Raw genomic sequence first — 115,343 nt, 5'->3', positions numbered from 1 at the left:
GGGAGCGTAGCTTTCTTGCTATAACTTGATCAGACTTTTCTAACCGATAGCTCGGATCGAGTACTTTCTGATACTCTCCTCTTTTAAGGTTTGCCACTCTTTCCGAAAATCCAACAGTTTTACCAATGTCATTGATAATATTTTTCCTGATAACAAGGAATACATCATAGGATAATTTTTTACTCTCAAATAAAAGCTGATGGCGCTCTACATCATATATCACGGCACCAATTTCTGTAGGAAAATAGTTTCCTCTAAAAGAACCATAAATTGGCCCAAACTCCAAATCTAAAAATAGAGTATTCATCTACCTGCTACTTGCTAACTAGCTCAATTTTTTAATCCTACTATAATTGTGCAACGCCAAAGCACTTCCCAAATATAACAAACAGGGCGGGCCCTAAAGCCCGCCCCATCAAACTAGCTATTAGTAATCAAACGATCGACTTAGTAATCGAAGTCGCCGCCGCCCATGCCGCCGCCAGCGCCAGCAGCAGCAGCGCCATCCTTCGGTTCAGGCTTGTCAACGACGATACACTCGGTTGTCAGCACCATGCCAGCAATAGATGCTGCATTTTGCAGAGCAGAACGAGTCACCTTCGCAGGGTCAACGATACCAGCTTCAAACATATCGACAAACTCATTTGTCGCTGCGTTGAAACCAACGTTGAACGGCTTTTCTTTGACGCGCTCAGCAATCACAGCGCCATTCAAACCAGCATTTTCAGCAATCCGCTTCAGAGGAGCAGCCAGAGCCCGTGCCACAATCAAAGCACCGGTCAATTCTTCGCCCTTGAGGCTGCTGTTAGCCCACTCTTCTAATTGAGGAGTCAGGTGAGCCAAAGTTGTACCGCCGCCAGGAACAATTCCTTCTTCTACTGCAGCTTTGGTAGCGTTGATCGCATCTTCAAGACGCAGTTTGCGATCCTTCATTTCGGTTTCGGTAGCCGCGCCGACTTTGATGACTGCGACGCCGCCAGCCAATTTGGCCAAACGTTCTTGCAGCTTTTCTTTGTCGTAGGAAGATTCGGTTTCGTCCATTTGACGGCGAATTTGTTCGCAGCGGGACTTAACGGCAGCTTCGTTACCTTCGGCAACAATTGTGGTGCTGTCCTTGGTGATGGTGATGCGGCGAGCTTTGCCGATCATGTCGAGCTTGGTGTTTTCCAGTTTCAAACCGGCATCTTCGGTGATTAGTTGACCGCCGGTCAATACGGCGATATCTTCTAACATGGCTTTGCGTCGATCGCCAAAACCAGGTGCTTTAACAGCAGTCACGTTCAACACACCGCGCAGTTTGTTGACAACGAGGGTAGCTAAAGCTTCTTTCTCAATGTCTTCTGCAATGATCAACAGCGGGCGGCCAGAACGAGCTACTTGTTCGAGCACAGGTACTAAATCTTGTACCAGAGCAATTTTCTTGTCTGTCAGCAAGATGAAAGGTTCTTCTAGAATCGCTTCCATCCGTTCGGTGTCGGTGACGAAGTAGGGAGAAATGTAGCCTTTGTCGAAGCGCATCCCTTCGGTGATTTCCAATTCGGTGGTCATAGACTTCCCTTCTTCCAGGGAAATCACGCCTTCTTTGCCCACCTTGTCCATTGCGTTAGCAATCATTTGGCCGACTTCATCGTCGTTACCAGCAGAGATGGAGCCGACTTGAGCGATGGCTTTGGAATCTTCTACTTGTTTGGCGTGTTCGGCAATTTTTTCTACCAAAAACGTGGTTGCTTTGTCAACACCGCGCTTGAGGGCGATCGCATTTGCGCCGGCTGCTACGTTACGCAGACCTTCTTTGACCATTGCGTGAGCCAAAACGGTAGCAGTTGTGGTACCGTCGCCTGCTGCGTCGTTGGTTTTGGAAGCTGCTTGACGGATCAGGGCAACGCCTGTATTTTCTACGTGGTCTTCTAGTTCGATTTCTTTGGCGATGGTAACACCGTCATTGACGATCTGAGGAGCTCCGAATTTCTTTTCGAGAACCACGTTGCGGCCTTTGGGGCCGAGGGTTACTGCCACTGCTTCGGCCAAAATGTCCATACCGCGTTCGAGGGCGCGACGTGCATTTTCGTTGTAGATGATACGCTTAGCCATAGTTTTTGGGGATGTGAGGGTTTGAGATTTTGGATTGGGGATGATGGATTTTAGTCACTTGTCCCGTGTCATTAGTTGTTTGGCGGCGTTCGCTTTAAACTAATGACTGATGACTAAGGACTAAGGACTGATGACTAATGATTAATTAGTTAACGATTGCCAGAATGTCTTTTTCGGCTAGCAAGACGTATTCGTCGGTGCCGAGTTTGATGTCGGTGCCGGCGTATTTCGAGTAGAGAACTTTGTCGCCGACTTTGACTTCCATTTCAGTGCGAGTGCCGTCGTCGTTGCGCTTGCCAGGGCCCACGGCCGCGACTTCGCCTACTTGGGGCTTTTCCTTAGCTGTGTCGGGCAGAAGGATGCCGCCGGCGGTTTTTTCTTCGCTAGCGCTTACTTTCACGAACACGCGCTCGCCTAACGGTTTAACGGTAGAAACACTCAGTGATACTGCTGCCATAAATAAATCTCCAGATTACAGATTGTCGTCAGTCAGTCGTCAGGGGTCACGATGAAAGCAACAGCGGACTACTTACAACTGACATATTAGCACTCTCGACTCCTGAGTGCTAATTTAGCTTTAGTCAGGGGCGATCGCAACTTAGTTGTCAGTACGGGTTCCCGAACCGACCATGAGTGGGCGCTCCGGAGAGGGGGAAGCGGGAGTGGGGGCTGTGGTGATGACTTTCGATCGCTAACCAATTACTGTTGACGAATGAATAAAATGCTGGAAAATAACGATGAATCTTGCAGCCAAGGCTTGAGCGCTTGCGTCCAAAGCCTGGGCATCGCTCAAATCGAGCGACATATTTTTATCTGTGCCGACCAAACCGTGCCCAAGTGCTGCGATCGGCAAACCAGTCTGGAGGCGTGGAATTACTTAAAAAAACGCTTGCAAGAATTGGGGTTGGACAAGCCAAGTGCCGATCGACCAACCTGCGTCTTTCGCACGAAAGCCAATTGCCTGCGAGTGTGCGCGTCTGGCCCGATTATGGTAGTCTATCCAGACGGAGTGTGGTATCGCGACGTTACTCCACCCGTCATTGAGAGAATTATTCAGGAACATCTCCTAAACTCAAAGGTAGTTCAAGAATACGCTTTCTTGATTCATCCTTTGCCTGTGCCTCGTGAGGCGGAGCCAAACATTTAAGTGTAGCGCTGTTTAAAGTACAGGGTTATAGGTAAAGTGTTAAATTTAAGGTTAAGGGTGAGAATTTGAGACAGTTTGGCGTCCGGGCGATCGCACCTGCTACAGTTCAATAAAACTGTAGGTAGGTGATTGTCTTCGTGCAGCTTCCCGTGTTCCTTGTGTTTCTCAAAAGGTACAGTAAAAAAAATCGATCGGAGGAACTGTGAAATTTTGTGCAAAAATTTCTCAGTGGCAGACACTAAGCAGGTTGCCAAACTACACTAGAAGCAGTTAAATACGTAAGTAGGGAGTCTGCTTAAATTTCTCTATATCAGAAGTACCATTTAAAACCGGGGCATTAACCTGAAATTGAACCGATCGAGATTAAATATTTAACTTGGGCTCTGTTAGGGAGTCTCCAATCAATCAGGGCTGATCTTGATAGGGCGATCGTGAATTACAGGTTTGGGCTGCATTCCAGGTCGTAAGACACTCACGAACAGCCCTCAATTATAGGTTGGAAAGCGGTAATACCCGCCCCGCTTTCCCTCACCGCCATCCCTTCAGCCGACCGTCGTCCTCCACTCCCAGCCTGGTGGCGGGGGACTGACGGAAAAAACAGAAGTGAAAACGAGGAAGCGTGCGGGATACTTTAGCGGGAATAAACATGACAAAGGACAATAATTCAGGAGAGCAAAAACGGCTGATGCTGGTTGACGACGACCCCAACTTGATCTTGCTGGTCAAGGACTACTTGGAGTTTCGGGGTTACAACGTCATTACAGCAGAAAACGGCAGAGACGCTCTGGAAAAACTAGAACAAGAAGTTCCCGACTTGATTATCTGCGATGTGATGATGCCGGAAATGGACGGCTACACTTTAGTCAAACACATCAGAGAAGACCCTCGCACTAGCTGGATTCCAGTTCTTTTCTTGTCCGCAAAAGGTCAAAGTTCAGACCGAGTAAAAGGCTTGAGCACTGGGGCTGACGTTTATATAGTCAAGCCTTTTGAACCAGAAGAACTGGTAGCCCAAGTGGAATCTTCTCTGAAAGCAGCATCGCGCTTGATTCGCCACTCAAATCCCGGTATGGAGAGTGGCCCAAAAATTAAGGCGCGCCGCAATGTCGAATTGACTCCCACTGAGTTAAAGGTGGTACAGTTGCTAGCCCAGGGTATGGCAAACCGCCAGATCGCAGACGTGATGAATGTCAGCCAGCGGACTATCGAAAGCCACGTCAGCAATATGCTGGGCAAAACAGGTCTGCACAACCGGACAGAGTTAGCTCGCTGGGCTCTTGAAAGCAAAAAGGCTTGAGCGGAGGTAGTCTGCGCTATGAAATCAGGGGAGCAAAATCTACTGCTATGCGCTTGGGTATGCCTGCTTGGCGGTAGGGCGGTACGGCGGTAGTTTGAAGGCGCCATTAACCTTGACACGGCAGCCGGTATTGAGTTACTAGGCATATAGTTTGTGAGGGCCCCTCGCTCAAATGCAAGCAGGCTTAAAAGAACCCTCTGGCGGTAGAGCCGAAAATATGAAATACTGGGGAGATGGAGTTTTCTGAAGTTTAATCTATTGCCTCAGTTAGCTCCATGTTGCTAAAATGTGATATTTAGATTAACTTCTTTCTACAATTATTAGGTCTAAGTTTCTATGACAAACTTAATGAACCGCCTTTCTATTTTTGTGGACGGGAACAATATGTTCTACGCTCAACAAAAGAACGGCTGGTTTTTTGATCCTCGCAGGGTGCTCGAATATTTCAAAACTTCGCAGCCGAATGTCATCTTGATCAATGCTTTCTGGTATACGGGCCTGAAAGACCCCCAAGATCAAAGGGGATTTCGAGATGCTTTGATCAGTCTAGGTTACACGGTTCGCACTAAAATTCTTAAGGAATATTACGACGATGCTTCGGGCAGATATTCTCAAAAGGCTAATTTAGACATAGAAATTGTGGTTGATATGTTTAATACCGTGGATCAATACGACCAAGTTGTGCTGTTTAGCGGGGATGGGGATTTTGAGCGGGCGATCGAGCTGCTCCGCTCGAAAAATACTCATATTACTGTGGTATCAACCGAAGGAATGATTGCAAGAGAGTTAAGAAATGCTACAGATAGGTATATAGACCTAAATGAAATTAGGGAACATATCGAGAAGATGGATTATTAGTCAGTAGTTATTAGTCATTAGTCATTAGTCATTAGTCATTAGTCATTAGTTATTAGTCATTAGTCATTAGTCATTAGTCATTAGTCATTAGTCAGCAGTCATTAGTCAGTAGTTATGGGTTGGGGGTTATTAATTATTCGTTATTGGCGCGAGACAGGGGACTGGTGACTGGAGGCTAAAATCCAGAAAAACGGACAAGTAAAAATCAGGAAAACACTTTTTAGAGCTATGAAAACTCAACCAAGTCAAGACCGGATTATTATTTTCGATACGACTTTGCGGGACGGAGAACAATCTCCGGGTGCATCTCTGAATGTTGATGAAAAGCTGACTATAGCTCGCCAGTTAGCGAGATTGGGCGTGGATGTGATTGAAGCGGGTTTCCCTTTCACCAGCACGGGAGATTTTGAGGCAGTCCAAAAAATAGCCCGATCGGTTGGCACGGAAGATGGCCCGACAATTTGCGGTTTAGCACGGGCGAGAAAGCAGGATATTAAAACAGCAGCAGAGGCTCTGAAACCAGCAGTAAATTCGCGAATTCATACGTTTCTGGCTACGTCTGATATTCACTTGGAGTATAAGCTGAAAAAGACGCGGGCTGAGGTTCTGGAAATTGTGCCGGAAATGGTGGCTTACGCTAAGTCTTTTGTGGATGATGTGGAGTTTTCGCCGGAAGATGCTTGTCGATCGGAACCGGAGTTTTTGTATCAGGTTCTAGAACGGGCGATCGCAGCGGGTGCGACAACTGTTAATATTCCCGATACTGTCGGCTACACTACTCCGAGCGAATTTGGGGCTTTGATTCGGGGAATTAAGGAAAATGTGCCGAATATCGATCGCGCGATTATTTCGGTTCACGGTCACAATGACTTAGGATTGGCTGTTGCTAACTTTTTGGAAGCCGTAAAAAATGGCGCCAGACAGTTAGAATGCACGATTAACGGGATTGGCGAACGGGCGGGAAATGCGGCTCTGGAAGAGTTGGTAATGGCGCTTTACGTGCGGCGTCAATATTATAATCCGTTCTTGGGCCGGCCTGCGGATTCTGAGGAACCGCTGACAAATATTGACTCCCGCCAAATTTACAAAACTTCGCGCTTGGTTTCCAATTTGACGGGGATGTTGGTGCAGCCAAATAAGGCGATTGTCGGGGCAAATGCTTTCGCTCACGAATCGGGAATTCACCAAGACGGAGTGCTGAAAAATAAGCTGACATACGAGATTATGGATGCCGAGTCGATCGGCTTAACTGAAAATCAAATCGTCTTGGGCAAATTGTCGGGCCGCCACGCATTTCACACTCGCTTGAAAGAGTTGGGTTTTGAAATGGCCGACGATGAGCTAAATAAGGCTTTTGTCAAGTTTAAAGATTTGGCAGACAAGAAAAAAGAGATTACTGATTGGGATTTAGAGGCGATCGCCAATAACGAAGTGCACCAAGCACCGGAACTATTCCGGTTAGAATTGGTGCAAGTTTCCTGCGGCGACAAATCTCGCCCGACAGCAACTGTCACTGTGCGGAATCCGGCGGGCGAAGAATTGACCGATGCTGCGATCGGCACCGGGCCTGTGGATGCGATTTATAGGGCAATTAACCGGGTGGTAAACGTACCGAACGAGTTGATCGAGTTTTCTGTACAGTCGGTGACAGCAGGAATTGATGCGATCGGCGAAGTAACAATTCGCTTGCGCCACGAAGGCAAAGTATTTTCCGGTCACTCGGCAAATACCGACATTATCGTAGCCTCCGCAGAAGCATACATCAGCGCTTTAAATCGCCTGTATCAGGCATTGCAGCATAGTGCTGAAAAAGCCTCGGAACAGCCAACTCAGATCAGAAATGAAGTTGTTGCAGAAGCACAGCGCTGATAAATTTCTTGTCAGCCATTTTTCTTGAAACAAGCCGCAGACGAACCCAGAGCCAAGCAGATAAATCTTAATTTATCTGCGTTGTTCCGGGTTTATCTGCGGTTTAAAATTACTTTTTTTTACTAATAACCAACTCTTGAAAAATGCAAGACGAAACTTTAAAAAAAGAACGGCAATTCCACGATGCTTGGGCATCTACGATCGATATTGACGGCATTCAAGTCAATGATTACTTTGAAGCTTGTACCGCCCCAGAAAATAGATTTATCGTCCAGCAAATGGGCGATATTACGGGTAAACGCCTGTTAGATTTAGGCTGCGGCGCTGGAGAAAATAGCGTTTATTTTGCTAAAAAAGGCGCGAATTGTGTGGCGGCGGACTATTCTCAGGGCATGGTAGAAGTGGCTCTAAAATTGGCTGAGAAAAACGGCGTCAAAATAGACGGCTGCACGGTGAATGCAATGGCGCTAGATTTCCCGGACAACAGTTTTGATATTGTTTACGCTTCTAATTTGCTGCACCATTTGCCGGAACCTGAAAAGGCAATTCGCGAAATGCACCGCGTGCTGAAGCCTGGGGGTAAAGCTTGTTTTTGGGACCCGATGAAGCACAATCCGGTGATTAATGTTTACCGCAGGATGGCTACTGAGGTGCGGACTGAGGATGAAACTCCTTTGGATATTAATATTGTGAATTTTGTCCACTCTTTGTTTTCGGAGACTGCTTATGATACGTTTTGGCTAACATCGCTTTGGATTTTTTTGCGCTTTTATTTGATAGAAAAAGTGCATCCAAATGAGGAGCGTTATTGGAAAAAGATTATCATTGAACAAGAGAGATTGAAACCAGAATACTCTCGGTTAGAAGGGTTGGATGGGTTTTTGAAAAAGTTGCCTTTGATGAAGCGCTTGGCTTGGAATTTGGCTGTGGTGGCAACGAAGTAATTAAAAAAAGTACAATCAGTCAAAGCATTTAATTAAGAGGCTAATTATGCCAGAAACTATTACTGCTATCTACGAAAACGGGGTTTTACGTCCCCTGAGCCCTTTGTCATTGAATGATGGGGAAACTGTGCAGATTCAAGTCTGGCCAGATGATCCAAAAAAGCAGGCAGAATTGGCAATCCAGTTTTTAGTTGACCGAGGATTGGTGACTCCACTACCTAACAATCCCCATAACGTCGAGGCTGTCACTGATGAAGATGTGTATGAATTGGCTAAAAGGTTAGGGGCAAAACCGGGCAAGCCTCTATCAGAAATGATTATCGAGGATCGCGGCCCGTGGTAAACATTTATTTTTTAGATAGCAGCGCCCTCATCAAAAGATATGTGGTTGAAATTGGCAGCCCTTGGATAAAAACGCTCACGGATTCCCAGACTGGTAACTCGCTGCTTGTAGTCCGCATCACCTGGGTGGAAGTTCTTAGTGCTTTTGCACGCAGACAACGTGAAGGCGGTATAACTGCTGCGGAAGTGGCTGCACTTATTGAGAAGTTTCGCTCTGAATTCAATAGTCGGTATAGAGTTATCGAAGTTGATCGGGCACTGGTTGAAAGGGCGGGTGAACTGATTGTTCAATATCCACTGCGGGCTTATGATGCTGTGCAATTGGCGGCTGCTTTGCGCGTTCAATCTGTTTTAACATCAATCCCAGAAACTCAACTAATTTTTGTTTCGGCGGACAACAGATTGCTGGATATTGCTCAGTCGGCAGGGTTGGCGATTGATAATCCTAATAATTATCCGTAATCAAGCTGTTGGTAGTGAGGAATGCAAGTCTTCATACCAATCAGAGGACTAAACTCATCACTAGAAAGTAATTTTAGTGCGATCGTTATTTATAGGATTTCTTTCAAAGTTTTAAGTAATATTTGATTCTGTTCCTCCGTACCTACACTAATCCGCAATTTGTCTTCTAATCGCGGCTGATTGAAGTATCGAATCAATATTCCCCGTACTTTCAGTGTTTGATAAATTCTTTCTGCATCGCCGTTTGGTGGCCTAACTAACAAAAAGTTGGTTTGGGAGGGCCAAACGTCAAGGCCGAATTCCTGGAAGCTAACGGCTAGTTTTGCTCTGGAAGCCTTAATCTTTTCGGCGTTGGCTATCTTGTGGTCTTGATCTGCGATCGCCGCTGCCCCCACTGCATAGGCTAAAGCATCGACATTGTAGCTGTCTTTGATTTTATTTAATTCTGCCAGCAGCGCCGCATTTGCTATGCCAAAACCCAGCCTCAATCCTGCTAGGGAATAACCTTTTGAAAGCGTCCTCAAAACTATAACATTACTGTACTTTTTTGCCAAGTTCAAAGCATTGTCTTCGGCGAAATCTACATAAGCTTCGTCGATGACAAGAATGCCCAATAACTCTTTAGCCAGTTTCTCCAAATCTGCGACAGATATGGCTGTTCCCGATGGACTGTTTGGCGAAGCTACAAATGTCACTGCACCCTGGGCTGCTATTAGCAAATCGACGGGTAACTTGTAGTCGTCGGGATAAGGAACTTCAACAAACTCTGCATCTTGAATTTGTGCCAAAGTGCGGTACAACACATAGGTGGGCGCGGGACAAACAATCTGTTTCCCTGATTCGCCCACAGCGCGAACTATCAAGTTTAATAAATCGTCGCTGCCGTTACCTACAACAATCCAATCGTCAGCCACTCCCAAAACTTGACTAGCAGCAATGCGGAAACTTTTGCCAGTGGGATCTGGATAGCGCCGCAGCATTTCTCCGTCTATTTCCTGAAGCACTTTTAAGGCTTTGGGAGAAGGCGGATAGGGATTTTCATTAGAATTTAGTTTAATAATTTTTGTGCCTAGCGGTGGCTGTTCCCCCGGCACATAGCCAGACATTTCGTGGATGCTTGTGCGAAAGTAATTCATCTATTAATTGAGTTTTGTGGAACAGGCACCTTGCCCGTTCTTGATAATGGTGCAAGATATCAAGTTAAACAAATTATATCAAACAATTAGTGACTATCCGTGTTATACCCAAATCAATTAACTTTTGCATATCCGATCTATCGTCCACCGTCCAGGCCACAATGTCAACTCCCTGACTCCGGCTTTCTTGAATTAGTGCGGGGTTTTCCAGCAAAACGCGATACTGGCTGCTAATCAAATTATCCTGATGCGCCACCGCTTGAGCAAATTGAGTTTTGTACGCTTCTAGATTAGCAACAATGTGTCCGATCGCCAAATCGCCAGATAGCCGCCGCACTTGTTCCAGAAATCCAGCGTTAAAGGAGGTAATAACGCATTTGTGTTGGATTTCTTCGCCCTTCAAAGTATTGACAAAATCCACGACATCTGAATCAGACCACTCGCAGTGAGGTTTGACATCAAAGTAAAGAAATTTGTCAACATTTTTGAGTATGGTTAATGCGGCTTTTAAAGTAGGAATTTTTTCTTGTGAAAATTCATCGCTAAACCATTTTCCCGCATTAACTGCCTGCAATTCAGACAGAGTTTTTTCCCTAACTTTGCCAGAAACTCCAGTGATTCTATCTAATGTTGCGTCGTGAAAAATCACTGGTACATTGTCGGCGGATAGCTGGATGTCAAATTCGATCGAAGGAGCTCCACGGGCGATCGCCAGTTCAAAAGCTGCTAAAGTATTCTCGGGGGCGAGCGCGGAAAATCCCCGATGTGCGATAATTTCTACATTCACTCTCTTGTACCCTCTAAAAAATCTGCCACAGTTTGATTAAAAGTTTCTGGTTGAGTCAAAAAACACCAGTGATTCCCCGGTACTTTTGCAACGGTAAGATTTTTTAAGTATCTATTGTATGGCTGCATTTGCCAATCCATGCGATTTACGCCTTTTTCCGGCTGTACAAACAAAGTCTGGATATCAATATTTTCAGTTAAACCGGCAACTTTCATCACTTCGGCAAATATCTGATTTCTGGCTGCAATCGCAAATTTACTGCCCCAAGTTCCGTCTGATTTTTGTTCTATTTGGTGTTGGAATACCATTTGCTGTACCTCACTCCAATCTGCGTATTCTCCCGATTGTTTGGCTGCTGCTTCTGCTTGGGCTACAGTCGCAAACGGGCCCACACATTTGAGACAGTCTAATTTTCGGTAAACAATTGGCAGGGTGAGTTTCATCGCGGCGGGCATTTTGGTGATGAAGATGGGGTCTACTAAAATCATACTGCAAAAGCGATCGGGATTTTGCCTCGCCCAAATCGCTGCTAGTTTGCCCGTCCAAGAATGTCCTAAAATGTGGGCGTCGGGCCAGTTGAGATGTGCCATCAAAGCTTCTAAATCTGCGATCGCACTTTCAAAAGTATAGGCTGTTTTCGGTTTGCTACTGTCTCCGTGACCGCGCATATCGGGCGCTACAATATGATAGCGGTTCGACAAATAATCGCCCAAGCTACTCCAGACACACGCACTATCTGCTAAACCGTGTAACAGCAGCAAACGCGGGACTTTTGTTTTCCCTGTTTCTGGCTTCCATTCTAGGTATGAAAGTTCGATTTCGGGCAGGTGCAAAGTGTTACGACTTGGCATGATTAGGGGGTTTTATAGTTGGAAAAATTTGATTTAACTTTTTTATGAACAGGCAAGATGCCTGTTCCACAAAGAGTGAATTTTTTGGTACGGTTTTCCTCAAAAGGCTTTCCTGCCTGTTTCACAAACAATAAATATTATTGTGGGGTGGGGTGCAATACGGTTCAGATAAGACCCTCATGGAGACAAAACTCTGTGAAAAACAGATACTGCGATTGCTTCGTTATTCGCTCGCAATGACAAAAAAACATTAACTGAACCGTATTGGGGTGGGGTGGGCTTCTAGCCCGCCCTTATGACCTAACCTTTGCCCTTCAAGCTAAATAAAAGAAACTGAGTTTTCTGCGCTTCATCAAAATTGTCGTCACTGACCAAAACTACACTTTTGCTGCCATCTGGCAACTGTGGTCCGAGGGTCATTCCCTCTAAATTGTAGAGCGGAATTCCGAGTTCGCTTAAGTCTAGCAGCAACTTTTTCTTAACAGGTTCAACCATTGTCACTGGCCCTTTAAAACTCTGGATTCTCGAAGTATCTGTAGCCGCCCCAACCGCTACTTGATAAATCCTAGCGCTGTATCCCGACAGCCCAAAAGAACGTTCTAAACTCAGAATCTGACCGCCACCGACAGTTACTAATTCTGTTAAACCGTTCAAAACAGTCATGGGAACTTGGTCTAACTTGTAAAGATTTTCCGATACTAATTGCGGCGTTTTATCGACGATAACATAATGTAAAAAACGCAGTTTGCTTGCCTGATCCGGGTCTAAATCTTGCATTAAGGGCGCTTCTGTAGCTGCGAACAAACGAAACGGATCGAGACCGCCCGGACTAAAGGTTTCTGGATCAATGCTTAAAGATTCAAAACCTAAATTTTCTCGCACTCCTTGCTGCTGCTTTTCATCGCTGGCATCGGGAATGTAGCGTTTGGGAAGCGGCAAATTTCCCCGCAATTTCCCGGTTTTGAGGTCAAACTCTCCTACAAAAGGAGGGATGCCAGCATGAGTGACGCCTTCGTTGGCGACAAATACTGAATTGCGGGGAGAAAGGGCGATGCCTTCGGGATTGATGGAACCCCAAGAGAAGGTTTCACCGTCTGCTTTTTTGAGGGAGGTAACGCCTTCAACGGCAACTTTTTTTAGGCGAATATTTGCTGGGTCGCTTGATGTGATGTCTAGTCTGAGACTGTAAAATCTCGCTTCTCCATTTTCGCTGGGGTCGTCGGAAAGAGCGTAAAAGCGATAAGCTTTGGAATTGACTGCGCTAATACCTTTGGGGTCGTAGGTAATTCCTGACAAACCGCCGACTGGTGCTCCTTCAAAATTCATTTTTGGCAATTGGTACTCGCCCAAAAATTCTAGGGACATTTCTGGAAAAGAGCGGTCTCTAGCAACTGCGGGAGGGGGGGCGCAAGCTGTGCAAACAGTTAAAAGTATTAGGGCTAGACTGAATAAGCGTAAAATGCGATCGCCCAGCGTCTTTAAATCCCCATAATTGCTCAGTGCGGTAATTTTTATTTTGTTGCTCTTGTTGAACAGTTTGCTTTTGTGCCATCTTTGTGACATAATTTATACCGTTTTGTAGATATGCAAAACTTGATGTTTCCAGAAGAGATGCCGAATCGCGGCAACCAAATTTTGAGAATGAGAAGTTCTGTGCCAATTGGGTGCTTGCTTTTCTTGTGGCTGTGTGCTGGTTCTATTGCTAGCGCCCAAACTAATCCACCAGGCCTCGATCAATTTTCCCCTAATCCTCTAGAAATTACCACACCCGATCCCCTAGCTCCCGCTAACGAATCTTTGAGCAGCACTCAGCGGGACGAACTGACAGCGGCTTTGGAGCAGTTAAACTTAGAAGCAGCGGCTAAACAGCAAGCTGGAGATGGGGCGGGTGCTTTTGAAATTTGGTTCCGAGAATTGCGGCTGCGTAGGTATCTGGGGCCTGCGGCGGAAATTGCTGCTTTGAGTCGGGTGGGAAGTGTTGCTTGGAGTAACGGTAAAAACCTCGAACTACAGCTTATTACCAAACGGTTGCAAGCAATTCAAAAAGAAGTCAAATCCCAAGTACCACTTAATACTGAGTTGCTCCCCGCCTTCGCTGCGGCTTTTCAGCAGGTGCGCGCTAAAGGCCCGACTGTAGAAGTTTACCAAGAAATTCTCGAAAATGCGCGCCAAAACGAAGATATATTGGCTCAAGGTCAGATTTTGAAGGCGATCGGGCTCATTCACATCAATTGGTTGAGTTACGATAAAGCTGCTCCCGTCTATGAGGAATTGGCAACTTTAATTCAGGAAAACCGCGCTTTATTTGCTGCTAATTCTGCTGTGCCAACTTCTGCTGTAGTTGCGGGAAACGGCGCGCCGCCGCAACCTGTAACTCCTCCAACTGAGGTAGATACTCTCAGACAGTTGGCCTACGTTTATCAGCAGTCGAAACAACCCCTAAAGGCGATCGCAGCCAGGGAAAAACTAGCATCGGTGTATCTTAACTTACAAAACCCGAGTGCTATACCACCGATCAAAATTGCGATCGCCAGCGATTATCAAACCATAGGCCAAATCAATTTAGCAGCTCAATACTATCAGGAAGCATACAATTTAGCCGTCCCCATTCAACAGTATGCCCAAGCTAGCGAAGCTTTGGATAAATTAGCATTCCTTTACCGAGCGCAAAAACAGTGGGAGCAGACTTTGCGGATTTATCAAATGCAGTTGCTGTTAGAAGAGCGGGCTGACAATTTCTATGGATTGATGAACACTTACGACAATATCGGTCAAGTTTATCAAGAGATGAAGGCTTACGATAAAGCTTTGGACTCCTATCAAAAAGGGTTGGACGTGGCTAAAAGATTGGGACACAGACAAGAGTATTTTGCTAAGAAAATTCAAAAAGTTAACAAGCAATTGCAAAGGACTTCGTAGTTGTCAGCAGGCAATAATGACAAATTGCAATGTGAGTAATTTAAAAGTAGTAAGGTGTGCAATGCACACCCTACGAAGATACTTTGGACTGGTAACTTTCTCGCAAAAGAGAATAATATACTACATCAGTTTCGTAATAATGAGCATTTTTTTCATATTTCATGCCAACTTTTTGTATCACCCGCTGAGAGGCGATATTTTCTGGGCGGGCGATCGCAACTATTCTCTCCAACTTTAATATTTGAAATCCATAGTTGAGACTAGCAAAAGATGCTTCTGTCGCCAATCCTTGATTCCAATAAACTTTGTCGAGGGTATAGCCTAGCTCAACTTCCGGTGTCTTGTCCAGAAAACATAGTCCGCAGCGACCAATCATTTTACCGTCTATTTTATGTACTACAGCCCACATTCCGAAGTTGTTTTCTTCCCAATGTTTGAGCATGGTATGAATGGCGATTTCTGTTGCTTCTCTAGTTCTAACTCCTGAGAGGTATTTCATTATTTCCGGATCGCTGTAGATGCGGTACAGATCGTCTAAGTCGTCTGGCGTAAATTGTCTCAGATACAATCGGGCTGTCTCTATCTCTTGCATGATTAATATAATTTTTACCACTAGATTATGATACCAGTTTTGATAAGTCTTGCTACAAACATTTTGGTTGGGTTTTCTTCCAGGTAAAATATGAGAGTCTTGCGATCGAATAATATACTCGATCGCGATCGGGATCGTCAAAGTTATACTGGTATTTCCTCCCCATTTTTTCCATTACCCGCCGCGAGGCGATGTTTTCGGCATCTGCAACTGCGATAATTTTTTCTAAATTCAATACTTCAAATCCGTACTTGATGCTGGCCGCTGCAACTTCCGATGCTAAACCTTTCCCCCAATACGCTTTTGCTAACAAGTAACCGACTTCTACTTCAGGTGTTTTGCTTAAAAATCGAAGCCCCCCGTCGCCGATTAACTGGTTGTTTTGTTTATTGACAACAGCCCACAAACCGAAAGCGTGTTTTTCCCAATCAGCAATTATCTGAAATAAGTCGGCTGCTGTTTCTTCTCTATTTCTGACGCCTTCGCTCACATACTTCATCACTTCTGAATCGCTGTAGATGCGGTACAGCGATTCTAAGTCGTCGGGCGTAAATTGTCTCAGATACAATCGGGCTGTCTCTATCTCTTGCATAATTTATAACCAAAAAGTCTAATACACTTTCCTTGAGACGAGGGTGAAATGTAGAATCAATCTATTCAATGCAGTGAACTGCATTTTGAAAAGCCAGTATTTGACCCAGCAAATAAAACCAGTGGCAAACTCTATGTCCAAAGGCATAAAGTGGCAAGTAGCGGGTATCCGCAATTGTAATAAATATGGGCGACTGAGTGCTGTCGGGCTCGATAATTTGCTGGAGCTGTATAAAATTTCCTAACTTAACTGACTCGATTTGCTACAATTGTTAGTTGGATATATTGTACAGCTTTGTTGAGCAAAGCTGAGCGAACTGATATCGCCCGCCCGCCCTACAAGCCGCGCAGCGAAAAAAAAGCTCGATATCCTCAGCAAAAGCCACCGAATTTAGCAGCATAATAGCTTTGGCAATCTAAAATCTAAAATCTAAAATCTAAAATCGGATGACAATTTCCTCACCAGTAGCAGACACCAAAAACAAATCCGGCCAGGAAACAGACTGGCGGTTATTTCTGAGGTTGGCATCTTATGCAACCCGCAGCAAACGCTTGCTGATTATTTCGATCGCACTATTAGTACCGCTAGCAGTCTCAGGAGCAATTCAACCCATTCTCATCGGACAGGCAATTTCGGTAATTCGCTCGGAACCTACCTACGAATTCTTGCGGGGATTGTCGCTATCTGCTGCATTGAATATTTTGGCTATTTTGCTGATGCTAACTATAACACTTAGGTTAGCACTGCAATCACTTCAAGGCTATTTAGTCACGAAAGTAGGGCAAATAATTACTACAGATATTAGAAATGATTTGTTCGCCCACGTCACATCGCTAGCAGTGAGATTTTTCGATCGCACTCCTGTCGGTAAATTGATGACTCGCCTCACCAGCGATGTAGAAGCTTTGGGAGAGGTTTTCTCTTCAGGGGCGATCGGCATTGTCAGCGATCTATTTTCAATTTTAGTAATTGCCATTTTCATGTTTACCATGCAGTGGCAACTAGCTTTAATGTTGGTGCTGATGATGATACCAATTACCGCAGTCATAGTTTATTTTCAGTACCAATATCGCATAGCAAATTACAATACCAGAGAAGAACTTTCCGAACTCAACGCCCAACTGCAAGAAAACCTGACTGGTATTGGCGTAGTGCAGTTATTCCGCCGCGAAAGCTTCAATTCACAATTGTTTCGTGTCACCAATAAACGCTACATTAAAGCAGTTGACAAAACTATATTTTACGACTCAGCCGTATCTGCGACATTAGAATGGATTGCTTTAGTGGCGATCGCAGCCGTTTTGTGGATGGGCGGTCAAAGAGTTTTAGCCGGTAATCTTAACTTCGGTACTCTCTCGGCCTTTATTTTATTTGCTCAGCGTCTCTTCGATCCGCTGCGGCAATTTGCCGAGAAATTTACCGCCATTCAAGCAGGATTTACCGCCGTCGAACGGATTAGCGATATTCTCAACGAACCGATCGAAATTAAAGATCCAACCAGCGCTAAGAAGGAAGAAGGAAGAGGGAAGAGGGAAGAAGGAAGAGGGAAGAGGGAAGAAGGAAGAAGGGAAGCTTATTCACCGTTGTTAATAACTGGACATCCAGAGGCAACGGCTTACAACTTGTCTCCGTTCGATCGAGAATTGGCAGATAATCATCAAAATGGAGCAAGTTCAGAATATCGTTTATTGTCTAACAATCCCAAATTACCCCCCAACCCCCCGAAGCTTCGGGGAGGAGAAAATGCCAAATCGCAGAATTCTGAATCGGGAGAAATCCAATTTGACAACGTGTGGTTTGCTTACAAAAAAGACGAATATGTCCTGCAAAACCTCAATTTCACCATCAAATCCGGCGAAAAAGTAGCATTAGTCGGCCCCACGGGTGCGGGCAAAAGTTCGATTATCCGTCTCCTGTGCCGCCTTTACGAACCTAGCCGAGGACGGATTCTCGTTAATCATGTGGATATTCGGGATTTGCCTCAAGCAGAGTTACGCAGGCATATAGGCGTGATTATCCAAGATGGCTTTCTCTTTGCTGGTGATGTGAAGAGCAATATTAGCCTGGGAGAAAATTACTCGATTGAGGAAATTCAAGCAGCAGCAGAAAAGACAAATGTTGCCCGTTTAATCGAACAGTTGCCTCAAGGTTATGACACGCAATTGCGGGAACGGGGAACCAATCTTTCGGGGGGACAAAAGCAATTATTAGCGTTTGCTCGCGCCGCCATTCGCAATCCCAGTATCTTAGTGCTCGACGAGGCAACTGCTAGTTTGGATGTAGGGACGGAAGCTTTAATTCAAGAAGCTCTAGAGCGTTTGATGGCGGACAGAACGGCGATAATTATTGCCCACAGGCTCTCGACTATCCGAAATGTCGATCGCATTTTAGTGCTCAAACGCGGCCAATTAGTAGAGTCTGGCAGCCACGAAGAATTGTTGCAGCAAGAAGGGTTGTATGCCAGTTTGTACAAGTTGCAAATGTTGGGAAGTTAATATCTGAAGGAAGAAGGAAGAGGGAAGAAGGAAGAAGGAAAATTTTCGGAATCTCCCTATACCCGGCTTCTGGAAGAAGTCGGGTATTTAAAAGAATCAAAAATCAAAAATCAAAAATCGGATCACTTGCCCGAAATCATTTTCCCTAGGGTTTCCGGCAGGTGAATTATATGTTGGAAAAGCTGATTTGGGCCGATGCCAAATAATAACTGCATCGCCAGCACAATAGCTGCTAAAGAAATCGCTGTCCCGATGCTGGCTTTCAACACTTTAAAAGCCCAATTAAACACCAGCCAAGACACAAGTAAGGAAGCAATTAAGATAACTAATTCTATTGGCATATAACCTTTTTAAATTGAATTCAGGACTTGCGCACAGGAAACTAAAAACCCGGTTTCTTCGTATATATCTAATCATCAAACAAAAGAGCTTTGGCAGAAACCGGGCTTCTCTGCGTAAGTCCTCTACTTAACTTTAAGCAATACTGCCGCGTTTCCGTGTTTCCTTATAAGAAATTCCCACATTTTTCAAACCAGCTTTAATCATTTGCTGCTCTAACAAAGCGAAAAAGCGACTTCGATCGCCCCCCGTGACTACAGCTTGATTGTGAGCTTCTGCTAGCGTCACCGGATAGCCGCCGCCTTTGTGTACTTGAGCCAGCATCATTCCCAATGCTAAATCTAGCTGTGCTGTATCTTGTGCTACCCATTCCGGCACTTCTATTCTAGCAATTTCTGTGCCGACGTGAACGTAACAGAAATAGACGGAATTAAGACCGTACAAATCTAAAATTCGAGCTTGAGATTTCCACAAAGGGCTCCTTTGTCCGGGGGACAGGATTGTTGCCCACAATATGGCATCCCGCAAAGGTTCAAATTCTTGACAAGGTGCTTTTTCGGCGAAAGAAATTGTGGCGGCAAATCCAACGTTCGGGCAATTTGTCATGCAGTCTGGTACTTCGTGGGTGCAAGCTTCAAACCGCAAAAAAGATAAGCTTTCGCTACTGCGAGAAGCGCTTAAGTATCCTAACAGGGGAATTCCTGCTAAACGCAACTTGTCCCAAGCTTCTAAAATTGGCAGCAAAATTTGATCGCGCGCTTCGGTGGGTAACTGTTCCAAAAACCAATAAATCAGGGAACCGTCTACCATTGCTAAAGCTGGCGCGGGCAATTTATTGTCGTTAACTTTTGCCCAATTGCAGCCCATTTCTGCTAAGGCAATTGCTTCGGAAACTGCTCGCCGGTATCCCATCCATTCTTCGGTTCTAATTCCCCACTGCCGCGAACCGTACAAGTCTTCGGGTTTGTAGAAAACCTCGGGCACGCTGTCTAAAACTGGGTGGCGACTTTGGCCGTAGTGCAGCATGACGGTGCCGACGTTTAGCAGGTAGCAGTAGGCTATTTCGTGATGGTTGGGGGAAATTTGCGAGCCGTCTGTGGCAAAGACTGTGTGAGCGGCGGGGGGTGCGGTGATGTAGGTGCGATCGGACAATGGCTCGATCGGCGTGGCAGCATTGAATAAAGTGCGATCGCGCCAACTCTCTTGCAATTCCACCAATTTTTCCTGTTCGCCTGCCGCCTTCAACAGCAAATTCTGAGCCACTTCCAAACGCTGGCGAGCCGCCTGAGCTTCCACATTCAAATGTTGGCTCATTCCCTGCATTGCCTTGGCTGCTTTAGTTAAATCGAGCATTGGTTTTAAGTCTCAATATTAGAAAGCTTTCAAGCTGAGAAATTATCAACACACTTTTCAAATTTTGGATTCCGAAGCTTGCTTTTTTTGTCATCAACCGGGTGTGATCAACTAAAATCTTTCGTGGCCGCCCGCAGAAACTGTAAAAAAATCGGTTTCTCAGGTAAATAGTACCTCCAAGACTGTATAAAAAAAATCAATATAAAAAAATCAATTTTTTTTATCTAGATCCTTGCTTGTGTCGGGAATTCCTGTTATTATAAATCTTATAATGGGATGGTGGCAAAAATAATATTTTTGCCACCATCCCATTATATTAAAATACCATGTCTACGCCGCAAAAGTCAACAAAAAAGATGTAAATTTTTGTGATTTTTTTTGACTGTGAAAAGCGAAAAAAATCACAAGTGTAAACAAATCTAACATCAACATTCGCTCGGCAGCCAATCGGCAAAATCTCCGGCGAACTGCGACAGAGAAAGCAATTGAACTGGTGGATTTTGAGCCACAGATTCCCGTTCGGGCAAAGTATTGTAACCCCAATCAGCCAAAAATAACCTCACCTGAGATAAATCCGGCTGCTGCTTCACCGACAGCAAAGTTTTTAACCGATCTTCCACAAACCAAATAGTCGAATCTTTACCAGACGCGGCCAAAAATTCGCGCAAAATTTGGTGTTTCGGCTTGTTGTATTCCTTGCCAAAAATCAACTCTGACGGCATTTGTACGCCAGCTAGCTGCAAAAGTTCCCGCACAAAACGGCCTTCCTTCGTAGTGACTATCGCCACTTTCACTGAACTCTCCTGCAAGGAGTGCAAGCGATCGGCAATCCCTGGATAAAAGCGGTGCAAAGACAGCCAGCCAGCTAAATCCTCAGCAATCCAATTATCGCGCAATCCGTCTAACATAGCGCCCACAGACTGCGCTTTCAAATTATTTGCGGTCAATAAATGCGGTACAATATCGGGCCACTCCAGCAAAATTTGCTCTGGGGAAATTCCTGTCAGCAGTGCGCGGATCAGCAGTGGCATTTCCCAACCAGTTTCGATGGCGGGCCGCACTCGGTAAAAACTCAAAGCTAAATCTGCATCTGGCACTGTTTCGACTGGTTTCCAGATTTGACAGTAGGTACGCCAAGCTGTTTGGAAATATTCGATTAGTCCGTCACAAATCACACCGTCAAAATCAAGAGCTAGAATTGTCGGAAATTTATTAGTCATCAGTCAATCGATTTTAGATTTTAGATTTTAGATTTTGGATTGAAAAATTGAAAAATTGGAGAATTGGAGAATTGAAAAAAGCGACCTCACAGATGAATCCGGGGACTTATTATCGGATACTAGGTTTTTTATTTTTGCCTGGATAAATCCGCGGGCTTGTACCCTGGCTGCTTTCGGTCACTGGGTTTTAGATTTTAGATTTTAGATTGAAGAATTGACTGTGCAAACACTCAGCAGTGATTGGTTAAGAGTCGTTATTCAAAAGACTCAACTAGCGGTTGATCGGCGACTGATGTTAGCCCTTGGGACTGCAACAATTGCGTCCACTCGGCTGTCAGCCCCGAATCATCGGGCGCGAGGCGCCGCATTTGGGCTAGAGTAGAAAGAGTCTCGTACCAAATCCCATTTTTAGCATAAGCAATCACCTTAGCCATAGGGTCGGGATTTGCCAAATCGCTCTTGAGAGTTTCCTGCAGTTCAATTCGCTGCACGATTCCTTTAACAAAATAATTCCCCGACGGATCGTCATTGCAAGCCACCGAAAACGACCACTGATATCGCTGGCCAATCTCAAGAGATTTTTTGCGATCGCCGATAGCAGGCATACTGACCTCAACTATCCCGGGTTTGTCAACTTTGAAAGTAGTTTTGTAAACCTCGGTTCCTTTTCCATCGTCAGCTTGCAAAGTAAACTCGATTTGAGTCGAAGAGTGAGAAACGTAGGTCAAGAATGTTGGCGACTCTGCTAGCGTTAAACCATCATTGCTTTTAGGTATTAAAGGAATAATAGATAAATCCTTGGGACAAGCATCGCCTCGATGCGTCCCCCCTTGCCGGTTGTCGGGGGCTGTTACATCTGGGGGTTTGAAATTAACATTCTGACTCAGCAGAATTGGTGCAGGCACAGCCTGCATCGGTGCAAACAAACTGGGGAGAGTAACTGCGATGGCAAATACAGCCATCGCCTGTGCAGTAAAATGTAGAAAACGTTTCATTTTTTTACCAACTTGTAGAGATATTATAGAGCGCATCTCTACTGTTAAGCAGGAGTTTTAACCCCTGGCGCGATCGGGTAAATTTGTCAAGTTTCACATCGGAATAGGAAGACCGACAAAACTTGACCCAATAGCGAGTTTTAAAGAGGCCCAACCAGCGGTTGAGCTGCAACTGATTCCAGCCCTTGGGACTGCAACAATTGCGTCCACTTGGCTGTCAGCTTCGCATCCCCCGGTGTCTGGCGCCGCATTTGGGCTAAAGTAGCGAGAGTTTCGTACCAAATCCCATTTGTAGCGTAAACGTTGAGCCTAGTCATCGGGTCGGGATTTGCCAAATCCCTCTTGAGAGTTGCCTGCGGTTCAATTCGCTGCACGAACCCTTTAACAACTAAATCGGCCGATCGATCTTGGGGGTCGCAAACCATCGAAAACGACCACACGTATCGCTTACCAACTTCAAGGGATTTGTTGTTGCCCGTAGCAGGAATGCTAACTCCAACAATCCCGGATTTGCCAAGTTTAAATGTTTTTTCGTAGATCACTTTGTCCTCGGTGTCGTTGAGCAAAGTAAACTCTATTTCTGCCGAGGTTTGAGGAACATAGACAAAAATTGTGGGAGACTCTGTTAGGGTTAAACCGATATTAGTTGGAGGCACTAAAGGAGTAATAGATAAACCCGCAGGACAACGCTTGCTGCCGCGATGTGTCCCTCCTTGTCGGTTGCCGGGGGCTGTTACGTCGGGAGGCTTGAAATTAACATTTTGACTCAGCAGAAGCGGCTGGGATTGTGCTCGCATTGGTGCAAGTGAACTGGGGACGGTAGCTGCGATCGCAGATACGGCGACCGCAAGTGTAGCCCGATGTAGAAAACGTTTCATTTTGTTGTACCTTTCACTATAATATTGCAAACACAGGCATTCGCTGATGGCGACAAATATTTTTGAGCGGCTAGTCGAGGGCGCAGATACACAATTTGAACCTTGACATATCATCAATAACATTAATTAATTCGATCGGCAAGTGGATTCTCCGTCCGGAAAATCAGGCTACCTAGGTCGCCAGTATCATTGCATACAGTTGCTGGCGGCAAACTGTAAAATTTTGTTACAAAGCGGTCGGAGTTTCCGGGTGTTCTAAGATGGAGGAAGTCTCCGGCAAGTGGCAAAGGCGAAACAACTGCTGTTCCAGAAACAAGTCAAACTTTTATGCTGGGATAATGAGTAAAATATCTAACAAAATTCGATCGGCAGCGGCTCAATTGAGTCAAATGTATAAACCATCACTAGCATTGGCTAAGTCTGTATTAATTGCCAGCGCGGCAGTAACATTATCCTTGATGGGCGCCAGACAGCTAGGAATACTCGAACCAATAGAATTAAGCGCTTACGACCAAATGGTGAGGTGGCGTCCCGACGAAAAGCCAGACTCGCGCTTGCTAGTTGTGGGGATTACCGAAGCAGACATTCAGAAACTGAAACAGTGGCCGATATCCGATCGCAAAATAGCTGAAATATTACAAAAACTAGAAAAAATGCAGCCGGCAGTCATCGGTTTAGATGTACTGCGAGACGTACCTTTAGGAGACGGGCGCCAGGAATTAACTAAAATTTTACAAAAAAGCGATCGCATTATCGGGGTATGTTTAGTTACCGACGGAAGCCCGGACAATCCTGGTTCTCCGCCTGCGCCGGGGCTGCCAGAAAACCGGGTGGGATTTGCAGATTTCGGAGTCGATGCGGGTGGCATACTCCGCAAGGCTTTATTATTTATGAAACCACCGACAATTGAGGGCAAGTCCTCGGCCCAAAAACATCTTTGTAATGACGACTCTCAAGTTTTATATTCCTTCAACCTCCAGCTAGCACTCCGCTACCTGGAAGGGCAAAAAATCTCTCCTCAACTTGCACCAGATCAATCTTTATGGCTGGGAAAAACCCAATTAAAACAACTAGCAAGCAATGACGGAGGATACACAAATACCGAGGTCAGGGGATATCAAATATTAATTAACTATCGTTCCAGGCGGCAAGTTGCCAACCAAGTCAGAATTACGGATGTTTTAGAGGGGAAAGTTGACCCAAATTTAGTTAAAGATAAAATAGTGCTCATCGGTTATACCACAGAAACCGTTAAAGATTTCTTTTATACTCCTTACAGTGGGCGACAGAAAAGCAACCAATTCATGCCTGGTATCGTGGCACACGCACAAGTAGTCAGCCAAATTTTGAGTGCAGTTTTAGACAACAGACCGATGTTATGGTTTTGGCCTGAATGGGCAGAAATCCTGTGGATTTCGGGATGGTCAATTGTGGGAGGAACGTTGGCATCGCGGATGGCTCACCCAGCGAAATTGACAGTGACATTCGGAGCACTGCTGTCCGGGTGTTGCGCCATCGGCTTTGGGATTTTTCTGTTGGGAGGGTGGGTGCCTGTGGCAGCGCCAGCCTTAGCATTAATCTTAACTGGCGGTAGCATTGTATCAGCAGAGAGATTTAATAAAGCCGGATACGGGAAAGCAATTAGCGATCGAGTAAAACAAGTCTTCAAAATCGAAATAGACCAAGCCAAAAAAGAACAGCAAGTCGCAGAAATCACAGAATCTGATTTCTTTAAAGAATTGCAGCAAAAGAAAGATAAACTGAGAATTAGCAAACAAGAAACCTCTGAAAAAGTACCTTCCGAACCCCAAGAAATAACTGCAACTACCCCAGAGCTTCCCAAGGCCGAAAGTCAGACAGACGACTACTTAGCTCAGTTGCAGGAAAAAGCCAAACAGCATAAGCAGCGCGCCCCCGTGACTGAATCGGAAAGCAGCTCACCAACGGGTGCGATCGAGGCGGGCGGCGGTGCTAGTTCAGCCGAAACTAAACCGGATGACGAGTTCAGCGATTTGCAAACCAAAGCCAAACAGATGCGGCAGCGCAGGGGCGCCCAAAAGAGGATAAAAGATGAAAAAATTGATAGTTTAACAGATAAGGAGGATTTGGAGGGCAAGGAAGAATGACAGACAACTCGACTGCATCATCGAGAATTGCATCATAATGGGTTCTCGCCGTTTCTTACCCTAATACGCAGATCATGTCCAAAATCATCTCTGTCCACTCTTACCGGGGCGGAACTGGCAAATCGAACACGACAGCAAACCTGGCATCTATTATCGCTCGCGACGGAAATCGGGTCGCCATTGTGGACACAGACATTCAATCACCGGGGATTCACGTGCTGTTCGGTTTCAGCGAGAGCAACATGGATCACTGCCTGAACGATTACCTGTGGGGCCGGTGTCCGATCGCGGATACGGCCTACAATGTGAGTTCGCTGCTGCCAAAATTAACCAGTAACGGCAACCTCTACCTGATTCCTTCGAGCATTAAAGCAGGGGAGATAGCGCGAGTTTTGCGGGAAGGCTACGATGTGGGACTCCTTACCGACGGCTTTCAAGAACTGATCGAGGTTTTGAACTTAGACTACCTATTTATAGACACGCACCCGGGGCTCAACGAAGAAACCCTCCTCAGCATCACCATTTCCGACATCCTGCTGCTGATTTTGCGTCCGGATCAGCAAGATTTTCAGGGAACGGCTGTCACGGTAGATGTGGCCCGCAAATTAGAAGTTCCCAAGATTTTGATGACGATCAATAAAGCCCCAGAATCCCTGGATTTCGAGGATTTGAAGCAGCAAGTAGAGAGTATTTACAACATCCCAGTGGCAGGGGTACTGCCCCACAGCGACCAGATGATGCTGCTCGCCAGCAAGGGAGTGTTTGCGCTGCACTTCCCTAACGACCCTCTAACAAAGGTTGTGGAAGGGATTGCGAAACACATTGTGAGATAATTTGTGCAGCGAATGCCGATCGCCCGCCCAGAAGTTTCACTTTCGCTCTGAATTCTTGCGGAGCGATGTCCTCCTGCGTATCCGGCTGCTAGCGGCCGAGGAACTTTTAAAGCCGACAATATTTGGTTAAAGAGTCAGGAGAATGGCGACAAAATGAGATACAAATAGATTATGAGAATTTGTTAAAAAACTTTAGGAGGAGAACTCATGGATTTTGACTTCCGCATACTAATAGTATTGATGCCCGTATTGTTGGCGGGCGGCTGGGCTGCCTACAACATCGGCAGTATAGCTCTCAAACAAGTGCAGAAATTTTTGAACAAGCAAGCTTAAACTCAGCCTCTTTTCAGGTAATTCCTCAGCCGACTGTTTTTTGAGATACAAAAACAGCCGGCTGATTTGTGCATTGGTTCTGCTTAAGTGATGGCTGATTTTTGGCGGGTAATTTACGACTGCAGAGAGATGGGGCGAAAACAAAAGAAAAGTTAGATTTAAAAATTAAGCAGAAACCGGGTGCGCTCAAGCCAAATACTTTGTTCCAGCAAACGATCCTGGGTAAAAAAACCTAGCTGTGAAAGCAGGGCGATCGCGTAACTCCGGATTGTGATGTTTTGAACTCTAGTCATAACTCCTGAGTAGAGTCGAATAAAAATATTTGGTAAGCACGTTATCGCAGAAAATATGAGACAATCACAAAAGTATTTGCCCTGACAATCGCTCTAAAAACTGCGAAGTTTAACGGGTAGGGAAGATAGGTCAAATTGTCAATGTTAAATTCCTATATCTTTAGATAGATTATGCTTTTTCCCCGATCGAGCGGCATACTACTCCACCCCACATCCTTTCCCAGTCGATTTGGCATTGGGGACATGGGAATAGAAGCATATCGCTTTATTGACTTTTTAGTTGAGAGCGACCAGCAATACTGGCAGCTATTGCCGCTGGGCCCCACAGGATACGGCAATTCTCCTTATTCGTGCTATTCAGCAATGGCGGGAAATCCGCTGCTAATTAACCCAGAACTGCTGCGGGACGAGCAATTGCTCGCAGATGAAGACTTTGCTAATTTGCCAGAATTTCCGCTGGATTATGTAGACTTCGAGCGGGCGATAGCCGTGAAAGTGCCTTTGCTTAAAAAAGCTTGCGAAAACTTCAAAACCAAAGGATCCCCGATCCAGCAAAAAGAATTCTCAGGTTTTTGCGAAAGCAAAGAGAATTGGCTGGAAGATTACGCCTTATTTATGGCACTAAAAGATCACTTTGGCGGTGTTAGCTGGAACAATTGGGAACCAGAAATTGCCCGTCGAGAACCACAGTCCCTAGAGAAGTGGCGCCAGCAGCTAAATGCTGAGATTTATTACTACAAATACGTCCAGTTTGAGTTTTTTCGCCAGTGGACGGAGTTGAAAAGCTATGCAAATATGCGGGACATTAAAATTATTGGGGATATTCCGATTTATGTAGCTCACGACAGCGCGGATGTATGGTCTCATCCAGAAATATTTTGCTTGGATGAAGCCACAGGAGAAGCAGCTTTAATGGCGGGAGTTCCCCCGGATTACTTCAGCAATACAGGTCAATTGTGGGGGAACCCGGTATACAATTGGGAGAAGTTGCAAGCAAATAATTTTGAGTGGTGGGTGCAGCGTTTTGAAGCGATTTTCTCTTATGTAGACGTGACTCGGATCGACCACTTTCGAGGATTTGAGGCTTACTGGGCGGTGAAGCGCGGACAAGAAACTGCTATGTACGGAGAGTGGATTAAAGCGCCGGGAACAGCTTTGTTGGATGTAATTAATGAGAAGTTTGGCAACTTGCCGATTATCGCTGAGGATTTAGGGGTAATTACTCCTGAAGTGGAAGCTTTGCGCGATCGGTTCGAGTTTCCGGGAATGAAGATTTTGCAGTTTGCTTTCGGCGCTGGACCCGAGGATCCTTTTTGGCCTTTCAATTACGATCGCAACTGCGTAGTCTACACCGGCACTCACGACAACGACACTACTGTCGGATGGTTCAATCAACTCCAAGACTACCAAAGAGAGGAAGTTTATCGTTATTTGGGCTGCATCGATCCCCAAGGAATTCACTGGTCTTTAATCCGCATGGGTTGGATGTCTGTAGCTAATATGGCAATTGTGCCGTATCAAGACTTGTTGGGTTTGGATACAGACGCGCGGATGAATTTTCCTGGGAAAGCAGAGGGAAATTGGGGCTGGCGGTATCGACCTGAAGCTTTGAATTGGGAAGTGCGCGATCGGCTCAAAACCATGACTTACATCTCCGGGCGCGCTCCTAATAAACATTGATAGTGGAGAAGGGGCAGTTGGTAATGGGTAAGGGGTAATGGCTAAGAAGTCAATAAAGACGGACATTCTAATTAAAAGCTGTGGAGTGCCAGCTATTACCTATTCCCCATTACCCATTAACAATTACCAATTAACACTTACCCTTCATTGTTGGGCGGTGCTGAAGGCTTGAGTTCGTTTGCTTTAAAAACAACTTCTTTGGCGACTCCAGGAGCTCCGAGTGGTTCGGCTTGTCCGTTATTAACAGCAACCATTACCCCCCCGGCGTTACCTGCTACCACTACCAATTGCTTTTGAGCCCCCCAGGTGCGAACAGTCCCTGAAGGCAAAGTTCCCTCAAACTCTGTTTTACCATCGACTTCAACCTGCATCCACGATTCTGCTTTAAAAGTGACGTTAACCATCACTGGTTTATTGCCAGATTTATTTAAATTTTGACCGGTTCTTACTGCTTCGACAGCCTCGTAACTATCCGGTTTCTGATTTTGTGAGGATCTCGATGCCTCAGCAGCTAAACGAGCTTGTTCTTGCTGCCCAAGCGCTAGTTCTTCGGCTCCCCCACCGTTTTTTGCGGTAACAGAACCGCCCATCAACTGAGATAAGACATTGACCGAACAGATAATTAGAAATGTGTAAAAGAGGTAGAGGTGCATCGGTCGTAACTGAGGCCCATCTTGCCAGGATAGCTTCGTTCTCGATCGGGGCGCCGGTTCGATCGGAAAAAATTCGGCAAACTGAGTTCCGTCCAAGCCCATTGCTTCAGCGTAGCGCTTGATCAAACCCTGAGTGTAGACGGGTTCGGGAAGTTGGTCTAGTTGACCGTCCTCGATTGCTTGTAGCAGATTCCGCCGAATCATTGTTACCACGGCTACTTTGTCCAAACAAATCGACTGCTGTTCGCGGTACTGACGGAGTTGAGTTCCAATTTCCGCTAGCTTCTTCTTCTGAGCTGTTTCTGGCTCTTGGGAGTGCAGTTTCTGCTTAGTTGTTTTGAAGAATAAAAACAATAAATTCTTTGTCATATGCTGTGCTCCTGGGAATTTACTGGCACGCTTATTGATGTTAGGTTGACTAGATTCCATAAATAAATAATTTCCGCATCTTCTAGGGGTCGGCAGCAGCCTGGTGGCAATATTGGCGAACCGGGCCGCTGCAATTGAATCGGGCCAATGGCTGTGCGGTGCAGGCGCACCACGGGATATCCCAACAGCTCGGCTGTGCGCCGAATCTGGCGGTTTCTGCCTTCTGATAGAATGACTTCTAACAGAGTTTCGTCAAGCGCGCGATCGATAACTTTAACTTTCGCGGGCAAAGTTTTTCTGCCGGACAAGATGATGCCCTGACGCCACGTTTGTAGTATGCGTTCCGGGGGATCGCCCCGTACCCACACCTGATAAGTTTTGGCGATCGAGTGACGCGGGTGGGTCAAACAAAATGTCAGCTTACCATCATTGGTAAGCAAGAGGGCGCCGGTGGAATCTGCATCTAAGCGTCCTACGGGGTGGATGCCTTGACCGGAGCGCAGTTGGGGTGGCAGCAAGTCGAGAACTTTCGATCGGGCCCTGGGATCGCTGCAAGTAGAAACTACGCCTGCCGGTTTGTTGAGCAACAGATAGACCTTTGCGGGTCGATCCGTTGGTTTCACCGGGACTCCATCGACTTGGATGAGATCGCGATCGGGATTCGCTTTTTCTCCTAAGCGAACAATATTGCCATTAACTCGGACTCGTCCAGCTACAATCATCTGTTCTGCAAGACGGCGAGAGGCAATGCCCCACTGGGCGAGGATTTTTTGCAGCCTTTCATCAGACATGACGGGAGTGTGGAAATCCCCAACGAGCCAACGGTGGGGAGGAAACACGACACGGTTAATTGATTAACCGTACTAGCAATGCTCAATTCCTGCTTGGGAATAAATTATAATGCTGACCAATTATTACAGGACGCCCGCCAAGAGTGCAGATTGTCCTTGTGCCCGGTGCAGATTGTCCTGATGGCATTACCCTGAATGCTGTGCAAAAACTACGAGGAAAAGACTCGCGGCAGGCACAGGTTTGCACCGTTGGTTTGCGGCCGGTTTGAAAGGTTTGGGTCTGACCCGACCATAAACCAACACTACCATAAATCCCGTACTCCTGGTTAAATTTATACGCTCGATCGCGAATTTTTCAGCGGGATCGCACAACTCGTGAATTACCCCAATATCCCAAGGGGGAAAAGGTGAGAATTTTTCTGCTTCTGGCGTTGCCGATCCCAGATTTCTGCTTGGTTTTGGAGTTAATCGGACTTGTGTTCATCAACCCGGTTTCTAAGGAAAATCAGAGGTTGACAGCGGTCTATCTGTGCAGAAACCGGGTTTTTGAGGCCGGATGTGCAAGTTCTAGTTAAATTTCTGTGCTTGAATATTAAGGTTTATATTCTGAAATTGTTTATGACTGTCGATCGAAACTCTCTTCAATTTGACAATAAAGATGGCGCTGCTGGCTCTGGTGGGACTGTTAATCTCGGCGAGGAGCCGGGGAAACCTTCGCCGAGTCAAGGCAGCCGGATCGCGAGCGCGGTTCTGTCTCCGGCGGTGCAGTTGTGGCTGCGATCGCAAGTTCAGCAGGTGGATGAGTTGAAGGTGAAAATTGAGGGGAGCGATCGACAAATCTTCCGCGGTGCGATCCCCAAAGTAACGGCTGCAGCTAGCGGTGCTGTGTATAAAGGACTACACCTAACTGAAGTTGCCATAGAGGGCTGTGGCATTCGCATCAACCTCGGTCAAGCTCTCAAAGGCCAACCCCTGCGCCTCCTAGAATCCGTTCCCGTGACAGGCGTTTTGAGGCTCTGTCAGGCGGATTTGAATGCGTCACTGAAAGCGCCTTTGCTTGCTGATGCTTTGAGCGAATTTTTGCTGCCTATGCTGCCGCTGACAGATAGCGAAAAGTTGCTGAAGTTGAAAAATTCGCAAATTGTAATTGAGGCGGGTGTGTTGACGCTTTCGGCGACAATTTTGCGCGCTGGCGGTAGGCAAATTCCTTTTTTATTGCGGACTGGTTTGCGGATAGCCAGCGGTCGCGAATTGATGTTTGAAGAACCAGAAATCGAAATGGATGGAGAATTAAAGAGCACTGATTTCAATGGTTTTAAAATTGATTTTGGGCCGGAAGTTGACATTGAAGAGTTGATTTTGAGTCCGGGGGAAATTGTTTGTCGGGGAGGAATTAGAGTTTTGCCTTAGAGGGGAAGAGCAACGGGAAGGGGGAAGAAGTTTTGAGTGCGTGAGAGGGCTTTCGGTGCGGATCGCAACGCTTACGTGACCCGCAACGCGGTCGGCCTTCCATGAGTTAAACACCAATTCGCAATTGGCAATTCGCAATTGGCAATTAGCGGGCGATGAGGTAAGAGTCGATCGCCGGCAACAGTAAAGTGACAAAATAGTAGACTAACGGTGCGGTAAAAACATAACTGTCGGTGCGATCGAGAATGCCGCCGTGACCGGGGATCAACTGTCCCGAATCCTTAACACCGGCGTCTCGCTTCATCATCGACTCAGTTAAATCTCCCAACAGGCTAGCAACGCCAATCAACAGACCAAAAGCAGCCCCAGTATACGGCCACCCCGGCCAGTTTAAATACCAAGACCCAGCGACGGCCACGGCGATGCTGCCGCAAACTCCAAATACGGCACCTTCAACAGTCTTTTTGGGGCTGATGTGGGACAGGCTAGTGCGGCCGAAGAATTTGCCCACAAAATAAGCCCCAATGTCAGCGGCCCAGATGCAGAGGAAAGCCAGCAGCAGCGAAGTCAATCCTAAAGATATATGGCTAGAAGTTGTCCAAGATGGCGGCGAGTAAATGTTAACCGGCAAATTGCTTGCTACTGCTTGCCCCAGTCCTGTTGTAGCAAGATTGGCTGGGTCGAGGCCGACTCGCAGCCGTATCCAATAGCTGGGCAAATAACCGCCGTAGAACAATCCTAAAATTGAGGAGGCAATATCGGCGATCGTCGATAATTTAGGTTGGAATAACAGGTAGAAACAGATTAAGGTTCCCGCTAAGGGGAACATGGCATCTACGAGTTCCGGTGCTAGGGCGGCAGTAATTAATAGCCCTTGACTGACAGCTAAGGTAGTTTTGGCAGCGGGTGCAATGCCTTTAGCCCTGGCTAATTGAAAATATTCCAATTGACCTAGGTAGACGATGACTCCAAAGCCGACGGTGAAGTACCATCCCCCCATAATAATCATTCCCAAAGCAAGGGCGATCGCAACTATTCCACTCAGGATACGAGACCAAGGCATAAAATGAATTTCTCTTGCAGACGGCGGTGGGTAATTCGATTTTAGATTTTAGATTTTAGATTTTAGATTTTAGATTCTAGATTTACTCCACAGATGAATCTGGGAGATTGAACCTTGGTCTAAAATTTTGGGTGGCTCACGACGATTGTCGGCGGCTTGTATCCGTTTTTGGGCGGTGTCATTCGACGCAAGGATGCAAGGATGTAAGGATTATTAGGGTACGTTTTCCTCCCTTGCACAGCCAAGCCCAATACCCAACTGGCGATGATCCAAAATCTCAACTCAGGGGGTCAATCCAGCTAGGGTCGACCTTATTCTAAGTATGAAGGTTAATTGAACGTAAAAAAGGTTAAGAATTACATTTAGGAATGGGCATAGCGGCTAAAAGCATGGGACATGGGGCATTGGAGGCAGACCCTGGAAGGGGATTGGTAACAAATAACCAATAACAACTGTCAACTCTCAACTGTCAACTAACTTCTAATCGAGCTTTTCGCCGCTGAGAATAAATATGGGATTGACGGCGGCAAAGGTTTGACTGAGGCCGCGAGTCTCCAAGCGGTTGACGGCGGACTGGACTACTTCGATGTTGCGGACTTGTAACTCGGCGAAGCCTTCGGAAAGGGCGTAAAGATTTTCTAAATTCGAGGCTGTGGCGACCACTCTACCGTGGGGTTGCAAGTACCGCCAGACTTCTTGGAGAATGGCCTTAATGGGGCGACCTCCTTCGATGCAGACTCGGTGGGGGGGTTGGGGCAGGTTTTCCAGGCATTCCGGGGCACTGCCTTCTATGACTTCTACGTTGTCGAGCTCGAATCGATCGCAATTTCTGCGAATCAAGCTTGCTACTTCTTCGTCCCTTTCGACGGCAATAATCCGACCTTTGGGACACAGCAAACCTGTTTCTACGGCGATCGTACCAGTACCTGCACCGATGTCCCACACCACTGAATCTGCTTGCAGCCGCAGGTGGGAGATTAACAGCAGTCGGACTTCTCGCTTACTCATGGGAATTCCCGGTAAACGTTCAAATAAGTCATCCGGGATGCCTGGAGTGACGTAGGGCCAAAGCATAGTTATATTTTTGATTTTTGATTTTTGATTGAAGCAAGACGGCAGTTGGAACTCGTGGAAGAATTAGTAGAAATTCTGCCAATTTCCTCCAAGCCTTAATATTTACTGTCGCACAACCTTGAGAGTTTGGAGGTTTCTATCGCTACAACCTGTGATTTTGCCGCCGGCGGCAAGGACTTGTTGCAGGTAGTCAACGGCTGCTGGGGTAATGATTTCACCGGGCATCAGGACTGGTATTCCTGGGGGATAAGGACAGATGAGTTCGGCGCTGAGTCGATCGACTGCTTTGTCTGCGGGTACTGTTTCCGCTGGGAAAAAGAAGGCCTCGCGGGGGGAAAGGAGAGGGGGAGAGGGGGAGAGTGGGAGAGTGGGAGAGTGGGCCAATCTTCCATCGGACATCGGACTTCTTCTCTCGGACTTCTTCTTTCGGACTTCTTCCTTCTTCCTGACATCCGTTACATCCGTTACAGAATCCTTTGCCGAACTTCCTTCTTCCTTCTTCCTTCTTCCTTCTAAAAGAGTACAAGCTTTAACTAAATTGTCAATATCTAATTCTGTATTTCCCAAGCTGATAATAAATGTTAGATGTTGCGGCATTGGTAATTCTGCGGTGACGCCGAGTTGAGAGTGCAAAATTTCATCGGCGGCAAATCCTGTGATTCCTAAATCTGATACTTTTACGGTTAGTCGGGTGCGGTCTAATGCTGCAAAACCCGGTGTATTTAACGGTTCTAAAACTGATAATCCGGGAATTTGAATGATGCGCGATCGCGCTTTTTCTGCTAGCTGTAAAGTTTGCGCCATTAATTCTTTGCCGTGGAGTGCGATTTGTTGGCGGGCTGCGTCTAGGGATGCTAATAATAAGTAGCTGGGACTGGTAGATTGTACTAGCTGCAATGCTCTATTTAATTTTTGGATATCTATGCGATCGCCCTTGACGTGCAGCATCGATGCTTGTGTCATTGCACCGAGGGTTTTGTGGATTGATTGTACTGTTAAATCGGCGCCGGCTGATAGTGCTGGTTCTGGCAAGTTTGGATGAAAGTTAAAGTGCGCGCCGTGGGCTTCGTCTACTAATAACGGTATGTTGTATTGATGGGTAATTTGGGCGATCGCCCGCAAATCCCCGCAGACGCCGTGATAGGTTGGGTAAACTATCATTACTGCTTTGGCGTCGGGATGTTGTTCTAATGCTGCGGCTGTGGCTTCTGGGGTGATGCTGTTGGCAATATCCCAATCCGGGTTGTACTCGGGACTGACAAAAATTGGAATTGCACCGGATAAAATCAAACCTGAAATCGCCGAGGAGTGGATATTTCGAGGCAAGATAATTTTATCGCCGGGGCCGCAAGTTGCTAAGATGGCGGCGATAATTCCGCAAGTCGAACCGTTTGCCAAAAACCGAGTTGATTGGGCTCCAAATGCTGCGGCGGCTAAGCCTTGAGCTTCGGCAATTGCGCCTTCTGGATTAAAGAGATTATCTAATTCCGGCAATTCTGGCAAATCCGATCGAAATACTGTCGCACCGAATAGGTCAATTAGGGGTTGAGAGATTCCTTGTCCGCGTTTATGTCCGGGGGCATAAAATGGGGCGTGTGGCTGATTTGTGCGATCGCGCAAAGCATCTAATAGGGGAGTTTTTGTTTGAGAGTTTGCTGGTGACACGATTAATCTTGATTGCTGTATTTGATATCTAAGTAGAGCGGTAGGAAAAAACCATAATATCTTGTAGGGACTGGTTGAGCCAGTACCTATACTCTCAGGCAGTTTCTTGCTGTACTCACGCGCCCTCCCCATATAATGTTTATTTGTAACCACTTACTTTTATGCCAAAGGCATAATTTTATGCCCACTTAATAGTTAATAATAGGTATTTAGATAGATGTCTTAGTCACAATTTTAGTTTATTATTATAAATAAAACAATACCACAACTCAGTTATTTTTTTTATAAAAACTAGCTAGGAGTGGCGACCAAATGTTTTTGAAATATCTCTATTAGCGAGCAAAACACTAACATGATTTTTCCCAACCCTAGTCCATTTCCTGGCCCGCAGATTCCCAGTACCGAACCGGGGCTGCCGACTATACCCGCCTCGCCACCGGTGCCTGGCCCGGTACCCGAACCGATTCCCGGGATAGTACCGGAACCGGTACCTGCGCCAATTCCGCAGCCCATTCCCGAACCGGTGCCGGAAACTGTACCCTCTCCGATTCCTCAGACAGTGCCGGAGCCTATTCCTCAGACAATCCCTGAACCTGTGTAGATTATGTTTTAGTCGATCGCGAAATTTAAGATTGTTTGTGAGGTCGATCGCAAAAACCGGTTTCTCCCAAGTCCCCAATCATTTTGTTGAATATCAGACTTGAAAAAACTCGGTTTTTGCCTAAATTATCGATTAATTGAAGTTGAGCGCAGTCTCTTTACAAAGGTCAACAGAAGGCAAATCAGTGGATTTGCCGTCAGAGTATTCGGCCCTGACATCAAAAACACAGCCCGCCTCTGAGCCGCCGTAGTCAGCTTGATTCCACTCAAAATCTGCCTTTTCCCGATCGGCAATGGGGACCTCTAGCTCGTTTTCTCCCCAAGTATCCTTATCGGGAGGAGACATATAGACGGCTGTCATCGTCTTGCCACTGTTGTTAACCACCGAAATTTTGACAATCTGAGCGAAAACGCTAGCTGCTGTCAGCGCTAACAGGGGCAGTGACAGCCCCACAGCGATCGTTACTTTGCTTAACAACTTGTTAACCATTTAGCCATCTACCTCAAGTTCGATATTTATTCAAGCTTAGCTTTAGAACTTAGAAGGGACAAGTCAGATATATTGCTATTGCTTATGATATTTTGAAACAGTGATATGTTTCTAAATAGCTATGCTTACTGCCGGAATTGTCGGACTGCCTAATGTTGGCAAATCTACTTTGTTTAATGCTCTGGTTGCTAATGCCAAGGCGACTGCTGCTAATTTTCCTTTCTGTACGATCGAGCCAAATACGGGTATCGTGGCAGTGCCAGACGAACGGTTGAAGGTGCTGAGCAATATTTCCAATTCCGTGCAAACTGTGCCGACGCGGATGGAGTTTGTGGATATTGCGGGTTTGGTGAAGGGGGCGAGTCAGGGGGAAGGACTGGGAAATCAGTTTTTGTCTCACATTCGGGCGGTAGATGCGATCGTCCAGGTTGTCCGCTGTTTTGAGAATGACGATATCATTCACGTTGCGGGTTCTGTCGATCCGAGCCGAGATATTGACATTATCAATCTCGAATTAATTCTAGCAGATTTAGCTCAAATTGAACGCAGGCTCGAGCGCACTCGCAAGCTGGCCCGCAACAATAAAGAAGCTCAGGCAGAAGTGGATGTACTCGAAAAATTAGTCGAGGTTTTGAATGCGGGCAAACCGGCGCGGCAGTACAATTTCACAGATGAAGAAGCTGAATTAGTTAAAGGTTTGGAATTACTGACCAACAAACCAATTATCTATGCTGCTAACGTATCTGATGACGATTTAGCAACAGGAAATAGCTATGTCGAACAAGTGCGGGAAGTAGCAGCTAAAGAAAATGCTAAGGTTGTCATAGTTTCGGCGCAAGTTGAGTCAGAATTGGTGGAGTTATCTGAGGAAGAACGAACGGATTTCCTAGAATCTCTCGGGGTAAAAGAAGGGGGCTTGAAATCTCTGATTCGAGCTACTTACGAATTATTGGGCTTGCGGACTTATTTTACTAGCGGGCCAAAGGAAACGCGCGCTTGGACGATTATCGCGGGAATGTTAGCACCGCAAGCTGCAGGGGTGATTCACTCTGATTTTGAACGGGGTTTCATCCGGGCCGAAACAGTGAGTTATGAAGATTTGGTTGCTACGGGCGCGATGAATGCGGCTAAGGAAAAAGGCTTAGTTCGCAGTGAAGGAAAAGAGTATGTTGTACAAGAGGGGGATGTGCTGTTGTTCCGATTTAATGTTTAGCTTTTTTAAGGAGATTGGCACATGGATATCATTTCGCTGGTAATTGCTTGGCTGGTAACCTCGGTGAGCTTTTTTATTATTTCCAAGTTGCCCATCGGGGTGGACATTGACACTTTTGGAAAAGCGATGATTTCCGCGGCGGTTTTTGGATTGCTGAATGCTTTGGTGCGGCCGCTTTTTGTGGTTTTGGGTATTCCATTGCTGTTGATAACTTTTGGTTTGTGGATGATTGTTATCAACGCTGCTATCTTTGGATTGGCGGCTTGGCTAGTGGATGGATTCCGCTTGCGGTGGGGAATTTGGAGTGCTTTGCTGGGGGCGATCGCCCTCGGTTTTATTAACTCTCTTCTCTATCAGGTGTTGAGTACGCTACCTAATGTAAGGTAGAAAAAGGTAACGCACTGGGCGGAAGGAAGGGGCGGGTTTATTCATCCTGTTAGTTATCGCAAATATTTCAGGTGAAACCCCCCCCTACGGCAAATATTTTAGGTTTAATTCCCCCATATCAGGTATTTGTTTTTTGGTATTGGTTGAGTTATTAGCCTTCGCAGTAGTCGATAAATTGCTCTGGAACTAGGCGCAATTCGCCCGATCGAAAGCGATCGATCGGCATCCAAAGTGCGGTAAATACCCACTCTCCGTCTGCAAAGGCTAGACTCTCCAATTGATAAAATTTGGGATCGACAAATTCGCACTGATAGAGTTGTATTAGTTCGTGTCCGGCTTCGCCATTAAAAATAAAAAAATTTTCCAAACAAGCCAAATCTTTGATATTTGTTAACTCGGCTTGAATTTCTTCTTGAAACTCTCTTTGCAAAGCGTCCATGCTGTGTTCTCCGAATTCTATGCCACCGCCCAGAGCTCGGTAAAATGTGTCTTGTTTGACCGGATCTTCGCATTCTGACACGAAAATGCGATCGCCCGATCGAATTAACCCTAAAACTATTACGCGAATTATACCTTTTTGCATAATTAGTTATCAGTTATCAGTCATGACGCATCAACACCAAAACAAAAGAAACCGGGTTCCGACTTTGCCCAACCAGCAGGTTTTTTGCCGTTGATGCGGGCTGTAACGAAGTATGATGCAAAAAACCCGGTTAATGACTACCCGTGCGTAAGTTCTATATTACTCAGCAATCATCACTCATTATCGGTGTATCCGTGTCATCCGTGTGGGGCCAACGTTTAATTATCATCGCTGGCAAAACCCTCTCTCCTGCTTCTATTTTCAAGGGGCCAGTCTGTATTTTCCCCGCCAATAATGAGTTTTTCAATGGTTACGAATTCTTTGCTTAGTTGCTGGAAAACATTAATCAAAACATCGAGGCCAATTGCATCGCTCGTGCCCAAATCAAACCAGCAGCGAGCCCAAGAACCTTGATACTCCATTTCTCCCATATTGTGCATCAAAGCCATCATGCTTTGGTCTGCTAGATTAACATCGTAATTCATATCACTGATGTCTAATCCTTCATCTTGAACTTGCAAATTTTCCGCATTAAATCCTCCGAGTTTTCCCAAGAAAAACCAAGAGTCAAACACTTCTTCAACATACTGTTTTTCACCGTTTGAAGGCACGTTGCTGAACTTCAGCCAAATCCAGAGGTCAAAGGGGTTAAACTCGCGAAACTCTACTTGCATCAATTTTATCAAAGAAAGGGAATGGAATTGCAGGAATGGGATTGGGGGAGAGAGGAAAAGTGGGAGAGAGGGAGAGGGAGAATTTTTCTCCTGACTCCTGACTTCTGACTTTCCCTCTGACTCTTTTTAAAGTGGTGGTAAGGCTGCCGGCCCCCAGACTCCCTCTGCATCTCTAATTTTATCGCGCATGGGGTCGCAGGCGCGAGATTTGCTGTCGAGGCGGTTACGGGTTCTGCACTGCTGAAAAAAGATTTCGGCTACTAAACTGCGGGGCAGTTGATCTGGTTTTGCTAAGGCGGCGTCGAAGTTTTTTCCGGCTTCCTCAAGTAAGGTTTTGTTGCTGTCTTTCCCCTGGGATTGGGAAAACAAGATTTGTCCTTTTAGATAGAGAACTTCGGGATTGTTGGGCGTTTCTGCTAGGGACTTGTTGGCAAATTCTAAAGCGCGATCGTACTTTTTCAAGTCTCGATAGCCGACGGCCACGCCACGATAAGCTAAGTAGCGGGGAGAGGCTTTTTGTTCGAGTCTTTGAATTGCTTCGTTGGGGTTGGAAAAGGGTAGGTTTTTGGCTAGCATTAAGTCCATGTAGCCTTTGAGCAGGTTGAGTTCGGGGTCATTGGGAGCTATTTTGTCGGCGGCCTCTAGGTATTGAAATACTACTCGCAATTTACTCACAGCTTGGGGCGCGCCTTTTGCTGTTCCTTCTTTGGCTATAATGTTTGCCCCTTCTAGAAAGTGGCCTGCTGCTGTGTAAATGTTGCCGCGCAATGGATTAGTTTTGGTCAAATTTTCGCCGAGTTCGCGGGTTTTTTGGGCGTAGGAATTCATCGAGTTGAAGTCTTTTTCGATGTATGATAGCGAGGCGGCCATCGCATAGACTAGCGGTTCGTTTGGTTCGGCGGATAGTGCTTGTTGAACTTGAGTTTTTGCTTGTTTGTAGTTTCCTTGCTGAAACATTGTTTTGAAAGCGGTTTCGGTATTGGGCCCGATCGCCTGCGGGTTGCTTGTGCGAAAGGGATCGCCCGCTAATGCGGAGTTAATGCAGATGCTGAGGGCGATCGCGAGTGCGAAAGGGATCGCCCGCACTGTCTGTTTAGAACTTAACATTTGCTTGCCAAGCGATGCTAAAGGGGTTTTCGTCATCGTCAATTCTCTGAGTGGAATATACTGTAAACTAGAAACAAGAGAGTTAAATTCTCAAACTCTCGGGCCGCGACCCAAAAAAGAGTGAAATTTGCTTGATTTTTTGTGGTTTTTGAGGTATATTTTAATAATGGAAGTGTGACTTGTATAATATATTAAAGAACAGATTCCCATTATTAAAATATACCATGAAAAAACAGAAAAATCCAACAGCCATCCTGAAAAAAAAAGAAAATTTTTGTAAAGATTTATGTAAAATAATTGTGTGCGATCGGCCAAAGCTAGAAACAAATCGCTGAGGCTGGATAATTAATCCGTGTATCCTTGTCAAAATTCCTGTAGTGCCTTCCTTCTCCCCAATTACCAATTGCGTTAATGCTTTATCTAAAAAACTTAGTATATCATCCTACCGCCTGTCCGAATCCTATTCTGAAAAATATTAACTTAGAACTGCCCTCGCAGCAAATGGGGCTGATTGTGGGTCGCAGCGGTTCAGGCAAAAGTACGCTATTAGAAATATTAGCAGGCTTAGCAGAAAAAACTAGCGGCGACATCCGCTGGCGCGAACAGGAATTAACACCGGAACACTTGCAACAGTTAGGAGGTTTAGTGTTCCAGTTTCCAGAAAGGCATTTTTGCGGAGGCACAATTTTAGAAGAATTGCGGTTGGGACATCCTGAATTGGGACAAGAACAAATTAACTCAGCAATGGCAGAAGTGGGACTCGGACATTTGCCGCTGCGCGCTTCCCCCCACGCTTTGAGCGGCGGACAACAGCGGAGGGTAGCCCTGGCGGTGCAGCTAATTCGGCAGCCGCATTTGCTACTTTTGGACGAACCGACGGCGGGTTTGGATTGGTCGATGCGACGGCAGTTGGTAAGCTTGTTGAGTAAGTTGAAAAGTCACTGGACTTTGTTGATTGTTACTCACGATGCTAGCGATTTGTTGAGTGTAGCCGATAAGTTTTGGACTTTAGACCACGGGGATTTGCTGGAGGTCGATCGGGCTAAATTAGAAGCTAAGGAAACGAGTTGCGTTTGATTTTTATGGCGTTCCCCATGGTTTCCCGGCGAAGAGAATTCGCGTCTAGACAAACGAAGTCCGCCTAGGCGGACAGAAAGAAAAAAGTGAGAATAGAACTAGATGATAAATGAGATTAAAATGTCTGTGTTGCCCCAGATGAACGAGTTGTGGCAAAAAACGCTGAATTGGCAGCCGGATGAGTCGCAGCAACAACTATTTCAGCGACTTTATGAGTTAATTGTCGAGGGAAATCGCTCCTTGAATTTAACTCGAATTACTGAGCCGATGGAGTTTTGGGAAAAACATTTGTGGGATTCTCTGCGGGGAATTGCAAGACTGCTGCCCGCTAATCACAATTCGGCGGAAAATCCAGAATGGGCCGCCGAGTCGGTGCAGAAAGTTATTGATATTGGGACGGGTGGGGGTTTTCCGGGTCTGCCGATCGCGATCGCCCTGCCGCAACTATCAGTTACTTTGCTCGATTCTAGGCGCAAGAAAATTGATTTCTTGGAAACAGTTTTGCCGTCTTTAGGGATAGAAAATGCGGCGACTTTGTTGGGCAGAGCCGATGAAATTGCCCGAGTGCCACAGCACAAACAAGCTTATGATTTAGCAGTTCTCCGCGCAGTGGGAGCCGCTCCTCTCTGCGCTAAAGGCGCGCTGCCTCTGCTGAAAAATGGTGGTTTAGCTGTACTTTACCGTGGAAATTGGACAGTGGAGGAAGAAACGGAGTTGCAAAGGGCGATCGAGCATTTGGGCGGCACAGTTGAGTCAGTCGAAGCATTCACAACGCCAATGAGTCAGGGGGCGCGGCACTGCGTTTACTTGCGGAAAGTTGTACAGCAGTTCGAGCGTCCCGTGCGCTAGCTATAGCCGTTTTTCAATACTAACTATGCTTGCCAATAAGATTGCACTTGTGACAGGTAGCTCGAAAGGAATTGGTGCTGGCATCGCCCTTGAATTAGCCAAATCAGGTGCAGATATTTGTGTCAACTATTGCGATTCTCCAACATCTGCACTCGAAGTAGTCAACCAGATTCACTCACTCGGCCGTCGCGCTATCGCGATTCAAGCAGATGTCTCACAGCGCGACCAAGTGGAAAGGATGGTCGATACCTGCGAGCAAGAACTCGGTCAAATCGATATTCTAGTGACAAATGCGATCGCTAGCGTCCGAAACACTTTGCTAGAAACTAAATTTGAGGATTTACAGCGGACACTAGAAATAGGGGTATATGGTGTGTTTCACATCTGCCAAATAGTTGCCCGCCGTATGGTGGAAAGGAAGGCCCAAGGCTCGATTATCCATATCTCATCCCCGCACGCTCATTTTCCGTATAAGGGTGCGATTGACTACAACACGACCAAAGCAGCCTGTCATCACCTCGTTCTTTCGATGGCGAATGAACTGATGTGGCACAAAATTCGGGTTAACATCCTAGAGCCTGGGTGGACTGACACTCCGGGTGAGCGACGCTGGTACAGCGACGAATTGCTTGAGTCGTTCAGCAACCGAATGCCTCTTGGTCGGATGGGATTCCCGGAAGACTTAGGCAAAGCAGCAGTTTTCCTGGCATCTGATGCAGCTAGCTACATCACGGGCAGCGTGTTAAAGGTAGATGGTGGATTATACATTGAGGGCAGCCCGAGTTTGACAGCAGAATCAGAAAATAAGTAGGTAGGTAGGTGGAATTACACTGAACCATCTAACAGTATGGAAACACGGCTAAGTCAGCCACGCTTAAGGCTCAGGATATTTTACAATCGTTTACTTACTTAATTGCGTTTTACAGCGGCTACCTACTTAAAACCGAGTTTGTTGTTGGGCTGTCAGCGCTCAATCGCAACAACAAGCTTTTTTGAACTAAGCGCTAGCCTTTTCGTAGCGCTTGTTAATTTCCGCCCAATTAACAACATTCCACCAAGCTTTTAAGTAGTCGGCGCGAAGGTTTTGATATTTGAGATAATAAGCGTGTTCCCAAACATCGTTACCCATAATTGGATAGTTGCCATCTATCAAAGGAGTGTCTTGATTTGCCGTAGTTGTAATCTCCAGTTTGCCAGCTTTATTGCGGACTAGCCAAACCCAACCGCTGCCAAAACGCTTAGTGCCGGCATCATTAAATTTTGCTTTAAAATCGTCAACACTGCCGAAAGTTTGCTTAATTGCTGTTGCAATTGCCCCTGTGGGTTCGCCGCCGCCGTTGGGACCCATGATTTCCCAAAACATACTGTGATTTAGGTGTCCGCCGCCATTGTTACGCACGGTTGTGCGAATATCTTCCGGCACTTTGCTCAAATCTCGCAGCATATTTTCCGCACTCATATTTTTGAGTTGCGGGTATTTACTGACAGCATCGTTGAGGTTTTTAACGTAGGCGGCGTGGTGTTTGTCGTGGTGAAATTGCATTGTCCGCGCATCGATGTGCGGTTCTAAAGCATTGTATTCATAAGGCAGAGGCGGCAGTGTAAAAACTCCGGGAGTTTGAGCTATCTTTGGGGTTTCTGCAACTGGACTTGCTTGCGATACATTATTTCCTGATGCTTGGCAAGCACCTGCGGTAATAGCTCCGACGGTGGCAGTCACCAAATACAAGAAATCTCGGCGTTTAAGAGTCATAAAAAGTACCTAAGTGAATTATTAACTGTTTTATCTCAGATTAAAGCAAAATGGGAGTGAGTTAAGAAAAAAAGTGCTATCGCCCGAATGGATGAGACGGATGGGCGATGGTTGTGAGAGTTTCTCAAGTATAGGCTAATTGTGTGCGCGTAACTAACTCACGTGCTCCGGTTCACTAATCCGGTTTCTGTCTCGAAACCGGGTTTTTTTTGGATTATTCTTGGGACAAGCGCTGGATGGCTTCGCCTCCAAAAAGCCGATCGGCTGCTTGAAGAATACCGGGAATTTTAGCAGCGTGGGGACTGTGGGCTAGACAGCGGCGCAAGTCTAATTCATCGAGGCGATCGGCTTTTTGGCCGGGGAACCAGTGACTGGCATTACCTAAGAGGTTGTAGCGCATCTTGCAATAGTCGATCGTATCGTAAGCCTGCGCCAAATTCCACAGCCACAAAATCACATAAATATTAATACCTCCGGGAGTATTTTCTATAGTTGGTAAACCGACGTGCCAAGTTTTAAACCAATCTTCTCCTAATTTATTAATTGCGGCATCTTCCAACCTGGCTAATATCGGTGGCAAAATTTCATCAGCTCTATCTAACAATTCTACAGCTTTCATATGCTCGTTAAAATCTTCGGGTTTGGCTGCCCCTAAACTTAAAGTGTGTACTTGCGGATGCGACAAACAAAACAAATCATTAAACACCATCGGACTCAACGGATAGCACAAGTCTACCAATTTTTGCGGCGGCCTGTAAAGCTGACCGCCTTTGTCGGAAGGACTGATAATAAAAACGCCCAGATCGTGACGTTTAGCAGCTTCAATAGCCGGCCAATTACTTTGATTAATGTAGTACCAGTGCAAGTTAAGATAATCAAATTGATTAGTTTCAATTGTTTTGACAATCACATCCGTCGGGCCGTGGGTTGAGAAACCAATAAACCGAACTTTGCCTTCTGTTTGCAACTTTTTCGCCACATCCATGCAGCCGCCCGGACGCATTGACTCCTCTAGCAATTCCCACGTATTAATGCCGTGTAGTGACAGTAAATCGACGTATTCTAGTTGCAAATAAGCTAAGGATTTCTCAAATTCTTCGCGAAACTCTTGGGAGTTTGGTTTGGGATTAACTTTCGTTTGCACTATCAACTTTTCCCGGGGTAAATTCTGGAAAATCCACCCCAATTGCATCTCGGAAGTGCCGTAACCGCGAGCAGTTTCTATGTGATTGATGCCGCATTCAACCGAGTAGCGAATCGTCGCTTCTAGATTTTGTTGATTGTCGGGTGGAATTTCATTTGCTGGCACGTCTTGCCATTTGTACTGATATCTCATGCCACCGCAGGAAAAGACGGGCATGGATAATTCTGTGCGACCGAATCTGCGATATTGCATCATCATAATCAAAGTCAAAGCTATAGCAGAAAGAAGAAGGAAGTTCGGCAACGGATTCTGTAACGGATGTAACGGATGTCAGGAAGAAGGAAGTTCGGCAACGGATTCTGTAACGGATGTAACGGATGTAAAGGATGTCAGGAAGCAGGAAGATGTAACAACAATCCCAAGGGTTTCACTGATTAAGAACTTCTTAATAGTCTTGGCGATTGCTATAGGGTAAGAAACCTTGTTTTTGGTATTTTTGCGGGTTGTAAATCCCATATTGCAGCATCCTCCTGAACAGGCAAGATGCCTGTTCTACAAAGAGTTATTGCAGCATTCTCCTGAACAGGCAAGATGCCTGTTCCACAAAGAGTTATTGACCACCAGTGGGGCCGTTTGGACTATTTAGAAATCTCCCGTACTACTGGTTTGCCGTCTGTGATTTCGCCGACTAAAACTAAATCTGTACAGTCTACAAACAAACCATTTTCTAACACACCGGGAATGTTATTCAAGCTTTTTTCCATTTCTGCCGGGTTGGCAATGTCATCAAATTTGACATCAATTACCATATTACCTTGGTCGGTAATTACTGGCCCTGCTTTTTTCACACCCATGCGGAGTTCTGGTTTGCCGCCCAATTTTTCAATGGCGCGCATCACTGGTGTTAATGCCATCGGTATAACTTCGATAGGTACGCGAAAAGTCGAACCCAATTTATCTACGATTTTGGAACTGTCAACTACTACAATAAACTGAGTTGCGAGGTAATCGACTACTTTTTCGCGGGTATGGGCGGCGCCACCACCTTTAATTAAGTTGAGGTGGGGATCTACTTCATCAGCGCCGTCAATAGCCACATCAATTCTGTCAATTTCATCTAGTGTTGTCAGCGGTACTCCGTACTGTTTGGCTAACACTTCTGATTGAAAAGATGTCGGCACTCCCTTGATATCTTTGAGTTCACCTGATTTTATGCGATCGCCCAATGCTTGAATAGTATAAGCTGTAGTTGACCCGGTGCCGAGTCCGACAATCATACCAGATTGTACGCGATCGGCAGCAGCAAAGCCGACTTGCTGTTTCATCAATTTTACGGGATCTTGTTCTGTGGTCATTTTCGGTACTCCTCAATAGTTTTAAAATTATACCATTTAATGAAAATCGGATTTCTTGATACTTATACTTGGGATTACAACATTGAAACTCCTTACCGCGAACCTTTGGGCGGCACTCAGTCGGCTATTTGTTACTTAGCCGAGGCGTTGGCTGCACAGGGAAACGAGGTATTTTTGCTCAACAATACTTCTGAGCCGGGGATGTCGCGCGGCGTTGATTGCAGGCGGCGCGTGGGGGACAAATCTAATTTAGAATTGCTGCGATCGCTCGATTTTTTAGTTATAGTCAATATACTCGGAAAAGCGCTGGAAGTTAAGCCGCTTTTGGGGGAACAAACTCAATTAATTTTGTGGATTCATAACGAACCGGGCTTTGTATTCCTCGAAAATTTTAAAAATGAGCGAGAAATCAATGCTTGCGATGCCTTTGTATTTGTCAGCGACTGGCAGCGCGAGCAATTTCATCGGCGGTTTGGGATTGACTCCAATCGCAGTTGTGTTTTAAGAAATGCGATCGCACCTTGTTTTGCTAACATTTTCGCCGATAATATTTCTATCCTCTCTCATAAATCTCGACCGCCCATTCTAGCTTACACCAGCACTCCATTTCGCGGACTCGATATTTTGTTAAAAGTCTTTCCCGAAATTCGTCAAGCTGTCCCGGGAACCAGATTAAAAGTATTTTCAAGCATGAAAGTACACCAAATAGACGACAATGATAACAAGCTTTTTTTCGGTCAACTTTACCGCCAGTGTCAGGAAACAGAAGGCGTCGAGTACATCGGTTCCGTACCGCAACCCGAACTCGTCCGGCAACTGCGTTCAGTCGCGGTTTTAGCTTACCCGAATACCTATTTAGAAACCTCATCTATTGCCGTGATGGAGGCAATGGCGAGCGGTTGCCGGATTGTGACGAGTGAATTGGCAGCTTTGCCGGAAACAACTGCTGGATTTGCCCGTCTAGTTTCAATGTCAGGGGTGGAAAATTTTGCATCGATAACTAATTGGAAGCGGGCGGGTAAGCCAGATTGGGAGGGATATACAAGGCGGTTTTTAGAGGCGATAGTCGGAGTTTTAAATGAGGGCACGGGTGCGGGTGGCGCAACTGCTGAAAATCCTCTGAGACAGCAGGTAGAATATATAAATCGAGGGTGTACTTGGTCTGTGCGATCCCGAGAGTGGGTAGAATGGTTGAATATTATTAGTGTAAAAACTGTAAGAGTGGCAGAGCAAATGAGCGGGAATTCTTTAGTAGGTTTAGAGGCAGTGAGAGATTATTTTCAAAAGGGAAATTGGCTGAAAGATCGAGGTGATCTCGGTGGCGCCATCGAGAATTATCAGAAAGCTTTAGAGTTGAATCCAGGAGATGCGGAAGTTCATAAAAAGTTGGCAGAAGTTTATGTTGTGCAAGGAGAATTTGAAAAGGCGATCGCCTCTTGCAATCTCGCGATTAAATTCAAACCTGATTTTGCTGCCGCTTACTTGACAATGGGCAATGCCCAGCACGCTCAAGGCCAACTGGAAATGGCAATTCAAGCTTACTTGCAAGCTTTAGAAATTCAGCCAAAATTTGCCGAAGCTAGCGCGAATCTCGGCAGTATGTATTACAAGTTAGGGCAATTGGAACAGGCGGCAAATTATTATCAAAAAGCTCTCGCCATTAATCCTCAATTAAGCTCAGTTAATTTGATGCTGGGCAGCGTTTTGCAGCAGCAAGAAAAGTTAGATGCAGCCATTGCTTGCTATCAAAAAGTGCTGCAACAGCAACCGGGAGATGCCAGCGCTGCTGAGAAACTATCGAGTTTGCTCGCACAAAAAGAGCGGGAAACTACCGACAGCAATTTTATCGAATTAGAAACAGAATCAGGGGAATCGCAACCAGTATCTGTCAACAAAGATGAAGGCTACGGCTTGCAGCCTTCGAGCATCAATTTGCCGCCAGCGCCCACCACTGAGACTTTAAATACTCCCTTTACAAACCCCGCCGAACTTTCCGAACAAGTTACCTCGCTCAATGTTCCAGATAGCGGACAAGTTGCTAATTTTCAAGAAGTAGAACCCTACAAAAAACTCGCCGAAAACTTTTTAGTTCAAGGTAAAATTAAAGACGCGATCGCAGCGTGTCAGCAAGCGATAAAAATTCGACCGGATTTCATCCACGCTTACGTCACTTTAGGCAATGCTTTGCAAGCAGAAGGCAAAAATGAAGCTGCGATTCGATCGTATTCTCAAGCCCTAGAATTGCGGCCAAACTTTGCGGAAGTGCGCGCTAATATCGGCAGTATGTATTTCAAAATGGGGCGTTTGGAAGAAGCGATCGCCCATTACCAGCAAGCGATTGCCCTCAATCCAGATTTAGCGGGCGCTCACTGGAATTTAGGGAAAGTATATCAGAAACACGGCAACATCCAAGCAGCGATCGCCTGTTTTAAAAGAACATCCGAACTCAACCCGCAGCTAGTCGGTGCAGACTTCCACTTTAACTTAGGTAATCGACTTTTCAGCCAAGGAAAGCGCGACGAAGCCATCGAATGCTACGAAAAAGCGATCGCCATTAAACCGGATTGGGCCGAAGCTTACGGTAACATCGGTAGCGTGCGATCGCAACAAGGCAATCTCGACGCCGCCATCGCTTACTATCAGAAAGCTGTAGCTTTAAAGCCGCAATTAGAAGTTTTGCACTTCAATATAGCCAATTCTTTTTTACAGCAAAACAAGTACGACGAAGCAATTACTAATTACCGAAACACCCTGAAAATCAAGCCCGACTGGCCGGAAGTTCACGCTAACCTCGGCAGTTGTTTTTCCATGCAAGGGCGGCTGGAAGAAGCTTTAGCCAGCTATCAGCAAGCCCTGGCATTAAAACCGGATTGGGCAGAGGTTTACTGCCGGATGGGACACATTCAGAAACAAGATAAGCCGTTGGAGGCGATCGCCAATTTTGAAAAAGCGATTCAATGCAACCCCAAATATAGCGAAGCCTACCAACAATTGTGCGACTTGCTAAGCCATTCCACCAACCTCGCCGGAGCCCGCAGCGTAGCCGACAAATACTGCGAAAACTGCGGCGAAAATGCCCTAGTCATGTCAGCTACAGCCTACGTCTTTTCCTACCTGCAATCAGGTGTCAGCAAACAGGCTATTCAGAAACTCGAAGAAATCGAAAACCTTTGCTACGAAAAGATCGAAAGTTTTAGCGTAATGGAACTAAAACTCCTCTACGAAATCTTCTTGTTTGCAGTTTCTCACCTGCGAGACAATCGCGAAAAAAATGCCAGTTTCTACAGACTCATTGCCAAAGAATACTACCAAAAAGCCGTTCCGCAGCGCCAGCAAGTTAACAGAAGCAACCTAGCCCATTACCAAACAAAAGAACAGCGTCATTTAAAAATCGGCTTCCTTTCCAAACACTTCCGCCGCCACTCGGTAGGCTGGTGCAGCGAAGCTTTAATTCGGGAATTAAGCCACATCACCCCCCACGTTCACCTTTACGTCACCGGCAAACTCCACCGAGATGAAGTTACGCAGCGGTTTGAAGAAATGGCTGGCAAGTTTTACTGGCCTAAAAAATATCCAAACGGCTTTGCTGATGGCGGTGAAATCTTCGCCGAAGTAGCGCAAGACAACTTGGATGTTTTGATAGACTTAGACTCTATGACAGTGCCAACAAATGTCGAAGTGCTGTATCAATATCCTGCGGGGATTTGCGTGTCTTGGCTGGGATTCGACGCCCCCTACATTTCAGATAATCACTACTTTCTCTGCGACGAACACACTCACCCCCCTGGTGTGGAAAAAAATTACTTAGAACAGTTAGTAAGATTGCCTGTTTGTTCGGTAGCAATTGGCACACTGCAAAGCATTCCTGTGAATCGAGAGGCGATTAGAAATGCTCTCGGAATTGGCTTGGATCAAATGACTTATCTGTGCGTTGCGCCAGGGCGAAAAACCAATCCCGAAATGGTACGAGCTCAAGTTACAATTCTTAAAGAAGTACCAGATAGTGTGTTAATCCGTAAAGGTCAAGGCGACCCGGATGTTATTCACAGCACTTACCGCCAAGAATGCGAAATTCAAGGAGTAGATTTTGGTCGGATTAAGTTTATAGGGCAAACCAGAAGTGAAGAAGAACACCGCGCTATTTATTATGTAGCCGACGTGCTTTTAGATTCCTATCCTTACAACGGCGGGACTCACAATTTAGAGGCTTTGTGGGCGAATTTGCCAGTGGTAACTCGTTCCGGCGACCAATATCTTTCGCGCATGGGTTACGCTTTTCTGAAAAGTGCAAATCTTGATGTTGGTGCGGCGTGGACTTGGGAGGAATACACGCAGTGGGGAGTTAAGTTTGGCCGCGATGCTGGTTTCAGAAATGCGGTGAAAGAGCATTTAGTAAAATCTAAACAGCCAGAACATCTCGCACCTTTGTGGAATCCTAAAAAGTTGGCTCAGGATATGTATGAGGTGTTTCAAAAACTGTTAGCTAAATAGGTGGGGCATTGGGCATTGGGCATTGGGCATTGGGCATTGGGCATTGGCATAGCAATCCCTCATCATTTGTGAACTCCTTTCTTACTCTCTTCTCTTCCTCTGTGCCCTCTGCGCCCTCTGCGGTTCAATAAAAAAAGAGATATCAGGTAGAGAAAAGCGATTTCTGAATATTTTTACCCAACGCCCAGTAAAGTTTTGTAAAAAAATCCGTGGAAATGCGTAAAAATTCCGCGCCGAGTCTGATAGATAAATAGCTGATTCATAGTACGGCGATCGCACTAACTTTATGCCAGTTAGGGCGATCGCTTTTTTTGTGGTGCAAGTTTGAAAAAAGAATGCAACTGTAGACAAGCTCCAAACGACCAGCTTCATCAGTCATTCCCAATTCTAAAATCTAAAATCTAAAATCTAAAATAACCTGACTACTGACTAATCACTAATCGCCACTCGATCGCGCCCGCCCGACTTAGCTCCATAAAGCGCCTTATCAGCAGCTTCAATCAGCATTTTCGGCGAGTTTTGACCTTCAGAAATCGTCGCCACCCCCATGCTGAGAGTCACGCAATCGCTGACAACAGACTTAATGTGGGGAATTGTTAAGGCTTTGACGCGGCTGCGGATTCCCTCAGCAACAGCCTGTGCAGCCACGATATCCGTATTTGGCAAAATTACCGCAAATTCCTCGCCGCCGTACCTAGCAGCCAAATAGAGGCGTTCTGGGGGTGCGTTCGTGCAAGCATCTCCGATCGCCCGCGCCACTTGCTGCAAACAAGCATCCCCGGCTTGATGGCCGTAATTGTCGTTGTAAAGTTTAAAACAGTCAATGTCGCACATAATCAAAGATAGCGGTTCCAAAGAGCTCGACTGCTCCCATTCTCGGTTGATCACCTCGTCAAAACGGCGGCGGTTAGCTAGTTGAGTCAGACTGTCCAAATTCGCCAACCCGTCCAGTCGCTGGTTCGCAGCAGCTAGCTGCTGGTAAAGTAAAGATTGTTCGATCGCGATCGCCACTTGAGTACCCAACTGACTCAGCAAATCCACGTCAAACTGCTGCCACTGGCGGGGTGCCGAACAGTGGTGGGCAATCAGCAAACCCCACAACTTCGGCACTTGACAAGAACCGTTACCTTCCCTAGGTTCTATTCCCTGCTGGACAATCGGCACCACCAAATTTGCCTTCACCTGACAAGTCTCCAAAAAATTAACGTGACACTCGCTCAAATTAGAAGTGTTAATATCCTCTATGGCGCGAATGCGGCCCTTTAAATACTGTCCGATGTAAGTAGTGGCAAAACAGCAATCCTCAATTCCCATCCCCTTCAGTGGCATCCATCCTTCTCCAACCGACTCCACCACCACATCTCCGTTCCAGTCTGGTCGGAAGCGGAAAACCAGGACGCGATCGGTTGCCAAAAACTCCCGCACTTCCGCTACTGTAGTGTTGAGAATATCTTGGAGATCCAGAGAAGAGCGGATGCGCGATTGAATCTGTGCGATCAAGCGTTCCCGTTCTATTTGTTGTCGCAGCGCGACTTGGGCTTGCTTACTTTGAGTAATGTCCCGACCTTCGGGCAGCAACAATACTATTTTGCCCGTTTCATCCGCGACTGGTTTGAGAGAAAAATCAACAGTTGCCGTCCGATTTATACCTTGAACTTCCACTTCATAGCGGACAAATTCACCTTTTGCCGATCGAGAAATTGCCTCTTGCAACTGTTCCTGAACTTCCTCAGAATCTCCCCACCAAGGCAACAGCCAAAACGGTTTATTAGCCACATCCCGCAGCTTAATTCCCGCGAAATCCAGAGAAGTTTGGTTAGCTTCCAGCAGAGTGCCGTCCGGTTTCAACAAGCTCACAAATTGGAAAGAAGAATCAAAAATTGCCCGGAAGCGCCTTTGAGAATCTCCCAACATTGCCGTCACCTTTTCGCGAGAGGTAATATCGCGGAAGCGCCACACCCTGCCAATAATATTTTGTCCGACTCGAATTGGCTGCGTGTAGCGCTCAAAAGTGCGCCCGTCTTTAAATTCTAGAATATCGCAACCTTCCGACTCGGCATCGCTATAAAATTCTTTAACTCTCTGCAAAAAAGCTTTCGGATCTTTAACTTGCTTAGTGAGAAATGCCAGCCGCACCGTTCTATCCATTGAGTTTCTAACTTCTTCATAAATTCCCCACATTTGAACTAACTTTTCGTTATAACTAATCATTTCTCCGGCGGTAGTAACCGCGAGAATGCCGTCGGCTGTTGCTTCTAAGGTAGCGTGCAGCAGAGAGCGCGATCGCTCTAATTCTGCTGCGGTCAATTTGCGTTCCGTGAGGTCTCGGACTGCTTTCACCTGTACTAAACGACCTTCCCACAATACGAATTTGCTGCGAACGTCAGCAGGAAAAGCACTTCCATCTCGCCTGAGAAAAATAGTTTCACAGACTGTATTGCTGGCTGCAGAAATCATTTGTGGCGCCTGTTTGTATGATTTCGGCGACAGTAGTTCCAGCAAGCTCATTCCCGCCATTTCCGCAGGTTCGTAACCAAAAAGTTCGGCAAAATTACTGCTGACACTCAAAATTGTGTCGCGGTCAGCCACGGCAACTGCTTCAAAATAAGCTTCGCATTCGAGCAACCGCGCTGCTGAGTGGCTGCTGCCATTTTCCCCCGAGGAGGAGCTGTTGTTAATTAACTGTTGCAGTTGCGTATTTGCCGAGTACAAAGCGGTCATGGCTTGCCTGTACATAGCAGTACGTTTCTCGACTTTTTCTGCGAGGCGATCGCGATATTCTCGCAGTTCTTTTTCGACTCTAATTAAATCAGTAATATCTACTGCAAACACGATTACGCCAGCGACTTTACCTGTTTCATCCCGGTAAGGTATTTTATCTGTCCGCACCCAGCATTTTTGACCGGAGGCTGTGGGTAGCAATTCGACTTGGCCCTGTTTGGGAAGGCCAGAATGGATTACTTCCAAATCTTCTAAATAATATTGCTCTGCTTCGTCTGGATAGATTTCATAAAAAGATTTACCTTCTAATTGAGCTGCGGGCACACCTCTCGATGCAGCGGCGGCTTGATTAATTCGCAGCAGACGACTTTCGGTATCTTTGAGCCAAATCATCGCCGGCACGGAATCAAAAATAATTTGCTGTTCTTGTTGCTGCAGGCGCAGTTCTGCTTCTGCTTGTTTTCTTTTAATTATTTCTTGTTGCAGCTTTTGGTTAGCTTTTTTGAGTTCAGCCGTGCGTCTTTCTACTCTTTCCTCTAGTTGATCGTAGTATTTTGTCAGCAAATTTTGCTGCTGTTCGTGCCGCAGTGCTTCTAATTTTAACTTTTCGCTAGCTGACAAACTTGAGGATACAAAATCTGCTAATATTTGGGTAAATTCGTGTTCTTCTTCCGTCCAATCCCCGTCGGAACCCTGCCGTTCGGCGCTGACTATTCCCGCCATTTGACCTGCTAGCACAATCGGTACGTTTAACAGGGAAGTCGTGCCCTGATCGAGCAAATAAAGACCGACAAGTTCTCGCGTTCTCGGGTCATTTTCTGCTGCCACAGTAGCGATCGCACTGGCAGATTTTAAAGCTTGAAAATATGCCGGACAGTCGGATGCTGTGATGATTATTTGTACGGAATGGAGTTTAGTATTTTGTTCGTAAAGGTCGATGCAGTGAAGCTGCGTTTTGTCTTCGCCATACAGCCAAATACTAGCTCGATCGCAGTTGACAATACTGACAGCCGTTTCTGTTACTTCGCGGATGAAGTCTTCTATATTGTTGCGTTCTTTAAGTTGACTTTTGGCTAATTTTGCGATCGCTAAAGTTGGACTGCGCCAATTTGCTCTCGGGTTGAGCGACGTGGGTGACTGCGAAGCAGCCTTAATTTCTTCGCAAACTAACAGTACAGCCGGCCGTTGGAAATTGGCAATGGAACGACCATTAGTATTTTCCTCTATTTTCCAATCTACCGCCGGCATTGGGCGGGCGGTTGCTTTTACCCTAATAATCCTGCCGTCTTTGCAAGTCAAGCAGCCTTCCCAACAGGCTATTTTTGGAGTTGGCGTACCGTTTTCCGGCTGGGTCAATCCGGCAAATTCTGCCTGCATTTTGCCCTGCTCTTGGCAGTAAAATATGTTAAAAATTGAATGACAAATTAATTCCTGCGATTTGTAGGCAAGGCGAGACGCGCCGAATTGATTGAGCGAAAAAACTCTTCCCAAAGCGTCTAGAACGAAGTAAATGCCCGGAAAATTCTCATAGAGAGTTCCATACCAATCTTGTTCGACTTGGTGGCTGCACGAAAGTTTTGCTGTCGCGAACTCGCCGTCGGTGTCGAGCAAGTGAGAATAGTTGGTTTCGGGGTTGCTTGAATGACTTTTTTTAGCAAACACTTTTAGCTTAACTCGACTGTAATTAATTTTACTTTCTGGAATTTAACTTTTTTGTGAAACTAAATTAAACCTGTTGTTTGAAAAAAGTTACAAGTTGTAACAAAAATACCACTTGTCCAGCCTCCTGGTTTTCGCTTCCCCATCCAACCACTGTGTTTGTTTCTAGTTGGTACACGGTCTGCAGACGATATTTCCCGCTAGTTGCAATGCCAGCAGGTTTAGCTGCAATTACCCAGTCTGTACTTTTAGCATCCTAGACAATAAAAAAAATCGATAATCAATGGTTTTAAGTATATATGATAACACTCAAATACCTAGTATTGGAACTGACCTACTTCGGATTCGGTTTGGGATATTTGCCGGGGCGGCGGATGAACCGGGCGGCGGCTGCAATTATCGGGTCAGCTTTTGCGGTGGGTTTGGGAATACTCGGCCTGAAAACTGCTTGGGAGGCGATCGACCCCAATACCAGCGTTTTGTGTTGGGAATGACGATCGTGAATACAGTTAATTTGACAGCTTAATAAATATTTGCAATAATTAAGTTAAGTAAATCTTATAATGCCCAATCGCTCACGGGCTTTAGTCCTAGAGTTTATACTTAATCTTGTCCAGCAAACGCTAAGGAGGTAAGGAAGAGTGAGTACCCAACCCGCTGCGAAACCCAGACTTAATTCTGCGTTCAAACAACTGATGTCTCTACACTGGGCTATGTCAGCTTGCTATTTAGTGGTGTTTATTACCGGTACTTCTATGGCTCGATTGCCAGGAGAATTGTTTATTCGAGGCCCCCTTTACGATTTTCACAAATCCGTAGGAGTGCTGACAATGGCTTTACTGACTTGGCGGATTTTAACTCTGCTGCGGGTATGGTGGAAAAAATATACTAAACGCCTGCCAAAGTTTACAAAGGAATGGTACAAAAATTTTGCTCTGCACGCAACTTTGTACGTTTTTATGTGGCTAGTTCCGGTTGCTGGTTTCTTGCTTTCTAACTCTTACAAAAGTAACAATGTGAAATTTTTCGGAATTGTTTTGCCGGATATGTTTCCGCAGAATTCCGCAATGGTTGATCTGGGAAGGAGTTTGCATTTTTGGCTTGGGTACACGTTTTTAGCGTTCGTAATTTTGCATATTATAGATCAGAAGAAAGTTGTGAGGGCTAATTGGCGCCGGTTGGCAAATTTTGTTCGCACTAAGTTCGCAAAGTCCCAAAAGGTTGGATAAATTTGCGATGAGGTACTATATCTCAATTGGTATTGATAAATTTACTGCAAAACTGGCTATTTTCCACGGCGATATTTAGCGCTAGTTGCAATGCCAGCAGGTTTAGCTGCAATTACCCGGTCTGTACTTTTAGCATCCCAGACAATGGAAAAAAGCGGCAATCAAGGATTTTAAGTATATATGATAACACTCAAATACCTAGTATTGGGACTGACCTACTTGGGATTCGGTTTGGGATATTTGCCGGGGCTGCGGATGAACCGGGCGGCGGTTGCAATTGTCGGGTCAGGTTTTGCGGTGGCTTTGGGAATACTTAACCTCAAAACTGCTTGGGAGGCGATCGACCCAAATACGATCGTTTTTTTGCTGGGAATGATGGTCGTTAATTCGGCTTTGGGAGCATCGGGTTTTTTTCAACTCGCTTTGGAGTTTTTAACTCGCTTTACTCGTTCTCCTTTCGGCATTATGGTGGCAGTTACTTTTGGCAGCGGCATTTTATCGGCATTTTTTCTCAATGACACTACTGCTATTTTGCTGGCCCCTTTAACGCTGAGTCTGACTCGCTCTTTGTCTCTCAATCCTATCCCTTATCTTTTAGCTTTAGCCGGAGGTACTAATTTAGGTTCAGTGGCGACTGTGAGTGGCAACCCGCAAAATATTCTCGTCGGTTCTTTTTCGGGAATTAGTTATGTGGAATTTGCCCGGTCTCTGACACCAGTAGCTTTAATTTGTTTGCTGGTTCAAGTAGCTTGGCTATACTTGCTTTATCCAGAAGTGCGTTCTTGCAAATCTTTGCCGCAGGTTACTCAAGTCAGGTATCGATTGTTCAAGCCTTTACTAGCAAAAAGTTTGTGGGTGACAGCAGGACTTTTAGTAGCTTTTTTGGCGGGAGCACCTTTAGCAGAATCTGCCTGGATAGCTGCCAGTATATTGTTAATTACTAGGCGCGTCAAGTCCGATCGCATTTTGCAAGGCGTGGACTGGAATTTGCTAGTAATGTTTGCGGGATTGTTTGTGGTGACTAAAGCAACTCAACAACTGGGTTTGTTGGACAATTTAACTACTTTGACTAATACGCCACTGAGTTTGTTGGGAGTAACGGTAATTCTTTCTAACTTAATTTCTAACGTACCCGCGGTGTTAGTTCTGCAATCGGTGATTGTCAAAACAGATACACAAGCTTGGCTGTTGTTGGCGGCGGGTTCTACTCTGGCGGGGAATTTAACTTTGTTGGGTTCTGTGGCTAATTTGATTGTAGCTGAAGTTGCTGCACGGAAATCAGGCGATCGGCTGACTTTTAAAGAACATTTGCGGTTCGGGCTGCCGCTGACTTTCGTTACTTTGGCAATCGCTTATTTTTGGCTGTACTAAAAGGCTATAATCATTGCAGTATCACGGTCATACAATTAAATTTTAGCCTCGGGCTTTTACCTGTGCGAACTGGATTTGTTTTTCATGAACCGCAGAGGGCGCAGAGGGCGCAGAGGGGAGATGAGAAGAGAATAAATGAGAGGTAAAAAGGTAGGTTTATAGCCGATCGCCTATTGCGGTATAAAGTCTTTAGGTATCTGTTTTCGACACAATTGTAAAACTCCCGATTTTCCAAGGCTCTATCTTAAATCCTCCTCCTTCCGACAACTTTTCCGACAAATTGCCCGGTCGTTCTAACAAATCTACTGGCCCTACAATTTCTAATCCCCAATCACTATTCAATTCTAGCACAGCCTCTTTACCCTCGGATTCGCAACAGCGCAAAATCCACACATTAGAATCGTCTTCCGACTGTTTAAACGCCATCAAAACTAAATTGTCCGCCGACAAATCCAAGAATTTACCAACTGCGGGTAAACTCTTGTTTCGATTTTCTCCCAACTGTGGCAACACCTTTACTAGCAGCGGCAAATTCAACTCATAGCCGCGCCGAACTGTGCCGGCCTCTTGCCAATTTCCAGCATGGGGATACACTGCACAAGTAAATTCGGAAACTCCTACATCTGCTTGTTCATCCGGCCAAGTCGAACCCCGAAGCAAAGTCAGCCGAATTTGATTCGGTTGAAGGTCGCAACCGTATTTGCAATCATTGAGCAAACTGACTCCAAAACCGTCATTGCTGATATCAGTCCAGCGCAAAATCGGCACTTCCCATTTGGCTTTTTCGGCTGGTGTTTGCGGTTTAGTTGTGCGTGCGATCGCACCACCGGGAATTTCGCAAGTTGCAAAATCTGCTTCTACATTTAAGCCAAAGGCTGCTTTTACTAAAACGTGCTTTTCTTGCCAATCTGCAACTGTCTTGATTTTCAGCAGGGGCGAACCTATTTCTACTATATAATCTTGGCAAAACTCCGATTTGCCAATTTGTCGGACTACGCGCAAACTCTGCCGTATTTCTCCCTGTGCTATCCAGGAAATATCTTTCAGTATCGGCGCGGGTAGTTGATGTTGTTCATAATTTGGGTCTATGTTCCAAGCATCCCAATATTGGCCGCTGTCTTGAAATGCTTGCAGTTGATTGCCGCCTGCTGCATTCAGGACTTCTCGGTTATTTACTTTATCCCAAACGCTGGATAAATCCCCGGTTTGTCCGTCTACTGTTGCCCGAATAAATTCATTTTCTAATACCATTTCTGCGGCTACAAAAGGCGTTTCTTGACTAACTGTGTTTTTTTGTGCTATACCGTATGTAAGTTTTGATAACTCTGTCTTTTTTTCAGTTTCTGGACTCGCGGACGCATTATCCACAGCTTGAGCGTCTTCGCGACACAGCCAAAACACCTGGTAGCCAACGGCAGGGAGATTATTTGCCCAGAATAACAGTGTAGATTGCGATTGCGGTCGATCGCCCCTGAGAATCTGTGAAGCCAATCGCCGTCGGGAAAAATCGTAAATTTGCCAAGCTGAGTCAGCGGAATCGGGAAGCGGTACAGCGACAACCTCAGAGCGCGACCAATTGAGAGTATTGAAAATCAAAATCGGTTGAGCGTCGGGCTGCGGGGGATTCGGCAGAGAAATTTGAGCCGAGATTGCATCCAAAGATTTTAGCAGGATTTCGCGACAAGTGCGATCGACCTCGGCAAAGGCTAAATTAGCATCCGCATAAACTTGGGCGATCGCAGAACCGGGCAAAATATCGTGAAACTGGTTAAACAAAATTTGTTTCCAAGCAGATTCTAATTCGGATTTCGGATAAACCGCACCAGTACAAATCGTTGCCAGCGAAGACAGCAACTCTGCTTGGTAGAGCAATTCTTCGCAGCGGCGGTTTTGGCGTTTTTGGTCGGCGCGAGTCGTGTAGCAGCCTCGGTGGAATTCTAAATAAAGTTCGTCTTTCCAAACAGGGAGAGTGGGGGGAATAGTTTTGAGTTGTGAGATGGGAGGATTTGCATCCTTGATTGCCGACAAGTTTGAAAATTCTAGCGCCTGTAAATTCTCCTGGTTGTCCGATTCTGGAACATAGCTTTCGGACTTAGTTGCCGCAACTTCCGGCAAAAACTGACTCTCAATCAAAGACAAATAATCAACCGCTTTCGCAAACTCCAACTTCGGGAAAAAAGGCGACATTTTCCAGCGTTTCGCCACCTCCAACATATCACGAGTCGGGCCACCGCCGTGGTCGCCCACCCCAGGCAACCAAAGAGCATCTTGCAAACCAGTCTTAACTTGCCAGTCAAAAGCATAACTTGCCATTTTTACAGATTCTATGCTTTCACCAATTGGAGCAGACATCATGCTAAATATTTTAGTACCGTCCAACCCTTCCCACCAAAATGCACCGTGGGGAAATTCCGTTGTATCGTTCCAACGCAACTTTTGCGTCACAAAATAATCAACTCCACCTTGCCGCAAAATCTGAGGTAATTGCCACCCAAAACCGAAAGTATCCGGTAGCCAAGCTACCCGCATCAATTCCCCAAATTTTTCTTTTGCATAACGCTGTCCGTAAAAAACTTGCCGCACCATTGATTCAGCGGAAATCAAGTTTAAATCCGGTTCTACCCACATCCCGCCGACAACTTCCCAACAATTCGCCGCCACCTGTTTTTTAATCGCAGCGAATAAGTCCGGCCGATGTTCTTCCATCCAAGCATAAAGGGCCGGAGTTGAATGGCAGAAAATCAAATCGGGAAACTCCGATTGTAATTTCAATACCGACTCAAAAGTTCGCTTTGCCGCTTGCCAAGTTTCCGGGACAGGCCACAGCCAAGCTAAGTCTAAATGAGCGTGACCCACCAAATAGATTTTACCTGTATATATAGATGCCAGCTCGCCGCTTTCTCCTATATATATAGATGTAGAATTGCTATTCTCTCTAACCTCAAAAACCTCATCTTTTCTTCCTCCCTCTGCGCCCTCTGCGCCCTCTGCGGTTCCCTCATCTAAATCCCCAGAAAAAGCCCGTATATATCCCAGTAAATTGTGCCGCAAAACAGACAGCGATCGATCGAACTTTCCGCGATCGCCCACGACCGACCAATCAATCAAATCCATCGCCAAATCAATCTCAGATTTCAGCGTTTCCCCCTTGACAAACATGGGGCGATTTGCTAGTGTTTCAGTGGAGAGGTATTGGGAATTTACATTTTCTAAATTTCGAGTTAGCGAATTTTGCAAAATCTCTAATTCGGCAGCCACAAAACCCGGATCGATACAAGAAGAGTCAGCAGCTTCGTACAAACAAATCGATCGCACTAAAGCACCGTTATCGTGACCCGGACTTACCAACCGCAAAATAACTAAAAATTCATCTCCGGGATTGGCCGACGAACTCAACAAAACTCGATCGGCAAAATCAAATAAATCTCCCTGTCCGACTAACTCGCCGTTCACAAAAATTTGAGCATCTTCTGCCCACCAAGTCAAGCCCAGCAGCAACCGCAAACCAGCCACAGGATAGCCGTGCAAATTGTCAGGAATTACAAATTGCTGGCCCAAATACAAAACTTGCTTCCCAGACGGCCAAGCAATATGTCCTTTGCCGTTAAGTTCAGCAACAGGGCTGTTACAAATATTTACCGAAGAGACAGCCGAGTCAGAATCGCAGTACCTCCAACCAGACTGAACCTCCACTTGACTGAGGCGGCGCAACTTCTCGACAGTGGCAGAAATATTGTTGCTAGCAGGTGACACAGAAGCGCTCATATTTCGCTAAAATAGGAATTGTGTATTAATCAAAAATCGGATTGAACTCACATCTTGCACTATTCTCAAGAACAGGCAAGATGCCTGTTCCACAAAGAGTGAATTTTCTTGTGGGGTGGGCATCCTGCCCGCCAGTAAAAGGCTTATTGACATTGGTGCAATATCTTATATCGAACCGCGAAGACGCGAAGGACGCGAAGAAATAAAGGTTTCAGAGGGTTTGAAGCTTCGATTAAGATATCGCTTTGATTTTACAGCAATATTCAGCAATTCCGGCGCGAATCAAAAATCTGAATTCAAGAATAAAAATTATGTCCAACGGTTACTACGGCCCATACCAAAGCCGACTATTAAATTTTATATCGAAACAGTCCCGCCAAGTCGCTGACAATTGCGATCGAACTTGGCGTCAAATTAAAGAAGCAACTCTCACCGCCACCCAAATCCTGCTTTATCCAGCTTATTTGCTGGTGCAAAGTTCCCGACTGCTAGGCCGACAGTTGCGGGAATCAAGTCAAAAAGTAGATTTACCGGAACTGCAAGAATTTGGCGGCGACGAAAATCCCGATGGGCAACAAAATTGGTATCAGGGGGAAACTTCCGACGAAAGTTCGATAGCCGAAATTTTGCACCTCGCCGAAAATTTACTAAACTCGTCGCAAACCGCGAAAACTTTAGCCACCTTCCCGCTGTTAATTAATCAGGGAAATACTGCTAACAATTTACATCCGGCAATCAATTTTAGCGGACAAATCACAAAGCATCAAACCACTTCCGTCTTAGAACTCCCGCTTGCTAAAACTGGATTAAAACCGCAACCGAAAGTTGAGGGAATTGCCAGTTTTATCCCAGCCCGCACTTTAGTATTGGTCGGAAAAGAAAATCAGATTTTAGATATTTTGACACCCGAACAGCAGGAACTGCTGGAAGGTCGCATAACTTGGGAAGTAGCAAACTGCGGGCCCGAACGGCGGGAAATTACCCAAAAAGAATTAAAATTTAATCTCGGTTTGGAGTCGGCGGCCAAAAAAGCGCAGTTGCCGCCGGTGCGTCGTTTTTGGGAATTGATGGCCTGGCTTCAGACGAGCCCGGTTGCCCTCAAAAGAAATCAGTTTGGAGAATCCATCCTCGCAGTTAAAAAATCGATCGACCGCAATTCAATCCTAGTCCAAAAAGCCCGCGCCCAGATCGAAGCAAAAACCGCACAGCAGTCAATTGCGGCATCGAATTCGATCGACCACAATACCCCACAACTAGAAACTAATTTTAACAGCAAGTTCGAGCCTCGACCCTCTAATCCTCTCTCCTTTGTTACATTACTCGATCGCGCCGCCGTCAACCTGGAAGAATTTACCCTACCGCCATCGGTAAAAACAATCGCCGCACCCACAGAAAACCTCGGAGTAAAAATTGACACATCCGGCACCGAAACCAATTTAGATTTTTCCGCGCGCGACATCCTCGAAAAATACGCTCGAAACATCGAACAAGTCATTTGGTCGTCGGTAGACCACCTTTTGGGCAAAGAAACGGCTGCCAGCGATAATACGGAGAAGTCCGTCGCAATTCAGTATTATTTGAAACAGCGACAAGAACAAGAAAACACGCAAAAAAGCCCAGAGGTCGATCGACCGTGGCTGAACTGGCAAGACTTATTCGGGGAAGCAGCACCGCAGCATTTAACCGACGGAAGTTCCGAACCCCATGCAGCAGCACAAAGCAGCGCCAAAGTCAAGGATAAAATAGCAGAATTAGGAGAATTGGCAGAAGGTCGATTGACCGCAGTCTCAATATCCCCTTACCCCGAAGCACTTCACAGCCTGCTGGGGCAGCTAAAACAGAGCTTGCTGACAAAAAGCTCAAAAAGTCAACCCCAAACAGCATCTGATTTATCTGATTTAGCAGTTACTCAAAAAAATAGCTCTGCACTCGCAGCAGAATCAACCCCAGGGCGCGCGCCGGAAACCCAAGTGCCAAAAAACACAAACCCGAACACCGCACAAAACAACCAATCCCCAGCAGCAATCACCGCGCAAACTAGCAGATACACCGCCGCAACCCCCGCCGCAGCCGAACCAAAAAATCCCAGTGCAGGCGTCCCATCCGAGGGAGACTACTTAGAAACAAAAGCAGAATCGATGGGATACATTAAGCACCCCCTAGAACAAGTGCTCGAATGGCTCGATCGAGTTATGCTGCGGCTAGAAAACATCGCCGAGCAACTCTGGAATTGGGCAAAAATCAACTTGCCCAAAATCCTCCAAAGCAAAGATAAAATTGACTAATCTTTAGCTTATGATAAAAAAGTTGCTGCAACAGCAGCAAATCAGCTCAGTATTATGCCATCTTTGGAGACTCCCACAGTGCTAACCCTCAAAATCGTAGTTAATGTAGTTGTTTTATTTTTTGTTTCCCTGTTCATATTTGGATTTTTGTCCAATGACCCGGCCCGGAACCCCAACCGCAGAGACATGGAATAAACAAGTTATCCCGCCCGGTGGCTGGGGGGTACGCCACCGCAGCCGCCCAGCCAGCCCGCAAACTCGCAAAAATTAGTCGAAAAAAACTTGACCTCGCACCAGCAGCGAGGTTATCTTGTGGCGGAAGCAAGTTCTGAAAGCAGCCATATTCCGGCGCGCCAAAGCCACTGCAAATTTTAGATGTCAGATTAATGTCTAAACAGTTGCCTTTTAGATGCAAAAATTTTCAATAATTTGCACCCTATAAAATCTAAAATCTAAAATCTAAAATCGGATGACTTACCTGTTGTAACTATGCCCTATCCGGTACCGCCGCCAGAACCTCCTGGCATCATCTACATCGCAAAGCCAAAAAAAGTCGCCCTCACTGTCGCGGCCGCCGATGGAGACACCCGCAGCAACCCCACAGAAATACCGGAACCAAGCCCAGATATTGTTGAGCCAGAACCCACACCAGCCCCAGCAGAACCAGCAGCCACACTCCTCGGCACTACCCCAGCCACCGACCAGCCTCCAGAAATCGCCGACCCCCTAGCAGCAGTGGAAAGCGGCGAGGCAGTGGTGGGATTTCAGCGTCGGCCTCCTGTGGGAGAACCCGAAAGTGCGGAAACTCCGAAAGATTCCTCGTTTACTGCTTACCAATTGGGTTCGGTAGAAAATGCCCTTGCCATTCGCAATCGAAAACGAACCGCAGAGGCGCAGAAACAACAGGAGAGGAATCTTGGCGGAAAGCAGGAAAGTTGGTATCAGGCCCAAGGTCGGCAGTTAGAAGATAACCCTCCCGAACCTGCAGAGATTCCCGTTCCAGAACCAGCACCCAGCGGGCAACAGCAGTTCGACATTCCCACACCAGGAACTGCCCCCGCACCCAGAACACCCGCTGCGCCGACACCGAAGCCTAAACCAGCCGCGCCGCCGGGAGTCCGCACCGCCCCTTCTCAGCGGACGGTGCCTTTTCCGGTGACTCCGGCCGATACTATTGAAGTTAAGGCCGACAGCCAAGAATTCGACGACAAGCAGCAAATTGTGACGGCGGTTGGTAATGTCGTTGTGCGGTTCCGGCAAACTGTGATTGATGCCGATCGAGCGATCGTCAACTTAGTCACGCGCCAAGTGGTAGCCTCCGGCAATGTCGCCTATACCCGGGGTCAACAAGTAGTGCGCGGCCAGCGGATGGAGTTCAATCTGGGCCTCAACAGCGGCGCAGTCGAACAAGCAAGTGGCGAAATATTCCTGCCTGCAGCAGGTAGCGAATTGACCCCCACACTGCCGACCGATATCAGTGCTGGGACAATTCTCGAACAGCCGCTGAGCGATCGAATTACCAGCCAGCAGCCCGTGCGCGGCGTCAAATCCCCCGGAGCTGCTACAGTGACTATCGGTGGCGGCGGACAGCTAGCAGCCCCCCAAGTGGTCGGCGCGGTCAACCGCGTCCGCTTTGAAGCAGAACGCATCGAACTGCTGCCAGACGGCGCGAGGGTAGCAACCAACATTCGGATTACTAACGACCCGTTTTCCCCGCCGGAATTTGAATACAGGGCCCGCACGGCGACGATTAGAAGGATTTCGCCCACGGCAGAGGAATTAGTCACAACTAAACCCCGCTTGGTGTTCGACAACCGGGTGAAAATACCCGTGTATCCCCGCAGACAAGTGTTTGACAGCCGGCAGCAGAGCGGCCCGTGTTTGACTTTTGGTTACGACGGGGGCGAAAGAGGCGGTTTGTATGCCGAGTGCGGTTTTGAGGTGTTGCAAAACGGGCCGGTGCGGCTGACTCTGACGCCGCAAATTTACCTTCAGCGGATTGTGGCAGAGCACGGTGGCAATCCGTTTTTTCCCGACAGCTACGGGCTCAGAGCGAGGTTGGGCGCCTCTCTGGGCCCGCGCACCAGGCTCGACGGATCGGCAATATTTCTGAGTTTTGAAAATTTCCCGAACTTGCCGGAAGACAGCTTTCGGGGCAATTTGCGCCTGCGGCAGTTGATCGGCACTCACTCTCTGGCAGCAGAATACAGTTATCGCGATCGGCTGTTTAACGGTTCTCTGGGCTATCAAACCGTGCAGAGCAGCCTCGGGGCAGTCCTCACTTCCCCAGTCATCCAACTCGGAGGCACTGGCATCAATCTCAGCTACCAAGCTGGATATCAATTTATCAATGCTGACACCGATCGACCAGACTTGCTCGAACCAGTGCGGGAAAACAACCGCGTCGATCTGGGGCGTTCCCAACTTAGCTTCGCCTTGAGCCGCGGCTTCAACTTGTGGGAGGGCGAACCCCTGCCCCGCACTCCCACCCAGGGTTTGAGGTATACGCGGACGCCGGTGGTTCCTTTCTTGCAACTGGCATTGGGACTCCGGGGAGTTGGCACTTATTACAGCAGTGGCGATCGACAAAATTCGCTCGCTGGCAGCGTCGGCATTCAAGGGCAGTTCGGTCATTTCTCCCGCCCTTTCCTCGATTACACTGGGTTTAACGTGACTTATACCCAGGTGGGGCGCGACGGTATCTCGCCGTTTTTATTCGATCGCTTAGTAGATTTGAGAGTCCTGTCTTTTGGGCTTGTCCAGCAAGTTTACGGAGGCTTTCGAGTTGGATTTCAAAGTGGTATTAATTTAGAAAGCGGGGAAACAATCAGTACGAATTACACTTTAGAATACAGTCGCCGCAGCTACGCAATCATTTTGCGTTTTAATCCTGAGCGTCAAGTTGGCAGCCTGACTTTTAGAATTAGCGACTTCAACTGGAATGGGACTCCCCAACCTTTTTCCGGGGACGCGCGAACTGTAGAAGGAGGCGTGCGTTTATCCGATTAATTCAATTGGCTAATAGGGCATTGGTGATTGGGCATGGGGAATTGGTAATGGGGAAGTGATAATAGGTAATAGGTAATGGGGAATTGGTAATTGGATAATTGGAACCAAAAGACAACAGTCAACAGATAACAGTCAACAGTCAACAGATAACAGATAACAGACAACAGTCAACAGACAACAGTCAACAGTCAACAGACAACAAATGACAGAAGTGACGGCAATATCTGCACAAGCAGCGGCTCTGCTGGTTCACTACGGTTTTGACCTAGGTGGCAAAAAAGCCGAGAAATTGGCGGGTGAATGGCTGACCAAGTATCCCGGCTATTGGCTGCGTTTAGCAGTGGTTGAAGCGCTTTATCAAGGGCGCTACAAGGCTGTTTCTGTGGAACAGCTATTGAGTATGTGGCACCGGATAGGTCAACCTCTCTATCATTTCAATCGCGAGTTTGAACGCTTGGTATGCAATAATTTTCCTCAAAATTTAACCGGGGAAAGTGCTGCTCAACTGTCACCGGAAGATATACTTTTATCGAACCCGGAATCGGAAGTAACTGCCGCAGATTTAGATTGGCATGGGCCCTCAGAGGCGCAACTTGATGTGGCGCTTCATGAAAAAGTCCCAAACACAGAGGCAGAGGAAACAGGAAAATTACCTGCAGCCGACGATCGCACAAAAGAAAATACAGAATTTGTAGTATATGAAGATGTGGCTGTTACCGCCCTCGCCGATCGAGCCGAAGCTGAGCACAAATTACCGGACAAACCTGTGGCAAAATCATTCCCAGTTGTCAAACACACTGATTTTCATACTAAGTTAAAAGCGATTGCCCGAGAAGGCAGAAGAAAGAAGGGAGAAAGCAGAAATAGGGTGTAAACTTTGAGAACTAGATAGTTATTTGTCACTCTTCACTTTTGGGACTTCCTCCCATCCGAATTTCCGAACAAAAAGAAGCTTGTTCAGTACCGTTAGCTTGCTTAACAACGCTAGTCCGCAACCGCAGGTTGGGCATGAGATACCACAGCCTTTCTTCGGCATGGAGGGTGTCTGATTCTGTAATCAATGTCAGCACGTCGTCGCCCATCACGTAGCGGCCCTTACCCTTGTCTTGCAACACTTTGCCTTCGCTGGGATTGTCGGGATTTGGTACGATCGCTAGTATGGTAGAACCGATTTGTTTAGCTTTGTCGCGATCGGGAATACCGTCCCAACTAATCCGAACGCTGGTTAGCCCAGTTGAAGCCGGGTTAATCGAGTGTTGTTGGCAAAGTTTGACGACTGCTGCATCGCTAGCTGTCAGTATTTCTATTTTGAGGTCGGATTTACCTGCCTGCAATTCCCCAGAATTGAGATTGTGTACGGTACGCTGAGAAAACCATTTGCCTGCACTTAACTCGAAAAACTCGATAACATCCATGAAATTTGTCTCTAAAGTCAATACTGCTTTATTTGCGATCGTGACTTGCGCGCTATGGAGTCAGAAACCCGGTTTCTTCCTACGTACCTAGCGGTCAAACCAATGATTTTGTTTAGAAATCCGGTTTAAGAGTGCAAGTCCTTTTCTATATTTTAGAGGAAGGGGGCGCACCTGCAAAGCTTTCTGAGAGCTTTGGGCGAAACAGATTGCAGATGCCGTTGAGGTAAAAAACCCAACCAGGGGGACATCTGCCTCGCTGATGCGGCCGACTTGACACAAAATTAGAGCATCCGCCATCATATTTCGTTATAAAAAGTCTTTTTCGCACTTTAAATAGGATTGCGATACCTGAAATTTTTTAGCTTTGACAGTGTTGATAGATCGACCATCATCGCCCAAAACCAGCTATGTTAAGAAAAACGACGATATATGTGAGCTCTTGTGGATCGATCGGTAAATTGGGCGTTGCTGAGTTGAATTATATTGGCGGCGATTTATTGTAATCGCACTGCTTGAAAATTCTCAAAGCAGACTTCGACTAAAAAATAAGCAATTCATCGAACCCTCACCAAACCGAGGACAGCAAGCCCATAGCACAGAGCATTTAAATATGTCATGCTAAGTCAAGAGAAAAGATTCTCGATCGGCTTTTCGGTAGGGTGCAGCTAGCGATCGCATACATTTAAAAAACACATCCGTAAATTTATGACCGAGTTTACACAAGGGCTGGATAAAATGCAGCCCGCAGAACAGACGCACTACCTGGGAATCCTGCCAAGTCAGCTAGCAGCGACTTCAGACTACGAAAAATTATACAGCTTACTAACAGATTACAATTTTATTAAAGCCAAGCTGTCAGCCTCGGGAGTACAGGCGCTAATAGAAGATTACGATTTAGCAACAAGTCCCAATATTATTATCTCAGACCCAAAAGCCGACCAACTCAAATTAATCCAAGAAGCAATTCGGCTGTCTGCCCACATTCTAGCCACAGATAAAACCCAACTAGCTACCCAACTAATGGCCCGCTTGATGCGCTTTGAAAGTCCAGAAATTCAAGCACTGCTAGCACAGGCCAAACACCAAACAACCCCCTGGCTGCGACCGCTAACGCCCAGCTTTACTCCTCCCGGCGGGAGATTGTTGCGTACCCTCACCGGACATACAGACTGGGTACAAGCTGTAGCAATCACCCCCGACGGCAAGCGGGCAATTTCTGCGTCCTCCGACCACACTCTCAAAATTTGGCACTTAGAAACAGGAGAAGAACTTTCCACCCTCAAAGGTCATCTTACCTACGTCAATGCTGTAGCTGTCACCCCCGACGGCACTAAAGTAATTTCCGGTTCTTGGGACAATACGATTAAAATTTGGGATTTAGAAACTGGACAAGAAATATTTACTTTTGCCGGCGATACTTTTGCCGTAGAAGCAGTAGCAGTAACTCCCGACGGCCAGCGAGTAATTTCTGGTTCTTGGGATGGCAGTATTAAAGTTTGGGATTTGACAAGCAGGGAAATAATTTTTAACTTCAAAGGTCACAGCAGTTTTGTCCAGTCCGTAGCAGTAACTCCTGATAGCAAACAGTTGATTTCCGGGTCGGGAGACAATAGCATGAAAGTCTGGAACCTAGAAACCGGAAAAGAACTTTTTACTCTCACGGGTCATGCAGACTGGGTAAAAAGTGTAGCAGTTACTCCCGACGGCGAACTAATAATTTCAGGCAGTTACGACGCCACTGTTCAAGTCTGGAGTTTGTCAGAAAGAAAGCAACTTTTTAGGTTAGGAAAACACAGCAGTTTCGTTCAAGCTGTGGCAGTCAGTCCCGACGGGAAACGAGTAATTTCGGCTTCCGGCGACAAAACGCTGAAAGTTTGGAATTTGGAAACAAAAGAAGAACTTTTCACTTTTACCAATCACATCGCCCCCGTGAATGCTGTGGCTGTTACCCCCGACGGCCAGCGGATAGTTTCTGGTTCCTCAGACAAAACTCTCAAAGTTTGGCACTTAGAAATAGGCCAAGAAAATTTATCATTGGCAGGTCACGATGACTGGGTAAATGCTGTAGCAGTGACGGCGGACGGTACGAAAGCGATTTCCGGTTCAGGAGACAACCGGATTAAAGTCTGGAATCTTGAAAACGGACAAGAAATTTGTACTATTCCCGGTCATAAAGATTGGGTAAAAGCGATCGCAATAACACCGGATAGCAAGCGAATAGTTTCGGGTTCCGGCGACAAAACTGTGAAAGTTTGGGATCTAGAAACCGAACAGGAAATCTTTACTTTCACGGGTCATACAGACTGGGTGAATTCTGTGGCAGTGACGGCAGACGGCACGATGGCGATTTCTGGTTCGGGAGACAAAACTATTAAAGTTTGGAGTTTAGAAACAGGAGAGGAACTTTTTACTTTTTCCGGTCATGAGGACGCGATAAAAGCTGTGGCAGTTACTCCCGACAGCAAGCGGATTATTTCGGCATCCGGCGACAAAACTCTGAAAGTTTGGAGTTTGGGGAAAGAAAAGAATATTTTGGCAATTTTATGGAATTTAGCCGTCAAAAATCTACTTTTCACTCTCAAAGGTCACGAGAGTTTTGTGAATACTGTGGCAGTGACGGCGGATGGCAAATTGGCAATTTCGGCCGGGCGGGAACCCAATTTGAAAGTTTGGGATTTGTCCAGTAGAAAAGAAGTTTTTACATTGGCAGGTCATGAGGATGCGGTAACGTCTGTGGCGACTATGGGAACAAAGGCAATTTCTGTTTCCGACGATAATACTCTCAAAGTTTGGGATTTGTTAAGTCGAAAAGTAATTGCTAGTTTCAGGGGAGATAGTGCTTTGAAAGCTTGCGCTATTGCACCTGATGGGGTGACAATCGTAGTGGCGGAAGCTTCGGGACAGGTGCATTTTTTGAGGTTAGAAGAGGGGAAATAGTCATTAGTCATTAGTCATTAGTTATTATGCCGATCGCACTTTTGCTAAAATTTAAAAGTGCGATCGCTCTTTTCCCCCATCTATAGCAGTTCTCAATAAAGTGAGGTATGCCCTATGCCCTATGCCCTATGCCCTATGCCCTAGATCCGAGAGAACCTCATGTTACTGAGAAAGGCTATAGTTTACAATTGTTCCGGGTCAATTCCCATCGATCGCAGTCTTTCTGCTAGCACAGCAGCCCGCTGTTCGGCTTGTTCTGCACGCTGTTCGGCTTGTTCTGCCCGCTGTTGCGCTTGTTCCAAGCTGCGAGAAACCTCCTCATAACTTGCAAACGGTTCGCCGTCAGGGCGATAAATTTGTAACTCTTCACCCGACAAATCAAAGCGAATTCCCAGTCGGGGACTGACCCAATTTTCGATCACATCAATTACGTCGAAACGCCCCTGTGAACGCATCCAACCGCTGAAATCGTTGCGTTCCGGGTCGTACAGGTAATATTCCTCTACCCCGTGGCGATCGTAAAATACCTGTTTTTTATTCATTTCTGTTAGCCTGTTACCGGGAGAAAGAATTTCAAACACTACTTGCGGCGCGATATTTTCTTCTTCCCACTGCTTGTAAGAACCCCTATCTCCTTTCGGTCTGCCCAAGACTACCATCACATCCGGGCCGACGCGAATCTTGTTATCTCCTTCGACGGGATACCACAGCAAATCCCCCGCGACAAATACATTCGGGTCATCGGCAAATAGCCACGCTAAATTTTGTTGGATGATGAGTATCCAGCGAAATTGTTTAGTATTGTCAGACATTGGTTGACCGTCGCTGTCGGGGTAAATTACATCAGGTTTTTGAGGGGACTTGAGTTGAGTTACCATAACTGTTGTCCGGGGTTAGGGACTGTTTAATTTAATTTAAGCTGTTTCGGAAAGGTGAAAAGTGCGATCGACCTTTCTCAATACAATAACCTATTCCTCTTTCTCTTTTATCTCTCTCTCTTCTCTTCCTCTGCGCCCTCTGCGCCCTCTGCGGTTCATTAAAAAAAATCTTACTCAGCATCGAAAATAGGGCGGACACCGCCCGCCCTAGAAAACTACTTCCTCAGCAACTTCACCCCGCGAATCGAATAATCCAAAAGCTCAATTGGGTGCATTAAAGTAACTTCCTTTCCCTGCAACTCCAAATGCTTCTTAATTTGCAAAGAACAACCCGGATTAGAAGAAGCAATCAACTCCGCCCCAGTATTCAGCAAATTCTCCACCTTTTGCACTCCTAATTCATCAGCAATTTCCGGCTGAAGCATATTGTAAACCCCCGCACTCCCGCAGCACAAAGCCGCATCCACAGGTTCTTTTAACTTCACCCCCGGAATTTGTTGCAACAACTGACGCGGCTGCAAACTAATCTTTTGCCCGTGCAACAAATGACAAGCATCCTGATAAACAATTGTCAAATCTCCCTCAATCAAAGGATTGAGTTTCGCGGTAATTCCCGCACTTGCCAAAAACTCTTGCACGTCCTTAACATTAGCAGCAAATTTCTCAGCTTTCTCCCGATATTGCGGGTCATCTGCTAAAATATGACCGTATTCTTTCAAAGTATGACCGCAGCCAGCAGCGTTGATAATCACACAATCAACGCCAGTATTTTCAAAGCTATCAATCATTTGTCTCGCCAAAGCTTTCGCCTGTTCCGCTTGGCCTTGGTGTTCCGGCAAAGCAGCACAGCATCCCTGACTTTTAGGAACCACCACCTCGCAACCGTTAGCCGTCAAAACTCGCACAGTAGCCTCATTAACTGGCGAAAATAACAGCCGCTGCACGCAGCCTAAAATCATCCCGACTCGATAGCGTTTCTCCCCTTGTGCCGGAATTACCTCTGGTAAATTATCCCGGAAAGAATCGACAGTAACTTTCGGCAAAATTGATTCCATCGCCGCCAAGCGGGGAAATACTTTTTTCAGCAAGCCTGTTTTGCGGACAAGTTTTGGCAGTCCTAATTTTTGATAAATAAACAGCGGTACAAGCAAAGGCCGCAATCTGTGAGGATAAGGGAAGAGATTAAAAATCAGAGTGCGAATTACATTGTCGGAAAAAGTGCGTTCCTGATTTCTGGCAACTTGGTGGCGAGTTGCGGAAATTAATTTGTCGTATTGAACTCCAGAAGGGCAAGTTGTAACGCAGGCCAAACAGCCCAAACAAGTATCGAAATGCTGTGAGGTTGCTTCGTTTAAAGGTGCCTCGCCTTCGTTAATTGCATCCATTAAATAAATGCGGCCTCTAGGCGAATCCATTTCTTTGCCAAGTACGCGATAACTCGGACAAGTTGACAAACAAAAGCCGCAATGTACGCAGGTATCTATTAATTTGGGATCGGGCGGATTGTTGGCGTCAAAACCTGGGATTTCGAGGGTTTCTAAATGGGGATTTTGTGCTAGAAAATTGCTTTCTTTGGCAGGTCTTAAATCGTCGCTGGGAACGTGAGATTTTTCTGAAGTTTGCATATATGGCAGAAAGAAGAGGGAAGAAGGAAGAAGGAAGAGGGAAGAAGGAAGAGGGAAGAGGGAAGAAGGAAGAAGGAAGAAGAAAAAAGGATTTAGTTATCTATGAGAGAAGTCAGAAGCAATCGACCGCTTATATTTCAGCAATTAAGAAAAGAATTTCCTAACAGTCAGGCGCGGTTGCTATTCATAGCAAGCCTAAATCCGTCAAAAAAACAAAAACTTCTCTTCATTTCTCTTCCTTCGCGGTCTTCGCGCCTTCGCGGTTCGTTAAAAAACAAATGTGGTTCACCAATAATTCAGACTCGGAATTAAAAAAAACAGAACTCCGGACTATAAAGTTTAAACTAAATATCGCTTATAAAACGATGTGGACTCAAAAGATTTTCCGGGTCAAACTGCTGTTTAATCCGGCGCATTAAATCGATCGCACTTCCAGTATAGCCCCAAACATCTAACTCTTGCTTGATGTCGGTCGGCGCTGCTAAAACAGTCAGGAAACCGCCTTTCGCTTCGCACCCCCTGCGTACCTGCAACAGCGTTGCCGCAGTCGCACCCTCAAACCGCAAAACTCCTAAACCGCTGCCTGCATGAATCAAAGCGTCCTGTACCGGCAGCTCGTTAATTGCCGCTACAGCTTCCGACGGTCTAATCCCTATTTTGCAAATAATTGCGGACTTTGTGCCAGAATTCCAGACTGTTTCTGGCAATCTTTGCCATAACTGATGCTCATCATTGCCGCCACAGATATTTGCTTGCAAACCCAACTTTTCGCCAACTTCCAGCAAGCGGGCTGATTGTTCTTTAACGCTCTCTGCGATACTTTGAAATCTTACTATCAATCCTTGGCGCTTTCCTAAACCTAATTGTGCTACTAAATCAGGTGACACCAAATCAACGGCCGTCGGAGTCAAAGCAGAAGACAATAAGATTTGAGCCGTTTGGGACAAAGCATTAGTTTCCCCTGTCAGCACTACCGTTCCCGAGGACTCAGGCAGCGGATAAACTCGGAAAGTTACTTGACTGATAACGCCTAAAGTGCCGTAAGCACCAGTAAACAGTTTCATCAAGTCGTAGCCGGCGACATTTTTAACAACTCGACCTCCGGCTACCGCAATTTTACCGTCCGATCGCACAAAGGTAATTCCCAACAGCAAATCGCGAATCCCCCGATAGCGATGCCGCAAGGAACCCGCATCAGCAGTAGCGACAATGCCACCCAAGGTTGCCTGTTGCGGATACGCTGGGTCGATCGGCAAAAATTGACCTGCTGCTGCTAAAATTTGCTGCAAATCCGCAAACTTCATCCCCGCTTCTGCAGTCACGGTTAAATCGCCCACAGCGTGCTGTACAAGTCGATTGAGGCGCGAAGTGCTGACAGCCACAAGCCCCGCTGCATCAGGAGATACCCCTAAATCCCCCTTAAAAAGACCCACTTTGACAACATCTTGCTCCCCCCTTGTTAAGGGGGGCTGGGGGGGATCGGAGTCTAATTTTACTAAACCGCCCCAATCAAGTTTGCTGCCGCTACCACAAGGCAAGACTGCACAGCGATTTTGCTGTGCCCAAGCAATGACAGCCGCCAGTTCTTCCTGAGTATTCGGGTAAACGGTACCATCTATTTTCGTGTCGGGGGCAACTGCTTTTTCTACCCGTTCTTGCCAAAATGGGTTTGTATCTTGCCAGCGACAGATGCCAGCAGTCCCAACAATACTTTCTAATTCTTGTGTGCTTACGTAATTTTCGGTAGAAAAAGATTTCATGAAGGTTATCAGACGCCCGGTAAAAAAAATTATCAAAACAGTGCCTAAAACCATTAAATATTAATACGGGCCCGATATTCAAAACATGAACAAACAAATGTCTCAAAACCGAATTTCTCTGGGAATTACCGGTCTCAACGAAGTGATTGGCGGCGGCCTAATTTCTCAACGCTCTTATCTGGTGCGCGGCGGCCCGGGTACCGGCAAGACGACACTGGGCTTTCACTTTTTGGCAGCAGGTGTGGCTGTGGGAGAAACGCCCCTGTTTATTACTTTAGGAGAACCCGAAGCGCAATTGCGGGCCAATGCGGCAAGTCTCGGTTTTGATATTGAAGCGATGGCGTTCCTGGATTTGAGCCCATCGTCAGAATTCTTTACAGAAGTTCAGACTTATGACATTTTCTCGCCCTCGGAGGTTGAGCGAGAACCGACTACACAAAAGATTATTGAGCGAGTCCAAGCTGTCAAGCCACAACGGGTGTTTTTGGACGCAATCACTCAATTTCGCTACTTAGCTGCGGATGAGTTTCAGTTTCGCAAGCAAGTTTTGTCTTTTCTGCGGTTTTTGGTGGAAGGGGGGGCGACGGTGGTGTTCACCTCCGAAGGCACATCAAGTGCTCCCGATGACGATTTGCAATTCATCAGCGACGGAGTAATTTACTTGGAACTGCGCCCTGAAGGACGCACCATGTCTGTCACCAAGCTGCGAGGCTCCAACTTCCGCAGCGGCCGCCATTCGCTGCGCCTGACTCAGGCTGGTATGGAGGTATTTCCGCGACTGCTTCCGGACAACTATCAACAGGATTTTGTTGCGGAAGCGATTTCTTCTGGGGTTCCAGAAATGGACGAACTACTGCACGGGGGACTGGAACGGGGGACTGTCACGGTGATTAGCGGGCCTAGCGGCGTTGGTAAAACGACGGTGGGGATTCAGTTTATGAAGGAAGCCGCAGGAAGGGGGGAGCGATCGGTAGTTTACATTTTTGAGGAGTCAAGTTCTACTCTGCTGCGCCGCTGCGAATCAGTTAACATCCCGGTTGGGGCGATGGTGGGGCAAGGAAGTCTTTCCGTGATACCTGTGGAACCTTTGCTGTACTCGCCGGATCAGTTTGCCTGTATGGTACGCCAGGAGGTGGAGCAGGAAAAGACGCGGATTGTGATGCTTGACAGTATTTCTGGCTATCAGCTTTCGATGCAGGGGCAAGATTTGGTGAACAATTTGCACGCTTTGTGCAAGTATCTGAAGAATATGGGAGTCACCGTTATCTTGATTAATGAGATAGAAGCCATTAGCGGAGATTTTCGGCTGACCGAGATCGGGATTAGCTATTTGGCGGATAATCTTCTGTTTATACGCTATATGGAACGCCAACTGGATAATAGGACAGAAATCCGCAAGGCGATCGGAGTAATTAAAAAACGAGTCAGCAATTTTGAGAGAACTCTGCGAGAACTCCAGATTACTCGCTACGGCATCAAAGTCAGCAAACCGATAGGGGGGCTGCGCGGCATTTTGAGTTCGGCGCCGGTGTGGATTGACGGGGGAGCAGATGAAGATTGAATCGGGATTTGTCCTGCTGTTTTGGGGCAATTGCAGCTAATTTTGAAGTCGTAAATCTACTAATTAGTAGGGGCGCACCTCACCACTAGCTTTAGTGCGCGCACCGCGCACCTCACCACTAGCCTAAGTTCTGGAAAACTTAAATATATTGGTAAATTTGTGTATTTTTCGACTTTTATAGCAGTTTTCACTTCTATGAAATACAGTATGCGGACAGGGCGCGGGGCCGTGTTCCGTGTCAGATCATCTGTACTTCACTCAACTGAAAACCCATGTAATCCTTCGCCGAAAAGTAAGCTAATACCAGATAAAAAAAGCATCCAACTTTATTTAGACAACCTCCCAACCCATATATAATCAGTCACTCCCCATTCTAAAATCTAAAATCTAACATCTAAAATGGTTATAACCCGTATTCACAGGAAGCTGATCAATGACTGGCACTTCAATAATTTTAGCCGTAGACCGCAATCAGCGAAACTTGGAACTATTAGCACAATTTCTCAATAAAGAAGGATACCAGATGATCGCGGCTTATAACTTTGAAGATGTTGCACAAGCTATCAGTCAGCCTGCTAGGATCGGGATGGCTTTAGTAGATATTTCTGGTTTCGACCGCCGGATTTGGGAGTGCTGCGAACAACTGCGAAATCACCACATCCCTTTTCTGATACTCTCGCCCAAACAAAGCGCTGCTATTCAGCACGAAAGCCTCTGCCACGGTGCTCGGAATATGTTGGTAAAACCTTTGATCGTTAGAGATTTGCTGGGAATTGTTCACAGCTTGCTAGGAGAACCTGCGTGAGTCAAATTTTATTGCTTGTAGAACAGAAAGAAAATCGTCGCTTGTTATTAGAATGGCTAGCAGTTTATTATGAGGTATTGCTGCCAAACTCAACAGATAATAGTGAGGATTTTTTACCATTTAATCAATCTTTTGACCTGGCGATAATTGACGGTCTTGCCCTGAAACGCCATTGGCAATGGGTGGCCGCCCAAAAACAGGCAGAACACCCGGTATGCTTGCCTTTTCTTTTGATTACATCCCGCTCGGATGTAGGAATGGCAACGCAATTTATTTGGCAAAGTATTGACGATTTGATTATCGCTCCGATCGAGAAGATAGAATTGCAAGCGCGGGTGGAGATTTTGCTGCGATCGCGCCAGTTGTCTTTAACTCTCAAATTGTCTCACGACCAACTCGATCGCACTCTGCAAACAGCCCAGGAACTCAACGAGATGAAAACATCTTTGTTGTACATGATTGCCCACGACGTTCGCAATCCTTTGAATTTCATCATCGGCACTACACAACTTCTTACCAAGTACAAGTTGACATTAACAGATGAGAAAACACAAGAACTGCTAGACAAAACTCAAGCAGCCGCAAAAGGCATCGATCAGTTATTAGACGATGTTCTGCTGCTGGGCCGTGTTGAGTCAGGACAAGCCGGATTTTGCTTGGTACCGCTAGACTTAGCAAAGTTTTGTAATGAGTTGGTAGAGGAATTTCAGAGCAGCCTGAAGTTGAAACCTCCAAGCGATCCGGTGACGCTGATTTTTGTGAATCACACTCAATCGCCGATGGTGTCTTTGGAGGTAAGCTTGCTCCGGCGCATTCTGGGCAATTTGCTGTCAAATGCTATTAAGTATTCTCCCCCAAATACCGAAGTAATCTTTGAATTAAAAGTTACTGAAACCGAGGCTATTTTTTCAGTACAGGATGCAGGAATTGGCATACCTGTCGCCGACCAAGGACGGCTGTTTGAGTCATTTTACCGGGCTAAAAATGTCGGTCGAATTCCCGGTACAGGACTGGGGCTGAGCATTGTTAAAAAATGCGTGGACTTGCACGGTGGCGAAATTACTTTGATCAGTGAAGAAGGCGTCGGCAGTACATTTACCGTAACGCTGCCGATCGCAAAACCTGGAAAAAAGCAAATCTCGCCTGCAACGCCTTAAACTAGATGCAGGGATTATGCGAAAATTTACAGACTATGCAGTTGTCTGAGCTAAGGCGCGCCTTTTGTGCCGTACAATCAATCAACTGTTGAAGACCGATCGCCTGAGCTTTCAGGCAGACAGTCCAACTGTTCAACTATTAATGGTTGAAACCTGATGTCTCCAGGTTCAATCGCCACTCTTCTCCACCAAGCGGGCAACAAAAGCAGCCAAAACTTACCCAAAGACACAGAACGCTGCTCGCGAACAAAAACCAAGGGCAGGAGAGCCGCCAGTCGTAAGACGGCTGAGAGGGCAAACACCCCTGGCAAGCCACCGAGATTGGTCAAAGTGGCGATAAAGCCACCAAGGGTGATTCCCATTGCCCCAGTGACACCAGGAACCGCCGCCGCGATCGCAAAGTAAAGGGACTGATTGCGTAGTGGGGTCACCGACATCATCAGATTACCACTGCACAGGTCGATCGCCGCCCACGTTGCACCGCCGATGATGTGCAACAGCGGGAACCAGACCCATATAAAAATTGGAGCCGTTCCAGCTTCTAGCCAGAGCACAGGGGTCAGAGCCACCAAGATTCCCACTACTATCATGATCGGGCGGTTCCCAACCCGGTCAGCCAGCTTCCCCCAAAAAACCAGCATCAGTAAGTTAGCACCCGCTCCTAAGCTGTTGTAGAGCGTTACCACGCTGACATCTATATTTATGTCATCCAGCAAGTAAAGGTTAAAGAAGGGAGCGCTGACGTTAACAGCAAAGCTCCATAGGCCAGAGTAAAGCAAAAACTTTAAAAAATTGGCTTCCTTGAGAAAGCTAAAAATTGCCCCTATGGATGATTTTTCGCCTATATCTGAATGCGTGACGTGTACAAGCTTTGGGTTCACATCGGTCATAAAGAACTGACAACCTAGACTGATGATGCCAAGCACAATTCCTAAAACCAAGATGGCACTGTAACCTTGGAGCCTTCCACCGGGCCAGTTCGATACCACTAGAGCCAGCAACGGCACACCAATGAGATTCGTCAAGCTGACAGCACTATTGCGAAAGCCAAAATACCGCCCGCGCAACCGCTGAGGTACTAAAACCGCCAACCAGCTCAAGAAGGAAGCACGACCTAAAGATTCTAAGACTTGAGTTACCCAGATGATTGCCAATGTCAACTGCACTACCTGATGTCCAGCGAGCTGAAATGAGCCTCCCAACCACATTGCTGGCACGAGAATCAGCCACAGCACTCGCGACAGTCCGAAAATCCAGAGGGAATACCAGTGGCGGCTCTGCAGTCGGTCTCCTATATAAGCTCCGAACGGTTGGAGCAGATTTACCAGTTGAGGAATGGAGGCGAGCATACCAATTTCGACTGGGCCAGCCCCTAAATCCAGCAAGAAATTACTGAGCAACGCGCCGCCGATGATGCTGTAAAAAAGCGTAGCGAAAACACTCTCCAAAGTTAGTGCTCTGAGGCTTGACCGAGTTTCCGGTTTGGAAAGTTTTAGAGGCGGAGTGGTCAGAAGTACCGTCTCTGGTAAGGCTATATCCTCTTGGATTTCCTGAAGAGGGAGAGGACTCGTTCTGTAATCTTCTTCTTGTGTTTCGAGCATACTGGATAGGCAATAGATGAGCTGCTACGCAGCTTAATTGTATAATATAAGATTAAATATTTTAAGTAAGACAGCCAGAGATGCCAGCTAAAAATCACCTCTCTAAAAAGCCAAAAGAAAGATTACTTAAATAAATTAGGGAAAATAAGAATGCCCAAATTAGAGAATAATTTTTAATTGCATTATTAATAGTTAATCAATAAATAGCTAAGTTTTTATAAATTTTATATGCGACAGTAGCTTACTGGATTTTTCAGGGTGAACCCGATAAAATAGAGAGCTTTTGAGATAAAAGAAGTCAAGGCAACTTTCGGAAACCCACCTATGGGTATGAATAAACGTTGCTAAAAATGGGAACAAAATCAAAGTTCTAAAGGAGCAAGAGCGTTCAATAACTCTTCTAGGATAAATCGCAGCAAAGATTGAGTTGCTAATATTAAGCCCAAGCGGGATTGGGCTAGTTTGGGCTGTTCTATTTTAACTTTACCCCAAATTCGGCACTGGCTGTAAAAAATCTGAAATGCGTCGCTCAAACTATTGGCTAATTTGAAATAATTGACAGGTTTTTCGCGGTTCTTTACATCAAAAGTAGGATATAAATTGTCTAGCACTGTTAACAGTTGCGATATTAAACTGCGTTCTGCTGGATGCACTAACCGCAGTCGATCGCCCTCGTCAATCCAAGGGATAGGATTTGGACTCGCTAGAGACCAAATTTGCGGCGCTGTAGCCACATCGGGCTGGGCGATCGAAATTATCCGATCGCGGTGGGCCATTCGCAGCAGGGAACAGCAGCGCGCGTGGCTGTACTGAATGGGAAACAGTCGATCGGCTGACACAACAGGAGATAATATTCGAGATTCTGGAAGTGGGAGGTTCGTTTGGGCTAAACGCTGCAACCAAACGGCTAAACCTGCATCAGTCAACTCCATCTCGATAATTCCCGCCGGCGCTACTTTAACGGCGAAATCTGGGTAGCACAGCGGTTCGAGTGTTTCGGCCAACTGTGCCGCGATTGTGTGCGGTGTCTGCTGCCAAGTTTTAGCCAATTTCAGGGCGATCGCAGACACGTACAGCACCCGCGCGCTATCTTTACTCCGATTTAACGGAAATATTGCACCATTCTCCATCAGTTTTTTATGGGCGGGCAGGATGCCTACCCCACAATCAAATTCACTTTTTGTGGAACAGGCATCTTGCCTATTGTTGAGAATGGTGCAACCTATGAGATTTAATGGAATTTCCCCTAGTGTCTCTTGCTGGGCGATCGCGCTTTGGAACTTGGAAAGCAAGAAACACTTCACTGTAACTTCCGGGCACTGCGAGATATTTGCTGTATCCATATCGGCTGATCATACGGTAACAGCGACGATCAACTGTTACCGCTTGCACTGTGCTTGTACGTTAAACTGCTGATGTCAGAGATAGTCGATCGGCTCCCCCGGGCGGGGCTACATCGAATTAATGTGCTTTCTAGCGATTTGTTTGCTAACTATACAATAATTTACGACAAATTTTTTGCTGCACTCTACCATTTTGATGTATTTTTTGCTACATTGAATCTTTCGGTAAAACACAGAAAAGTCAGCATAGTTAAGAAGCGTGCAAGCTTGATCGGGGGTTGGTTGTCTCACTTTGTATCGCACTGCTGGCAGAAGCTGTTTTTCTCACTATTAAATATATCCCAGAGCCTCACTTATGCAATCAACTTCCACACCTCTAGAGACTATCGATCGACCTTTTATCACTTGGCAGCGAATTATCGACTGGGCCCAGGAACACTACCGCTGCCGGACTTTTAGCAAAGACGAGCGGATTCCCGCAAGACCCGGACTGCTGTATTTAGTTCAGAAAGGTTCTGTGCGGCTCGTAGGCAGCGCTCAAGTTAGCGCTGCAGCGGCGAAGTCAAAATCCGCTGACAAAACTACAGAAGAAGCTTTTTTGGGCTTCGTCGGCGCCGGTCAGCCCTTTGAACTGGTTGCTCAGTCTCCGTTTACTCTCCAAGCTTACGCTCATGCCGATCAAACTCACGTAGTGTGGATGTACTGGCACGACTTGGATAATTGGCCTCACTTTCGTAGGGAAATTTTGGATGCGTTTCGCTACCAGCACCAGCGGAAACTTCTCTGGCTGAGCACTTTGGGACAGCGCCGGACGATCGACCGACTGTTGGGATTTCTCACTTTGTTGATCGAGGAGTTTGGCGAACCTTACGTAGGTGAGGGCGAACCGGATGTGGTTCGGGGCTATCGGCTGCCTTGGGCCTTGACTCACGCTCAAATTGGCAGCGCGATCGGCTCAACGCGGGTGACGGTGACGCGACTGATGGGTAAGTTGCGATCGAAAGGTTTGATTAATACTGAGGGTGATAATTTAATCTGTTTGCCGGCTAAGTCTAACCCCCAAAAGACAAACAACCAAAAGCAGGATGTAGAAGCATTCCTCGATGATTCCCTGGATGATTCCCTGGAGGATTCCCTGGAGGATTCCCTGGAGGATTCCCTGGAGGATTCCCTGGATGATTCTATCGAATAATCTGTATAAAATCCTGCGGGCAATTGCCAACAAACAGTGCGTCGCTATTAGTTGTTTGCCGTCGCGCTCAGTCGCTCGACAGTGTACGATGAATTGTGTAAACTTTTCCAGTTCTCGAAAGGTGCGACTGATAATGACCGATAACAAGCAAAAATCTACTATCCCGAACCGTCAGCAACGGGTGGTATTCTGCGACTTTGATGGGACGATAACCGTTGAAGAAACTTTTGTGGCAATGCTCAAGCATTTCGCACCGGAATTGTCGTCTCAACTAATGCCTGAAATATACGCTAGAAGGCTGAGTTTGCGATCGGGAGTGCGGCAGTTATTAGAGTCTATTCCCTCGGAATGTTACGGGGAAATTGTGGAATTTTCTAGGGGAAGGCTGATGCGGCCGGGATTGTTGGAATTGCTGGATTTTTTGGACGAGAAAAAGGTAGATTTTGCGATCGTGTCCGGCGGTCTTCGGATTATGGTAGAGACGGTAATGGGCGATTTGGTAAACCGGGCGAGCGTTATTTACGCTGTGGATGTGGACGCTAGCGGCCCTCGGTTGCAAGTCAATTCTGAGTTGGAAGGAGATGAGGAATTGGTGTCTAAGGTGCGGGTGATGGCGCAGCACCCGGCCGAAGAACAGGTGGCGATCGGAGATTCGCTGACGGATTTTAATATGGCTTTGCAGGCTTCGTCGGTGTTTGCGCGCGATCGGCTTGCCCAGTATCTAGACGAACAGCAAAAGCCTTATACTAAATGGGATAATTTTTTTGATATCTTGGAAAGTTTGTCCCAGAAATGGAATTGAAACTCTAGTAGGAATTGCGACCAAAAAATCGCACTATGCGGTATGTGTATTTAGTAAAATGCTGATGGCTCACCCTACGTTGAGAGCGATATGTATTGGTAAGCTTTGCACGGATTACCCTACGTTTAGATAGACCAGCGCAATTCCTATTAACGTAAAAAATAAATGAAAAACTGAGGAATTATAAAGAATGAGTGGCGATTTGAGATCGGATTTAATTGCAGCAGCCAAACATTTTTACGATCGCGGTTGGATGGTTGGGACTGCTGGCAATCTTTCAGCCCGCTTGCCAGATGGCAGTTTTTGGATTACTGCTAGCGGCCGCGCCAAAGGGCAGTTAACGGAACAAGATTTTATCAGAATGAACTCAGACGGCGCAATTGTCGAGCAACCTGTTCCCGACAGCCGCCCTTCCGCCGAAACCAGCATTCATTTAGCCGTTTACAATTGTTTTCCAAACGCTAAAGCTTGCTATCACGTCCACTCGATCGAGGCAAATTTAGTTTCTCGGCTAACAGTAGGAGATGCAGTGCCTTTGCCGGCGATCGAAATGCTGAAAGGTTTGGGGGTCTGGGAGGAAAACCCGCAAGTGTCGATACCCCTCTTTACAAATTATTTAGAAGTCCCTAAGATAGCCAAGGAAATTGGCGAATTCTTTGCCGTTTCTGCGCCCTCTGTACCCGCTTTGTTAATTCGCGATCACGGCATCACAGTTTGGGCAGATTCGCCAGCCACCGCTTACAATTACGTAGAAATTGTAGAATACATTTTTCGCTATACGATCGCCGCCCGCCAATTAAATTTAGATTGAAGATTTGGGATTTGAGATTGAGCGGTGCATGAATTCGGAATTATGTAGGTGCGCCCTAAGCAGCTTACGGCTATTACCGCTATGATTAGCCTCTCCAACCACTTTTTGTATCCCGGACTGTAGGAAACGAGCAAACATTCAGAAGAGGCAACAGTTATGGCTAAATATACCAGAATTTTATCCATAGATGGAGGCGGAATTAGAGGAATTATCCCCGCGCAAGTTTTAGTTAGCGTTGAGTCAAAGCTGCAACAGAAAAGTGGCAACCCAGATGCGAGAATAGCTGACTATTTTGATTTAATCGCGGGCACAAGTGCGGGAGGCATTTTAACTTGCATCTATTTGTCTCCAGATGCCCAAAATCCCAGCCGGCCTCGGTGGTCAGCCCAAGACGCTGTTAATTTTTCGATTCAGAGCGGCCGCGACGTTTTTAAGAGTTCATTTTGGAAAAAACTCAGATCTATAGACGGTTTGATAGATGAAAAATATCCCGGCGATCGCTTAGAACAATTCTTTTTGGAAAACTTTAGAGATGGCAAACTCAGCGAACTGCTGAAACCTTGTTTAATTTCCAGTTACGACATCGAAAGGAGAAAAGCTCACTTTTTCGATCAAATAGATGCTAAACAATATCCAGCAGAAGACTATTTTATTAGAGATATCGCCCGAGCCACCTCTGCAGCTCCCTCTTACTTTGAACTTCCTAAAATCCGATCTTTGACCAATGAATCCTACGCTTTAATTGACGGGGGAGTTTTCGCAAACAATCCCGCACTTTGTGCCTATGCAGAAGTTAGAAATAAATTCAGAATTCCCGACGAGCGCCCCGATAAAGGCCCGACAGCAAAAGATATGGTAATTTTATCGCTGGGGACGGGAGAAGCTCAGAATAAATTCCCCTACGAAGAAGCGAAAAATTGGGGTCAAGTTGAGTGGGTTCAGCCTTTGATTAATATCATGATGACGGGAGTTGCTGAAACTGTAAATTATCAACTAATTCAAATTTATGATGCGGTTGAAAGACCGAATCAATATTTGAGAATTACTCCCGATTTGCTCCACGAAGAACCGCTGCCCATTGATGATGCCTCGGAAGAAAAAATATCAGACCTGCTGAGAATTGGCAAGGATCAAGCAGACAAGAATAATGAACAGTTGGATAAGTTTATCGACTTGTTACTTGCGGAGTAGTCCTAGGGTTTTAGATGTGAGATTTTAGATTGGGAAATGAGTGATGATTACCACAGAATCAATCACTGCCAATCTAAAGTCTAAATGGTATAGCGCACCAACCGCAGGGCAAGCCGACTGAAAATATATGTTGACAAATCGTGCAATAATTGCTGTAGGATTTCCGAAAATCAGTAGGTGGCAGTGCTTCGCCCTGTTTGCAATTAATCGCCAGCCCTCAGTCATTGGTTAAAAAAGACCAAGAAAAGCCCGATCGACATTTAGATGAAACCTTAAATAACAGGTGGTTTCAGCGGTTTTTCGTGACGTTGTTCCTGGGCGGCCAAGTGCTGCTACGCATACTCCAAGGCAAAATTGACCGTCGCCAAATCATGGAACATTTAGTAACAATAGGCCTGGATTCTTTCCGATCCCTGCTGCTAATAGCCTTTTTTGGCGACATGATTTTTACATTTCAATCAGCCAGAGAATTGGTGCACTTTGGGGCGGTTGGGGCGATGGGAGGTGCTTTTGCTGTGGCATTTTGCGACGACGCTGGGCGGAGGTAAAGGAGTAGGCCAAGCTGCCACGGCGGCGGTGGTAACTTCTTGGGTGTTGATTTTTGTGGCGGGTTTATGTTTATCGCTGTTGATGTTTCACGAGTTGGGAATTCCTAGAAGTTGATAATCTTGGGGATTATAGCAGGAGTCAGGAGTTAAGATGCTTAAATATTACGGGTTTGAACAATCATCAACGCCCTACGCCGCCAAGGCGATTGCTATAGCAATCCTCAATGATTTTCTCTATCTAGATCAATCCTCAATGATTTTCTCTGTGTAAGTATATTGACGTATTTTGGGGAAATCAAATTTATGTTCGTTAGTAAAAAACTCAAACAAAAACTTGACAATATTAAAAGATCTACATAAATACCAATACTTTCTTAAAAAGTTTTTAGCTTGTAGCCAAATATCTTCAACGGGATTCTGTTGGGGAGCATTGGGAGCAAATAAAATACAAGTAATTGACCAATTCTCAGGTTCTTTCTCACCATTTAGTTCTAATAAAAAGTCTCTAAATTCTCCATATTTATGATAACTAGCTCCCTCCCAAATCAAGATAATCTTGCGATCTTTATATTTATTTTGTAAGTATTTTATGAATTTAACTGTGGATTCTCCATCACCAGATGGATGGCTCTGAATATGGAATTTTTTGCTTTGATAATTGAGGGCGCCAAAATAAGTTTGTCTATCTTTTTCATTGGTAATTGGGACTTCAATCCTGATTTTTGATTGACCCCAAACATAACCAGTTAGATCATCATGAAGTAGATGACATTCATCTAAAAACAATACTATTATTTCCCCAGACTCTATACCAGCCTTGTTTTTAAATAAAATATCGTTAATCTCTTCCGTCTTTTTTTTTACCAGTTCTTTATCAAATTTAGGATTAGCTTTTTGAGTTTTTTTCCAACTTATTTTCGCCCGGTCGAAAAGTTCATAGTAACTCTGTTTTGATTTATACATCACACCAAACTCTTGAGCTAAATAAGTAACCAACTCATCTAAATTCCAATATTCTTTATTCTTTAACCACTCGATTACTTCAGTATTTTGTCGAGCTGTTAAATACCCTTTTGACCCTTTATGTCCTAGTTTGATTCCGGCGATGCCTTTGGTTTTAAATTGTTTTTTCCAATAACCACTAAAAAATTTACTTACACCTAAAATCTTGCTGATTTCATGGTAGATATTACCTGAAAGCGCCATCCTTACAGCTATTGCTCGTTTTAGTTCTCTTGCATCGATATCGCTTTTAATGAAATCTTCTAATTGGGCTATTTCTTTTTCCATATCTTTTTCTGGCAGTTGTAAGTTATTCATTTTTTTATGGTCACAATCAAGTATTGCATATAATTGTATCATAGTCTTGATAATGATTTAGGATTGCTATATAAAATCAACATGAAGATTTTTTAAACCGCAGATGAAGGCAAATAAACGCTGATGCAATTTGATCGGCGTTTATTTGCCTTCATCCGCTGAGCTCTGCGGTTTAAGACTCTCAACTTTAGATGGTAGATTGGAGAAAGGAGGGCGATACACTCGAATTGCCTGAATAGGCACTTCCCCATCTGTTTCGGGGACGATTTCGAGGGTGTGTTTGGAGTTGCTCAAATTCTGAGCCAATGTTGTAGAATACTCGCGGCTTGAATCTGCAATTTGTGGAGGAACGTATGAATCCACAAACATTGGTCGCACCTGCCAGGAAATCTCAAAGCCTTTAGGCGTCGGTTTTTTAGAGTATTCATAAGAATTTTTCAGCCACCAGTTTCTCGGTTCAATCACGACGCGGCCCGAGTTTGAGACAAACATTTCGTCGTTTGTACCGCTGCCGTCGTAACCTGTTTTAGAACCTACAACGTCAAATTTAAACTTGCTGGCGTCGCTGTTAATCTCAGTAATTACGGCTTTCCAATCTTCGACGATTAGCGGTTTTTGGCTGGATACTTGGAGAATAGCGGGCCAAGGAACGCCAAGGCTAGCGCTAGGTCTGGTGATGCTGTAAAGTTCAGGAAATTCTGAGGGTTTTTTGCCGTCGATCGCAATTCTAGCAGACATTGCCTTGCCGTTGAAGGTTTTATCGGCTATCGCATCTATTCTATTCCCTTCAAATTCTAAAACCAACTTGCCATCTTGCCACTTAACATCCCTGCCAACTGTATAGGTTTTCACTAAATCCTGCGGCTGTTGAGGAGAACTTGGCTTGTATCGCAGGTGGGGTTTTATGAGAGCAGCTAGGAGAAAATTTCCCCAATTGTTGAGGTGAATGCTGTCGCTCAATAGCTGTTGTGGCTGCAAGCGATTGTCTATCAAATACTGGCGCCAAGGTTCGCGAATTTCCGCGATTTCACAGCCGTACTTATCTGCCAACTCCGGCAGCCATTTAGTAGAATGAGTGTTGTGCCATTCGTATCTTTTGACTGAATTTGGATCGTCGCTATTGCCTGTCGGCATCCAGTCAATATGGTCTGAATGCAAGAGTATTTCGCTAGCAGTGCGGCGGCGGACATTGGCAATTAGGGCTTCGTAATCTTCATCGCCTCCGTAGACGTGGAATATCAGTAAGTCGGGATAAAAAGGATACAAATCGTGTTCGCTGGGACGGATTAAAATCGGGGCAGCAAATCCTCCGATTGCTCGATTTTCCACAATCAAATCTGCATTGGGAAATCGCTGTCTCAAATCCTTCACTACATCTTTCCACCAATCTTGCTGAGTGATGGATTGACCGTAGAAGAGGATACGCACTTGGCGGCGGTCTGTTGGAGTGCTCGCTGCAAGTAGCCCCATCGTCCTTTGAATCCTCGCTCCAAAAGTAGCATTATTTTCAATAGGAGCGGGTGGGGGGAATGGCGTATCGGCCACTATTTTTTTGATGAGCGGAACTAACAGAAAGCTCAGACACAAAAAAAGCAGCCACAAGTAGCGATAAATCTTGGATTTTCTGCTATTTCTTTGGTGTTTTGCCATTGTTTTATTTTTCCCTGTCCGTTTCAGTTCGCTCAAGGCGACTGTGGGATGAATGCTACGCCTCTAATCAGTAGCTGTACCGTGCTTGTGGGCGCACCTCACGAGTAGCTGTAGTGTAGGCTGTATGGAAATATATTACCAAATTGAGCGCGACAAAAAGTGATATAATGCCAGCTAATTAATTGCACTCGGATCGATCGCACGTCAAATGGATTACAAAACAGCCCGCAGTTTTCTGATCGACCAAGGAACGGCCCTGGAAACCAAGAAAAATCCCGACGCCTTCCTGATGCGTCTCAAACAAGGTCAGCCCCCCGTGCCCGGACAGGTGACATCGATTTTATTAGCTTTAAAAATATTGTTTGAAGGGCTGCAAGAATCTCCAATGCTCGATCGACAATTGATCTCGGCACTGCATTTACTGTCAGTAGAAGGTTTGCAGCAATTTGAAGCTGGACTCGGCAGAGGAGTTTCTTGGCCACCGCTGCTGAAGGAAGACTTAAATCGAATTGCGATCGCAGTCAAGAATATCTTTTCCGGCGTCTGGCAATAATTAGCTCGGCAACCACCGCTCCCGATACCCACCGCCAGCATACTCAACTATTTATCAATTTTTTGTAAAATTTTCTGTTAATTTTGCTACCTTTACCCTCGAAGTGTGGCATCTTAATATAAGAATCGGTTCTAACAAGCAATTGGAGAAACTACTTATGAACGCAGAAGAAAAAGCTAGACAACTAATTGCACGAGAAAGGCAGCATAGCGAACACTTGCAAGACTCTATGCTCAACCGTTCCTCCCACGAGCTAGAAACACCTAGCGAAGGAATTGCTGAAGAAAAAGCCAGAGAATTAATGGCTCAAGAAAGGCAGCACAACGAACACCTGCACGACTCTATGTTAAGCCGTTCCTCCCAAGAGGTAGAGGCATCGATCGCACCCGATGACACTCACAAATAAATTTTGTTAACACAAGACTTACGCACACACACCAATAAACCGGGTTTTTATACCATTTTTCATACCATAATAAAGGGCTATAAAAATGTTTTTGTGTAAACAACCTGGTTTCTGCGTCCCGGAAGAGTTCAGTACAGCCAAACTCAACTCAAATCGATGAGAATTTTAGGTGCAATCAAAACAGCCCCTGCTCGGTTTGCAGGCGCTATCACAAATCTCCATGCGCCATATATAGCAATAGAAAATGCCAAGTTCTACTGATCGCCAAAGCTTTCGAGGGATGCCAAAAGAGCTGGCAGTCCGGCCAAGGTAGCAGAAACCAAAGCCTCATCTTTGTAAACTCGCGATCGGAGAATACTGGTACTTTTAGACGCAGAGGTGAAAGAGTCTCGGCGTTGGGAATTTCCGGTTTCAACCCGCCCTAAATTTTTTGTTTCTTGCGTCACGCACAACATAGCAGTATCCTCGCAGTATCATCAATTAATCCCTAATATGCGCCCGAAAAATTTTTCAGGGCTTGCTGGATATTTTTATTATTATTCAGATAGGTAACAGAGATAAAACCATGAAATAATTATTCACGATAGGCAGGGATAAACTTAAACTGTATAACAACTTTTATTAATTTGTTACACGGCGCGTTTGTTTAAGCCGATCGCCCACAGCGACTCAGCCACCAGGCAGCAAAATCACTGATTTCACAAGAGGAACGCGGATCAATGATGCTAACTCTTAGTCCAGCAACAGTTATAAGTCAAATCAAGCCGACTGTCGAAATCTTGCGCGACGGAGACTACCGCTACCGAGACTCCTTTGCGATCGATCGACCTTTCAGAGAAATCCAATTTCGGAAACAAGACAGATACATCACCGGCAGCGATTCAGACAAACGCACTGGCAAAAGTTACTGCTTCCGGGGAATCCCCCAGCACAACAACATTATTAACATCACGGTAGCGATCGAAATTTCCCCAAAAACAGCACAGAAAACCGAGTGGAAATTAGCACCGGGAAACCCAATTAATTTCGACAAGTTTTATCCGCTGCAAGCTGGACCGGGATTAGAATTGTACAAATGTTTGACAGCATTTTTACCAAAATTGAAGGATTAGTTATTCGTTACTTATTAGTGGTTATTTCTTAATCGCTTGGGATTGTTAATAACCAATAACATTCGTTAACAGTTAACCGTCAACCGTCACCAGCCAACATTTAACTCCCTAAGAACCACCATTTTCCAATTCTTCCCGCAGCATTTCCCGGTAGACTTTCGGCAAACGAGAACTCATAGAATTGTTCTCAATTCCATATCCCAAACTCGTCCAAGTTCCTGAAAGCATCCGCAATACCTCAGTTAATCTTTCCTGCCGCAACATCTCAGGAATATCAGCTTTCCAAAACTTGCGATCGCTCAACCAAGCATAAACCACAGCATCCTGATCTTCTGGTTCAAAACTGTAATCTTCCCAGAATAAAAAATTAGCACGACGCGCCTGATAGCGCTTCGCCTTCTCCTTCCAAGTCGTAGTCAGAAATTGATACCTGCCCGCAGCGGTAGTACACTTGCCTCGATTCGGGCCCTTAACAATCTTCACGCACCAGTCAGGATGGCGGCTCAAATCTAATATATATTTGCCACCGTAAACAACGTGATAAGGGCGAGAAACATTAGACTCGCTAGCAGAAATAGTACGCATCAGCGCCCGAATGTAAGGATCGCCGGTTTTCATAGCCAGCGGCGGAAATTTTCCCACCCCGCTTGCCGACTGCGACAACTGCTGATTTCCCCGCAAACTGTCAACCAAAAAAACACCGCCCCCAATCACAGCGCCGATTAAAAGTATAAATCCCAGGATTTGAATCTCCGATCGCCTCAGCAAACCTCTTTTTCGACGGCCAAATTTCTCAGCTTCCAGCAAAGTCATTTCCATTTCCGAAATTTCAACCCATTTTCGAGCCACCCGCATCCGGCGCACCCGAAAATCGTATTGATATAGGGGGGCCGCTAACAGCGTTAAACTCGATAAAACCCCCGCCAATTTGAGCAGCCAGAAATCTAATTCACCTGCTACCGCAACATTTGTCAGGGTAGATATTCCTGTTAGTAACTGAGCCGGATCGATCGATCGCGCTGGCCAATAAAAAATCGCAAGTTGCACCAACAGCGACAGATTAAATGCAAAAAAAATCACTACAACAGCATTCAAGCCTTCTCGCAAGTGCGATCGAATACCTGTGTGCCGACGCTTGAACTTGCGCGCAACGCGAAAGCGCCCCGGCAGCATAATTAGTAAGGGATTTAAGATTTTGACTGCGAACAAATGAAAAACAAAAAACACAGGCAACTGAATCAGCCAAGCCGCCAGCAGTAGAGTCAGAAAGCCGATATCGTCGCTGACAAAAGGAATGCCCCTGCGAAGGACAAAACTAAAACTCTGAGCGAGAGCAAATGCCCTTAACCACGAAATCGGATAGGGGAACCAAGCTGGCCACTTGAGAGTTTTCATGCTGGGAGAGGGAAATTTTAAGGGCGAATCGTAAAACTATTAAGATTTTGCCAGATTTGGCGATCGGAAAATTGTTGTAGGGTGCGTCAGCCCAAATCTTTGACCCAAATCACATATTGCACCATTCTCAATAAGCCTTTTTTGGGCGGGCAGGATGCCCACCCCACAAGAAAATGCACTTTTTGTGGAACAGGCCGGAAAGCCTGTTCTTGACAATGGTGCAATATCTCAGATCCAAATCCAAGTGTTTTTGGTCTGACGCACCGAACCCAAGCGAGGCTAATTCAATCAAATCACACTGGCAAACAACTCCTCAAAACTCTTTTGCGGAGCCTCCGACTTCGCCACAATTTCCACAACCTTGTTGCGAGAAGCCGGCTGAAACAGCGCCTCCACGCACACTTGGGCTACCTTAGTGCGGGGAATGCTGCTTTCAAACATTTTGTCGGCACCAGTCATGACGATCGCATCTGAATTATCCTCATTTTTGAGACCGCCCGGACGGACGATCGTATAAGTTAGGCCGCTTTTTTGCAAATATTCCTCGGCTTGCTTCTTCCAAACCAGAATCAGCCAGAACAAATTCAGCGGGTGAAAAAACTGAGAGACGCACAGAGAAGTCACAAGCACAAAATGCTCAATGCCCTTAGCCTTAGCTGCATCCACCAAATTTTTAGTACCTTCAAAATCCACCTTGTAAGGCGCTGTCGGGTCAAAACCAGGGGCCGCCCCTGTCGCGCACAGCAATACCGTACTATCGCCGATGGCCTCGCCCAGGGAAGTCGCATTTAATACATCCCCAGTCACTAACTCAGCCTCCGGTGGTAAAATTTGTCTAGCTGTGTCTAGATTTCGGACTAAGGCGCGCACGGGAATACCTCGCTTGACCAATTCTGCGACGATGCGGCGGCCAGTCTGACCTGTGGCTCCTGCTACAAATGCTTTCATAAGTCGAGTTATGCTGGATTAGGGTAAGTTTTGTTACTATCAATTTCTCAATTGTAGGGAGGAAACTCCCTTAACACATCCCCAACCCGATCGATTGGCGTGTATAACAGGAGAGCATACGATGAGGCAGGATTCCGCTGAATATCAAACTGTTGAAGCTTCTGACGAAAATTGCTACCCAGATGCGAGTTTCCGACAGCCCGAAAGTGGAAGCGCGGATGCAGGAGAGGAAGTTGAGCCGATTTGGTTTCACACGCATTTTGAAGACAGCATGGAGATGTATGCCGATGCGGAGACGGTGGCAAAGCATTTGAACAACCACAAGACTTGGTTTTGCCAGTGCGCTTCGCCGATGAAGGCCGAGCCGCTCGGAGAAAACGGCTATGATTTATTAATCGGGCGTTTTGGGGCTTTTGGCTACCGTGTTGAAGCGAGAATTGGTTTAGAGTTGCTGCCGCCTGACGCTGAAGGCTGCTATTTGATTAAGACTATTCCGGTTCCGGATTATACCTCGCCTGGGTATGAAGTGGATTTTCGATCGGCAATGAAGCTAGTGGAGATACCGTCTCAGGAGTTTGCCGCGGATTGGCCGAGCTCGGAACGTGCTAAGCTGCCGCCTGCGATTACCATTACTAGCTGGAAGCTGGATTTGGCTGTGGGGGTTTGCTTTCCCAAGTTTATTCGATCGATGTCTCAACCTTTAATAGAAAAAACCGGCGATGCGCTTTTGGAAAAAATCATCAAACAAGTTAACCGGCGCTTGACTTATAAAACTCAGGTTGTTTTTCACGAAAGTTTGGGCATTCCTTTTCCGAAAAATCCTAAGAAACATTAACAATACTTACGCTCTAACCTGTACTGCATTTAAATTGTATGTTAAGTGCGGGATCTCCTGCCCGCCCCACAAGAGTAAAGATTTATTTTACTCTGCAATTTAAACGCGGATTAGCTTAACTCACATTTGTAGGGTGTGCACTGCACACCTTACTCATAAGTGTGATCGTAATAACTCATATCATTGTAGATTTTAGAGTTCGGCGCGAGCGCTCAGTCGCACAATTTTAGATTAAATTATGGGAATAACTGATTGTGTATGGGTTGGGTTCACGAGCCTACAGTTGCTTTTTTGAAACTCCGAACACTGTCTCCGGGTGCTTATGGCGTGCCTTATGCCTATGTTTTTGAATCCCACGCTTGAGCAGTTAATCCAAATAACCAAGTTATTGCTAATAAAATTTAAGGGTAAGGTCATGATTGCATTTGACCTATAGCAATCCTTGCAAAAGTCGTAAATTTTTTATCCCACCCCAACCCTCCCCGAACCTGCTTAGAGGGAGTAAGACATTCACAAATGATGCGAGGATTGCTATATGCTGATGCCTTATCGCCGGAATTAGTTTTTATTATGGGTCAATTTAGCACAGGGTTGGACACAATAGTTTCAAGTCAGATGCCATCAACTTCGACAACATTGTTATTAAAAAATTCGGCTTCTTTCATAAGGATTTCCCTCCTTATTGCCTGATGATTAAACAATAGCCGGCGCAGTTCAAAGCGGGTTCCGATCGCCCTCGGAAACCAGCAAGTGTCTCAGATCACAAGGCCGATCGATCCCCCTCACTGCCCAAAAACCTAAAATTATGTCACATTAAGTAAGGGATTATAAAATAATTCTTGCCATATCCCTAGAAAGTTATGACAACGAAACTAAGAGCTACACCCACAGAGAAAATGGAGAGAGACTTGCACCAGTTGAGGGCAGACCAAGAACTGATTCTCAACCAAGTAGACAATGCGATCGCTCTGTTCGACTCGTCTGACTGCTTAGTTTTGTTTAACAAAAAATTGGCCGGAATTTGGGATCTCTCCCCAGAATGGCTGGAAACAAAGCCGAAGTGTCACTTGCTGTTTGCGGAAATTGTCGATCGGGGTTACTTGTCTGTTCAACAGTGGCAAGAGTTTCAGCAAGCACTCGAAACATCTGAGCATGAAAGTTTATCATTTTATTTCGAGCAATCCAATGCGGTTTGTTTGGAGGTGTGCGCCACGATTACCAACAGCGGCGGACGGCTGTTAACCTTTCGAGACGTTACGGTATACCAAAACTCCCAAGCTAGCTTGAACGCAGAAGTCCGGCGGCTGAGCTTTCTTTTAGGTTTAACCGAACGCCTGCAAAAGTCTGACAGTTTGCAAGAAATAGGTCAGTTTGCCCTCACCTATCTAGTAGAGGCAATGAATGCTGCTTTCGGAGATGTCAAGGTGATTAGCGGCAAGGGAAACGATCGGCAAGCGGCGGCGGTTTCCAACCACGTTTCTGGTCAATTTCTGGCTACTTACGGGGAACCGGTAGTCGCAGGAATGCAAGAATTGCTCGACCAAGGCATTCCCTACGGCATGGGTTTGCTGTGGGAAGTGGTGAAAACTGGTAAACCTGTGTTCGTAGAGGATTATGCCCAACATCCCAATGCCGTGCCGGAATTTCGGCATCCGGGAATCGGACAACTGGGCATTTTTCCGATCGCAGCTACCGACGGTACAATTATCGGAGTGCTCACGCTGGAGTCCCGCAACATCAAAAAACTGCAAACCGCCGTCCACCAAGAAGTGCTGGAGGCTGCTTGCCGGACTCTGGGGGCGGCGATCGAGCGGGCTCAGACACAAGAGAACCTGCGCCAAGTTAACGAAGAATTAGAGTATTCTTCTCAGTTGAAATCCGAGTTTTTAGCCTCAATGTCCCACGAATTGCGGACGCCACTCAACAGCATTCTCGGCTTTTCTGACTTGCTGCTGCGACAAACAGCCGGACAGTTGAGCGATCGACAAATCAACTATGTAGAACTGATCGAAAAAAGCGGCCAGCACTTGTTGCAGCTAATCAACGATATTCTCGATCTTTCTAAAATAGAAGCCGGGAAAGTAGAACTAAACTTACAGCCTGTTCGCGTTCAAGAACTCGCGACAGACTGTCTGAAAATGATGCAGCCACGGGCAGACAAAAAGCGAATCGGTTTGTCTTTAGAACTCGACTACCGTATTACTAAAGTTTGGCTCGACGAACGGCGAGTGCGGCAAATTGTGATTAATTTACTTTCCAATGCCATCAAATTTACCCCCGAACAGGGACAAGTTAAACTCAGCGGGCGTCTGGTCTACGGCAGTGAAATAGAGGGCGACTACCGACCTGATTGTTCTCCTGTAAATGCCAGCACTCCTTATTTTTGTTTTGAGGTGAAAGACTCCGGCATCGGTATTCCTCAAGACCGCTGGCACTTGCTATTTCGACCTTTTCAACAGGTGGATTCTTCCCTGACTCGGCGGCACGAAGGTACAGGTTTGGGTTTGGCTTTGACTAAGCGTCTGGCAGAATTGCACGGGGGAACTGTTTCTTTTCAATCTGTTTGCGATCGGGGAAGTCTTTTCCGCGTTTGGCTGCCTTTGACGGAGATGCGTCAACAGTTGGGAAGCTTTGCTTCTTGTGCTTTGGATACCAAGTTAGTGCCAGGTTGTGCGATTGCTTTACCCATTGGCAGGAAGCGGATTTTGGTTGTCGAAGACCAGCCTTTTAACCAAATGTTAATTTCTGAGGTGATGGAATTAGAGGGGTACGGGGTAGAGATACTCGCGGATGGGAAGGTGATGGCCGATCGTATTCTCGCCGCCTCTGCTGCGCCGCACTTGCTGCCGGATTTGATTTTGATGGACATTCAGTTGCCGGATGTTGACGGATTTGAGTTGATGCGCCGAGTTAAAGCAGATCCTGTCTGGGACTCGGTACCGATGATTGCGGTGACGGCGATGGCGATGCCCGGTGACAGCGATCGATGTTTGGAAGCTGGCGCTTCTGCTTATTTGAGCAAGCCACTGGATTTGAATTTGATGATCGCTACTGTCCGTTCTTTTCTGGGCTAACGATAATTATTTGCAGTTCCAGCACTGCCATTTATGATAATTGATAACAACAAAGGTTAAACTCAAGAGTAGATAAATATGTATATGACTTGCCCGCACTTGCCTCCGAAAGCTGGTTCCTACGAAAAATATCGAGTTTAGTAACGAGAAATATAGGAATCAACCAGTTTTCGAGCTTCCCCACGCGCAACTCCCGAGCTAAATTCAATATATTATATCATATTCCATGTCAAACAAGTCGCCCTGCATCATGTTGGTTGATGACGAGCCAGCTAATCTGACTTTACTCGAAGAGTTATTGCACCTGAAAGGATACGCTACAGTATCAGCCCTATCTGGCCATGAAGCGCTCTCGCTTGCCCGCGCCTCTCGACCCGATTTAATTTTACTAGATATTATGATGCCGGAGATGAACGGTTTTGATGTGTGCGAGATCCTGCGGAAGGATACCGCATTGCAAACTGTACCGGTGATTTTTTTAACTGCCCTCGATGACGATATGTCTCGCATCAAAGGGTTAGAAATGATGGCCGATGATTATTTGACAAAGCCTTTTAACAGTCGTTTGTTGCTGGCGAAAGTGGAAAATATTTTGCAGTTGAGTCAAATGCGAGCGCAAGCTGTATCTTCCCAACTCAACCAGCAAGTCAAAGAGCAAAGCAAACGCCAAATCGCCGCAGCTTGGGAAGCCAACGAATATCTTTCAGAAAAATTTCAGCTATTTGTGCCAGAGCAACTTCTGGGACGAATTGCGCCGCAAGGAATAGAATCTATTCAGTTGGGCAATGTCACAGAAGAAGAGCTGACTATTTTATTTTGCGACATTCGCGGGTTTACTGCGATCGCCGAATCTCAACAAGCTCGCGAGACTTTTGAATGGTTGAACGCTTTTTTTACTAAAATGAACGAGTGCATAACGTCTCACGGCGGGTTTATTGACAAATACCTAGGCGATGCAATCATGGCAGTATTTGACAAGCCGAATTCTCACGCTATGGATGCGATCGAAGCCGCAGTAGCAATGCAAGAAACTTTGCAAGAATTTAATGCCAGTCGCCACCAATACAATTTAGAATCTCCCGTCAATATTGGTACGGGAATTAACACAGGTATCGGCATGATCGGCACTTTAGGTTCCGATCGTCGCATGGACTCTACAGTCATCGGCGATGTGGTAAATACAGCTTCTAGGTTAGAAAATTTAACTAAAATATACGGTTGCCAAATTATTGTTAGCGAAAATGCGATCGTTCATGCCAGAGAATTTCTAAATGGCATAAGTTCCAACTCAAAATCAAAAGAAAGTCTATTATTAAAGTGCGACTTGGAAGTGGAAACACAGGAGACTGTTACTTCTACTTCTGAGGCGACTCCTGCTGACAGCCATTTGCCAAGGAACAATTATTACTATCGCTGGATAGATCGAGTAACTCCGCGCGGCAAGCAGCAAGCTATTGAAATCTACGAAATCTGGGCAGCCTCCTGTCCCGACTCTGAGGCAAAGCAGCTTACCCAGGGTTTATTTGACAAAGGAATTCAAGGATGGCAATCCGAAAGGTTTGTCGCCGCCTTGAGATATTTTCAGCAACTAATAGAACAAAACCCTGCGGATACAGTTGTCCGTTTTTATATAAATCGCTGCCAGGAAAAACTAGGTTTTATACCGGGAAATAGCACTTCATAAAGATTTAACTTTTAGGGCGAGCTACAAGCCCACCCTACAATAGTTTAGACTTATTGCAAAAGTCTCCAACTATCCTGCGTTGCGTCTGTGGTTTCCCTATCAATGAAAGATTTATCCAATAAGTCTACTCTAATTGGAGTTAGCATCAAACAGTCGTCAAAACTTGCTCTCTCAACTTCCCGATCAACTCATTCACACCTCCGGTATTCAAACGGTAACTCAAAGGATGACCGATTAAATAAGCCGAACTTTCAAACAAAACATCAATTTCCACCAAACCATTTTCCCGCAAAGTTTTGCCAGTCGAAACCAAATCCACAATTGCCTCCGACATACCCGTAATCGGCCCCAACTCCACAGAACCGTAAAGCGGCACAATTTCCACCGGCAAATTTAAATTGTGAAAATATTCTCTTGCACAGTGTACGAACTTAGAAGCAACTCTACCGTGAGGAGGCAAATCCACAGTTCGTCGATAAGAACTAGATTCCTTCACCGCCACCGACAGCCGACACTTGCCAAATTTTAAATCAATTAAATTGGCAACTTTCGGCTTTTTTTCCCGCAAAACATCATAGCCAGCAATCCCCAAATCCGCTTGACCGTATTCCACATAAACCGGCACGTCGTGCGTCCTTACTAGCAAAGCTTTGGCCGTACCGGTAGGGTCATATATTTGAAGTTGTCGGTTAGAGGAATCGAGAAAAGCACTGAAGTCTAATCCAACCGATTTAAACAGGCGAATGCTATCTCCTAACAATCCACCTTTGGGAAGTGCAACAGTAATCATGTCAATTTTTAGAGTGTAAATTGCTCAATTTGGGAAGGGGGCGATCGCGGTCTAAGCAGAAACAGCTTTTACCAAACTCAGAATAACACATAGAGTTCATAGCGAAAAATAAATTTTGGCTATTGCTCTCTCCTTTGTTTGGGTATATATTATATTTAGTAAGTTTTTATGTCGTCCCGTTTTTCAAGGGCGGTCAGTATGGAAAACAATCAAGAGTTTGAGAGTCAACAAGTTGACAGAAAATTTCACAATGTAGACCCAGCTTCCCTAAAAAAAATTACAGTAGATGAAATCCTCTCAGGCGGTGGTGGAGAGGCCGAGGAAATGCACTATACAGTGACCGTACCTACCGCTAACGATGCCAAAATCCACAGAGACAGATCATTCGATGCCAAATCAAGTGTGTTCGATACAGCCCCCCGATCGCAGTTTGCAGAAAAACGCGGAACGCTGGGAGGCTGTTAATCTAAAATGCTTGCAGAGGCTGGTGCAGAAAACGGGCCGATCCTCTTCGAGGGCTTCGCTAACGCGCGTTAGCGAAACCCTCGAAGAGGATCGTCATTCAGTCTCACGCCTTTGTGTATTCAACTCTAAAACTTAAAATTTAACTGGGATTGCAAATAGCTGAAAGTTAAACTATGAGCGAATTGACACTTGTTATTGGTAATAAAAATTATTCGTCTTGGTCGCTGCGTGCTTGGCTGGCGATGAAACAAGCTGGACTGGAATTTGCCGAGGTGAGAATCCCTTTAGACTGGCCTACAACCCATGAAGAAATTCGGCGCTATTCTCCCTCGGGAAAAGTGCCAGTTTTAATCGACGGCGATCTGAAAGTTTGGGAATCATTAGCAATTTGCGAATACGTTGCCGATCGCTTTGCAAATGATTTGTGGCCGGCGGATGTAGCGGAACGGGCGATCGCCCGTTCCATTGCCGCCGAAATGCACGCGGGGTTCCAAAATTTGCGCGACAATATGCCGATGGACTGCCGCAACCGCTATCCGGGAGAAGGGATGACTGCCGGTGTAGAAGCAGAGATCGATCGCATCTTTGCGATTTGGCGCGAATGCCGCCAAAAATTCGGAACAGGCGGCAATATGCTATTCGGAAAATTCACAGTTGTTGACGCTATGTTTGCCCCCGTTGTTATGCGTTTTGTAACCTACGGAGTCAAATTAGATTCATCAGCCAAAGCTTATGCGGAGGCTATTTTAGCCTTGCCTGCAATCCAGGAATGGGTAGCAGCAGCTTGCAGCGAAACCGAAAGTATTCCACACATTAAAATCTAGGAAAAATCAGTTTACTTAACCTAAAATCTCAAATCTCAAGTTTGAAATCAGGATGCGGATTCTTTTAGTTGATGATGAAGTTGAGTTAACTGACCCTTTGAGTCGAGTCTTAACCCGCGAAGGTTATACAGTTGATGTGGCATTTGACGGAGCAAGTGGCAGCAATTTAGCAATGCAGGGCAATTACGATTTACTAATTTTGGATTGGATGCTGCCGAGACAAACCGGACTGGCAATTTGCCAGAAGTTGCGATCGCAAGGACGGAGTACGCCAGTGCTATTTCTCACCGCCAAAGATACCGTAGACGATCGCGTACAAGGACTCGACGCCGGTGCAGACGACTATTTAGTCAAACCTTTTGAACTGCGAGAACTGTTAGCCAGAGTCCGCGCATTACTGCGGCGGCCTCCTACTATTGATGCCGAGGTTGCTGTCGGGCGGCTACAAGTTGCAGATTTACAGCTAGACTACGACAATCAATTAGCTTATCGGAGCGATCGCACAATTGACTTATCTGAAAAAGAATGTCAGTTATTAGAATACTTAATGCGCCATACCGGTCAATTGCTAACACACGAACAAATCCACCAGTATTTGTGGAGTGAAGCAGAAAAACCCAGCAGCAATGTATTAGCCGCTCAAATCCGCCTGCTGCGCCGCAAAATAGAAGCCCCGGGCGAATCCGTGCTAATTCACACAGTCTACGGCAGAGGCTATCGCTTTGGAGAAGCAAATTAAAAATAATAGCAATTGTACAAAAATCCCTCTTCCCTTTTCCTGACATCCATTACATCCGTTACATCTTGTACAGTGCTCGTTGCCGAACTTCCCTCTTCCCTCTTCCCTCTTCCTGACATCCGTTACATCCGTTACAGAATCCGTTGCCGAACTTCCCTCTTCCTGTCTATTATCGGGAAAGTGTGCACCCTAAACCCGCCCTTACCGATGTTGACAAACCAAAGTAATTACTGTCACCTCCGGGGGACAAAATAGCCTTCCCGGCGAATAAGTTCCCAAACCCCGATTCACGTACAGCAAATTACTCCCCACCTGATGCAAACCGCTAGCCCATTCCCAGTGAGTAACTACTCGATCGCAAGCCGACAGCAAAGGAATGAACTTTCGGATTCGTTTAGGAATCAAAAAGCCTATTTTTCTGACCCAAGCGTACAAAGGGCCGATACCAGGAATAACGATTTGACCGCCGTGAGTGTGCCCAGACAACTGCAAATCAATCCGCCAATTTTGCAGCTTTTCAGCAGTATCGGGATTGTGAGACAAGACAATCCGAGGAATCGCGGGATTTATTGATGCCATTACAGGTTTAGGCGCAAAATCGCCCGACCAAAAATCTGCCAACCCAACTAAAGCCAATTCTGACCCCAAAGGATAGACTGCTTCGTTGTACAAAACCCGAATCCCGACGCTATTTAAAGCATTAGTAACCTCTGTTTTTGCCCTCGGCCAATAGTGGTCGTGATTGCCCAAAACCGCGTAAATTCCCAGCCGACTTTGCAAGTTTTTCAATCGCTGCACTAAGGTGTAAATAGGTGCGGGGTCGTAGGTAATAAAGTCACCAGTTAAAAAAATCAGGTCGGGTTCAGCTTCATTTGCTGCCGCAATCGCCTCTTCTAGCAACCATTCCGACAGCCGCACCCCGTCATAGTGAAAGTCAGTAAGCTGTACAATTTTAATACCGGATAGATTTGCTGGAAGATTAGCGATTGGTATTGTTAAATACTCTATTCGCAGTTTCCCAGTTAATAACCTGTGCATAAATCTAAAGTTTATTGAGGACAGAGCGCCACCTTTAGCTTAGCAAATAAACAAGCAAGACTGCCAAACTAGATATTCTTCTCTTTTCCTTCTGTCATCTAAGTAATGACTACTAATTGCTAACTAATGACTACAGTCCTGGACGCAAAAACCGGGATTAATCAAGAAAATTGAAACATAAATTCTCAATCTTCATTTAGGCTTTCTTTCAAAATTTTTGGAGTCTTACGCGCCCAACTACTACAGCATTTTTATAAAATTATGACTTGCGTAACAAGCTGTTTAAAACGCGCTCGCTCTTCTTCACAGTGGCATTCCTGCCCCGCATCTATATTTCTTTTGGCAATTTTCAAAGCTGAGACTTGTGCCGCATCGCTATAGAATGGGGCTACCACCGGGGGATTGCCCCTACCAAACACTATCTCATGACTAATGATTTATTACTAAGTAGGTGGAAATAAACATGGCGTAGGGGAGGCCGAGTTTTGCATTAATAATAAACTGGTCGCTAGTATAGATCATTGCCTTACCGCCCCTACGATATTTTATTCTTTGTGGGGTCTGCCTAATTTTTAACTAATGACTTTTGAGGAAATCCGCTTCTTCTCAATATATTGCTGGTGGTAATCCTCTGCCATATAAAATTCACCAGCAGGTTGGATTTCGGTGGCAATATCTTTGTCGTATTTACCGGAAATTTGCAATTTTTGTTTGGAGAGGCGAGCGGCTTTTTCTTGTTCGGAATTATGATAAAAAATCACAGACCTGTACTGTTCACCTCTATCGGGGCCTTGGCGATTGATTTGGGTGGGATCGTGACAGTTCCAGAATACATCTAGCAGTGCTTCGTAACTCACCTGCGATCGATCGTACTCTATCAGCACAGATTCAGCGTGACCGGTGACTCTGGCGCAAACATCCAGGTAGCAGGGATTCGGCCAGTGACCTCCTGTGTAGCCCGCAGCAGTTGAGACGACACCCGCAACGGCGCGAAACTTGTGTTCAACTCCCCAAAAACAACCGGCTGCAAATGTGGCTTTTTCCATCGTGTTACTCATCGTATTGCGCTCAAACTCGGCACTAAATTATGCTTGACATATTCCCATTAGTGTGCATTCCCAAACCAATCGCGGTTGTACGTAGTTTAGCAAATATTGTCGTGCTTTCTCCAAGGGCTCTAAGGGCGATCGGCTAATTCCTCCTGCCAAAAATTGCTGCCAGTAACAGTGCTGCAAATAATCGATTAACCACAACTGAGATTCAGTATCTAAAGTTTTATCAATTTCCTTGGCCAATTCCAAAGCAGACCGCAGGTTTTGAGGCAACTGCTTCACCTTTTGCAGCAAATCATCGGGTATTGATTGCAGTTGCTGCCAAATAGAAATTGCCTCCCCAGGACTTCCCTGAGCCATCCCCATTACCTCGGGATGATCTAAAATCTCCGCGAATCCCGCTTGCTGCAAAACTTGTGCCATTGCTTGGGGATTCAGCCGAGAAAACTGGATTTTTTGACAGCGGGAAATTAAAGTCGGCAGCAAAGCTTCCACAGTCGGAGCAATTAAAACGAGCGCTGCTTTTCCAGGTTCTTCCAATGTTTTCAACAAGCCGTTAGCTGCTCCCTCACCCATTGTTTCTGCTTGTTCCAAAACTACGACTGAACGCGCAGCTTCTAGCGGCGGTCGGCTGAGAAATTCACCGATTTCTCGAACTTGTTCTAAGCGAATTTGTGGCGGTGCTTTCCGTTTTAAACCGGCTTCCTCTGCTTCCTTTGGCGACAGCCGTTTGCCTTGGCTCATGTAAGTTGGTTCTACCCAGAGTAAGTCTGGATGATTCCGCTGCCGCACGCGATTTTGCACGGAGGCTATTAATCGGGTTTCGGCAAGATTGGCTGAGAATAAAAGCTCGATGAAAGACTGAGCAGCTAAACTTTTGCCGATGCCGTTAGAGCCGACAAATAAATAACCAGGAGCAATTCGGTTGCGCTCGACTGCTTGTGTTAGCAATTCTACTGCTTGCTCTTGTCCGATTAATGATGTGAAATAATTCATGTTTGCGGAAGAAGGAAGAAGGAAGAAGGAAGAAGGAAGAAGGAAGAAGGAAGAAGGAAGAAGGAAGAAGGAAGAAGGAAGAAAATCTCGGGTTTCAGCAAGTCAGAACATCTTAAGCGTCGGGGGTGGTTGGTATAATACTAAAAGGTTATTGTGGTTTAAGGGACTGCTAAATAAGTGTTTTGAGTTAAGAATGTTAAATTGTAAGTTCTTGGAGCCGGACAGGGCATTGCCGTGTCTCTACACATTATCTAGCGCTATTTTTCAGAAGAGGTATTATTTAAATATCCCCAAGCTTCAAACCTGCTAGTTACAATAGTTTGAATTTCCTGAGCCACTTCATATTCAGGGCGATCGGCATTTATCCGGACAATTCGAGATTTATTTTCCTCGGCTAACTCCGCAAAACCTTGCTGTACAAGGCGGTGAAACTTCAAATCTGCTTGCTCGATCCGATCGCACCCTCCCCGGGCCCTTACCCTCGCCAAACCCGCCTCCACATTAATATCCAGCCACAAAGTCAGATCGCTTTCCAAGCCGCCGGTGGCAATTTCATTCAACTGCTTAATTAAATTTAGCTTAAGACCGCGGCCGTAGCCCTGATAAGCAATCGTAGAGTCAGTAAAGCGATCGCATAAAACAATCGTTCCCTTCGATAACTCGGGTTTGAGAAAAGTTTCGACGTGTTGAGCGCGATCGGCAGCGTACATGAGTAATTCTGCTCGATCGGATACAGATTCGCCCCCATCTTGTTTCAGCAACAAATGTCGCAGTCCCCTTCCCAGCTCAGTACCCCCCGGTTCGCGAGTAGCCACCAAGCGGACTCTCAGAAAGCAACTTGCTTGCAGGAACTGTATCAAGCGCTGTATTTGCGTAGTTTTACCGGCACCTTCAACCCCCTCAAACACGATCAGTTTGCCTTTCATTGCCCTAACTTTCCACCTGAATAAAATAAATCCATATTGTTCTGTGCATCTGTTCTAGGTTCGGTATGATAATAAAGTCTAAATGCCTCACGGCTGGAGTTGTCTATGGCTCGCTATACTGGTTTTTTTATCGTTGCCGTTCCGATCGACCGTCTCCGTCAGTCCCTGATTGAAATTTTAGAGTCATGCAATCTTGATATTATCTACAATACAGGAGATTCGGTCATGGCTCGCGAGCTCCCAGGTCAAGTTTCGATTGCCAAACTTGTCACCGCAGAAGTCCTAATTGAGAAAAACACGGCCAGCGACTCAGAGGTTCGCATGAACTTCGTGATTAAAAACGAAGAACTGCCCCTGCAAACCAACAACCACTGCCGTCAAATGTTCGAGCTAGTGAGTCGTTCAATTATGAACAACAACAACTGGCGACTTTTGGAAAGTATGGCACTGTAGCCATCAGTCAGTCGATTTTACATTTTAGATTTTAGATTGACTCCACAGATGAATCTGGGGCCTCGAACTAATCTCGAAACTTCTTTGGTCTCCACTTTTAGTGTCAGGGGCTTATATCCGTCTTGAGATGAGGTCATTAGTCATTAGTTTGTAGCTAATGACCGATGAGATCAAATCCGGTAGCATCGAAATTAATATTACCCACAGCTTGTGACACGGCAGTGCCGTTTCCCTACAATTAATCCAGGTAGGGAAACGGCACTGCCGTGTCCTTTATATGGTCACGAGTGCAACCGGAAACGATATGACCTCCGACTTTGATCTACAAGCCCTCAATTTAAGCTCGAAATCCCCGGCGCAAAAACAAAGAATTTGTAACCACGCTAACAGAACTAAACGCCATAAATGCTCCGGCCGCCGCAGGACTGAGTAGAATTCCGGTTGCAGGCAGCAAGATACCCGCTGCCACGGGAATTCCCAGAGTATTGTAACCAAAAGCCCAAAATAAATTTTGGCGAATCTTATTGAAAGTAGCGCGCCCCAGCTCGATCGACTCAACAACATCCATCAAAGCATTTCGCATCAGCACAATTTGAGCAGTCTCAACTGCGACATCAGTGCCGCAGTGCAAACCGATACCGACATCAGCTTGAGCCAAAGCCGGGGCGTCATTGATACCATCCCCCACCACAGCCACTTTACAGCCTTGGGCTTGCAAAGCCGCGATCGCCCGAGCCTTCCCATCCGGCCGCACTTCGGCCAAAACATCAGCCGGCGTCAAATCTAGCTGCTGCGCCGTCACCGCCGCCGCAGACGCCGTATCTCCCGTGAGCATCATCACCCGCAATCCCATGCCCCGCAAACGTTCCACCGCCGCCTTAGCATCTGGCCTCAGAGTATCTTTTAGCCCGATTACCCCCAGCAAAACGCCCCCAGAAGCCACGTAAACCGCCGTTTTGCCTTGCAAAGACCCCGACAATTCCGTCGCCACAGCGACCCCCTGCTCCTTCATCCACTCAGCATTCCCCGCGAACACCCGCCGGCCTTCCACCAAAGCAGAAACCCCGAAGCCCGGTTCCGTGCAGAAATCCTCAGCAGCTAGCAGCGGCAAACCTTGCTGTTGAGCTTCCAGCAAAATCGCTGCGGCGATGGGATGAGAAGCGCCCCTTTCCACCGCCGCCGCAATTTGCAGCAGTTTTGAGTCAATTGTGGAACAGGCATCTTGCCTGTTGCCAGAAACCCCATCAATTGTGGAACAGGCATCTTGCCTGTTGCCAGAAACCCCTTCAATTGTGGAACCAACATCTTGTTTGTTGCCAACATTAATATCTGAGTTCAAATCCCACTCCGAATTCTGGAAAATCGGCAAATAATCTGTGAGTGTGAGATTTCCGGTTGTCAGAGTGCCAGTCTTGTCAAAAACCACCGTATCTAATTGATGCACCCGTTCTAAAACATCACCACCGCGAATTAAAAGTCCGCGCTCCGCCCCGATGCCAGAACCGACTAAAATTGCAGTTGGGGTAGCCAGTCCCAAAGCGCAAGGACAAGCAATGACTAAAACTGCGATCGCCAATTTCAAACTTAACAGCAAAGGCGATTGATAATGGATAATTGGCAATTGATTTCCCATATTCATTGCCCCGTGTCCCATATCCATTGCCCCCTGTCCTACAAGCACAGAAGGCCAAATATGAGTGCCGGCAAAATACCAAAATAGGAAAGTTAAAACCGATATCGCCATTACCCCATAGACAAAATATCCCGCAACAGTATCAGCTAAATTTTGAATCGGCGCTTTGCGAGTTTGGGCTGCCTGCACCAAAGCCACCATTTGAGCTACAGTGGTTTCCTTACCGGTGCGAGTTGCCCGCATCACAACTGCCCCGGATTTATTGATAGTTCCCGCCGCAACAGTATCTCCTGGCTGCTTCAAAACCGGCATTGATTCGCCAGTCAGCATCGACTCATCTATGGTTGTTTTGCCTTCGCAAATTTCGCCGTCTACCGGTATTTTTTCCCCGGGCAAAACTTGCAGCCATTCTCCGACTCGGACGCGATCGGCGGGAATTTCAATGTATTGTGGATCGTAGACCTCTGATGTCGAATTTAAAGGCAACTCTTGCGATCGCAAATCTAAACTCGGGAGTTTAAAATCAACTAAGCGGGCTTTCGCCGGCTGCAATGCGATTAAAGCTTGCAAAGCTGATGCAGCGCGCCGTCTGGCTTGCTGTTCGAGAGTTTTGCCCAACAAAATAAAACCCAGCAGCATCACCGGTTCGTCAAAAAAGCACTCCCATCCCATCCGTGGAAACAGCAGCGCCGCGTTGCTAGCCGTGTAAGCTGTGACAGCGCCTAAAGCTACCAAAGTATTCATGTTGGGTGCATTTCGCCACAAACTGCGGCACCCGTCAACGATAATCGGGCGGCCCGGTAGCAGCAAAGCTAGGGTGGCGAGTCCCCAGTGAAACCAAATATTGCTGAGAATTGGGGCTTTTGTGCCGAGTACGTGACCTAAACCGGATAAAATAATTAGGATCAGGGCGATCGTCAATTGGTTTATTTGCTGTCGAATTTCTTGCTGTCGCCGTTCAATTGTTGCCGCTTCTGCTTCCCGCTGATTTTCACCTAAACGAGACTGAGAGGGAAATCCATTATCAGTCAACTTTTTCGCTAAAGCCTCTGCATCGACAGTCCCCGGTTGACACTCAACCGTCGCCACTTCTACGGCTAAGTTAACGCAAGCTGAAATTACGCCTGAATACTGCATGAGTTGGCGTTCCACAGCTTTCGCGCAGCCGGCACATTTCATCCCGCCGACATCGAAAGTAACAAGTTCTGGCGGTGATTCTTTAACTGGTATGATTTCTGATTGAATTTCGGGGATTGTTTTGGGTAGAAATTGCATGGTTTTTTTTGGTATTGATTAGAATATTTCGCCACTTCTGAAATGGTTGAATGCACTGTTTAGACAAATGTCTATATTTTGATCATAGATAAATATTGTGGCATCTTCCAAAAGTGTTAGTTTTTTTTAATTCTTATTAGTTGCAGGCGGTTAAATCCGCAGCCCGGGAGGGGTTTCAACTACTGTAGGACTGGGAGTTTAATGCTAAGACACACTTGGGACACGGCATTGCCGTTTCCCTATTTGATATAATGAGCCAATTGCCTAGTTAGTATCCAGCTTTTTTGTGACGAATTTAGCTATGACAGAAACACCAAAATTTTATATTGTCAAACGCCCTGCGGGGAATTGCGAGATTTTGCAGATCGCGCAACTTGAAGAACAAAACCCCAGTATTATTGAAAAGTGGGGTCCTTACGATTCTGCCGAAGATGCCATTGCCCGCCGCATCGGATTAATTCGCGCCGGCAAATGCCAGCCGCAATGACGAATTACTATTACTTTCCTCCGCATCGCGAAAGCTAACGTGATATCAAATCTGTTAGCAGCGGAATTATTCATATCTCTCTTCTCGACCTCTGCGTGAATCAGGGTCAATCCATTGTCATCTGCGGTTAATACATTCTCTTTTTTTTACCGCAGATGAGGGCAGATTAACACAGATTAACGCCGATGAATTATATAAATTTCGGTTGCACCGGACGGATTGCAAAAAATAGCGAAGCATTCGAGTTTAAAATCTTGGCTTTTAGCCGTAAATCTTCCCCCGAATGCTTTTTTTAACTGAAACCCTACACAGGTTTTCTACCTAGATTTAGAAGGTGCCGCACTCGGTTTTGCTTGCGCCGCATTCGGTTTAGGAGGTGCTGCATTCGGTTTCGACTCCGCCTTATTGTTCCCTGGTTTACCAGTAACTTGCTGTGTCAAAACTTCCATAGCTTTCGCGTACTGCGGATCTGCCGTTGTAGCGATTTTATCGCGATCGCGCCTCAATTCCTGTTTTTGAGCCTCGGTGAGTTCTACCTTAAAATCCGGTTCAATCCCGGCCTTGTTGATATCAGTGCCCTTGGGAGTAAAATACTTGGCAATTGTCACCGCCAAACCGGCACCATTTCCCACGCCGCGTACTGACTGAACTAAACCTTTACCAAACGTCTTTGTTCCCACCAAAACCGCGCGTTTGTTGTCTTGCAAAGCACCGGATAGAATCTCGCTAGCACTTGCTGAACCGCCGTCTACCAGTACAACTAACGGTTTGTCTGTGAGCTCTGCCTTATTTGCAGTTTGTTTATCGGCCTCACCGACTCGATCGACCGTCGAGACGATCGTACCTTCTTTGAGCCACATCCGAGCAATTTCAATACTTCCGTACAGCAACCCGCCGGGATTGGAACGCAAGTCTAAAATATAGCCCGTCACCTTTTTCTGTTCCAAATCCTTAATTGCCGATCGCATTTCCGATGCAGCATTGGCACTGAACTGATTTAAGCGAATATAGCCGACTTCTCCGATCGGAGCTTTCTGCACCGACTTCCGCACGGGATGAATTTCTATTTTAGCGCGTTTCAGCTTAAATTCTAATTCCTTGCTTCCCCGCAAAATAGTCAGCGTCACCTCAGTATCCACCTGGCCGCGAATCAAACTTACCGCTTGATTCGTATCCATGCCTTCTGTGCTCTTGCCGTCAATCTTAGTAATGATATCTTTTGCCAGAATACCAGCAGTAAAAGCCGGGGTATCTTCGATCGGCGAAATCACCACCAACTTTTTGGTTTCCTCATCTTGAGTCAACTGAATCCCAACTCCTGTCAGTTCCCCAGAAGTGTCAACCTGCATATTTCTGAACTCTTGAGGGTCCATAAACCGCGTATAAGGATCGTCCAGCTTCTTCAGCATTTCCCGAATTGCTTTGTAAGCTTCCTCGTCGCTGGTATAAGTCCGGTTCAAATATTCATTCCGCACCGCTTTCCAGTCAACCTGGTTAAAAGTGCCATCTACATAACTTTTGTCAATAATTTGCCAAACTTCATCAACCAACTCTTTAGGGCTTCCCCGAAAAGAAGCCAGAGATTTAGAACTGCAACCAGTGTTCGCAAGAGTTACAGCAGTGAGTACCACCGCTGCTGCACTTAGAACAAGCCCTCGTTTTGTTATAACCATTTGTCTGACGCGCGGGAGGAAAAGAGTTCAGAATAATTACGCTCAATCTAACACAGGCAAGGCCGGCTCGCGTTTGGCGTACATATATTATTCCACTTTGCCGACTTCTATTCAGGGCGGGCTAGGAGCAACGGCCCACAAGAAACTTGATGTTTTGTGGAACAGGCATCTTGCCTGTTCCTGACGGGCTAGGAGCAACGGCCCCCAAGAAACTTGATGTTTTGTGGAACAGGCATCTTGCCTGTTCCTGACGGGCTAGGAGCAACGGCCCACAAGAAACTTGATGTTTTGTGGAACAGGCATCTTGCCTGTTCTTCAGGGGCTAAGGATCGACCCAGCGATCGTCCGATTTAATCAAATCAATCAATTCTTGTACACCTCGGTCTTCCGGCACTTTCTTAATTTCTTCCCGGCCCCGGTACAGCGAAATATAACCCGGTTGCTTCCCGACGTAGCCGTAGTCAGCATCAGCCATTTCTCCCGGGCCATTGACAATACAGCCCATTACTGCTATGTCCAAACCCGTGAGATGCTTCGTCGCCTCTCTCACTTTGTGTAACACTTCTTCTAAATTAAACAAAGTGCGACCGCAGGAAGGACAAGCGACATACTCAACCATCGTTTTCCGCAGTCCCAAGGCTTGCAGAATGCTGTAGCAAACGGGAATCTCCTTTTCAGGGGCCTCTGTCAGCGAGACGCGGATGGTGTCACCGATACCGTCAGCTAACAAAGGTGCCAGGCCTGCGGTGGATTTGATGCGGCCGTATTCGCCATCTCCTGCTTCCGTGACGCCCAAATGCAGCGGGTAATCCATGCCGAGTTCGTCCATCCGGTGCACCATCAAGCGGTAAGCAGCAACCATCACCGGCGCGCGGGAGGCTTTCAGGGAAATTACGATATTTCGGAAGTCGAGGGATTCGCAAATTTTGATGAATTCCAGGGCGGATTCTACCATGCCTTCGGGCGTGTCGCCGTAGGTAAAAAGCATCCGTTCGGCGAGGGAACCGTGATTGACGCCGATTCGCAAAGCTTTGCCTTGGTCGCGCAGGGAAATCACCAAAGGTTCCAGGGTTTCGCGGATTTTTTCGCCAATTTCGGCGAATTCGCTGTCGGTGTATTCGCTTCTGTCGGCTTTCGGCTTCTCGAACACGTAAAGTCCGGGATTGATTCTCACTTTGTCTACGTGTTTCGCCACTTCCAGGGCAATTTTCATGCCGTTGTGGTGGACATCGGCCACGAGGGGCACGGGTTGGTAGGTGGCGTGCAGTTTTTGCTTGATTTCGGCTAATGCTTTGGCGTGGGCCATGCTGGGCACGGTGACGCGGACGATTTCGCAGCCAATCTCGTGCAAGCGCCGAATTCCGGCGACTGAACCGTCGATGTCGAGGGTGTCTTCGTTAATCATCGACTGTACGACGACGGGGTTGCCGCCGCCGATGGTGACGCTACCGACTTTGACTGGTCGGGTTTTGCGGCGTTTGATGGTGGTGTCGAAAATCGGTTGGCTAGATGCGCTTTTAGTTGGATTTGGTAGAGTTTGCATAAGTGAGTGCTAGTGTTCTGTTACCAAGCTCTATAAAATTCTGTTTCCTATTTTTCAGGTTGCCATAGAAAGGGTCTGTTTGGACAATGAGGTTTTGGGATTTAGGATTTGGGATAAAAATGCTCGCCTACCTCCCACTCACATGATGTCGGTTGGGTTCGTCGTGTTACGCAGGCATCACCGGGAACGCGAAGATAGGTTAATGAAGATTTTGGCTGCAATTTCTCGTTAGAATCTAAGTTAGAATCTGACAAATTTATATAAATACTTTGGAGTTTTCAGCAGTTATGCCAGATGAAACGATTAGGATTGTGACCAGCGATATTCCGGGCGAGTCGCCTCAAGTTGTTACTGCTGATGGTGGCAAAAGTCTGGGAATGGGGGGAGCACCTTTCTTGGATATGGAACCACTGCCACAGTCTTCTAAACCGCCAAAAGTTCCCGATGCTGCGGGTGAATTTAGAATTCATAATGTCAGTGTAGAGACATTAGAGCAAGAAATGGCTCATTTGCTGGCAGTTGTCGATCGACTCCTAATCCGCAGTGAAGAGAAGCGCGATCGCAAGTCTAAGATGGAGTTAGACGAAATTGAGCTATCGGTGGAAATTAACGGTCAGGGACAAATTAGCATCATCGGTAACGGGGTTGCAGCGGGAGGAAAAGGAGCGATAAAGCTCAAGTTTAAACGGGAACAATCAAAGTGAAATGGCGAAAAATTGGGCTGTTGTCATAGGTATTAATGAATACGAGCACCTGCAACGTCCGCTAAAATATGCTAAGCGGGATGCAGAATTAATGCGGGATTTTCTCTGCAAGGAGGCGGGATTTGAGAAAGTTTACCATTTCTCGGAAGACTCATCGGACAAACAGTTGCTGCCTACTAGATCGAACGTGCTGCGGTTGTTACACGTTAGGTTTGAACAGCCTTTTATGAGTGCGGGAGATAACTTTTGGTTTTTCTTTAGCGGTCACGGAGTTCGTCAAGATGGGTGCGATTATTTGATACCGACTGACGGTTTTCCCGAAGATATTGCAAATAGTAATATTTCAGTTAACCACATTATCCAACGCTTGCGACGCTGCGGGGCTGATAATATTATTTTGATTTTGGATGCTTGCCGCGATGAGGGAAAGTCAGTTGAGGGGATTGGCCGTCAAACCGCCGAACAAGCGCGGCAAATGGGAGTCATCAGCATTGCTTCCTGTAGTCCAAATCAGATATCTTATGAAATTGAAGATTTACAGCAAGGTGTTTTTACTTGTGCGTTACTAGAAGGATTGGGTACTCAAGGTAAATGTGCGACTGTTGAACGATTGAATCAATATTTAATCCAGCGAGTAACCGAACTCAATCGCAAATTTGGGAAACCCAAGCAAACACCTCTGACTATTGCTGAACCTATTGAAAAATCTCACCTAATTCTTTTGCCGAAATACGCCACGTTAGATGATGAGCGGACGCTCAAGTATGATGCTTCCCAGGCTGAACTCAATAAGAATCTAGATTTGGCAGAACAGTTATGGATTCGGGTATTAGTTGCATTTCCTGGGGGTGCATCTCAGTTTTGCACATATATCAAGTGGAAAGTTGACCATTGAGATAAGCACAGCGCAGAGAAAGGATAGA

101 protein-coding genes (1 of these 101 running past the window's edge) are annotated in these 115,343 nt (G+C 46.2%); 53 read left to right on the top strand and 48 right to left on the bottom strand.

All coding sequences use genetic code 11. From position 1 onward, the window contains the following. The 3 genes from QUA47_RS05510 to groES all read right to left on the bottom strand — a co-directional run. Nucleotides 1-307, bottom strand: the start of a protein-coding gene (locus QUA47_RS05510) for a hypothetical protein (protein ID WP_333429994.1). It extends 674 nt beyond the left edge of the window; 307 of the gene's 981 nt are visible here — the first part of the coding sequence; it begins with the start codon at nucleotides 305-307; the stop codon falls past the left edge of the window. A gap of 140 nt (nucleotides 308-447) precedes the next feature. After that, entirely contained in the window at nucleotides 448-2,091 is a 1,644-nt protein-coding gene (gene groL / locus QUA47_RS05505; RefSeq protein ID WP_015174510.1) for a chaperonin GroEL, read from the bottom strand. Nucleotides 2,092-2,236: 145 nt separating this feature from the next. Then, nucleotides 2,237-2,548 carry a co-chaperone GroES gene (gene groES, locus QUA47_RS05500; RefSeq protein ID WP_333100012.1) on the bottom strand — a complete coding sequence of 104 codons (312 nt, stop codon included), beginning with the start codon at nucleotides 2,546-2,548 and terminating at the stop codon, nucleotides 2,237-2,239. 264 nt (nucleotides 2,549-2,812) lie between these two features. On the opposite strand from groES, the gene QUA47_RS05495 reads away from it, so the two are divergent. Further along, the gene (locus QUA47_RS05495; RefSeq protein WP_333215911.1) at nucleotides 2,813-3,238 is read left to right on the top strand and encodes a ferredoxin; all 426 of its coding nucleotides are present in this window, start codon (nucleotides 2,813-2,815) and stop codon (nucleotides 3,236-3,238) included. Here the strand turns inward: QUA47_RS05495 and QUA47_RS05490 are convergent. Further along, the gene (locus QUA47_RS05490) at nucleotides 3,235-3,456 is read right to left on the bottom strand and encodes a hypothetical protein (protein WP_333429993.1); all 222 of its coding nucleotides are present in this window, start codon (nucleotides 3,454-3,456) and stop codon (nucleotides 3,235-3,237) included. The genes QUA47_RS05495 and QUA47_RS05490 overlap by 4 nt on opposite strands. A 428-nt stretch (nucleotides 3,457-3,884) precedes the next feature. On the opposite strand from QUA47_RS05490, the gene QUA47_RS05485 reads away from it, so the two are divergent. The 6 genes from QUA47_RS05485 (at nucleotide 3,885) to QUA47_RS05460 (ending at nucleotide 9,010) form a co-directional block, all read left to right on the top strand. Further along, the gene (locus QUA47_RS05485) at nucleotides 3,885-4,535 is read left to right on the top strand and encodes a response regulator transcription factor (RefSeq protein WP_333038438.1); all 651 of its coding nucleotides are present in this window, start codon (nucleotides 3,885-3,887) and stop codon (nucleotides 4,533-4,535) included. A 336-nt stretch (nucleotides 4,536-4,871) separates the two neighbouring features. After that, the gene (locus QUA47_RS05480; RefSeq protein WP_006633075.1) at nucleotides 4,872-5,393 is read left to right on the top strand and encodes a LabA-like NYN domain-containing protein; all 522 of its coding nucleotides are present in this window, start codon (nucleotides 4,872-4,874) and stop codon (nucleotides 5,391-5,393) included. Between the two features lie 228 nt (nucleotides 5,394-5,621). Next, nucleotides 5,622-7,262, top strand: coding sequence for a 2-isopropylmalate synthase (locus QUA47_RS05475; RefSeq protein WP_333429992.1), 1,641 nt, complete (start codon nucleotides 5,622-5,624; stop codon nucleotides 7,260-7,262). A gap of 143 nt (nucleotides 7,263-7,405) precedes the next feature. Continuing rightward, entirely contained in the window at nucleotides 7,406-8,206 is an 801-nt protein-coding gene (locus tag QUA47_RS05470; RefSeq protein WP_333429991.1) for a class I SAM-dependent methyltransferase, read from the top strand. A gap of 46 nt (nucleotides 8,207-8,252) precedes the next feature. Next, nucleotides 8,253-8,549 carry an antitoxin family protein gene (locus QUA47_RS05465; RefSeq protein WP_333429989.1) on the top strand — a complete coding sequence of 99 codons (297 nt, stop codon included), beginning with the start codon at nucleotides 8,253-8,255 and terminating at the stop codon, nucleotides 8,547-8,549. After that, nucleotides 8,543-9,010, top strand: a complete 468-nt coding sequence (locus tag QUA47_RS05460; protein WP_333429988.1) for a type II toxin-antitoxin system VapC family toxin — start codon at nucleotides 8,543-8,545, stop codon at nucleotides 9,008-9,010. Before QUA47_RS05465 ends, QUA47_RS05460 begins: the two co-directional genes overlap by 7 nt. Nucleotides 9,011-9,099: 89 nt before the next feature. On the opposite strand, the gene hisC is transcribed toward QUA47_RS05460, so the two are convergent. The 4 genes from hisC to QUA47_RS05440 form a co-directional block, all read right to left on the bottom strand. Beyond that, entirely contained in the window at nucleotides 9,100-10,146 is a 1,047-nt protein-coding gene (hisC, locus tag QUA47_RS05455) for a histidinol-phosphate transaminase (protein WP_333429987.1), read from the bottom strand. A 73-nt stretch (nucleotides 10,147-10,219) separates the two neighbouring features. Then, nucleotides 10,220-10,933, bottom strand: a complete 714-nt coding sequence (locus tag QUA47_RS05450) for a glycerophosphodiester phosphodiesterase family protein (RefSeq protein ID WP_333429986.1) — start codon at nucleotides 10,931-10,933, stop codon at nucleotides 10,220-10,222. Then, nucleotides 10,930-11,784, bottom strand: coding sequence for an alpha/beta hydrolase (locus QUA47_RS05445; RefSeq protein WP_333429985.1), 855 nt, complete (start codon nucleotides 11,782-11,784; stop codon nucleotides 10,930-10,932). Before QUA47_RS05445 ends, QUA47_RS05450 begins: the two co-directional genes overlap by 4 nt. Before the next feature lie 300 nt (nucleotides 11,785-12,084). Continuing rightward, the gene (locus QUA47_RS05440; protein WP_333429984.1) at nucleotides 12,085-13,347 is read right to left on the bottom strand and encodes an esterase-like activity of phytase family protein; all 1,263 of its coding nucleotides are present in this window, start codon (nucleotides 13,345-13,347) and stop codon (nucleotides 12,085-12,087) included. Between the two features lie 21 nt (nucleotides 13,348-13,368). Between QUA47_RS05440 and QUA47_RS05435 the strand changes: the two genes are divergently transcribed. Next, the gene (locus QUA47_RS05435; protein ID WP_333429983.1) at nucleotides 13,369-14,703 is read left to right on the top strand and encodes a tetratricopeptide repeat protein; all 1,335 of its coding nucleotides are present in this window, start codon (nucleotides 13,369-13,371) and stop codon (nucleotides 14,701-14,703) included. Nucleotides 14,704-14,773: 70 nt separating this feature from the next. On the opposite strand, the gene QUA47_RS05430 is transcribed toward QUA47_RS05435, so the two are convergent. Both QUA47_RS05430 and QUA47_RS05425 read right to left on the bottom strand, forming a co-directional pair. Next, complete coding sequence (locus QUA47_RS05430; protein WP_333429982.1) at nucleotides 14,774-15,295, bottom strand: GNAT family N-acetyltransferase; 522 nt, start codon at nucleotides 15,293-15,295, stop codon at nucleotides 14,774-14,776. 52 nt (nucleotides 15,296-15,347) lie between these two features. Next, the gene (locus QUA47_RS05425; protein WP_333429981.1) at nucleotides 15,348-15,887 is read right to left on the bottom strand and encodes a GNAT family N-acetyltransferase; all 540 of its coding nucleotides are present in this window, start codon (nucleotides 15,885-15,887) and stop codon (nucleotides 15,348-15,350) included. 446 nt (nucleotides 15,888-16,333) lie between these two features. On the opposite strand from QUA47_RS05425, the gene QUA47_RS05420 reads away from it, so the two are divergent. After that, nucleotides 16,334-18,382, top strand: a complete 2,049-nt coding sequence (locus QUA47_RS05420) for an ABC transporter ATP-binding protein (protein WP_333429980.1) — start codon at nucleotides 16,334-16,336, stop codon at nucleotides 18,380-18,382. 122 nt (nucleotides 18,383-18,504) lie between these two features. On the opposite strand, the gene QUA47_RS05415 is transcribed toward QUA47_RS05420, so the two are convergent. The 5 genes from QUA47_RS05415 to QUA47_RS05395 form a co-directional block, all read right to left on the bottom strand. Continuing rightward, nucleotides 18,505-18,723 carry a hypothetical protein gene (locus QUA47_RS05415; protein ID WP_333429979.1) on the bottom strand — a complete coding sequence of 73 codons (219 nt, stop codon included), beginning with the start codon at nucleotides 18,721-18,723 and terminating at the stop codon, nucleotides 18,505-18,507. A gap of 133 nt (nucleotides 18,724-18,856) precedes the next feature. Continuing rightward, nucleotides 18,857-20,074 (bottom strand): DNA double-strand break repair nuclease NurA, encoded by a 1,218-nt coding sequence (locus QUA47_RS05410; protein WP_333429978.1) that lies wholly within the window; start codon nucleotides 20,072-20,074, stop codon nucleotides 18,857-18,859. Nucleotides 20,075-20,499: 425 nt separating this feature from the next. After that, on the bottom strand, nucleotides 20,500-21,294 hold the full coding sequence (locus QUA47_RS05405) for an HAD family hydrolase (RefSeq protein WP_333429977.1): 795 nt from the start codon (nucleotides 21,292-21,294) through the stop codon (nucleotides 20,500-20,502). Between the two features lie 254 nt (nucleotides 21,295-21,548). Continuing rightward, a complete protein-coding gene (locus QUA47_RS05400) occupies nucleotides 21,549-22,289 on the bottom strand; it encodes a DUF928 domain-containing protein (RefSeq protein ID WP_333429976.1) in 741 nt (246 codons plus the stop codon). Between the two features lie 140 nt (nucleotides 22,290-22,429). Beyond that, nucleotides 22,430-23,167, bottom strand: a complete 738-nt coding sequence (locus QUA47_RS05395; RefSeq protein WP_333429975.1) for a DUF928 domain-containing protein — start codon at nucleotides 23,165-23,167, stop codon at nucleotides 22,430-22,432. A 338-nt stretch (nucleotides 23,168-23,505) separates the two neighbouring features. Between QUA47_RS05395 and QUA47_RS05390 the strand changes: the two genes are divergently transcribed. The 4 genes from QUA47_RS05390 to malQ all read left to right on the top strand — a co-directional run bounded on the left by QUA47_RS05390 (nucleotide 23,506) and on the right by malQ (nucleotide 28,432). Beyond that, nucleotides 23,506-25,293, top strand: coding sequence for a CHASE2 domain-containing protein (locus QUA47_RS05390; RefSeq protein WP_333429974.1), 1,788 nt, complete (start codon nucleotides 23,506-23,508; stop codon nucleotides 25,291-25,293). 74 nt (nucleotides 25,294-25,367) lie between these two features. Further along, a complete protein-coding gene (locus tag QUA47_RS05385) occupies nucleotides 25,368-26,126 on the top strand; it encodes a MinD/ParA family ATP-binding protein (RefSeq protein ID WP_190659384.1) in 759 nt (252 codons plus the stop codon). A 207-nt stretch (nucleotides 26,127-26,333) separates the two neighbouring features. Beyond that, nucleotides 26,334-26,459 carry a photosystem II protein Y gene (locus QUA47_RS05380; protein ID WP_006633094.1) on the top strand — a complete coding sequence of 42 codons (126 nt, stop codon included), beginning with the start codon at nucleotides 26,334-26,336 and terminating at the stop codon, nucleotides 26,457-26,459. Between the two features lie 464 nt (nucleotides 26,460-26,923). Continuing rightward, nucleotides 26,924-28,432, top strand: a complete 1,509-nt coding sequence (gene malQ, locus QUA47_RS05375) for a 4-alpha-glucanotransferase (protein WP_333429973.1) — start codon at nucleotides 26,924-26,926, stop codon at nucleotides 28,430-28,432. A 137-nt stretch (nucleotides 28,433-28,569) separates the two neighbouring features. Here the strand turns inward: malQ and QUA47_RS05370 are convergent, their stop codons facing one another. Together QUA47_RS05370 and QUA47_RS05365 are read right to left on the bottom strand one after the other, a co-directional pair. Beyond that, entirely contained in the window at nucleotides 28,570-29,454 is an 885-nt protein-coding gene (locus QUA47_RS05370) for a RodZ domain-containing protein (protein WP_333429972.1), read from the bottom strand. Next, nucleotides 29,451-30,245, bottom strand: coding sequence for a pseudouridine synthase (locus QUA47_RS05365; RefSeq protein ID WP_333286035.1), 795 nt, complete (start codon nucleotides 30,243-30,245; stop codon nucleotides 29,451-29,453). Before QUA47_RS05365 ends, QUA47_RS05370 begins: the two co-directional genes overlap by 4 nt. A gap of 618 nt (nucleotides 30,246-30,863) precedes the next feature. Here QUA47_RS05365 and QUA47_RS05360 point away from each other — a divergent pair. Continuing rightward, nucleotides 30,864-31,655: a DUF2993 domain-containing protein gene (locus QUA47_RS05360; protein WP_333429971.1), complete on the top strand. Its 792-nt coding sequence runs from the start codon at nucleotides 30,864-30,866 to the stop codon at nucleotides 31,653-31,655. Nucleotides 31,656-31,800: 145 nt separating this feature from the next. Here the strand turns inward: QUA47_RS05360 and QUA47_RS05355 are convergent, their stop codons facing one another. The 3 genes from QUA47_RS05355 to QUA47_RS05345 form a co-directional block, all read right to left on the bottom strand. Further along, nucleotides 31,801-32,718 carry a phosphatidate cytidylyltransferase gene (locus QUA47_RS05355; RefSeq protein WP_333404985.1) on the bottom strand — a complete coding sequence of 306 codons (918 nt, stop codon included), beginning with the start codon at nucleotides 32,716-32,718 and terminating at the stop codon, nucleotides 31,801-31,803. 480 nt (nucleotides 32,719-33,198) lie between these two features. Next, complete coding sequence (gene cbiT, locus QUA47_RS05350) at nucleotides 33,199-33,792, bottom strand: precorrin-6Y C5,15-methyltransferase subunit CbiT (protein WP_190659397.1); 594 nt, start codon at nucleotides 33,790-33,792, stop codon at nucleotides 33,199-33,201. Nucleotides 33,793-33,894: 102 nt separating this feature from the next. Further along, the gene (locus QUA47_RS05345) at nucleotides 33,895-35,457 is read right to left on the bottom strand and encodes an aminotransferase class I/II-fold pyridoxal phosphate-dependent enzyme (protein ID WP_333429970.1); all 1,563 of its coding nucleotides are present in this window, start codon (nucleotides 35,455-35,457) and stop codon (nucleotides 33,895-33,897) included. 352 nt (nucleotides 35,458-35,809) lie between these two features. On the opposite strand from QUA47_RS05345, the gene QUA47_RS05340 reads away from it, so the two are divergent. Next, nucleotides 35,810-36,058: a hypothetical protein gene (locus QUA47_RS05340; protein ID WP_006633102.1), complete on the top strand. Its 249-nt coding sequence runs from the start codon at nucleotides 35,810-35,812 to the stop codon at nucleotides 36,056-36,058. A 132-nt stretch (nucleotides 36,059-36,190) separates the two neighbouring features. On the opposite strand, the gene QUA47_RS05335 is transcribed toward QUA47_RS05340, so the two are convergent. Beyond that, nucleotides 36,191-36,547, bottom strand: a complete 357-nt coding sequence (locus tag QUA47_RS05335) for a hypothetical protein (protein ID WP_333429969.1) — start codon at nucleotides 36,545-36,547, stop codon at nucleotides 36,191-36,193. Nucleotides 36,548-36,668: 121 nt separating this feature from the next. Between QUA47_RS05335 and ychF the strand changes: the two genes are divergently transcribed. Then, complete coding sequence (ychF, locus tag QUA47_RS05330; RefSeq protein ID WP_333429968.1) at nucleotides 36,669-37,760, top strand: redox-regulated ATPase YchF; 1,092 nt, start codon at nucleotides 36,669-36,671, stop codon at nucleotides 37,758-37,760. A 21-nt stretch (nucleotides 37,761-37,781) separates the two neighbouring features. Then, nucleotides 37,782-38,147, top strand: coding sequence for a phage holin family protein (locus QUA47_RS05325; protein ID WP_333138702.1), 366 nt, complete (start codon nucleotides 37,782-37,784; stop codon nucleotides 38,145-38,147). Nucleotides 38,148-38,298: 151 nt separating this feature from the next. Here the strand turns inward: QUA47_RS05325 and QUA47_RS05320 are convergent, their stop codons facing one another. The 3 genes from QUA47_RS05320 to QUA47_RS05310 all read right to left on the bottom strand — a co-directional run bounded on the left by QUA47_RS05320 (nucleotide 38,299) and on the right by QUA47_RS05310 (nucleotide 40,547). Then, a complete protein-coding gene (locus QUA47_RS05320) occupies nucleotides 38,299-38,730 on the bottom strand; it encodes an NUDIX domain-containing protein (protein ID WP_333429967.1) in 432 nt (143 codons plus the stop codon). 218 nt (nucleotides 38,731-38,948) lie between these two features. Continuing rightward, the gene (locus QUA47_RS05315; RefSeq protein WP_333429966.1) at nucleotides 38,949-39,404 is read right to left on the bottom strand and encodes a DUF3531 family protein; all 456 of its coding nucleotides are present in this window, start codon (nucleotides 39,402-39,404) and stop codon (nucleotides 38,949-38,951) included. A gap of 126 nt (nucleotides 39,405-39,530) precedes the next feature. Beyond that, on the bottom strand, nucleotides 39,531-40,547 hold the full coding sequence (locus QUA47_RS05310; RefSeq protein ID WP_333429965.1) for a Sll0314/Alr1548 family TPR repeat-containing protein: 1,017 nt from the start codon (nucleotides 40,545-40,547) through the stop codon (nucleotides 39,531-39,533). 375 nt (nucleotides 40,548-40,922) lie between these two features. Between QUA47_RS05310 and QUA47_RS05305 the strand changes: the two genes are divergently transcribed. The 3 genes from QUA47_RS05305 to QUA47_RS05295 all read left to right on the top strand — a co-directional run bounded on the left by QUA47_RS05305 (nucleotide 40,923) and on the right by QUA47_RS05295 (nucleotide 43,248). Next, a complete protein-coding gene (locus tag QUA47_RS05305) occupies nucleotides 40,923-41,588 on the top strand; it encodes an ABC transporter ATP-binding protein (protein WP_006633111.1) in 666 nt (221 codons plus the stop codon). Nucleotides 41,589-41,708: 120 nt separating this feature from the next. Next, nucleotides 41,709-42,437, top strand: a complete 729-nt coding sequence (rsmG, locus tag QUA47_RS05300) for a 16S rRNA (guanine(527)-N(7))-methyltransferase RsmG (protein ID WP_333429964.1) — start codon at nucleotides 41,709-41,711, stop codon at nucleotides 42,435-42,437. A 25-nt stretch (nucleotides 42,438-42,462) separates the two neighbouring features. After that, nucleotides 42,463-43,248: a glucose 1-dehydrogenase gene (locus tag QUA47_RS05295; protein ID WP_333429963.1), complete on the top strand. Its 786-nt coding sequence runs from the start codon at nucleotides 42,463-42,465 to the stop codon at nucleotides 43,246-43,248. A 186-nt stretch (nucleotides 43,249-43,434) separates the two neighbouring features. Here QUA47_RS05295 and QUA47_RS05290 read toward each other — a convergent pair whose 3' ends face one another. Beyond that, nucleotides 43,435-44,190 carry a Fe-Mn family superoxide dismutase gene (locus tag QUA47_RS05290; protein WP_333429962.1) on the bottom strand — a complete coding sequence of 252 codons (756 nt, stop codon included), beginning with the start codon at nucleotides 44,188-44,190 and terminating at the stop codon, nucleotides 43,435-43,437. 214 nt (nucleotides 44,191-44,404) lie between these two features. Then, a complete protein-coding gene (locus QUA47_RS05285) occupies nucleotides 44,405-45,589 on the bottom strand; it encodes an aldo/keto reductase (protein ID WP_445302484.1) in 1,185 nt (394 codons plus the stop codon). On the opposite strand from QUA47_RS05285, the gene QUA47_RS05280 reads away from it, so the two are divergent. Then, the gene (locus tag QUA47_RS05280) at nucleotides 45,549-45,809 is read left to right on the top strand and encodes a hypothetical protein (RefSeq protein WP_333429961.1); all 261 of its coding nucleotides are present in this window, start codon (nucleotides 45,549-45,551) and stop codon (nucleotides 45,807-45,809) included. The genes QUA47_RS05285 and QUA47_RS05280 overlap by 41 nt on opposite strands. A 163-nt stretch (nucleotides 45,810-45,972) precedes the next feature. Here QUA47_RS05280 and rpiA read toward each other — a convergent pair whose 3' ends face one another. After that, complete coding sequence (gene rpiA / locus QUA47_RS05275) at nucleotides 45,973-46,689, bottom strand: ribose-5-phosphate isomerase RpiA (protein WP_333429960.1); 717 nt, start codon at nucleotides 46,687-46,689, stop codon at nucleotides 45,973-45,975. Nucleotides 46,690-46,728: 39 nt separating this feature from the next. Here rpiA and QUA47_RS05270 point away from each other — a divergent pair, with 39 nt between their 5' ends. Next, nucleotides 46,729-51,180 carry a tetratricopeptide repeat protein gene (locus QUA47_RS05270; protein WP_333429959.1) on the top strand — a complete coding sequence of 1,484 codons (4,452 nt, stop codon included), beginning with the start codon at nucleotides 46,729-46,731 and terminating at the stop codon, nucleotides 51,178-51,180. Between the two features lie 429 nt (nucleotides 51,181-51,609). Here QUA47_RS05270 and QUA47_RS05265 read toward each other — a convergent pair whose 3' ends face one another. Further along, nucleotides 51,610-55,563 (bottom strand): PAS domain S-box protein, encoded by a 3,954-nt coding sequence (locus tag QUA47_RS05265; protein ID WP_333429958.1) that lies wholly within the window; start codon nucleotides 55,561-55,563, stop codon nucleotides 51,610-51,612. Between the two features lie 296 nt (nucleotides 55,564-55,859). On the opposite strand from QUA47_RS05265, the gene QUA47_RS05260 reads away from it, so the two are divergent. From QUA47_RS05260 to QUA47_RS05250, 3 genes are all read left to right on the top strand, one after another. After that, nucleotides 55,860-56,054, top strand: coding sequence for a hypothetical protein (locus QUA47_RS05260; protein ID WP_333429957.1), 195 nt, complete (start codon nucleotides 55,860-55,862; stop codon nucleotides 56,052-56,054). A gap of 147 nt (nucleotides 56,055-56,201) precedes the next feature. Further along, nucleotides 56,202-56,789 (top strand): cytochrome b, encoded by a 588-nt coding sequence (locus QUA47_RS05255; protein ID WP_333429956.1) that lies wholly within the window; start codon nucleotides 56,202-56,204, stop codon nucleotides 56,787-56,789. Nucleotides 56,790-56,969: 180 nt separating this feature from the next. Next, nucleotides 56,970-58,160 carry an anion transporter gene (locus QUA47_RS05250; RefSeq protein WP_333429955.1) on the top strand — a complete coding sequence of 397 codons (1,191 nt, stop codon included), beginning with the start codon at nucleotides 56,970-56,972 and terminating at the stop codon, nucleotides 58,158-58,160. Between the two features lie 189 nt (nucleotides 58,161-58,349). Here the strand turns inward: QUA47_RS05250 and QUA47_RS05245 are convergent, their stop codons facing one another. Further along, nucleotides 58,350-61,925, bottom strand: coding sequence for an alpha-mannosidase (locus tag QUA47_RS05245; RefSeq protein WP_333429954.1), 3,576 nt, complete (start codon nucleotides 61,923-61,925; stop codon nucleotides 58,350-58,352). Nucleotides 61,926-62,236: 311 nt separating this feature from the next. On the opposite strand from QUA47_RS05245, the gene QUA47_RS05240 reads away from it, so the two are divergent. From QUA47_RS05240 to QUA47_RS05225, 4 genes are all read left to right on the top strand, one after another. Then, the gene (locus QUA47_RS05240; RefSeq protein WP_333429953.1) at nucleotides 62,237-64,210 is read left to right on the top strand and encodes a hypothetical protein; all 1,974 of its coding nucleotides are present in this window, start codon (nucleotides 62,237-62,239) and stop codon (nucleotides 64,208-64,210) included. A 78-nt stretch (nucleotides 64,211-64,288) separates the two neighbouring features. Continuing rightward, nucleotides 64,289-64,405 carry a photosystem II reaction center protein I gene (locus QUA47_RS05235; protein ID WP_039887172.1) on the top strand — a complete coding sequence of 39 codons (117 nt, stop codon included), beginning with the start codon at nucleotides 64,289-64,291 and terminating at the stop codon, nucleotides 64,403-64,405. A 294-nt stretch (nucleotides 64,406-64,699) separates the two neighbouring features. Further along, a complete protein-coding gene (locus tag QUA47_RS05230) occupies nucleotides 64,700-67,219 on the top strand; it encodes a DUF3769 domain-containing protein (protein ID WP_333429952.1) in 2,520 nt (839 codons plus the stop codon). 202 nt (nucleotides 67,220-67,421) lie between these two features. Next, a complete protein-coding gene (locus QUA47_RS05225) occupies nucleotides 67,422-68,093 on the top strand; it encodes a hypothetical protein (RefSeq protein WP_333429951.1) in 672 nt (223 codons plus the stop codon). A 25-nt stretch (nucleotides 68,094-68,118) separates the two neighbouring features. Here QUA47_RS05225 and QUA47_RS05220 read toward each other — a convergent pair whose 3' ends face one another. Next, the gene (locus QUA47_RS05220) at nucleotides 68,119-68,634 is read right to left on the bottom strand and encodes a phycobiliprotein lyase (RefSeq protein WP_333285941.1); all 516 of its coding nucleotides are present in this window, start codon (nucleotides 68,632-68,634) and stop codon (nucleotides 68,119-68,121) included. 693 nt (nucleotides 68,635-69,327) lie between these two features. Between QUA47_RS05220 and QUA47_RS05215 the strand changes: the two genes are divergently transcribed. Next, on the top strand, nucleotides 69,328-71,571 hold the full coding sequence (locus tag QUA47_RS05215) for a beta-propeller domain-containing protein (protein WP_333429998.1): 2,244 nt from the start codon (nucleotides 69,328-69,330) through the stop codon (nucleotides 71,569-71,571). A gap of 182 nt (nucleotides 71,572-71,753) precedes the next feature. Here QUA47_RS05215 and QUA47_RS05210 read toward each other — a convergent pair whose 3' ends face one another. Beyond that, complete coding sequence (locus QUA47_RS05210) at nucleotides 71,754-72,449, bottom strand: Uma2 family endonuclease (RefSeq protein ID WP_333429950.1); 696 nt, start codon at nucleotides 72,447-72,449, stop codon at nucleotides 71,754-71,756. A gap of 215 nt (nucleotides 72,450-72,664) precedes the next feature. Next, on the bottom strand, nucleotides 72,665-74,074 hold the full coding sequence (locus tag QUA47_RS05205) for a heterodisulfide reductase-related iron-sulfur binding cluster (protein ID WP_333429949.1): 1,410 nt from the start codon (nucleotides 74,072-74,074) through the stop codon (nucleotides 72,665-72,667). A gap of 2 nt (nucleotides 74,075-74,076) precedes the next feature. On the opposite strand from QUA47_RS05205, the gene QUA47_RS05200 reads away from it, so the two are divergent. Continuing rightward, nucleotides 74,077-74,238 (top strand): hypothetical protein, encoded by a 162-nt coding sequence (locus QUA47_RS05200; protein ID WP_333429948.1) that lies wholly within the window; start codon nucleotides 74,077-74,079, stop codon nucleotides 74,236-74,238. Between the two features lie 180 nt (nucleotides 74,239-74,418). Here the strand turns inward: QUA47_RS05200 and QUA47_RS05195 are convergent, their stop codons facing one another. Then, nucleotides 74,419-75,834, bottom strand: a complete 1,416-nt coding sequence (locus QUA47_RS05195) for an FAD-binding oxidoreductase (protein ID WP_333429947.1) — start codon at nucleotides 75,832-75,834, stop codon at nucleotides 74,419-74,421. A gap of 97 nt (nucleotides 75,835-75,931) precedes the next feature. Between QUA47_RS05195 and QUA47_RS05190 the strand changes: the two genes are divergently transcribed. From QUA47_RS05190 to QUA47_RS05180, 3 genes are all read left to right on the top strand, one after another. Then, nucleotides 75,932-77,395 (top strand): ATPase domain-containing protein, encoded by a 1,464-nt coding sequence (locus QUA47_RS05190; protein ID WP_333406552.1) that lies wholly within the window; start codon nucleotides 75,932-75,934, stop codon nucleotides 77,393-77,395. A 433-nt stretch (nucleotides 77,396-77,828) separates the two neighbouring features. Further along, entirely contained in the window at nucleotides 77,829-78,200 is a 372-nt protein-coding gene (locus tag QUA47_RS05185) for a response regulator (protein WP_333406550.1), read from the top strand. Further along, nucleotides 78,197-79,357, top strand: coding sequence for an ATP-binding protein (locus QUA47_RS05180; RefSeq protein WP_333285928.1), 1,161 nt, complete (start codon nucleotides 78,197-78,199; stop codon nucleotides 79,355-79,357). The genes QUA47_RS05185 and QUA47_RS05180 overlap by 4 nt, the downstream gene beginning before the upstream one ends. Before the next feature lie 77 nt (nucleotides 79,358-79,434). On the opposite strand, the gene QUA47_RS05175 is transcribed toward QUA47_RS05180, so the two are convergent. Next, nucleotides 79,435-80,958, bottom strand: coding sequence for an MFS transporter (locus QUA47_RS05175; protein WP_333429946.1), 1,524 nt, complete (start codon nucleotides 80,956-80,958; stop codon nucleotides 79,435-79,437). Between the two features lie 362 nt (nucleotides 80,959-81,320). Further along, nucleotides 81,321-82,301 (bottom strand): DALR anticodon-binding domain-containing protein, encoded by a 981-nt coding sequence (locus QUA47_RS05170; protein WP_333429945.1) that lies wholly within the window; start codon nucleotides 82,299-82,301, stop codon nucleotides 81,321-81,323. 355 nt (nucleotides 82,302-82,656) lie between these two features. On the opposite strand from QUA47_RS05170, the gene QUA47_RS05165 reads away from it, so the two are divergent. The 6 genes from QUA47_RS05165 (at nucleotide 82,657) to QUA47_RS05140 (ending at nucleotide 86,960) form a co-directional block, all read left to right on the top strand. Then, complete coding sequence (locus QUA47_RS05165; protein ID WP_445302483.1) at nucleotides 82,657-83,493, top strand: Crp/Fnr family transcriptional regulator; 837 nt, start codon at nucleotides 82,657-82,659, stop codon at nucleotides 83,491-83,493. Further along, entirely contained in the window at nucleotides 83,477-84,295 is an 819-nt protein-coding gene (locus tag QUA47_RS05160) for an HAD-IB family phosphatase (protein WP_333429944.1), read from the top strand. Before QUA47_RS05165 ends, QUA47_RS05160 begins: the two co-directional genes overlap by 17 nt. A 190-nt stretch (nucleotides 84,296-84,485) precedes the next feature. Continuing rightward, nucleotides 84,486-85,106 carry a methylthioribulose 1-phosphate dehydratase gene (mtnB, locus tag QUA47_RS05155; RefSeq protein WP_333429943.1) on the top strand — a complete coding sequence of 207 codons (621 nt, stop codon included), beginning with the start codon at nucleotides 84,486-84,488 and terminating at the stop codon, nucleotides 85,104-85,106. A 156-nt stretch (nucleotides 85,107-85,262) separates the two neighbouring features. Continuing rightward, nucleotides 85,263-86,297 (top strand): patatin-like phospholipase family protein, encoded by a 1,035-nt coding sequence (locus tag QUA47_RS05150; protein ID WP_333429942.1) that lies wholly within the window; start codon nucleotides 85,263-85,265, stop codon nucleotides 86,295-86,297. A gap of 224 nt (nucleotides 86,298-86,521) precedes the next feature. Then, a complete protein-coding gene (locus QUA47_RS05145; RefSeq protein WP_333429941.1) occupies nucleotides 86,522-86,845 on the top strand; it encodes a hypothetical protein in 324 nt (107 codons plus the stop codon). Then, entirely contained in the window at nucleotides 86,802-86,960 is a 159-nt protein-coding gene (locus tag QUA47_RS05140) for an ABC transporter permease (RefSeq protein ID WP_333429940.1), read from the top strand. Before QUA47_RS05145 ends, QUA47_RS05140 begins: the two co-directional genes overlap by 44 nt. Before the next feature lie 128 nt (nucleotides 86,961-87,088). On the opposite strand, the gene QUA47_RS05135 is transcribed toward QUA47_RS05140, so the two are convergent. Together QUA47_RS05135 and QUA47_RS05130 are read right to left on the bottom strand one after the other, a co-directional pair. Then, a complete protein-coding gene (locus QUA47_RS05135; protein ID WP_333429939.1) occupies nucleotides 87,089-88,165 on the bottom strand; it encodes an IS630 family transposase in 1,077 nt (358 codons plus the stop codon). 141 nt (nucleotides 88,166-88,306) lie between these two features. After that, nucleotides 88,307-89,815 carry an SGNH/GDSL hydrolase family protein gene (locus tag QUA47_RS05130; protein WP_333429938.1) on the bottom strand — a complete coding sequence of 503 codons (1,509 nt, stop codon included), beginning with the start codon at nucleotides 89,813-89,815 and terminating at the stop codon, nucleotides 88,307-88,309. 208 nt (nucleotides 89,816-90,023) lie between these two features. Between QUA47_RS05130 and QUA47_RS05125 the strand changes: the two genes are divergently transcribed. Both QUA47_RS05125 and QUA47_RS05120 read left to right on the top strand, forming a co-directional pair. Continuing rightward, a complete protein-coding gene (locus QUA47_RS05125; protein ID WP_006633144.1) occupies nucleotides 90,024-90,368 on the top strand; it encodes a hypothetical protein in 345 nt (114 codons plus the stop codon). 157 nt (nucleotides 90,369-90,525) lie between these two features. After that, the gene (locus QUA47_RS05120) at nucleotides 90,526-90,774 is read left to right on the top strand and encodes a hypothetical protein (RefSeq protein WP_333217834.1); all 249 of its coding nucleotides are present in this window, start codon (nucleotides 90,526-90,528) and stop codon (nucleotides 90,772-90,774) included. Nucleotides 90,775-91,028: 254 nt separating this feature from the next. Here QUA47_RS05120 and QUA47_RS05115 read toward each other — a convergent pair whose 3' ends face one another. After that, nucleotides 91,029-91,229: a hypothetical protein gene (locus QUA47_RS05115; protein ID WP_333290256.1), complete on the bottom strand. Its 201-nt coding sequence runs from the start codon at nucleotides 91,227-91,229 to the stop codon at nucleotides 91,029-91,031. A gap of 264 nt (nucleotides 91,230-91,493) precedes the next feature. On the opposite strand from QUA47_RS05115, the gene QUA47_RS05110 reads away from it, so the two are divergent. After that, entirely contained in the window at nucleotides 91,494-91,886 is a 393-nt protein-coding gene (locus tag QUA47_RS05110) for a hypothetical protein (RefSeq protein ID WP_333429937.1), read from the top strand. Between the two features lie 108 nt (nucleotides 91,887-91,994). Here the strand turns inward: QUA47_RS05110 and QUA47_RS05105 are convergent, their stop codons facing one another. Then, nucleotides 91,995-93,281: a glycoside hydrolase family protein gene (locus tag QUA47_RS05105; protein ID WP_333429936.1), complete on the bottom strand. Its 1,287-nt coding sequence runs from the start codon at nucleotides 93,279-93,281 to the stop codon at nucleotides 91,995-91,997. 288 nt (nucleotides 93,282-93,569) lie between these two features. Beyond that, a complete protein-coding gene (locus QUA47_RS05100) occupies nucleotides 93,570-94,229 on the bottom strand; it encodes an NAD(P)H-binding protein (RefSeq protein WP_333429935.1) in 660 nt (219 codons plus the stop codon). Between the two features lie 121 nt (nucleotides 94,230-94,350). Between QUA47_RS05100 and QUA47_RS05095 the strand changes: the two genes are divergently transcribed. The 3 genes from QUA47_RS05095 (at nucleotide 94,351) to QUA47_RS05085 (ending at nucleotide 99,822) form a co-directional block, all read left to right on the top strand. Next, nucleotides 94,351-95,064, top strand: coding sequence for a DUF1997 domain-containing protein (locus tag QUA47_RS05095; protein WP_333429934.1), 714 nt, complete (start codon nucleotides 94,351-94,353; stop codon nucleotides 95,062-95,064). A gap of 860 nt (nucleotides 95,065-95,924) precedes the next feature. Continuing rightward, on the top strand, nucleotides 95,925-98,138 hold the full coding sequence (locus QUA47_RS05090; RefSeq protein WP_333429933.1) for an ATP-binding protein: 2,214 nt from the start codon (nucleotides 95,925-95,927) through the stop codon (nucleotides 98,136-98,138). 226 nt (nucleotides 98,139-98,364) lie between these two features. Continuing rightward, the gene (locus QUA47_RS05085) at nucleotides 98,365-99,822 is read left to right on the top strand and encodes a response regulator (RefSeq protein ID WP_333429932.1); all 1,458 of its coding nucleotides are present in this window, start codon (nucleotides 98,365-98,367) and stop codon (nucleotides 99,820-99,822) included. A 145-nt stretch (nucleotides 99,823-99,967) separates the two neighbouring features. Here QUA47_RS05085 and hisG read toward each other — a convergent pair whose 3' ends face one another. After that, a complete protein-coding gene (gene hisG / locus QUA47_RS05080) occupies nucleotides 99,968-100,612 on the bottom strand; it encodes an ATP phosphoribosyltransferase (RefSeq protein WP_006633153.1) in 645 nt (214 codons plus the stop codon). Nucleotides 100,613-100,810: 198 nt separating this feature from the next. Here hisG and QUA47_RS05075 point away from each other — a divergent pair, with 198 nt between their 5' ends. The 3 genes from QUA47_RS05075 (at nucleotide 100,811) to rppA (ending at nucleotide 102,640) form a co-directional block, all read left to right on the top strand. Next, complete coding sequence (locus QUA47_RS05075; RefSeq protein WP_333429931.1) at nucleotides 100,811-101,077, top strand: hypothetical protein; 267 nt, start codon at nucleotides 100,811-100,813, stop codon at nucleotides 101,075-101,077. Nucleotides 101,078-101,250: 173 nt separating this feature from the next. After that, nucleotides 101,251-101,901 (top strand): glutathione S-transferase family protein, encoded by a 651-nt coding sequence (locus tag QUA47_RS05070; RefSeq protein ID WP_333429930.1) that lies wholly within the window; start codon nucleotides 101,251-101,253, stop codon nucleotides 101,899-101,901. A gap of 52 nt (nucleotides 101,902-101,953) precedes the next feature. Beyond that, on the top strand, nucleotides 101,954-102,640 hold the full coding sequence (gene rppA / locus QUA47_RS05065) for a two-component system response regulator RppA (protein WP_190659991.1): 687 nt from the start codon (nucleotides 101,954-101,956) through the stop codon (nucleotides 102,638-102,640). A 201-nt stretch (nucleotides 102,641-102,841) separates the two neighbouring features. Here rppA and QUA47_RS05060 read toward each other — a convergent pair whose 3' ends face one another. From QUA47_RS05060 to tmk, 4 genes are all read right to left on the bottom strand, one after another. Next, the gene (locus tag QUA47_RS05060; protein ID WP_333429929.1) at nucleotides 102,842-103,678 is read right to left on the bottom strand and encodes a metallophosphoesterase; all 837 of its coding nucleotides are present in this window, start codon (nucleotides 103,676-103,678) and stop codon (nucleotides 102,842-102,844) included. A gap of 572 nt (nucleotides 103,679-104,250) precedes the next feature. Beyond that, on the bottom strand, nucleotides 104,251-104,736 hold the full coding sequence (gene msrA / locus QUA47_RS05055) for a peptide-methionine (S)-S-oxide reductase MsrA (protein WP_445302482.1): 486 nt from the start codon (nucleotides 104,734-104,736) through the stop codon (nucleotides 104,251-104,253). 27 nt (nucleotides 104,737-104,763) lie between these two features. After that, nucleotides 104,764-105,726: a DNA polymerase III subunit delta' gene (locus tag QUA47_RS05050; RefSeq protein WP_333429928.1), complete on the bottom strand. Its 963-nt coding sequence runs from the start codon at nucleotides 105,724-105,726 to the stop codon at nucleotides 104,764-104,766. A 257-nt stretch (nucleotides 105,727-105,983) separates the two neighbouring features. Further along, nucleotides 105,984-106,652 carry a dTMP kinase gene (gene tmk, locus QUA47_RS05045; protein WP_333429927.1) on the bottom strand — a complete coding sequence of 223 codons (669 nt, stop codon included), beginning with the start codon at nucleotides 106,650-106,652 and terminating at the stop codon, nucleotides 105,984-105,986. A 105-nt stretch (nucleotides 106,653-106,757) separates the two neighbouring features. Here tmk and QUA47_RS05040 point away from each other — a divergent pair, with 105 nt between their 5' ends. Next, a complete protein-coding gene (locus tag QUA47_RS05040; RefSeq protein ID WP_190659999.1) occupies nucleotides 106,758-107,105 on the top strand; it encodes a hypothetical protein in 348 nt (115 codons plus the stop codon). A 337-nt stretch (nucleotides 107,106-107,442) separates the two neighbouring features. Here QUA47_RS05040 and QUA47_RS05035 read toward each other — a convergent pair whose 3' ends face one another. Beyond that, the gene (locus QUA47_RS05035) at nucleotides 107,443-110,013 is read right to left on the bottom strand and encodes a heavy metal translocating P-type ATPase (RefSeq protein WP_333429926.1); all 2,571 of its coding nucleotides are present in this window, start codon (nucleotides 110,011-110,013) and stop codon (nucleotides 107,443-107,445) included. Nucleotides 110,014-110,314: 301 nt separating this feature from the next. On the opposite strand from QUA47_RS05035, the gene QUA47_RS05030 reads away from it, so the two are divergent. After that, complete coding sequence (locus tag QUA47_RS05030; protein WP_333429925.1) at nucleotides 110,315-110,500, top strand: DDE transposase family protein; 186 nt, start codon at nucleotides 110,315-110,317, stop codon at nucleotides 110,498-110,500. A 317-nt stretch (nucleotides 110,501-110,817) separates the two neighbouring features. Here the strand turns inward: QUA47_RS05030 and ctpC are convergent, their stop codons facing one another. Together ctpC and ispG are read right to left on the bottom strand one after the other, a co-directional pair. Then, nucleotides 110,818-112,173 carry a carboxyl-terminal processing protease CtpC gene (gene ctpC, locus QUA47_RS05025; protein ID WP_333429924.1) on the bottom strand — a complete coding sequence of 452 codons (1,356 nt, stop codon included), beginning with the start codon at nucleotides 112,171-112,173 and terminating at the stop codon, nucleotides 110,818-110,820. Nucleotides 112,174-112,495: 322 nt separating this feature from the next. Beyond that, nucleotides 112,496-113,716 carry a (E)-4-hydroxy-3-methylbut-2-enyl-diphosphate synthase gene (ispG, locus tag QUA47_RS05020; RefSeq protein ID WP_333429923.1) on the bottom strand — a complete coding sequence of 407 codons (1,221 nt, stop codon included), beginning with the start codon at nucleotides 113,714-113,716 and terminating at the stop codon, nucleotides 112,496-112,498. Between the two features lie 287 nt (nucleotides 113,717-114,003). Between ispG and QUA47_RS05015 the strand changes: the two genes are divergently transcribed. Next, the gene (locus tag QUA47_RS05015) at nucleotides 114,004-114,420 is read left to right on the top strand and encodes a Pepco domain-containing protein (RefSeq protein WP_333429922.1); all 417 of its coding nucleotides are present in this window, start codon (nucleotides 114,004-114,006) and stop codon (nucleotides 114,418-114,420) included. Between the two features lies 1 nt (nucleotide 114,421). Next, entirely contained in the window at nucleotides 114,422-115,315 is an 894-nt protein-coding gene (locus tag QUA47_RS05010; RefSeq protein WP_333429921.1) for a caspase family protein, read from the top strand. The last annotated feature ends 28 nt before the right edge of the window (nucleotides 115,316-115,343 follow it).

The sequence above is a fragment of the Microcoleus sp. MON2_D5 genome, assembly GCF_036701905.1.
GTDB lineage: Bacteria > Cyanobacteriota > Cyanobacteriia > Cyanobacteriales > Microcoleaceae > Microcoleus.
This window is presented reverse-complemented; position numbering and strand designations above follow the sequence as displayed.

Bases quoted from the DNA above. Each gene is read 5' to 3' on its own strand.
- QUA47_RS05445 (WP_333429985.1), bottom strand. From the start codon at position 11,784: ATGCCAAGTCGTAACACTTTGCACCTGCCCGAAATCGAACTTTCATAC.
- QUA47_RS05185 (WP_333406550.1), top strand. From the start codon at position 77,829: ATGACTGGCACTTCAATAATTTTAGCCGTAGACCGCAATCAGCGAAAC.
- QUA47_RS05085 (WP_333429932.1), top strand. From the start codon at position 98,365: ATGTCAAACAAGTCGCCCTGCATCATGTTGGTTGATGACGAGCCAGCT.
- QUA47_RS05405 (WP_333429977.1), bottom strand. From the start codon at position 21,294: ATGACTAATAAATTTCCGACAATTCTAGCTCTTGATTTTGACGGTGTG.
- QUA47_RS05260 (WP_333429957.1), top strand. From the start codon at position 55,860: ATGATAACACTCAAATACCTAGTATTGGAACTGACCTACTTCGGATTC.
- QUA47_RS05480 (WP_006633075.1), top strand. From the start codon at position 4,872: ATGACAAACTTAATGAACCGCCTTTCTATTTTTGTGGACGGGAACAAT.
- ctpC (WP_333429924.1), bottom strand. From the start codon at position 112,173: ATGGTTATAACAAAACGAGGGCTTGTTCTAAGTGCAGCAGCGGTGGTA.
- QUA47_RS05050 (WP_333429928.1), bottom strand. From the start codon at position 105,726: ATGAATTATTTCACATCATTAATCGGACAAGAGCAAGCAGTAGAATTG.
- QUA47_RS05295 (WP_333429963.1), top strand. From the start codon at position 42,463: ATGCTTGCCAATAAGATTGCACTTGTGACAGGTAGCTCGAAAGGAATT.
- QUA47_RS05465 (WP_333429989.1), top strand. From the start codon at position 8,253: ATGCCAGAAACTATTACTGCTATCTACGAAAACGGGGTTTTACGTCCC.
- QUA47_RS05485 (WP_333038438.1), top strand. From the start codon at position 3,885: ATGACAAAGGACAATAATTCAGGAGAGCAAAAACGGCTGATGCTGGTT.
- hisC (WP_333429987.1), bottom strand. From the start codon at position 10,146: ATGAATTACTTTCGCACAAGCATCCACGAAATGTCTGGCTATGTGCCG.
- QUA47_RS05270 (WP_333429959.1), top strand. From the start codon at position 46,729: ATGAAAATCGGATTTCTTGATACTTATACTTGGGATTACAACATTGAA.
- tmk (WP_333429927.1), bottom strand. From the start codon at position 106,652: ATGAAAGGCAAACTGATCGTGTTTGAGGGGGTTGAAGGTGCCGGTAAA.
- QUA47_RS05100 (WP_333429935.1), bottom strand. From the start codon at position 94,229: ATGAAAGCATTTGTAGCAGGAGCCACAGGTCAGACTGGCCGCCGCATC.
- rsmG (WP_333429964.1), top strand. From the start codon at position 41,709: ATGTCTGTGTTGCCCCAGATGAACGAGTTGTGGCAAAAAACGCTGAAT.
- QUA47_RS05090 (WP_333429933.1), top strand. From the start codon at position 95,925: ATGACAACGAAACTAAGAGCTACACCCACAGAGAAAATGGAGAGAGAC.
- QUA47_RS05110 (WP_333429937.1), top strand. From the start codon at position 91,494: ATGATGCTAACTCTTAGTCCAGCAACAGTTATAAGTCAAATCAAGCCG.
- QUA47_RS05120 (WP_333217834.1), top strand. From the start codon at position 90,526: ATGAACGCAGAAGAAAAAGCTAGACAACTAATTGCACGAGAAAGGCAG.
- mtnB (WP_333429943.1), top strand. From the start codon at position 84,486: ATGAGTGGCGATTTGAGATCGGATTTAATTGCAGCAGCCAAACATTTT.
- QUA47_RS05125 (WP_006633144.1), top strand. From the start codon at position 90,024: ATGGATTACAAAACAGCCCGCAGTTTTCTGATCGACCAAGGAACGGCC.
- QUA47_RS05290 (WP_333429962.1), bottom strand. From the start codon at position 44,190: ATGACTCTTAAACGCCGAGATTTCTTGTATTTGGTGACTGCCACCGTC.
- QUA47_RS05390 (WP_333429974.1), top strand. From the start codon at position 23,506: ATGAGTAAAATATCTAACAAAATTCGATCGGCAGCGGCTCAATTGAGT.
- QUA47_RS05175 (WP_333429946.1), bottom strand. From the start codon at position 80,958: ATGCTCGAAACACAAGAAGAAGATTACAGAACGAGTCCTCTCCCTCTT.
- QUA47_RS05230 (WP_333429952.1), top strand. From the start codon at position 64,700: ATGCCCTATCCGGTACCGCCGCCAGAACCTCCTGGCATCATCTACATC.
- QUA47_RS05030 (WP_333429925.1), top strand. From the start codon at position 110,315: ATGACAGAAACACCAAAATTTTATATTGTCAAACGCCCTGCGGGGAAT.
- QUA47_RS05015 (WP_333429922.1), top strand. From the start codon at position 114,004: ATGCCAGATGAAACGATTAGGATTGTGACCAGCGATATTCCGGGCGAG.
- QUA47_RS05365 (WP_333286035.1), bottom strand. From the start codon at position 30,245: ATGTCTGATGAAAGGCTGCAAAAAATCCTCGCCCAGTGGGGCATTGCC.
- QUA47_RS05420 (WP_333429980.1), top strand. From the start codon at position 16,334: ATGACAATTTCCTCACCAGTAGCAGACACCAAAAACAAATCCGGCCAG.
- QUA47_RS05220 (WP_333285941.1), bottom strand. From the start codon at position 68,634: ATGGATGTTATCGAGTTTTTCGAGTTAAGTGCAGGCAAATGGTTTTCT.
- ispG (WP_333429923.1), bottom strand. From the start codon at position 113,716: ATGCAAACTCTACCAAATCCAACTAAAAGCGCATCTAGCCAACCGATT.
- QUA47_RS05115 (WP_333290256.1), bottom strand. From the start codon at position 91,229: ATGTTGTGCGTGACGCAAGAAACAAAAAATTTAGGGCGGGTTGAAACC.
- QUA47_RS05165 (WP_445302483.1), top strand. From the start codon at position 82,657: ATGCAATCAACTTCCACACCTCTAGAGACTATCGATCGACCTTTTATC.
- QUA47_RS05305 (WP_006633111.1), top strand. From the start codon at position 40,923: ATGCTTTATCTAAAAAACTTAGTATATCATCCTACCGCCTGTCCGAAT.
- malQ (WP_333429973.1), top strand. From the start codon at position 26,924: ATGCTTTTTCCCCGATCGAGCGGCATACTACTCCACCCCACATCCTTT.
- QUA47_RS05430 (WP_333429982.1), bottom strand. From the start codon at position 15,295: ATGCAAGAGATAGAGACAGCCCGATTGTATCTGAGACAATTTACGCCA.
- QUA47_RS05150 (WP_333429942.1), top strand. From the start codon at position 85,263: ATGGCTAAATATACCAGAATTTTATCCATAGATGGAGGCGGAATTAGA.
- QUA47_RS05245 (WP_333429954.1), bottom strand. From the start codon at position 61,925: ATGAGCGCTTCTGTGTCACCTGCTAGCAACAATATTTCTGCCACTGTC.
- QUA47_RS05105 (WP_333429936.1), bottom strand. From the start codon at position 93,281: ATGAAAACTCTCAAGTGGCCAGCTTGGTTCCCCTATCCGATTTCGTGG.
- QUA47_RS05495 (WP_333215911.1), top strand. From the start codon at position 2,813: ATGCTGGAAAATAACGATGAATCTTGCAGCCAAGGCTTGAGCGCTTGC.
- QUA47_RS05380 (WP_006633094.1), top strand. From the start codon at position 26,334: ATGGATTTTGACTTCCGCATACTAATAGTATTGATGCCCGTATTGTTG.
- QUA47_RS05410 (WP_333429978.1), bottom strand. From the start codon at position 20,074: ATGCTCGATTTAACTAAAGCAGCCAAGGCAATGCAGGGAATGAGCCAA.
- QUA47_RS05360 (WP_333429971.1), top strand. From the start codon at position 30,864: ATGACTGTCGATCGAAACTCTCTTCAATTTGACAATAAAGATGGCGCT.
- QUA47_RS05320 (WP_333429967.1), bottom strand. From the start codon at position 38,730: ATGCAAAAAGGTATAATTCGCGTAATAGTTTTAGGGTTAATTCGATCG.
- QUA47_RS05435 (WP_333429983.1), top strand. From the start codon at position 13,369: ATGCAAAACTTGATGTTTCCAGAAGAGATGCCGAATCGCGGCAACCAA.
- QUA47_RS05415 (WP_333429979.1), bottom strand. From the start codon at position 18,723: ATGCCAATAGAATTAGTTATCTTAATTGCTTCCTTACTTGTGTCTTGG.
- QUA47_RS05475 (WP_333429992.1), top strand. From the start codon at position 5,622: ATGAAAACTCAACCAAGTCAAGACCGGATTATTATTTTCGATACGACT.
- QUA47_RS05010 (WP_333429921.1), top strand. From the start codon at position 114,422: ATGGCGAAAAATTGGGCTGTTGTCATAGGTATTAATGAATACGAGCAC.
- QUA47_RS05425 (WP_333429981.1), bottom strand. From the start codon at position 15,887: ATGCAAGAGATAGAGACAGCCCGATTGTATCTGAGACAATTTACGCCC.
- QUA47_RS05095 (WP_333429934.1), top strand. From the start codon at position 94,351: ATGAGGCAGGATTCCGCTGAATATCAAACTGTTGAAGCTTCTGACGAA.
- QUA47_RS05280 (WP_333429961.1), top strand. From the start codon at position 45,549: ATGGATAATTCTGTGCGACCGAATCTGCGATATTGCATCATCATAATC.
- QUA47_RS05340 (WP_006633102.1), top strand. From the start codon at position 35,810: ATGATTTTTCCCAACCCTAGTCCATTTCCTGGCCCGCAGATTCCCAGT.
- QUA47_RS05210 (WP_333429950.1), bottom strand. From the start codon at position 72,449: ATGGTAACTCAACTCAAGTCCCCTCAAAAACCTGATGTAATTTACCCC.
- QUA47_RS05335 (WP_333429969.1), bottom strand. From the start codon at position 36,547: ATGGTTAACAAGTTGTTAAGCAAAGTAACGATCGCTGTGGGGCTGTCA.
- msrA (WP_445302482.1), bottom strand. From the start codon at position 104,736: ATGAGTAACACGATGGAAAAAGCCACATTTGCAGCCGGTTGTTTTTGG.
- QUA47_RS05195 (WP_333429947.1), bottom strand. From the start codon at position 75,834: ATGAAATCTTTTTCTACCGAAAATTACGTAAGCACACAAGAATTAGAA.
- QUA47_RS05205 (WP_333429949.1), bottom strand. From the start codon at position 74,074: ATGCAAACTTCAGAAAAATCTCACGTTCCCAGCGACGATTTAAGACCT.
- QUA47_RS05040 (WP_190659999.1), top strand. From the start codon at position 106,758: ATGGCTCGCTATACTGGTTTTTTTATCGTTGCCGTTCCGATCGACCGT.
- QUA47_RS05400 (WP_333429976.1), bottom strand. From the start codon at position 22,289: ATGAAACGTTTTCTACATTTTACTGCACAGGCGATGGCTGTATTTGCC.
- QUA47_RS05325 (WP_333138702.1), top strand. From the start codon at position 37,782: ATGGATATCATTTCGCTGGTAATTGCTTGGCTGGTAACCTCGGTGAGC.
- QUA47_RS05160 (WP_333429944.1), top strand. From the start codon at position 83,477: ATGATTCTATCGAATAATCTGTATAAAATCCTGCGGGCAATTGCCAAC.
- QUA47_RS05200 (WP_333429948.1), top strand. From the start codon at position 74,077: ATGGCAGAAAGAAGAGGGAAGAAGGAAGAAGGAAGAGGGAAGAAGGAA.
- hisG (WP_006633153.1), bottom strand. From the start codon at position 100,612: ATGATTACTGTTGCACTTCCCAAAGGTGGATTGTTAGGAGATAGCATT.
- QUA47_RS05035 (WP_333429926.1), bottom strand. From the start codon at position 110,013: ATGCAATTTCTACCCAAAACAATCCCCGAAATTCAATCAGAAATCATA.
- QUA47_RS05285 (WP_445302484.1), bottom strand. From the start codon at position 45,589: ATGATGCAATATCGCAGATTCGGTCGCACAGAATTATCCATGCCCGTC.
- rpiA (WP_333429960.1), bottom strand. From the start codon at position 46,689: ATGACCACAGAACAAGATCCCGTAAAATTGATGAAACAGCAAGTCGGC.
- QUA47_RS05395 (WP_333429975.1), bottom strand. From the start codon at position 23,167: ATGAAACGTTTTCTACATCGGGCTACACTTGCGGTCGCCGTATCTGCG.
- QUA47_RS05385 (WP_190659384.1), top strand. From the start codon at position 25,368: ATGTCCAAAATCATCTCTGTCCACTCTTACCGGGGCGGAACTGGCAAA.
- QUA47_RS05130 (WP_333429938.1), bottom strand. From the start codon at position 89,815: ATGGCAAAACACCAAAGAAATAGCAGAAAATCCAAGATTTATCGCTAC.
- QUA47_RS05225 (WP_333429951.1), top strand. From the start codon at position 67,422: ATGACAGAAGTGACGGCAATATCTGCACAAGCAGCGGCTCTGCTGGTT.
- QUA47_RS05355 (WP_333404985.1), bottom strand. From the start codon at position 32,718: ATGCCTTGGTCTCGTATCCTGAGTGGAATAGTTGCGATCGCCCTTGCT.
- QUA47_RS05135 (WP_333429939.1), bottom strand. From the start codon at position 88,165: ATGAATAACTTACAACTGCCAGAAAAAGATATGGAAAAAGAAATAGCC.
- QUA47_RS05315 (WP_333429966.1), bottom strand. From the start codon at position 39,404: ATGCAAGTAGAGTTTCGCGAGTTTAACCCCTTTGACCTCTGGATTTGG.
- QUA47_RS05190 (WP_333406552.1), top strand. From the start codon at position 75,932: ATGTCTCAAAACCGAATTTCTCTGGGAATTACCGGTCTCAACGAAGTG.
- QUA47_RS05310 (WP_333429965.1), bottom strand. From the start codon at position 40,547: ATGACGAAAACCCCTTTAGCATCGCTTGGCAAGCAAATGTTAAGTTCT.
- cbiT (WP_190659397.1), bottom strand. From the start codon at position 33,792: ATGCTTTGGCCCTACGTCACTCCAGGCATCCCGGATGACTTATTTGAA.
- QUA47_RS05250 (WP_333429955.1), top strand. From the start codon at position 56,970: ATGATAACACTCAAATACCTAGTATTGGGACTGACCTACTTGGGATTC.
- QUA47_RS05370 (WP_333429972.1), bottom strand. From the start codon at position 29,454: ATGACAAAGAATTTATTGTTTTTATTCTTCAAAACAACTAAGCAGAAA.
- QUA47_RS05060 (WP_333429929.1), bottom strand. From the start codon at position 103,678: ATGCACAGGTTATTAACTGGGAAACTGCGAATAGAGTATTTAACAATA.
- QUA47_RS05170 (WP_333429945.1), bottom strand. From the start codon at position 82,301: ATGGATACAGCAAATATCTCGCAGTGCCCGGAAGTTACAGTGAAGTGT.
- groL (WP_015174510.1), bottom strand. From the start codon at position 2,091: ATGGCTAAGCGTATCATCTACAACGAAAATGCACGTCGCGCCCTCGAA.
- ychF (WP_333429968.1), top strand. From the start codon at position 36,669: ATGCTTACTGCCGGAATTGTCGGACTGCCTAATGTTGGCAAATCTACT.
- QUA47_RS05440 (WP_333429984.1), bottom strand. From the start codon at position 13,347: ATGTCACAAAGATGGCACAAAAGCAAACTGTTCAACAAGAGCAACAAA.
- QUA47_RS05070 (WP_333429930.1), top strand. From the start codon at position 101,251: ATGAGCGAATTGACACTTGTTATTGGTAATAAAAATTATTCGTCTTGG.
- groES (WP_333100012.1), bottom strand. From the start codon at position 2,548: ATGGCAGCAGTATCACTGAGTGTTTCTACCGTTAAACCGTTAGGCGAG.
- QUA47_RS05075 (WP_333429931.1), top strand. From the start codon at position 100,811: ATGGAAAACAATCAAGAGTTTGAGAGTCAACAAGTTGACAGAAAATTT.
- QUA47_RS05240 (WP_333429953.1), top strand. From the start codon at position 62,237: ATGTCCAACGGTTACTACGGCCCATACCAAAGCCGACTATTAAATTTT.
- rppA (WP_190659991.1), top strand. From the start codon at position 101,954: ATGCGGATTCTTTTAGTTGATGATGAAGTTGAGTTAACTGACCCTTTG.
- QUA47_RS05470 (WP_333429991.1), top strand. From the start codon at position 7,406: ATGCAAGACGAAACTTTAAAAAAAGAACGGCAATTCCACGATGCTTGG.